Annotated in this window: 105 protein-coding genes, 1 other RNA gene and 1 pseudogene (2 of these 107 only partly in view); 39 read left to right on the forward strand and 68 right to left on the reverse strand. The window is 62.5% G+C overall.

Features of this window, described 5'->3' with window-relative positions; translation table 11 throughout:
• Positions 1-944 carry the 3' portion of a hypothetical protein gene (locus AC3WTO_RS15435; protein WP_492461622.1) on the forward strand. 238 nt of this gene lie to the left of the window's left edge, so 944 of the gene's 1,182 nt are visible here — the last part of the coding sequence; its start codon lies off the left edge, out of view; the stop codon is at positions 942-944.
• Between the two features lie 93 nt (positions 945-1,037).
• Here AC3WTO_RS15435 and AC3WTO_RS15440 read toward each other — a convergent pair whose 3' ends face one another.
• From AC3WTO_RS15440 to AC3WTO_RS15450, 3 genes are all read right to left on the reverse strand, one after another.
• Positions 1,038-1,346 carry a hypothetical protein gene (locus tag AC3WTO_RS15440; RefSeq protein WP_492461623.1) on the reverse strand — a complete coding sequence of 103 codons (309 nt, stop codon included), beginning with the start codon at positions 1,344-1,346 and terminating at the stop codon, positions 1,038-1,040.
• A 410-nt stretch (positions 1,347-1,756) separates the two neighbouring features.
• Complete coding sequence (locus AC3WTO_RS15445) at positions 1,757-2,395, reverse strand: DapH/DapD/GlmU-related protein (protein WP_492461624.1); 639 nt, start codon at positions 2,393-2,395, stop codon at positions 1,757-1,759.
• 245 nt (positions 2,396-2,640) lie between these two features.
• On the reverse strand, positions 2,641-3,144 hold the full coding sequence (locus AC3WTO_RS15450; protein ID WP_492461625.1) for a CreA family protein: 504 nt from the start codon (positions 3,142-3,144) through the stop codon (positions 2,641-2,643).
• A 205-nt stretch (positions 3,145-3,349) separates the two neighbouring features.
• On the opposite strand from AC3WTO_RS15450, the gene AC3WTO_RS15455 reads away from it, so the two are divergent.
• The 3 genes from AC3WTO_RS15455 to AC3WTO_RS15465 all read left to right on the forward strand — a co-directional run bounded on the left by AC3WTO_RS15455 (position 3,350) and on the right by AC3WTO_RS15465 (position 6,907).
• Complete coding sequence (locus tag AC3WTO_RS15455; protein WP_492461626.1) at positions 3,350-3,928, forward strand: SCO family protein; 579 nt, start codon at positions 3,350-3,352, stop codon at positions 3,926-3,928.
• A gap of 39 nt (positions 3,929-3,967) precedes the next feature.
• Entirely contained in the window at positions 3,968-4,840 is an 873-nt protein-coding gene (locus tag AC3WTO_RS15460; RefSeq protein WP_492461627.1) for a 50S ribosomal protein L11 methyltransferase, read from the forward strand.
• A 240-nt stretch (positions 4,841-5,080) separates the two neighbouring features.
• A complete protein-coding gene (locus tag AC3WTO_RS15465) occupies positions 5,081-6,907 on the forward strand; it encodes an aminopeptidase P family protein (protein ID WP_492461628.1) in 1,827 nt (608 codons plus the stop codon).
• A 72-nt stretch (positions 6,908-6,979) separates the two neighbouring features.
• On the opposite strand, the gene AC3WTO_RS15470 is transcribed toward AC3WTO_RS15465, so the two are convergent.
• The 12 genes from AC3WTO_RS15470 to AC3WTO_RS15525 form a co-directional block, all read right to left on the reverse strand.
• Complete coding sequence (locus AC3WTO_RS15470) at positions 6,980-7,276, reverse strand: AzlD family protein (protein ID WP_492461629.1); 297 nt, start codon at positions 7,274-7,276, stop codon at positions 6,980-6,982.
• The gene (locus AC3WTO_RS15475; RefSeq protein ID WP_492461630.1) at positions 7,273-8,025 is read right to left on the reverse strand and encodes an AzlC family ABC transporter permease; all 753 of its coding nucleotides are present in this window, start codon (positions 8,023-8,025) and stop codon (positions 7,273-7,275) included. Before AC3WTO_RS15475 ends, AC3WTO_RS15470 begins: the two co-directional genes overlap by 4 nt.
• A gap of 268 nt (positions 8,026-8,293) precedes the next feature.
• Positions 8,294-8,992: a DUF2461 domain-containing protein gene (locus tag AC3WTO_RS15480; protein WP_492462110.1), complete on the reverse strand. Its 699-nt coding sequence runs from the start codon at positions 8,990-8,992 to the stop codon at positions 8,294-8,296.
• Positions 8,993-8,994: 2 nt separating this feature from the next.
• On the reverse strand, positions 8,995-11,208 hold the full coding sequence (ligA, locus tag AC3WTO_RS15485; RefSeq protein ID WP_492461631.1) for an NAD-dependent DNA ligase LigA: 2,214 nt from the start codon (positions 11,206-11,208) through the stop codon (positions 8,995-8,997).
• A gap of 198 nt (positions 11,209-11,406) precedes the next feature.
• A complete protein-coding gene (gene recN / locus AC3WTO_RS15490; RefSeq protein ID WP_492461632.1) occupies positions 11,407-13,077 on the reverse strand; it encodes a DNA repair protein RecN in 1,671 nt (556 codons plus the stop codon).
• Between the two features lie 159 nt (positions 13,078-13,236).
• On the reverse strand, positions 13,237-14,109 hold the full coding sequence (locus tag AC3WTO_RS15495) for an outer membrane protein assembly factor BamD (RefSeq protein ID WP_492461633.1): 873 nt from the start codon (positions 14,107-14,109) through the stop codon (positions 13,237-13,239).
• Between the two features lie 259 nt (positions 14,110-14,368).
• The gene (lpxC, locus tag AC3WTO_RS15500; RefSeq protein ID WP_492462111.1) at positions 14,369-15,313 is read right to left on the reverse strand and encodes a UDP-3-O-acyl-N-acetylglucosamine deacetylase; all 945 of its coding nucleotides are present in this window, start codon (positions 15,311-15,313) and stop codon (positions 14,369-14,371) included.
• A 268-nt stretch (positions 15,314-15,581) separates the two neighbouring features.
• Positions 15,582-17,270: a cell division protein FtsZ gene (ftsZ, locus tag AC3WTO_RS15505; protein WP_492461634.1), complete on the reverse strand. Its 1,689-nt coding sequence runs from the start codon at positions 17,268-17,270 to the stop codon at positions 15,582-15,584.
• A 72-nt stretch (positions 17,271-17,342) separates the two neighbouring features.
• Positions 17,343-18,650 carry a cell division protein FtsA gene (gene ftsA / locus AC3WTO_RS15510; protein WP_492461635.1) on the reverse strand — a complete coding sequence of 436 codons (1,308 nt, stop codon included), beginning with the start codon at positions 18,648-18,650 and terminating at the stop codon, positions 17,343-17,345.
• Positions 18,647-19,588 carry a cell division protein FtsQ/DivIB gene (locus AC3WTO_RS15515; RefSeq protein WP_492461636.1) on the reverse strand — a complete coding sequence of 314 codons (942 nt, stop codon included), beginning with the start codon at positions 19,586-19,588 and terminating at the stop codon, positions 18,647-18,649. The genes ftsA and AC3WTO_RS15515 overlap by 4 nt, the downstream gene beginning before the upstream one ends.
• Positions 19,576-20,502, reverse strand: a complete 927-nt coding sequence (locus AC3WTO_RS15520) for a D-alanine--D-alanine ligase (RefSeq protein ID WP_492461637.1) — start codon at positions 20,500-20,502, stop codon at positions 19,576-19,578. The genes AC3WTO_RS15515 and AC3WTO_RS15520 overlap by 13 nt, the downstream gene beginning before the upstream one ends.
• Positions 20,503-20,806: 304 nt before the next feature.
• Positions 20,807-21,412, reverse strand: a complete 606-nt coding sequence (locus AC3WTO_RS15525) for a TetR/AcrR family transcriptional regulator (protein ID WP_492461638.1) — start codon at positions 21,410-21,412, stop codon at positions 20,807-20,809.
• Between the two features lie 105 nt (positions 21,413-21,517).
• Here AC3WTO_RS15525 and AC3WTO_RS15530 point away from each other — a divergent pair, with 105 nt between their 5' ends.
• Complete coding sequence (locus AC3WTO_RS15530) at positions 21,518-22,954, forward strand: MFS transporter (RefSeq protein ID WP_492461639.1); 1,437 nt, start codon at positions 21,518-21,520, stop codon at positions 22,952-22,954.
• A gap of 13 nt (positions 22,955-22,967) precedes the next feature.
• Here the strand turns inward: AC3WTO_RS15530 and AC3WTO_RS15535 are convergent, their stop codons facing one another.
• The 14 genes and pseudogenes from AC3WTO_RS15535 to mraZ form a co-directional block, all read right to left on the reverse strand.
• On the reverse strand, positions 22,968-23,783 hold the full coding sequence (locus AC3WTO_RS15535; protein ID WP_492461640.1) for an amino acid ABC transporter permease: 816 nt from the start codon (positions 23,781-23,783) through the stop codon (positions 22,968-22,970).
• An 18-nt stretch (positions 23,784-23,801) separates the two neighbouring features.
• Entirely contained in the window at positions 23,802-24,644 is an 843-nt protein-coding gene (locus tag AC3WTO_RS15540; protein ID WP_492461641.1) for a transporter substrate-binding domain-containing protein, read from the reverse strand.
• A 257-nt stretch (positions 24,645-24,901) separates the two neighbouring features.
• Positions 24,902-25,867, reverse strand: coding sequence for a UDP-N-acetylmuramate dehydrogenase (gene murB / locus AC3WTO_RS15545; protein ID WP_492461642.1), 966 nt, complete (start codon positions 25,865-25,867; stop codon positions 24,902-24,904).
• Positions 25,864-27,270: a UDP-N-acetylmuramate--L-alanine ligase gene (gene murC / locus AC3WTO_RS15550; protein WP_492461643.1), complete on the reverse strand. Its 1,407-nt coding sequence runs from the start codon at positions 27,268-27,270 to the stop codon at positions 25,864-25,866. Before murC ends, murB begins: the two co-directional genes overlap by 4 nt.
• Complete coding sequence (gene murG / locus AC3WTO_RS15555) at positions 27,267-28,394, reverse strand: undecaprenyldiphospho-muramoylpentapeptide beta-N-acetylglucosaminyltransferase (RefSeq protein ID WP_492461645.1); 1,128 nt, start codon at positions 28,392-28,394, stop codon at positions 27,267-27,269. Before murG ends, murC begins: the two co-directional genes overlap by 4 nt.
• A gap of 115 nt (positions 28,395-28,509) precedes the next feature.
• A complete protein-coding gene (gene ftsW, locus AC3WTO_RS15560; protein WP_492461646.1) occupies positions 28,510-29,667 on the reverse strand; it encodes a putative lipid II flippase FtsW in 1,158 nt (385 codons plus the stop codon).
• The gene (gene murD, locus AC3WTO_RS15565) at positions 29,667-31,067 is read right to left on the reverse strand and encodes a UDP-N-acetylmuramoyl-L-alanine--D-glutamate ligase (protein ID WP_492461647.1); all 1,401 of its coding nucleotides are present in this window, start codon (positions 31,065-31,067) and stop codon (positions 29,667-29,669) included. The genes ftsW and murD overlap by 1 nt, the downstream gene beginning before the upstream one ends.
• Before the next feature lie 7 nt (positions 31,068-31,074).
• Entirely contained in the window at positions 31,075-32,157 is a 1,083-nt protein-coding gene (gene mraY / locus AC3WTO_RS15570; protein WP_024923442.1) for a phospho-N-acetylmuramoyl-pentapeptide-transferase, read from the reverse strand.
• A 22-nt stretch (positions 32,158-32,179) separates the two neighbouring features.
• Positions 32,180-33,610, reverse strand: a complete 1,431-nt coding sequence (locus AC3WTO_RS15575; protein WP_492461648.1) for a UDP-N-acetylmuramoylalanyl-D-glutamyl-2,6-diaminopimelate--D-alanyl-D-alanine ligase — start codon at positions 33,608-33,610, stop codon at positions 32,180-32,182.
• A complete protein-coding gene (locus AC3WTO_RS15580) occupies positions 33,607-35,055 on the reverse strand; it encodes a UDP-N-acetylmuramoyl-L-alanyl-D-glutamate--2,6-diaminopimelate ligase (protein WP_492461649.1) in 1,449 nt (482 codons plus the stop codon). Before AC3WTO_RS15580 ends, AC3WTO_RS15575 begins: the two co-directional genes overlap by 4 nt.
• 56 nt (positions 35,056-35,111) lie before the next feature.
• Positions 35,112-36,824, reverse strand: coding sequence for a peptidoglycan D,D-transpeptidase FtsI family protein (locus tag AC3WTO_RS15585; RefSeq protein WP_492461650.1), 1,713 nt, complete (start codon positions 36,822-36,824; stop codon positions 35,112-35,114).
• Between the two features lie 161 nt (positions 36,825-36,985).
• A pseudogene (gene ftsL / locus AC3WTO_RS15590) lies at positions 36,986-37,363 on the reverse strand (cell division protein FtsL); the annotation flags it as partial.
• A 4-nt stretch (positions 37,364-37,367) separates the two neighbouring features.
• Positions 37,368-38,384 (reverse strand): 16S rRNA (cytosine(1402)-N(4))-methyltransferase RsmH, encoded by a 1,017-nt coding sequence (rsmH, locus tag AC3WTO_RS15595; RefSeq protein ID WP_492461651.1) that lies wholly within the window; start codon positions 38,382-38,384, stop codon positions 37,368-37,370.
• Positions 38,381-38,839 carry a division/cell wall cluster transcriptional repressor MraZ gene (gene mraZ, locus AC3WTO_RS15600; protein WP_492461652.1) on the reverse strand — a complete coding sequence of 153 codons (459 nt, stop codon included), beginning with the start codon at positions 38,837-38,839 and terminating at the stop codon, positions 38,381-38,383. The genes rsmH and mraZ overlap by 4 nt, the downstream gene beginning before the upstream one ends.
• A 415-nt stretch (positions 38,840-39,254) precedes the next feature.
• Here mraZ and AC3WTO_RS15605 point away from each other — a divergent pair, with 415 nt between their 5' ends.
• Complete coding sequence (locus tag AC3WTO_RS15605; protein ID WP_492461653.1) at positions 39,255-40,364, forward strand: cystathionine gamma-lyase; 1,110 nt, start codon at positions 39,255-39,257, stop codon at positions 40,362-40,364.
• A 217-nt stretch (positions 40,365-40,581) separates the two neighbouring features.
• On the opposite strand, the gene rnpB is transcribed toward AC3WTO_RS15605, so the two are convergent.
• The 6 genes from rnpB to AC3WTO_RS15635 all read right to left on the reverse strand — a co-directional run bounded on the left by rnpB (position 40,582) and on the right by AC3WTO_RS15635 (position 45,575).
• Positions 40,582-40,979: RNase P RNA component class A (gene rnpB, locus AC3WTO_RS15610), an RNA gene on the reverse strand.
• Between the two features lie 65 nt (positions 40,980-41,044).
• The gene (locus tag AC3WTO_RS15615; protein WP_492461654.1) at positions 41,045-41,836 is read right to left on the reverse strand and encodes a lytic transglycosylase domain-containing protein; all 792 of its coding nucleotides are present in this window, start codon (positions 41,834-41,836) and stop codon (positions 41,045-41,047) included.
• Positions 41,837-42,020: 184 nt separating this feature from the next.
• Positions 42,021-42,785, reverse strand: coding sequence for an N-acetylmuramoyl-L-alanine amidase (locus tag AC3WTO_RS15620; RefSeq protein ID WP_492461655.1), 765 nt, complete (start codon positions 42,783-42,785; stop codon positions 42,021-42,023).
• A complete protein-coding gene (locus tag AC3WTO_RS15625; protein WP_129414223.1) occupies positions 42,782-43,501 on the reverse strand; it encodes a J domain-containing protein in 720 nt (239 codons plus the stop codon). The genes AC3WTO_RS15620 and AC3WTO_RS15625 overlap by 4 nt, the downstream gene beginning before the upstream one ends.
• Before the next feature lie 128 nt (positions 43,502-43,629).
• Positions 43,630-44,280, reverse strand: a complete 651-nt coding sequence (locus AC3WTO_RS15630) for a Vgb family protein (protein ID WP_492461656.1) — start codon at positions 44,278-44,280, stop codon at positions 43,630-43,632.
• Positions 44,281-44,354: 74 nt separating this feature from the next.
• Positions 44,355-45,575: a helix-turn-helix domain-containing protein gene (locus AC3WTO_RS15635; RefSeq protein WP_492461657.1), complete on the reverse strand. Its 1,221-nt coding sequence runs from the start codon at positions 45,573-45,575 to the stop codon at positions 44,355-44,357.
• A 98-nt stretch (positions 45,576-45,673) separates the two neighbouring features.
• Between AC3WTO_RS15635 and AC3WTO_RS15640 the strand changes: the two genes are divergently transcribed.
• The 3 genes from AC3WTO_RS15640 to AC3WTO_RS15650 all read left to right on the forward strand — a co-directional run bounded on the left by AC3WTO_RS15640 (position 45,674) and on the right by AC3WTO_RS15650 (position 48,421).
• Entirely contained in the window at positions 45,674-46,429 is a 756-nt protein-coding gene (locus AC3WTO_RS15640; RefSeq protein WP_492461659.1) for a hypothetical protein, read from the forward strand.
• 144 nt (positions 46,430-46,573) lie between these two features.
• Positions 46,574-47,020, forward strand: a complete 447-nt coding sequence (locus AC3WTO_RS15645; protein ID WP_492461660.1) for an SRPBCC family protein — start codon at positions 46,574-46,576, stop codon at positions 47,018-47,020.
• A 180-nt stretch (positions 47,021-47,200) separates the two neighbouring features.
• On the forward strand, positions 47,201-48,421 hold the full coding sequence (locus tag AC3WTO_RS15650) for an MFS transporter (RefSeq protein WP_492462112.1): 1,221 nt from the start codon (positions 47,201-47,203) through the stop codon (positions 48,419-48,421).
• A 140-nt stretch (positions 48,422-48,561) separates the two neighbouring features.
• Here AC3WTO_RS15650 and AC3WTO_RS15655 read toward each other — a convergent pair whose 3' ends face one another.
• Positions 48,562-48,780, reverse strand: a complete 219-nt coding sequence (locus tag AC3WTO_RS15655; protein ID WP_492461661.1) for a hypothetical protein — start codon at positions 48,778-48,780, stop codon at positions 48,562-48,564.
• A gap of 179 nt (positions 48,781-48,959) precedes the next feature.
• Here AC3WTO_RS15655 and AC3WTO_RS15660 point away from each other — a divergent pair, with 179 nt between their 5' ends.
• From AC3WTO_RS15660 to AC3WTO_RS15670, 3 genes are all read left to right on the forward strand, one after another.
• Positions 48,960-52,616, forward strand: coding sequence for a hydantoinase B/oxoprolinase family protein (locus AC3WTO_RS15660; protein ID WP_492461662.1), 3,657 nt, complete (start codon positions 48,960-48,962; stop codon positions 52,614-52,616).
• Positions 52,617-52,701: 85 nt separating this feature from the next.
• On the forward strand, positions 52,702-53,946 hold the full coding sequence (locus AC3WTO_RS15665) for a BtaA family protein (RefSeq protein ID WP_492461663.1): 1,245 nt from the start codon (positions 52,702-52,704) through the stop codon (positions 53,944-53,946).
• Positions 53,946-54,605, forward strand: a complete 660-nt coding sequence (locus AC3WTO_RS15670; protein ID WP_492461664.1) for a class I SAM-dependent methyltransferase — start codon at positions 53,946-53,948, stop codon at positions 54,603-54,605. The genes AC3WTO_RS15665 and AC3WTO_RS15670 overlap by 1 nt, the downstream gene beginning before the upstream one ends.
• 46 nt (positions 54,606-54,651) lie before the next feature.
• Here the strand turns inward: AC3WTO_RS15670 and AC3WTO_RS15675 are convergent, their stop codons facing one another.
• Positions 54,652-56,034, reverse strand: coding sequence for a serine hydrolase domain-containing protein (locus AC3WTO_RS15675; protein ID WP_492461665.1), 1,383 nt, complete (start codon positions 56,032-56,034; stop codon positions 54,652-54,654).
• 144 nt (positions 56,035-56,178) lie between these two features.
• Positions 56,179-56,544, reverse strand: a complete 366-nt coding sequence (locus AC3WTO_RS15680; RefSeq protein ID WP_492558419.1) for a hypothetical protein — start codon at positions 56,542-56,544, stop codon at positions 56,179-56,181.
• Positions 56,545-56,971: 427 nt separating this feature from the next.
• Here AC3WTO_RS15680 and AC3WTO_RS15685 point away from each other — a divergent pair, with 427 nt between their 5' ends.
• Together AC3WTO_RS15685 and AC3WTO_RS15690 are read left to right on the forward strand one after the other, a co-directional pair.
• A complete protein-coding gene (locus tag AC3WTO_RS15685; RefSeq protein ID WP_492461667.1) occupies positions 56,972-57,769 on the forward strand; it encodes a glycoside hydrolase family 25 protein in 798 nt (265 codons plus the stop codon).
• Positions 57,770-57,852: 83 nt separating this feature from the next.
• Positions 57,853-59,103 carry a lytic murein transglycosylase gene (locus tag AC3WTO_RS15690; protein ID WP_492461668.1) on the forward strand — a complete coding sequence of 417 codons (1,251 nt, stop codon included), beginning with the start codon at positions 57,853-57,855 and terminating at the stop codon, positions 59,101-59,103.
• Between the two features lie 97 nt (positions 59,104-59,200).
• On the opposite strand, the gene AC3WTO_RS15695 is transcribed toward AC3WTO_RS15690, so the two are convergent.
• Together AC3WTO_RS15695 and AC3WTO_RS15700 are read right to left on the reverse strand one after the other, a co-directional pair.
• Complete coding sequence (locus AC3WTO_RS15695) at positions 59,201-59,548, reverse strand: MliC family protein (protein WP_492461669.1); 348 nt, start codon at positions 59,546-59,548, stop codon at positions 59,201-59,203.
• 11 nt (positions 59,549-59,559) lie between these two features.
• The gene (locus tag AC3WTO_RS15700; protein WP_492461670.1) at positions 59,560-60,780 is read right to left on the reverse strand and encodes an alanine racemase; all 1,221 of its coding nucleotides are present in this window, start codon (positions 60,778-60,780) and stop codon (positions 59,560-59,562) included.
• Between the two features lie 204 nt (positions 60,781-60,984).
• Between AC3WTO_RS15700 and AC3WTO_RS15705 the strand changes: the two genes are divergently transcribed.
• On the forward strand, positions 60,985-61,923 hold the full coding sequence (locus AC3WTO_RS15705; RefSeq protein WP_492461671.1) for a DMT family transporter: 939 nt from the start codon (positions 60,985-60,987) through the stop codon (positions 61,921-61,923).
• Positions 61,924-62,442: 519 nt separating this feature from the next.
• Positions 62,443-63,051: a YdeI/OmpD-associated family protein gene (locus tag AC3WTO_RS15710; protein ID WP_492461672.1), complete on the forward strand. Its 609-nt coding sequence runs from the start codon at positions 62,443-62,445 to the stop codon at positions 63,049-63,051.
• Positions 63,052-63,059: 8 nt separating this feature from the next.
• Here the strand turns inward: AC3WTO_RS15710 and metF are convergent, their stop codons facing one another.
• Positions 63,060-64,001, reverse strand: a complete 942-nt coding sequence (gene metF, locus AC3WTO_RS15715) for a methylenetetrahydrofolate reductase [NAD(P)H] (protein WP_492461673.1) — start codon at positions 63,999-64,001, stop codon at positions 63,060-63,062.
• A complete protein-coding gene (locus AC3WTO_RS15720; protein WP_492461674.1) occupies positions 64,001-65,008 on the reverse strand; it encodes an ArsR/SmtB family transcription factor in 1,008 nt (335 codons plus the stop codon). The genes metF and AC3WTO_RS15720 overlap by 1 nt, the downstream gene beginning before the upstream one ends.
• Positions 65,009-65,127: 119 nt before the next feature.
• Here AC3WTO_RS15720 and tsaA point away from each other — a divergent pair, with 119 nt between their 5' ends.
• On the forward strand, positions 65,128-65,634 hold the full coding sequence (gene tsaA, locus AC3WTO_RS15725) for a tRNA (N6-threonylcarbamoyladenosine(37)-N6)-methyltransferase TrmO (protein ID WP_492462113.1): 507 nt from the start codon (positions 65,128-65,130) through the stop codon (positions 65,632-65,634).
• Positions 65,631-65,945 carry a DUF2293 domain-containing protein gene (locus tag AC3WTO_RS15730; protein ID WP_492461675.1) on the forward strand — a complete coding sequence of 105 codons (315 nt, stop codon included), beginning with the start codon at positions 65,631-65,633 and terminating at the stop codon, positions 65,943-65,945. Before tsaA ends, AC3WTO_RS15730 begins: the two co-directional genes overlap by 4 nt.
• A gap of 159 nt (positions 65,946-66,104) precedes the next feature.
• Here AC3WTO_RS15730 and AC3WTO_RS15735 read toward each other — a convergent pair whose 3' ends face one another.
• Together AC3WTO_RS15735 and AC3WTO_RS15740 are read right to left on the reverse strand one after the other, a co-directional pair.
• Positions 66,105-66,872 (reverse strand): SDR family NAD(P)-dependent oxidoreductase, encoded by a 768-nt coding sequence (locus AC3WTO_RS15735; RefSeq protein ID WP_492461676.1) that lies wholly within the window; start codon positions 66,870-66,872, stop codon positions 66,105-66,107.
• 45 nt (positions 66,873-66,917) lie between these two features.
• Complete coding sequence (locus AC3WTO_RS15740) at positions 66,918-68,423, reverse strand: amino acid permease (RefSeq protein WP_492461677.1); 1,506 nt, start codon at positions 68,421-68,423, stop codon at positions 66,918-66,920.
• Between the two features lie 288 nt (positions 68,424-68,711).
• Between AC3WTO_RS15740 and AC3WTO_RS15745 the strand changes: the two genes are divergently transcribed.
• The gene (locus tag AC3WTO_RS15745) at positions 68,712-69,536 is read left to right on the forward strand and encodes a helix-turn-helix transcriptional regulator (protein ID WP_492461678.1); all 825 of its coding nucleotides are present in this window, start codon (positions 68,712-68,714) and stop codon (positions 69,534-69,536) included.
• Positions 69,537-69,562: 26 nt separating this feature from the next.
• A complete protein-coding gene (locus tag AC3WTO_RS15750) occupies positions 69,563-70,042 on the forward strand; it encodes an Lrp/AsnC family transcriptional regulator (RefSeq protein ID WP_492461679.1) in 480 nt (159 codons plus the stop codon).
• Between the two features lie 284 nt (positions 70,043-70,326).
• Here AC3WTO_RS15750 and AC3WTO_RS15755 read toward each other — a convergent pair whose 3' ends face one another.
• Together AC3WTO_RS15755 and AC3WTO_RS15760 are read right to left on the reverse strand one after the other, a co-directional pair.
• Entirely contained in the window at positions 70,327-71,100 is a 774-nt protein-coding gene (locus AC3WTO_RS15755) for a siderophore-interacting protein (RefSeq protein ID WP_492461680.1), read from the reverse strand.
• A gap of 169 nt (positions 71,101-71,269) precedes the next feature.
• A complete protein-coding gene (locus tag AC3WTO_RS15760) occupies positions 71,270-71,743 on the reverse strand; it encodes a peptide deformylase (RefSeq protein WP_492461681.1) in 474 nt (157 codons plus the stop codon).
• 249 nt (positions 71,744-71,992) lie between these two features.
• Between AC3WTO_RS15760 and AC3WTO_RS15765 the strand changes: the two genes are divergently transcribed.
• A complete protein-coding gene (locus AC3WTO_RS15765; protein WP_492461683.1) occupies positions 71,993-72,943 on the forward strand; it encodes a D-amino acid aminotransferase in 951 nt (316 codons plus the stop codon).
• Here AC3WTO_RS15765 and AC3WTO_RS15770 read toward each other — a convergent pair.
• A complete protein-coding gene (locus AC3WTO_RS15770) occupies positions 72,931-73,551 on the reverse strand; it encodes a TetR/AcrR family transcriptional regulator (RefSeq protein WP_492461684.1) in 621 nt (206 codons plus the stop codon). The genes AC3WTO_RS15765 and AC3WTO_RS15770 overlap by 13 nt on opposite strands.
• A gap of 104 nt (positions 73,552-73,655) precedes the next feature.
• Here AC3WTO_RS15770 and AC3WTO_RS15775 point away from each other — a divergent pair, with 104 nt between their 5' ends.
• Positions 73,656-74,666: an AF_0692 family protein gene (locus AC3WTO_RS15775; protein ID WP_492461685.1), complete on the forward strand. Its 1,011-nt coding sequence runs from the start codon at positions 73,656-73,658 to the stop codon at positions 74,664-74,666.
• On the opposite strand, the gene AC3WTO_RS15780 is transcribed toward AC3WTO_RS15775, so the two are convergent.
• The 4 genes from AC3WTO_RS15780 to ettA form a co-directional block, all read right to left on the reverse strand.
• Complete coding sequence (locus AC3WTO_RS15780; protein ID WP_492461686.1) at positions 74,657-75,256, reverse strand: MOSC domain-containing protein; 600 nt, start codon at positions 75,254-75,256, stop codon at positions 74,657-74,659. The genes AC3WTO_RS15775 and AC3WTO_RS15780 overlap by 10 nt on opposite strands.
• 94 nt (positions 75,257-75,350) lie before the next feature.
• A complete protein-coding gene (locus AC3WTO_RS15785; protein ID WP_492461687.1) occupies positions 75,351-76,472 on the reverse strand; it encodes a beta-ketoacyl-ACP synthase III in 1,122 nt (373 codons plus the stop codon).
• Positions 76,473-76,673: 201 nt separating this feature from the next.
• Positions 76,674-77,438 carry a trans-aconitate 2-methyltransferase gene (gene tam, locus AC3WTO_RS15790; protein WP_492461688.1) on the reverse strand — a complete coding sequence of 255 codons (765 nt, stop codon included), beginning with the start codon at positions 77,436-77,438 and terminating at the stop codon, positions 76,674-76,676.
• Positions 77,439-77,589: 151 nt separating this feature from the next.
• On the reverse strand, positions 77,590-79,239 hold the full coding sequence (ettA, locus tag AC3WTO_RS15795; protein WP_129414194.1) for an energy-dependent translational throttle protein EttA: 1,650 nt from the start codon (positions 79,237-79,239) through the stop codon (positions 77,590-77,592).
• A 293-nt stretch (positions 79,240-79,532) separates the two neighbouring features.
• Between ettA and AC3WTO_RS15800 the strand changes: the two genes are divergently transcribed.
• Complete coding sequence (locus AC3WTO_RS15800) at positions 79,533-80,522, forward strand: MBL fold metallo-hydrolase (RefSeq protein WP_492461689.1); 990 nt, start codon at positions 79,533-79,535, stop codon at positions 80,520-80,522.
• A 14-nt stretch (positions 80,523-80,536) separates the two neighbouring features.
• Here AC3WTO_RS15800 and AC3WTO_RS15805 read toward each other — a convergent pair whose 3' ends face one another.
• Complete coding sequence (locus AC3WTO_RS15805; RefSeq protein WP_492461690.1) at positions 80,537-81,466, reverse strand: LysR family transcriptional regulator; 930 nt, start codon at positions 81,464-81,466, stop codon at positions 80,537-80,539.
• Between the two features lie 243 nt (positions 81,467-81,709).
• Between AC3WTO_RS15805 and AC3WTO_RS15810 the strand changes: the two genes are divergently transcribed.
• Complete coding sequence (locus tag AC3WTO_RS15810) at positions 81,710-83,299, forward strand: ABC-F family ATP-binding cassette domain-containing protein (protein WP_492461691.1); 1,590 nt, start codon at positions 81,710-81,712, stop codon at positions 83,297-83,299.
• 14 nt (positions 83,300-83,313) lie between these two features.
• Here AC3WTO_RS15810 and AC3WTO_RS15815 read toward each other — a convergent pair whose 3' ends face one another.
• Positions 83,314-84,252, reverse strand: coding sequence for a GNAT family N-acetyltransferase (locus AC3WTO_RS15815; RefSeq protein ID WP_492461692.1), 939 nt, complete (start codon positions 84,250-84,252; stop codon positions 83,314-83,316).
• Positions 84,253-84,652: 400 nt separating this feature from the next.
• Here AC3WTO_RS15815 and AC3WTO_RS15820 point away from each other — a divergent pair, with 400 nt between their 5' ends.
• From AC3WTO_RS15820 to AC3WTO_RS15845, 6 genes are all read left to right on the forward strand, one after another.
• On the forward strand, positions 84,653-84,940 hold the full coding sequence (locus tag AC3WTO_RS15820) for a hypothetical protein (RefSeq protein WP_492461693.1): 288 nt from the start codon (positions 84,653-84,655) through the stop codon (positions 84,938-84,940).
• A gap of 301 nt (positions 84,941-85,241) precedes the next feature.
• Positions 85,242-87,953: a magnesium-translocating P-type ATPase gene (gene mgtA / locus AC3WTO_RS15825; RefSeq protein ID WP_492461694.1), complete on the forward strand. Its 2,712-nt coding sequence runs from the start codon at positions 85,242-85,244 to the stop codon at positions 87,951-87,953.
• Positions 87,954-88,069: 116 nt separating this feature from the next.
• Positions 88,070-88,288, forward strand: coding sequence for a hypothetical protein (locus tag AC3WTO_RS15830; protein ID WP_492461695.1), 219 nt, complete (start codon positions 88,070-88,072; stop codon positions 88,286-88,288).
• A 173-nt stretch (positions 88,289-88,461) separates the two neighbouring features.
• On the forward strand, positions 88,462-89,178 hold the full coding sequence (locus AC3WTO_RS15835; RefSeq protein WP_492461696.1) for an MgtC/SapB family protein: 717 nt from the start codon (positions 88,462-88,464) through the stop codon (positions 89,176-89,178).
• 97 nt (positions 89,179-89,275) lie between these two features.
• Positions 89,276-90,322, forward strand: coding sequence for a sensor histidine kinase (locus AC3WTO_RS15840; protein WP_492461697.1), 1,047 nt, complete (start codon positions 89,276-89,278; stop codon positions 90,320-90,322).
• Positions 90,319-90,954 (forward strand): response regulator transcription factor, encoded by a 636-nt coding sequence (locus AC3WTO_RS15845; RefSeq protein ID WP_492461698.1) that lies wholly within the window; start codon positions 90,319-90,321, stop codon positions 90,952-90,954. The genes AC3WTO_RS15840 and AC3WTO_RS15845 overlap by 4 nt, the downstream gene beginning before the upstream one ends.
• Positions 90,955-90,986: 32 nt before the next feature.
• Here the strand turns inward: AC3WTO_RS15845 and ftrA are convergent, their stop codons facing one another.
• Positions 90,987-91,967 carry a transcriptional regulator FtrA gene (ftrA, locus tag AC3WTO_RS15850; RefSeq protein WP_492461699.1) on the reverse strand — a complete coding sequence of 327 codons (981 nt, stop codon included), beginning with the start codon at positions 91,965-91,967 and terminating at the stop codon, positions 90,987-90,989.
• 84 nt (positions 91,968-92,051) lie between these two features.
• On the opposite strand from ftrA, the gene AC3WTO_RS15855 reads away from it, so the two are divergent.
• Complete coding sequence (locus AC3WTO_RS15855; RefSeq protein WP_492461700.1) at positions 92,052-92,447, forward strand: rhodanese-like domain-containing protein; 396 nt, start codon at positions 92,052-92,054, stop codon at positions 92,445-92,447.
• A gap of 130 nt (positions 92,448-92,577) precedes the next feature.
• On the opposite strand, the gene AC3WTO_RS15860 is transcribed toward AC3WTO_RS15855, so the two are convergent.
• Together AC3WTO_RS15860 and AC3WTO_RS15865 are read right to left on the reverse strand one after the other, a co-directional pair.
• On the reverse strand, positions 92,578-93,228 hold the full coding sequence (locus AC3WTO_RS15860; protein WP_492461701.1) for a glutathione S-transferase family protein: 651 nt from the start codon (positions 93,226-93,228) through the stop codon (positions 92,578-92,580).
• A gap of 194 nt (positions 93,229-93,422) precedes the next feature.
• Entirely contained in the window at positions 93,423-94,055 is a 633-nt protein-coding gene (locus tag AC3WTO_RS15865) for a LysE family translocator (RefSeq protein WP_492461702.1), read from the reverse strand.
• Positions 94,056-94,274: 219 nt separating this feature from the next.
• On the opposite strand from AC3WTO_RS15865, the gene AC3WTO_RS15870 reads away from it, so the two are divergent.
• The gene (locus AC3WTO_RS15870; RefSeq protein WP_492461703.1) at positions 94,275-94,910 is read left to right on the forward strand and encodes a TetR/AcrR family transcriptional regulator; all 636 of its coding nucleotides are present in this window, start codon (positions 94,275-94,277) and stop codon (positions 94,908-94,910) included.
• 47 nt (positions 94,911-94,957) lie between these two features.
• Here AC3WTO_RS15870 and AC3WTO_RS15875 read toward each other — a convergent pair whose 3' ends face one another.
• Entirely contained in the window at positions 94,958-95,965 is a 1,008-nt protein-coding gene (locus AC3WTO_RS15875) for a ribonuclease T2 family protein (protein WP_492461704.1), read from the reverse strand.
• Positions 95,966-96,153: 188 nt separating this feature from the next.
• Between AC3WTO_RS15875 and AC3WTO_RS15880 the strand changes: the two genes are divergently transcribed.
• The 3 genes from AC3WTO_RS15880 to AC3WTO_RS15890 all read left to right on the forward strand — a co-directional run bounded on the left by AC3WTO_RS15880 (position 96,154) and on the right by AC3WTO_RS15890 (position 100,003).
• Positions 96,154-97,089, forward strand: coding sequence for an alpha/beta fold hydrolase (locus AC3WTO_RS15880; RefSeq protein WP_492461705.1), 936 nt, complete (start codon positions 96,154-96,156; stop codon positions 97,087-97,089).
• 95 nt (positions 97,090-97,184) lie between these two features.
• On the forward strand, positions 97,185-98,345 hold the full coding sequence (locus AC3WTO_RS15885) for a CaiB/BaiF CoA transferase family protein (RefSeq protein WP_492461706.1): 1,161 nt from the start codon (positions 97,185-97,187) through the stop codon (positions 98,343-98,345).
• Between the two features lie 8 nt (positions 98,346-98,353).
• Positions 98,354-100,003: a thiamine pyrophosphate-binding protein gene (locus tag AC3WTO_RS15890; protein ID WP_492461707.1), complete on the forward strand. Its 1,650-nt coding sequence runs from the start codon at positions 98,354-98,356 to the stop codon at positions 100,001-100,003.
• Between the two features lie 96 nt (positions 100,004-100,099).
• Here AC3WTO_RS15890 and AC3WTO_RS15895 read toward each other — a convergent pair whose 3' ends face one another.
• The 8 genes from AC3WTO_RS15895 to aptA form a co-directional block, all read right to left on the reverse strand.
• Positions 100,100-101,071 carry an ABC transporter substrate-binding protein gene (locus AC3WTO_RS15895; protein ID WP_326895971.1) on the reverse strand — a complete coding sequence of 324 codons (972 nt, stop codon included), beginning with the start codon at positions 101,069-101,071 and terminating at the stop codon, positions 100,100-100,102.
• Positions 101,072-101,119: 48 nt separating this feature from the next.
• Complete coding sequence (locus AC3WTO_RS15900) at positions 101,120-102,274, reverse strand: ABC transporter permease (protein ID WP_492461708.1); 1,155 nt, start codon at positions 102,272-102,274, stop codon at positions 101,120-101,122.
• Positions 102,271-103,149, reverse strand: a complete 879-nt coding sequence (locus tag AC3WTO_RS15905; protein ID WP_492461709.1) for an ABC transporter permease — start codon at positions 103,147-103,149, stop codon at positions 102,271-102,273. Before AC3WTO_RS15905 ends, AC3WTO_RS15900 begins: the two co-directional genes overlap by 4 nt.
• A gap of 6 nt (positions 103,150-103,155) precedes the next feature.
• On the reverse strand, positions 103,156-103,947 hold the full coding sequence (locus AC3WTO_RS15910; RefSeq protein ID WP_492461710.1) for an ABC transporter ATP-binding protein: 792 nt from the start codon (positions 103,945-103,947) through the stop codon (positions 103,156-103,158).
• A complete protein-coding gene (locus AC3WTO_RS15915; protein ID WP_492461711.1) occupies positions 103,944-104,321 on the reverse strand; it encodes a hypothetical protein in 378 nt (125 codons plus the stop codon). Before AC3WTO_RS15915 ends, AC3WTO_RS15910 begins: the two co-directional genes overlap by 4 nt.
• The gene (gene hydA, locus AC3WTO_RS15920; RefSeq protein WP_492461712.1) at positions 104,318-105,769 is read right to left on the reverse strand and encodes a dihydropyrimidinase; all 1,452 of its coding nucleotides are present in this window, start codon (positions 105,767-105,769) and stop codon (positions 104,318-104,320) included. The genes AC3WTO_RS15915 and hydA overlap by 4 nt, the downstream gene beginning before the upstream one ends.
• A gap of 127 nt (positions 105,770-105,896) precedes the next feature.
• Positions 105,897-107,147 (reverse strand): Zn-dependent hydrolase, encoded by a 1,251-nt coding sequence (locus AC3WTO_RS15925; RefSeq protein ID WP_492461713.1) that lies wholly within the window; start codon positions 107,145-107,147, stop codon positions 105,897-105,899.
• A gap of 73 nt (positions 107,148-107,220) precedes the next feature.
• On the reverse strand, positions 107,221-108,549 hold the full coding sequence (aptA, locus tag AC3WTO_RS15930) for an omega-aminotransferase AptA (RefSeq protein ID WP_492461714.1): 1,329 nt from the start codon (positions 108,547-108,549) through the stop codon (positions 107,221-107,223).
• Positions 108,550-108,789: 240 nt separating this feature from the next.
• On the opposite strand from aptA, the gene AC3WTO_RS15935 reads away from it, so the two are divergent.
• The 4 genes from AC3WTO_RS15935 (at position 108,790) to AC3WTO_RS15950 (ending at position 112,289) form a co-directional block, all read left to right on the forward strand.
• A complete protein-coding gene (locus AC3WTO_RS15935; RefSeq protein WP_492461715.1) occupies positions 108,790-109,428 on the forward strand; it encodes a TetR family transcriptional regulator C-terminal domain-containing protein in 639 nt (212 codons plus the stop codon).
• 222 nt (positions 109,429-109,650) lie between these two features.
• A complete protein-coding gene (locus tag AC3WTO_RS15940; RefSeq protein ID WP_492461716.1) occupies positions 109,651-111,000 on the forward strand; it encodes a GntP family permease in 1,350 nt (449 codons plus the stop codon).
• On the forward strand, positions 110,997-111,509 hold the full coding sequence (locus AC3WTO_RS15945; protein WP_492461717.1) for a gluconokinase: 513 nt from the start codon (positions 110,997-110,999) through the stop codon (positions 111,507-111,509). The genes AC3WTO_RS15940 and AC3WTO_RS15945 overlap by 4 nt, the downstream gene beginning before the upstream one ends.
• Before the next feature lie 69 nt (positions 111,510-111,578).
• Entirely contained in the window at positions 111,579-112,289 is a 711-nt protein-coding gene (locus AC3WTO_RS15950; RefSeq protein WP_492461718.1) for a DUF4087 domain-containing protein, read from the forward strand.
• 3 nt (positions 112,290-112,292) lie between these two features.
• Here AC3WTO_RS15950 and AC3WTO_RS15955 read toward each other — a convergent pair whose 3' ends face one another.
• From AC3WTO_RS15955 to AC3WTO_RS15965, 3 genes are all read right to left on the reverse strand, one after another.
• Positions 112,293-112,655, reverse strand: a complete 363-nt coding sequence (locus AC3WTO_RS15955; protein ID WP_492461719.1) for a DoxX family protein — start codon at positions 112,653-112,655, stop codon at positions 112,293-112,295.
• A gap of 130 nt (positions 112,656-112,785) precedes the next feature.
• Positions 112,786-113,175: a DoxX family protein gene (locus AC3WTO_RS15960; protein ID WP_492461720.1), complete on the reverse strand. Its 390-nt coding sequence runs from the start codon at positions 113,173-113,175 to the stop codon at positions 112,786-112,788.
• Positions 113,176-113,237: 62 nt separating this feature from the next.
• Positions 113,238-113,369 carry the final stretch of a carboxymuconolactone decarboxylase family protein gene (locus AC3WTO_RS15965; RefSeq protein WP_492461721.1) on the reverse strand. 327 nt of this gene lie beyond the right edge of the window, so 132 of the gene's 459 nt are visible here — the last part of the coding sequence; the start codon falls outside the window, past its right edge; the stop codon is at positions 113,238-113,240.

Raw genomic sequence — 113,369 nt, forward strand, 5'->3', positions numbered from 1 at the left:
AAGGCCGGGCGACCCGGCACGACGCCATCACCATCGAGGATGACACCGCTGGAGGCGTGCAGCTTCAGGCGTTTCGGCGCTTTTCCGGCGGCCTCGAACTGCGCGGCACGCTGGCCTACAACGCCACCAGGGATGGCGATCACATCGACATCGGCCCTTTCACGATCGGAACACGCACGCTGAAGCAGGTCGCCAGCGGACAGGTTCAGGTCGGCCTGGACCTCGGCAATCAGATGGCCCTCATCATCGATGCCCTGACAAGCCTGGAGAAGGTCGGCCTGACCCGCTTCGAAGACGACGTCTTCCTGCCCGCCCGGCTGGATCCCGACAAGCGCAACGTCCAGATCGCCCTCAAGCTCATCCGCACCGTCGGCCAGTTCACCTTTGGCGTCCAGGGGTCGGCGCTGCGCAGTGCCGTCGACCGCCTTGGCGACCCGCTTGTCGGCGTTTCGTTCAATCAGTTCGGGCTGCGCGGCGAGATCACCTATACGGGTGCCGGCGGAGCAACCGCGGCGCTAGCGCTGGGTGCGGAACTGCTGAACGGCGCCGATGACACCTATTCGCGCATTCGTCCGGCCTGGCAGCTGTCGGTCGTCAAACCGCTCCCCAAGGGGTTCGAGCTGCGCGGCACCTGGTACGGACGCTACGAAACCGCGGACAGCGACGATCCGCTGGCCTCGTGGGTCAATCGCGGTGAATTCGAGGTCTCCTACAAGCTGCGCGAGAACCTGAAACTGGCGTCCGGTGTCGCCTGCGAATTCAAACGCAACCTGCTTTGGGAAAATGTCGAGCGCAAGCGCGTTTTTTATGCCGAAGCCACTTACGACGCGAGCGCCAGGGCATCGGTGGTGCTGCGGGTGGATGTCAACCGTATCCACAAAACGGTGATCGACATCGACGAGAACACGGTCGATACGTTTATCGGCCTGCGCACCAAGATCTGATCAAGTCCAACACCTGAAAAAGGAAAAGCGGAAGGGGTTGCAAAACCCTCCCGCCCCTTCGGTTGCCTTGTTCAGGCAAACCGCCCCTTTTTATTAGCGGCCGAGCTTGTACTTGTTGCCGCCGCCCAGAATGCCGTTGGTGACCTTGCTGACACCGGTTCCAACGCCGAGCAGGCCAACGCCCACGCCGTTGAGGATACCACCCACCTGGGTGTTGTTGCCGCTCAGGATCGGCGAACCGTTCAGGATGCCGATATCGCCGAGGGCAATACCGGGAGAAATGTTGATGAGCCCGCCGGCCGAGTTGTTGCTGTTGCCCCGGGAACCAAAACCGCCCGCATAAGCGCTCACGGTCGAGAATGAAACAACTGCGGCAGTGAGTACAAGTGCGAATTTCTTCATGACTTCTCTCCTAATTACAACAGTGTTTATTTCCGTCTCTTCTTCAGTACCTCTGGGATTGAATAGTACACACGACGGGAAATGACACAAGTATGAGCAATCCATAATTTAAGAATACACTGTGTTTTCCATTTTTTAACTTTAATGTTTTACGTTAAATAAATTGGTTACCATAAATGGTTAAGACGAAACCGCCCATCAACTTGCGAGAAGACTTCACGCAAGCCATCATGGTTAAAAGTTGAGAGCACGCCAACAAGCGCGGGTCGCGTTGTACCAACGGTCATCTTGATTTGACCGATGGAGCGCGGGACTGCGCGCCGCACCCGTTGGCGCGAAGCCAAGCGGCCCGGATGGGTCGCGCCGTTGATTGAGGCGCCCTGGATGAGCAACATCCAGGGCCTCTGGTATTAGGCCTGAGCTTCCCAGCGATCCAGAAAGTCCTCGATCGCAAGCGCCTGCATGTCAGGCACCGCCCTGGCGAGTTTCTCCGCGGGCCAGTCCCACCAGGACAACGCTTCGATGCGGGCGGCGATGCCCTCGGGAAAACGCCGGCGCAATGGGCTGGCCGGAACACCCGCGACAATCGTGTATGCCGCGACATCCCTGCTCACCACCGCATTGGCACCGATCACCGCGCCATTGCCGATGGTCACACCGGGCAGGATCACGGCGCCATGGCCGATCCAGACATCGTTGCCGATGGTGACCGGCTTCGCTTGCCGGCGCTCGCGAAAGCCGCTGTCGACACCCAGCCAGCGGAAGTACTCGTTGGGCCGGTAGCTGACCTTGTGCGTGGTCAGGCGCTCCATCGGATGCTCAAGCGCGTTGATGCGCGTGTTGGCGGCAATGGAGCAGAATTTGCCGATGGTCGTGTAGATCGCTTCCGCATGGCGTTCGAAATAGGAAAAGTCGCCGACCGAAACCTCGCGCAACACCACCCGCTCGCCGATGGCGGCATAGCGGCCGAGCCGGCACGACTTCAGCTCCGCGGTCGGGTGAATGCGCGGTTCCGGGTCCTTCGGCACAAGGTCGTCGGTGCGGTCCATGACGCGGCTTTACCGCGCCATAAGTGCATCCTGCAAGCGGTTCCAGGGGCGTGCCCCCCACAAAAGCGGGAACCGGTTTTCGGAAACATCACATTCCGCTCTGAGGTGTGTCGAGATTCAAACCAGGACGAGCCGAAAATGGTGGCTTTCGAGAACCGGAGCGGAGCGTACGTTCAAGTACGTGAGCACCGGAAGCGCAGAAAGCTGCGATTTGCAGGCCGGCCTCGTTTGAATCTCGACACACCTCATTGCGGCTTGCCGTTCTTCCAGATGACGTTCTGGCCGTAAAGCGGCACCGTCGAGATCGCCATCTTGGCCGATCCGTCCTGCACCTGGCGCGAATGTGAAAGATAGACCAGCGTGTCGTTGGCCTTGTCGTAGATGCGGTTCACCACCTGTTTCTTCCAGATCAGGCTGATGCCTTGCTTGAACACTTCTTCGCCGCCCTTGCCGAAGTCGATGTCGCCGATGCTGATCGGGCCCGTCTGCTGGCACGAGATCGCCGAGTCCGACGGATCTTCGAACCAGTTGCCCTTCTGCAGCCGGTCGATGACACCGCGATCGAAATAGGAGACGTGGCAGGTAACCCCTTCCACCTTGGGGTCCTTGATCGCCTCGACGACGATATCATTGCCGAGCCAGTCGACGCCGACTTTGCCGACCTGTTGTGCCAGGGCCACCCCGGTCACACCGACAAGACAGGCAACGAGCGCCCCGCCGATCAGTTTTCGTGTGGTTTTAGAGAACAAGAAACCCTCCTTGGGCTGGCCGATTGTCCGGGTTCAGTTGGGGCCGGAAAAGCCGTCTTGCAAGCCTTCGTGCAAAGGGGTTGCGGCAATGACGCACTTTGCGCTCGTTCCGGCAAGACGATAAGGTCCCGCCCGAACATGGTTTTGCCTCCGGCATGTCGCGAAGGCAGCGATACCGTACGGCGTAATATCCTGGACCTTTCTCATGATGCGCTCAATCCTCGTCGGCATTCTCGTACTCATGGCGGCCGGCATTGGCTGGCTGACCTTCGACTGGTATCGCGGCCACTATGGTGGCCAGCCGTTCGGCGCGCCCTTCGCTCTCACCGACCAGAGCGGCCAACCCGTCACCGAGGCTGCCTTCCGCGGTCAGCCCACGGTTGTATTCTTCGGTTTCACTCATTGCCCCGAAGTTTGCCCGACCACGCTGTTCGAGCTGGCCGGCTGGCTGAAGACGATGGGCGACGAAGGCAAGGACATCAAGGCCTACTTCGTATCGATCGACCCCGAGCGTGACACACCCGATGTCATGAAGAGCTATGTCAGCAATTTTTCCGATCGCATCGTCGGCATCACCGGCGAACCAGACAAGGTTCGCGCCATGGCGAAATCCTTCGGCATCTATTTCAAGCGGGTCGACACCGGCGACGGTGAATACAATATGGACCACACCGCGTCCGTGCTGATGCTCAACCGCAAGGGCGACTTCTTCGGCACCATCGCCTATGAGGAAAATCCCGACACCGCACTTGCCAAATTGAAGCGACTGGCCAAAGACGGCTGATCAGCTTCTAAAGCGGCATCCGCCGCAAGACAGGTGCCCATGGGCCAGACCCGCCTCTATCTGATCGCTTCCAAAGCCGAGGCCGATCGCATTTTCGGCGTCCTCGAAACCGTTTTCGAGGACGAAGGCCTGCCACTTGCCGTGCTCGAACTCGATGAGGAGCGCGACCTGCATGAGGTATCGCTTTATGCCGATGGCGATATCGAGCCGGTCGAGGCGCGGCTGAAGGCCGAACTGACCGCCTTGGGGCTGGCCCGAACGGTCGAGCGCGAAGAATTGCCCGACGTGGACTGGGTGGCGCGTTCGCTCGAAGGCCTCAAACCGGTGCGCGCCGGTCGCTTCCTGGTGCACGGCGCCCATGATCGCCAGAAACGCCATGCCGGCGATATCGCCATTGAAATCGAAGCCGGGTTGGCTTTCGGCACCGGTCACCATGGCACCACCGCCGGCTGTCTGGCCATGCTGGAGCGCGTCACCATCCGTGAGAAGCCGCGCAATGCGCTCGATCTCGGCACCGGCAGCGCGGTGTTGGCCATAGCACTCGCCCGCCTCGCACACATCCCGGTGCTCGCCACCGACATCGACCCCATCGCTGTCGACGTCGCGGCGGCCAATGCGCGGCTGAACCACGTCGCCGGCCTCGTCGAGACAGTCACCGCACCCGGCTTCCATCATCCGATTTTCTCCGCACGCGCGCCTTTTGATCTGATCGTCGCCAACATCCTCGCCAGGCCGCTGATGAAACTCGCGCCCGAAATGGCGCAATATCTGACGCCGGGTGGATCCATCGTGCTTTCCGGTATCCTGGATCGCCAGCGCGATGCCGTTGTGGCGGCCTATGCAGGCCAGCAGTTCCGCCATGTACGCACCACCCATCGCGAGGGCTGGGTGACCATCCACATGAAGCGCTGATCTGGAGCAGGATCCCGAACCAAAGGCCAGGGAGTAAGAAGCGCGAGCCTGCCCTCGAAAAAACGTACCCTGTCAAAGACATAGGGTGGGATCCTGATTCAACGCAGTCACATTCAGCTGTGAACCACAGGCCCCGCCAAAGGACGTCGCCAGGGGACATTGCCAAGGACTCCAATTGTCAGGCGCCGACCGCGCGGCTACGGTCCGACCACGCAATCGAACAATGACAGGCTTGCATCGATGTTCCAGACTTTCGACCCCGCTGGCGATCCCACCGTGGGCAAACCGCACGTTGCCCGGCTTCGTGGCTGGCTGAACGAAAATGGCCTCGACGGTTTCGTGGTACCACGCGCGGACGAACACCAGGGCGAATACGTGCCGGACCGCGCGGCGCGGCTGCGCTGGCTGACCGGTTTCAGCGGTTCGGCCGGCGTCGCCATCGTGCTGCGCGACCGCGCCTTCATCTTTGTCGACGGCCGCTACACGCTGCAGGTGCGCGCCGAAGTCGATCTGGACATTTTCGCCATCGAAAGCCTGATCGACAATCCGCCGGCCGCCTGGGTTCCTGAGAATCTCGGCAAGGGTGCTCGCCTTGGCTTCGACCCTTGGCTGCACACCGTAGGCGAGGTGAAGGCGCTGAAGGCTGCAGCGGTAAAGTCCGGTGCGGAACTGGTACCGGTGGCCGAAAACCCGATCGACATTATCTGGGACGATCAGCCTGATGCGCCGGTTGCACCGGTGGAACTGCACCCGCAGGCTTTCGCCGGCGAGCTCGCCAGGGACAAGCTGGCGCGGCTTGCTGCCGCGATCGAGAAGGAAGGCGCGACCCACGCCGTGCTGACCGACCCATCGTCGATTGCCTGGGCGTTCAACATTCGCGGCGGCGACGTGCCGCACACGCCATTGGCGCTTGGCTTCGCCATCCTGGCCGCCGATGGCAAACATCAGCTGTTCATGGACAGCCGCAAATTCTCCCGAACGGTTGCCGCCTATCTTACCCAGCTCTGCGATCCGCACGAGCCGGCGGAGTTCGAAGGTGCGATCGTGACCCTCGCGAAGAACGGCGCCAGGATTGCGCTCGATCCGGTGCTGGCAGCCGACAAGCTGCGCACGCTAGTGGAGGACAATGGCGGCACCGTCATTGCCGCGGCGGATCCCGCTCGCATCCCGCGCGCCGTCAAGAACCAGGCGGAGATCGCCGGCAGCCGGGCAGCGCATCGCCGCGATGGCGCTGCCGTGGCCAAGCTGTTGTGTTGGCTTGATCGCCAGAAGCCGGGAACGCTCGACGAAATCACTGTCGTCAAGCAACTCGAGCAGGTTCGTCGCCAGACAGGCGAAGAAACCCAGATGCCGCTGCGCGACGTTTCTTTCGCCACTATTTCGGGCGCCGGCCCCAACGGCGCCATCATGCATTACCGCGTCTCGACTGAGACCAACCGCGAACTCGCCAAGGGCGAACTGTTCCTGCTCGATTCCGGCGCGCAATATCAGGACGGCACCACCGACATCACCCGCACTGTCCCGATCGGCAAGCCGACGGAAGAAATGCGCGAACGTTTCACCCTGGTGCTGAAGGGCATGATCGGCATCTCGATGCTGCGTTTCCCGGCGGGCACGCGCGGTTCGGAAATCGATGCGGTCGCGCGTATGGCCCTATGGCGTCACGGTTGCGACTTCGCGCACGGCACCGGTCATGGCGTCGGCTCCTACCTCGCCGTGCATGAAGGGCCGCAGCGCATCGCGCGCACCGGCACGGAAAAACTGCTGGCCGGCATGATGCTGTCGAATGAACCCGGCTACTACAAGGAAGGCCATTACGGCATCCGCATAGAGAACCTGATCATTGTCACGCCGGCGCAGGAAATCGAAGGCGGTGACATCGCCATGCATGGTTTCGAGACGCTCACACTTGCCCCGATCGATCGGCGCTTGATCCGCACCGATCTGTTAACCAAGGCCGAACTCGAATGGCTCGATGCCTACCATGCCCGCGTGCTCGCCGAAATCGGCCCGATGGTCGACGGCGAAACGCTGGCCTGGCTGGAGAAGGTCGCGGCGCCACTCTAGAGCGTGTCCGTTTTTCACGGAAACGCTCTAACCCTTTGTTTTAAGCAATTCCGGACGGAGCGTTTCCGCCTGTTATGCCATGAACTGCCGCGCCAGGATCAGCACGGCAGCACCGGCCAGGAACATCGACAGCAGTCCGCCACGCAGCGACACGGCGCCTGCCACGATCAGCGCGGCCCACTCGGCCGGGCCTGCGCCGAGAACCGCGGGGGCGACCAGCGTCGTCAGTACTGCCGCCGGAACGGCGTTCAATCCGGCCTCGACGCGCGGATGCACACGCTCGAAACGCGAGATGACGAGATGGCCACCGACGCGGGTGAGATAGGTGGCGATCGCGGCCGCGAGAATGATCCAGAATGTCGTGCTCACGGCTGTTCCTCCGCTTCCGCGCCAGGTTTGACACCGACACCGCTATGATGCGGCGGCAGGATGACGGCGAGCAGCACCCCGGCGACCGCACCGATGGACACGTGCCAGGGCGAACCGACCGTCTTATAGGCAATGATTGACGCAACGGCGCTCACCGCCACGACCGGAAGCCACAGCGGCCGCTTGCGAAACCCCATGACCAGGCCGAAGAAATAGATCGGCAGCAGGAAATCGATACCCAGTGAATGGGTATTGCTGATCAGCTTGCCGAAATAGGCCCCAAGCGCCGTTTCCACCACCCAGAACACATAGACTGGTAGGCCTAGTCCCAAGTACCAGATGAAACTGACCGCCTTGCCGGATTCCGCCCTGCGCTCGGAAATGGCATATTGCGGATCGGTGAGAATGAAATAGCCGATGACCTGCTGTGCGACCGGCCAGTGCGCGATGCGCCGGCCTATGCCCGCCGAATAGAGCACGTGGCGGAAGTTCACGGCGAAGATGGACAGCACGATCAGCCAGGGCGCCACATGCTGGCCGAACAGTTCGATACCGACCATCTGGCTGGCACCGCCATAGACGGCAGCGCTCATCAAGGTCGCCTCGAAAACCGAAAACCCGTTGTCGACGGCAAGTGCACCAAACAGCATCGCGAATGGCGCGGAGGCCACGACGACCGGCGTGCTGAGGCGTACGCCATCCCAGAATTCGCTTGCCCTCGACCTCTCGGCGATTGCTTCCGATGACATCGGCTACTCCCTGGAGCGTTTCCCTTTTTCGCGGAAATGCGGAAACGCCCTAACTCTTTGTTTTTAAGCAGTTCCGGACGGAAAACCGTTACGAACTTTCCCTGGCATTGCTCCAGGGCGCTGCGCATTCGTTCGAACGCGCAAAGGACGCTCCAACCTTCCGGAATCCACGCATCGCGCTGGAGGCAGAGATGTAGGTAGCCAGCTGCCGGATGTCACACCAATTCGCTTGAGCCAAAAGATCAGCGAAAATGATGCTTTGGCAGTGCTAATCCGGCGAGGCCGGCACCAGCGTGCCCTGTATCGCCCTGCCCCAGTCGAGCAGCGGCCGGGCGCGTGTCGCGAAATCGACCAGTGTATCGGCCAGGTCAGGCGTATGAATGGAAGCCGGATCGACGTCCTGCCGCACGACGAAATGACGGTTGCGGATCGCTGCGGCGAGGTCGGCGTCAGCGACGTTTTCGAAGCCACGCGGCATGCGTTTCATGGTGCCTTGCGTGCCAAGCTCCAGCCTGCCCTTTTTCAACACGGCGACCAGCTTGCGGAACTCGCCAGGCCTCGTCTCGATCGCCCGCCGCATCGCCTGTAGCATCGGCGCAGCCGGCTGCCACCAGGCAACGGCGGAAAAGCAGCCGTCGAGCCCCAGATGAAAGAAGAAAACGCCCTGCTCCGTCTTGGTTCCGTCGGGGGATAGGATCGCCGACACATGCGTGGTGTAGGGACGCTTATCCTTTGAAAAGCGCACGTCGCGGTTGATGCGGAACAGGGATTTCTTGCTGTCGCCGCGCAGGCCGAGGCCAGCCGCGCCAAAGCGCTCCGACAGCGTTTCGACCAGATTGCCGAGCGGGTCGCGCAGCTCACTTTCGAACAAGGCACGGTTTTCGTGAAACCATTCCCTGCTCTGGTGAAAATCCAGCGCTTTCAAGAATGGAATCGCCTTCTGGCCGAAGCCGCTGAACGTTTCGATCATCACCCGCTGCGCCCGACCCTTTCGAACCAGCTATCCTCGTCGATGACCTCGATGCCCAGGTCCGTCGCCAGCTTGAGCTTCGACCCGGCGCCCGGCCCGGCAACCACCAGGTCGGTTTTCGCCGAGACGGATCCGGCGACCTTTGCCCCAAGCCGTTCGGCCATCGCTTTGGCCTCCGATCGCGACATCTTCTCGAGAGACCCCGTGAACACCACGGTTTTTCCGGCAACCTGGCTGTCGGCCGACACGTTGACGACATAGGGTTTCGGGTGGACCTGCTGCAGCAACGCGTCAAGAACGTCGTCATTGCGCTCGTTGCCGAAGAAGTCGCACAGCGCGCCGATCACCGTATCGCCAATACCGTTGATGGATGGGAAGACGGTCTTCGGATCCTCCGCCTTGGACGCCTCCTTGCCGACACGGATGAACTCTTCCGCCGTCGAGAATGTCTTGGAGAGTGCCGCCGCCGTCGTTTCGCCGATGTGACGAATGCCGAGCGCGAAGATGAAGCGATCCAGCTCGGGTTCCCGGCGCGCATCGATGGCGTCGAAAAGCTTCTCCAGCCCTTCATAGGTACGCTCTTCAGCCGTCAGCACCTTCTTGCGGGTCGCGCCCTTGGCCGCTTCGCGCGCCTGCGCCTGCGCCTCGCGTCTCTCGAACAATGCCTGCTGCACTTCGGCGCGTCGGTCCTTCAGCCTGAAAATGTCCGCGGCGGTTTCCAGAAGGCCGGCATTGAAGAACAGGTCGATGTTTTCGGCACCCAGGCCTTCAATATCCATCGCGCCGCGCGACACGAAATGACGCAGCCTCTCGACGGCTTGCGCAGGGCAGATAAGTTCGCCTGTGCAGCGCCGGCGCGAATCCTCCTTGCCGGTCTTTTCGTTCACCTCGCGCGTCGCGGCGGAGCCGCAGACCGGGCATGTGTGCGGGAATTCGTAAGGCACGGCATCGGCGGGGCGTTTGTCGACCGCCACGCTGACGATCTGCGGGATGACATCCCCTGCCCGCTGGATCACCACCGTATCGCCGATGCGGATATCGTTACCCTCGCGGATCGGCTCACCATTGCTGTCGAAGCCCTTGATGTAGTCCTCGTTGTGCAGCGTGACGTTGACGACGGTAACGCCGCCGACCGTTACCGGATCCAGCCGGGCAACGGGCGCGAGCGTTCCCGTGCGACCGACCTGGATGTCGATCTTGCGAACGATTGTCGTCGCCTGCTCGGCCGGGAACTTGTGCGCGATAGCCCAGCGCGGTTCGCCGGTGACGAAGCCCCAGCGGCGCTGCAGCTCGAGCTGGTCGACTTTGTAGACGACGCCGTCGATATCGTAGCCGAGCGAAGAGCGCTGCGCCTCGATCAGCCTGTACTGTGCAATCAGCTCATCGACGGATTTGGCGCGCACCATCAGCGGGCTGATCCTGAAACCCCAGTCGGCGAATTTCCGCACCGCTTCATATTGCGTCGACGCCGGATCCTCGGAGGTGTACCCCCATGCATAGGCAAAGAACTTGAGGTTGCGGCTGGCGGTAACGGAAGCATCCTTCTGGCGCAGTGAGCCGGCCGCGGTGTTGCGCGGATTGACATAATCCTGGCCGCCCGCCGCGGCCGAGCGCTCCTTCAGCGCCTGGAACTCGGCATAGGTCATATAGACCTCGCCACGGATTTCGATGACCTCCGGCCAGCCGGAACCCTTCAGCCGGTGCGGAATGTCGGCGATGGTCTTCAGATTGGCGGTGATGTCTTCGCCGACCGTGCCATCGCCACGCGTTGCGCCTTGCACGAAGACGCCGTTCTCATAACGAAGCGATGCCGAAAGCCCATCGATCTTCGGTTCTGCCGTGAACGCGATATCGAAATCCTTGTCACGCTCGAAGAAACGCTTGGCCCGTTCCAGGAAGTCGACGACATCCTGATCGGTATAGGCCTTGGCAAGGCTGAGCATCGGCACTGCGTGGCGAACCTTGGCGAAACCTTCCGCCGGCGCTGCACCGACCGAGCCGGTCGGGCTGTCCAGCCTCACCAAATCCGGAAACGCCTCTTCGATCGCGGCATTGCGCCGCCGCAAGGCATCGTACTCGGCGTCCGTGATAGTTGGTGCATCTTCGCCGTGATAGCGGCGATCGTGTTCCTTGATCTCCGCGGCAAGGCGCTCGAGTTCCGCCGCCGCTTCTTCGGCGCTCAGGGCGTCGATGGGCTTGTTCTGTTCAGACATGGCGTGACACTTCCCCAACTGCGGGACTTGGAGCGTTTCCGTTATTCACGGAAACGCGGAAACACTCCAACTTTGTGTTTCTACGCAATTCCGGACGCAAAACCGCTCGCATTTTTGCTGGAATTGCTCTGAAGTCATCGGCAAATTCGCTCGAAAAGTAAACCGCTTCCGCCGTTGCCGGCGGTCACTCCCGACAATTCACGACGCGACCGTGTTCTCGCGCAGCAACCGCTCGGCCGCCGCTCTCGCCTCGTCGGTGATGCTGGCGCCTGCCAGCATGCGGGCGATCTCTTCCTGGCGCGACCCACGGTCCATCTCGGCAATGCGGGTGGCAACACGATCCGTACCGGATTTCGAAATCAGGAAATGCGTTGCCGCACGCGCCGCCACCTGCGGCGCATGGGTGACGGACAGTACCTGCACGCGCGCGGAAAGCCGCGCCAGTCTCTGGCCGATGGCATCGGCCACCGCACCGCCCACGCCGGTGTCGATCTCGTCGAAAACCAGCGTTGGCGCCGAGCCACGATCCGCCAGGGCCACCTTGAGCGCGAGCAGGAAGCGCGAGAGTTCGCCGCCCGAAGCAACCTTCATCATCGGCCCCGGCCGTGTGCCAGGGTTGGTGCGCACCCAGAATTCGATCTGGTCGATGCCCTCTTCCAGCCGGTTGGCCGGTTCGCTGGAGATCTCGACAATGAACTCGGCCCGCTCCAGCTTCAGCGCCGGAAGTTCCGCCATCACCGCCTTGGCAAGTCCGGTAGCCACGGCATGACGCAGTCCTGACAGTTCGGCAGCGGACAGGTCGTAAGCCTCCCGCGCCACCGCCGCCTGCTTTTCCAGCGCGCCCAGCTTCTCCTCGCCGGCGTCCAGGTCAGCAAGGTCGGCAGACATCGTGTCGCGCAGTTGTGCCAGATTGTCGACGGCCACATTGTGCTTGCGCGCCGCTGCGCGCAGCGCAAACAGCCGCTCCTCGGCCTTTTCCAGCCGCTGCGGATCATATTCGGTTGCACGCAATGCAGCCTCAACGCTCGACTGCGCGGCATCGAGCGAGATCATTGCTTCGTCGAGTGACTTCACCACATCGTCGAGCAGGCCCGGCGCTTCCCCGGCCTTGCGCTGCAGACGCCTGAGCAGGCTTGCGAGCTGCGGCAGCGGCGACGCCGGTCCGGACAACACGTCCTGCGCATCATGGATCTCGGCTGCGATCTTCTCGGCCCGCATCATGACCGAGCGCAGCTCGGCCAATTCCGTTTCTTCGCCAGGTTGCGGATCGAGTTTGGCAAGCTCTACCACCGAAGCACGCAGATAATCGGCTTCCCGCGCCGCGGCCTCCACCTTGGCGCGGTGCCGCGACAGATCCTGCTCGGCCTGCCGCCAGTAGCGCCACGCTTCGCCGGTGCTGTGTACGACGCCGAGGTGACCGCCAAAGGCGTCGAGCAAGTCGCGGTGTGCGCCGGGATCGACCAGGGCACGGTCATCGTGCTGGCCATGAATTTCCACCAGCGCGCGGCCGATATCGCGCATCAAGGTGACCGACGATGGTTGGTCATTGACGAACACGCGCGTGCGCCCGTCCGCGGTCTGCAGGCGGCGCAGGATGATGTCGCCGTCATCTTCTATGGCGTTCTCGGCAAGGATTTCGCGCGCCGGATGATTGCGCGGCACGTCGAACACCGCCGTTACCTGGCCTTGCGTTGCGCCATGCCGCACCAGCGAGGCATCGCCGCGCGCGCCAAGCGCCAGCGACAACGCGTCGAGCAGGATGGATTTGCCTGCGCCGGTTTCGCCGGTCAAAACGGAAAGGCCCGGCGCGAAATCAATGTCGAGCCGTTCGATCAGGACGATATCGCGAATCGATAGCCTGGAGAGCATCGGCGCTCTATAGCATCATGGACGGCTGCGCGCGCCCCATGAGGCGCGCGGTATGAACGCCAGACCGCTTTACGGAAACGCGGAAACGCTCTGGCTCTTTGCTTGTATTGCGCAATTCCGGACGGAAAACCGCCATACACTTTTCCTGGAATTGCTCCCTCAGGCGCCGCCGGTTATCAGCTTGCCAGCCTTTGAAATCCACGAGCCGGCATTCTCGCGCGGCTGCAAGCCACCGCTCTGCAAAAGCTTGTAGGAATCCTTGTACCACTGGCTGTCGGGGTAGTTTTGGCCGAGAACGGCAGCCGCAGTCTGGGCTTCGTCGACAAGACCAAGCGCATAATAAGCCTCGGTCAAGCGCGCGAGGGCTTCCTCGATGTGGCGGGTGTTGGAATAATTCTCGACCACGTTGCGGAAGCGCTTGATCGACGCCAGATATTCCTTGCGCTCGAGATAATAGCGGCCAACCTGCATTTCCTTGCCCGCCAATTGGTCGTTGGCGTAGCGGATCTTGGCCTTGGCATCTTCGACATATTCGGAGTCCGGCCAGCGCGTCACCAGTTCCTGCATGGTCTGGATCGTCAGCTTGGCTTCCTTCTGGTCGCGGGTGACGTCCTCGATCTGCTTGAAATAGCTCAGACCGACGATGTACTGCGCATAGGCGGCCTCGTCGGTGGATGGGTAGAGCGTCAGATAGCGCTTGGCTGCGCTGATCGCTTCGTCATACTTGCCCTGGCGGTAGTTGGTGAAAGCGCCCATCACCATCGATTTGCGCGCCCATTCGGAATAAGGGTGCTGGCGGTCGACGGCGGCGAATTTCTTGGCCGCTTCATCGAGGCGACCCGAATTCAGATTGGCGAGACCCTGATTGTAGAGCACATCGGCAGGCTCAGTCTGATCGACATAGGTCGACAGGTCGATATCCTTTTCCGAGGACATGCAGCCCGAAAGCGCCAGAGGAGCGGCGAGCACAGAAAGTGCGAGAAAAGTCGCCGTAAACGGCGCCTTCAACTGGTCGGCCTGTCTGAAAAACATGATCGAAATTCGCCCTCTCGGCGCCATTGCCCACGTCGGCGAGCAGCCATAAACCAAAAACAGCGCGCGCGGCAACGCTATCACCCTGCAATCGTGCAATTTTGTGGCACTAGAGCGTTTCCGTCTCTCACAGAAACGCGGAAACGCTCTATTTTTCTATTTTCACTGGATTTCCGCCATGAATTGCGGATCAAGATTTCAAACCGCAGGTGGCGCGCCTGTGCAACAGGCGCACTTGCGGACAACAAGCCGGCGAAATTCAAATCGTCCAGGGCGCGTATACCGGCGCGCTGATCGCGCTCATCTCGCCAGCGCGGCCGCGGCGAGTCGTTTCAACCACCTCGAAGGCGGTACGGTCCGACAGCAGGCGGCGAAGCGCTGCCGCATTCAGCCGATGACCGCCGCGGTAGGAGCGGAAGCAGCCGATGAACCGAGCACCGGCCAGCGCCAGATCCCCCATCGCGTCCAGCGTCTTGTGACGCGCGAACTCGTTGGGATATCGCAAGCCGCCGACATTGATGACGCGATGGTCGTCGCCAATCACCAGCGAGTTGTCGAGTGAGGATCCAAGAGCATAGCCCGCAGCCCAAAGCCGCTCCACGTCCTTCATGAAACCAAAGGTGCGCGCGCGCGCGATCTCATTGCGGAAAGCGTCGGCGGTAAGGTCGGTGGCGAAGCTCTGCCGCCCGATCGCCGGGCTCTCGAAATCGATCTCGACCTCGAATCGGGTACCCGAATATGGGCGGAACTCAGCCCAGGAGGCACCGCTCTCGAGACGCACTGTCTTCAGGATGCGGATGAAGCGACGCTTCACCGAAAGAACCTCGATACCAGCCTGGTCGATCGCCTCGACGAAGTCGATCGAGCTGCCATCGAGGATCGGCACTTCACGCCCGTCGATCTCGATCACCATGTTGTCGATGCCGAGTCCGAGCACGGCCGCCATCAGATGTTCGACGGTGGCAATGTGCTGGCCGGCCGGATCGCCGAGCATCGTGCACAGATCAGTAGCACCCACTTCCGAAACAAGTGCCCGGAACTCCCGTGTCGGCTGCTCGCCGTCAATAAGGTGAAATACGATACCGGTGTCGGCATCAGCAGGAAGGAAATGGATGGTGACGGTGTTGCCGCTGTGAACGCCAATACCCGTCAATGTCGCGCGTGACTTCAGCGTTGTCTGGTAGTCCTGCAAGCTGATCCCCATGTGCCCAGATGGCGCGGCCAATCGGCTTTTCGGTCGCTGCCCTTGATCTTCAGCCAGCGGGGCACATCCCCAAAACACCCACTGCCGTTATTGCCCGCGGAAGATAGTGGCCCCTCAGGCATACTCCAAATCACGCTTTCTTACCCGATGTAACGGCCAAGGGAGTATAAAAGCAAGGCACAAGCGTTTGTTTTTCCACGACTTTTAAAGCGAACAGGCAGGCGGTCGCCCGCCTGCCTGTTAACAACTGTTACAATCCGTCAGAAGATCAGTTGGCCTGCCGGCGCAGGAAGGCCGGAATCTCCAGCTGATCGTCCTCATGAGTCGCGCGCTGCTGCGGAGCGAAGCGGCCATGTTCGTCGGCCTGACCACGGCGCGGAGCGTAGAGCTGGGCGTCCTGCGGCGCGAGGCGACGCACTTCCGGAGCTGCCTGGCGCAGCTTCGGCTCGCGCGGCTGTGCCGGCTGCAGGCGGGCAGGCTCTTCCTCGCGACGGGTCAAGCCGTTGGTGAGGCGCTTCAGCAGGCCCATCGGGCCGCGGTCTTCGTGGTCGACCGGATGCTGCTTGGCCTCGACCTCGGCCCGTACCACCGGCGGGAAGTCTTCCACGCGCGGCATGCGGGGCTGCGCTGCGATCGGCTGCTGCGGAGCCATTTCACGCACCGGCTGCGGAGCCGGCTGCGGTGCGACCTGCTGCATCACCGGATGCGGTTGCGGCTGGGCCGGAGGAGCCTGGAACAACTTGCTCTGCGGACGGAAATCATCCTGCGGGGCAGCTTGGGCAACGCGCGGCTGCTGTGCGAATGCCGCGGCATTGGCTTCCGCCTGCTGGATGGCTTCCGCTACCGGGTCAGCGACACGCTGTTCCTGATGGGCCGCCTGCTGCGGCACAGGAGCGTTGCGCACCTCGGCGGCCGGAATGGCCGCCGGGCGCGCCGGCATCTTCGGCTGCGCGGCGCGGATCGAAATCGGAGCAGCGGCGATCTGCTCAGCCGACTTGTCGATACCGGTCGCAACGACCGAGACGCGAATGACGCCTTCGAGATCTTCGTCGAAGGTCGCGCCCAGAATGATGTTGGCGTCCTGGTCGACTTCTTCGCGGATGCGGGTGGCGGCTTCGTCTACTTCGAACAGGGTGAGGTCACGGCCGCCGGTGATCGAGATCAACAGGCCCTTGGCACCCTTCATGGAGGTCTCATCGAGCAGCGGGTTGGCGATCGCCGCTTCGGCTGCCGCCATCGCGCGACCTTCGCCGCTGGCCTCGCCGGTGCCCATCATCGCCTTGCCCATCTCGCGCATCACCGAACGGACGTCGGCGAAGTCGAGGTTGATCAGGCCTTCCTTGACCATCAGGTCGGTGATGCAGGCAACGCCCGAATACAGCACCTGGTCGGCCATCGCGAAGGCGTCGGCGAAGGTGGTCTTGTCGTTGGCGAGCCGGAACAGGTTCTGGTTCGGGATGACGATCAGCGTATCGACGCATTTCTGCAGCTCTTCGATACCCAGATCCGCCGTCTTCATGCGGCGTTGGCCCTCGAAGTGGAATGGTTTGGTGACCACGCCGACCGTCAGAATGCCCTTTTCGCGGGCAGCGCGTGCAACAACCGGTGCCGCGCCTGTACCGGTGCCGCCGCCCATGCCGGCGGTGACGAAGCACATGTGGGTGTTGGACAGATAGTCCGTGATCTCGTCGATGCACTCCTCCGCCGCCGCGCGGCCGACCTCCGGCTGCGAGCCGGCGCCGAGGCCTTCGGTTACGTGCGCGCCGAGCTGGATCAGGCGCTCCGACTTCGACATGGTCAGCGCCTGCGCATCGGTGTTGGCCACGACGAACTCAACGCCACGCAGGCCCGCCGTGATCATGTTGTTGACCGCATTGCCGCCGCCGCCGCCGACACCGAAGACGGTGATGCGTGGCTTGAGCTCGGTGATGTCCGGCTTTTTCAGATTGATCGTCATAGTCCTCGTCCTTTTGCCTTTACCGCCGCTTCGCCGTCGCGGCCGCTTATGGGGCTGTCCCCGTCAACTCAACTAAAAACTGTCTTTCAACCACTGACTCATGCGGTGAAGTCTTCCCCCGGTTCCCGTCATCTTGAAACGAGAAGCGCCGAAGGCAGGATGGCTCTCGAAAGAGGCAACCTGCGGATAGATCATCAGCCCGACAGCGGCCGAGAAAGCCGGTCCCTTTGCCGCCTCAGGCAGACCGGCAACCCCGAGCGGACGCCCGACGCGCACATTGCGCCCCAGGACGCGTCGCGCCGCTTCCGGCATACCTGCAAGCTGGCTGGCACCGCCGGTCAGAACGACCCGCTTGCCGACCACATTGCCGTAGCCGGACTTGCTCAGCCGCTCGCGCAACAGCTCCAGGGTTTCCTCGATACGGGCCCGAATGATTCGTGTCATCACCGAACGCGGAATTTGCAGCGGCGCCTCACCCTCCTCGCCGATCGGCTGGATCGTGACGAGATCGCGATCGTCGGAGCTGCCCGGCAAAGCCGAGCCGTGCATCACTTTCAGCCGCTCGGCGGCCTCCAGCGAGGTCGACAGCCCCTTGGCCAGGTCGAGCGTGACGTGGTTGCCGCCGACCGGAATGGAGTCGCCATAGACGAACTTGCCTTCCGAGAAGACGGAGATCGTGGTGGTGCCGCCGCCCATGTCGATACAGGCCGCCCCCATCTCGAGCTCGTCGTCGACGAGCGCCGCGAGACCCGCGGCATAAGGCGTGGCGATCAGACGCTCGACCGACAGGTGCGAGCGGTTGATGGCAAGCTCCAGATTGCGCAGCGGCGCAGAATCGCCGGTCATCACATGCATGTCGACGCCAAGTGTGTCGCCGACCATGCCGCGCGGATCGCGCACGCCGCGTTCGCCGTCCAGTGAAAACCCGACAGGCAATGCATGCAGGACTTCGCGCTCGGATTTCAATGCCTGCTTGGCACCGGCAGCAAGAACCCGCTTGATGTCGTTTTCATCGACTTCATGACCGCCAAGATTGATGGTCGCGTTGAAGGTTTCGCTCTTCAGGCGACCAGCCGTCATGTTGACGATTAGCGAATCGACGGTGAGACCCGCCATGCGCTCGGCCGCATCAACGGCCAGACGGATGGCATGCTCGGCGCGGTCGAGATCGATGACGACGCCCGATTTCACGCCGTGCGACTTCTGGTGCCCAATGCCAATGACCTGGATGCGATGCGAGCGGCCACGCAGAAGATGGCCTTCTTCGCAAGGCTTGAGCTTCGCCACAACGCAACTGACCTTGCTCGAACCGACGTCGAGAACTGTCAGCACGCCGGACCGGCGTGAGGCTCCTTCATTGGTGCTGCCGAGCCAACTCATATCTGCTGCCCCGCCTTGCGCTTTGCCATCTTGGCCTGTTCCTTCAGCGCCGCCTCACGCGCGCTTGCCGCCTGCTGCGTCAGCTCCACCGTCAAACGATCGGACAGACGCATGTCGATCGAAGCGATATCCCGCGACAGCAGCCCTTTTTCGCGATCGATGCGCACGAGTTCGGCCATCGCCTGCTCGGCTTCGAACTCCGGCAGCTTGATGACGACGCCATTGTCCAGCTTGATGTCCCAACGCCGGTCACCGACCCGAATGTAACCACGCACCCTGGAAGCGAGTTCAGGAAAGCCGGCAACCTTGGCCATCAGCGCCGGCGCATGCTCCGGTGCGCCCTGCCCGACCAGCAGCGGCAGCTTGGACTGATCACCGCCCGTGTATGGCGCGATGATGCGACCATCCTTCTCGATCACGGAGAGCTCGGTACCGCGCTGCCAGATGGCGAAAGCCTGGCGCTCGTCGATGCGCACTTCCAGCAGATGCGGATAAACCTTGCGCACCGCTACCGACTGGATCCAGGGCAGCAGCGCGATGCGCTCGCGCGCACCTTCGGCGCTGAAGCCGACCAGCGACGTCCAGCCATTCAGATCCAGCTTGTCGAGAATGTCGATTTCGGAAGTCTCGCGATTGCCGACCACCTTGATCTGATCCACGGCAAAGCCGGTACGAGCGGTGACATCCTGCACGAAACCGTCGAGATGACCGCCGAGATAGGCTCCATAGGTCAACGACGAAGCGAGGAAGACGGCGTTGATCACAGTCGCCGCGAATGGCGGGGCATCGAAATCGCCACGCGTAAGCCGACCGAGCGTGCGCACAGGCTTGCGCAGCACCTTGGGCAGCACGAAACGATCGAGCCAGGAGGACGCACCGAAGCGGGCGCGCGGCATCGCACCCCTTCTTCCGTTCTGTCCCCAGTTCAACGCCGACACGACGCGTCCTCCACCATCCAACTCAACAGCTCGCCGAACGAATGCCCTGCCTGGGCAGCGATTTCCGGCACCAAAGACGTCGGCGTCATGCCCGGCTGCGTGTTGATTTCGAGCCAGACAACCTCGCCGTTTTCGGAATGACGGTCGTCGTAACGGAAGTCCGACCGGGAGACGCCCCGGCAACCGATCGCTTGGTGAGCCTTAAGCGCCAGTGTCTGTATTTTTTGGTAAATATTTAGTGAAATTTTAGCGGGGACCTCATGTTTTGAGCCACCCGGAACGTATTTTGAATCATAATCGTAGAAGGAATGACCGGTCGGGACGATCTCGCAGACACCAAGCGCCACATCACCCATCACCGCGCAGGTCAACTCGCGCCCATGGATATAGCGCTCGACCATGACCTCCTCGCCGTAATTCCACTCCGGCGACGAGATCAGTTGCGGCGGATGCGACTGATCCTCCTTGACGATCACGACGCCAAAGCTCGACCCCTCATTCACCGGCTTCACCACATAGGGCGGCCTCATCGGATGATCGTTCTTGATGGTGAAGCGGTTGATGACCCTGGATTCAGCAACAGGAATTCCAACGGTCTTCGCGACCTTCTTCGCCTGCTCCTTGTTCATCGCCAGAGCGGACGCCAGAACACCGGAATGCGTATAGGGAAGACCAAGGAATTCGAGCACCCCCTGGATAGTGCCGTCCTCGCCAAAAGGACCATGCAGCGCGTTGAAGACCACATCCGGCTTCAGCTCAGCCAGAACGGAAGAAACATCGCGCCCGACATCAACACGAGTAACCTGATAGCCTTCCGCCTCGAGCGTATCGGCACAGGCCTTCCCCGAAGACAAGGACACGGGCCGCTCGGACGAAAAACCTCCCAGCAGGACGGCCACATGCTTCTTTTTCATCACCCCGTCATCCCTCTAGCGGCGGGTCCACACTTCCATTTTCCAGACATGAATCACCCACGTCCGGAGAATGACTTCCCCAGATGAAACGCGGCCCCACGCGTCGAACGACTCAAATCAGGAAACGCTGTTGTCCCAAAGAATCAGAGAGTTGATTCACTGACAAGCCCCCATGATTCAGGGCGATTCACTTTCTCGAAAAAAGTGTTTCGAAAGCCGGCTTTTGAGTCTTTTGTGCAACGGCGCGCAGGCTTTTCCTGCCGACGGAACTGCAGCGGAAACGACCCGCCAGCGCCCTACGAAATCAGCTCGCACCGTGCCTCAGGAAATCGGCAACCGTCCGCAATGACAAGTCGCACAGTGCTGTAAGCCGCGCGCCGGAAACCCCGTCGCGCGCCTGCACGGAAAGCCCATGCATGACGGCCGTCAGGTAGTCGCCGAGACGTTCCACGTCGGCGTCTTCGACGAACTCGCCGTCTCGCCTTGCCTGATCGAGGCGCGCCACGATCGCCGCCGTCTGCCGACGTCGCCGATCGGCCAGCCAGTCCTGCAGGCGGCTGTTTTCGGCAGCACAGTTCGTCGCCGCCGTCACCACCATGCAGCCCCAGGGTTTTCCGGGTCGGGTGTAGGTTTCCACCGCCTCGCGCAGGATACCCTCGATTGCCCGGTACGCCACAGGCTCTCGGGCAAGAACCCTGTCCACGAAACCGCCTTCCCTGGCTTCATAGAGCGCGATCGCCTCGCGAAACAAATCTTCCTTCGAGCCAAAGGCGGCATAGATGCGGGCTGAAGCGATACCGAGCGTCGAAACGAGGTCCGCCATCGAGGTCCCTTCGTAACCTCGCGCCCAGAAGGCATCGCGCGCCCTCACCAGCGCTTCGTCGCGATCGAACTCCCGGGGGCGAGCCATCAGCTTCTCCATTCTTGGTCGATCAACAAATAATTCGCTTGACAGCCGGATGCAAGCTTTCGTTATTTGTCGATCGACAAAGAATCGATACAGGAGATTGTCCCGATGAGTGCGTCAAACGAAGCCCTGATACACGACCCCACCGCTCGAAGCGGAGCACGGCGCGGTGCGACCCTTGCCTTGCTTGCGTTCGCGCAGCTGATCATCGCGCTCGACCTCAACATCGTCTTCGTTGCCCTGCCGGAGATCGGCGCAGGCCTCGGCTTCTCGAACCAGACGTTGCAATGGGTGGTCAGCGTCTACACGGTCTTCACTGGCGGGTTCCTGCTGTTTGGCGGCCGCGCAGCCGATTTGATCGGTCAGCGACGCATGTTCATCTTCGCCTTGTGGCTCTACGCACTGTCTTCGCTGATCGGCGCTCTCGCCTGGGCCCCCGAAGTCATCATCGCAGCGCGCGCGGTCCAGGGCATAGGCGGTGCATTTCTGTTTCCAGCGACGCTCTCGCTGGTCAACCGACTGTTCGATGAAGGCGCGGAACGCAACCGCGCACTCGCGGTCTGGGGCGGTGCCGGCGCCAGCGGCCTGACCATCGGCTCGCTGGCAGGCGGTTTCCTCACCGCCGCATTCGGCTGGCCGTCGGTCTTTTATGTCAACGTGCTGCTTGCCGGCATCGCCATCATCGCGGCCTTTCTGGTCATCCCGCGCGATCCCAGGCAACGTGAAAGCCGCAGCTTTGACCTTGCCGGCGCCCTGACCGTTACGGCCGGAGCGACCTTGCTGGTCTTTGCCCTTGTACAGGGACCGGAATATGGCTGGCTGTCGCCTTCCATCCTCTGGAGTGCGGGGCTCGCGGTCCTGCTGCTCATGGCCTTCGCCATCATCGAAGCAAAGAGCGCCGATCCGTTGATGCCCTTGCGGCTCTTCCGCAACCGCAGCCTGGTGGCAGGCATGACCATCACCTTCCTCTACATGGCGACCTTCGGCACCTTGCCCTATTTCCTCACCGTGTTGTTTCAGAACGTGCAGGGCTATTCCGCACTGGAGACCGGTGTCGCCTTCCTCGTGCCGTCTGTCGCGATCGCCACCGGCACGCAGGTCGGTGCACGCCTGTCGACGCGCTTCTCCAACCGTTCCAGCCTGATCGGCGGCATGGTGATCGGTGCCATGGGCACCGCGCTGATGGTGCCGGCGACAACGCCGGAGAGTTCTTATCTGGCGCTCGCACCCGGCCTGATCGTCTCAGGCATCGGCCAGGGCATCGTCTGGACCGCCATGTGGATCGCCGCCGCCTCCGGCGTGCATCACGATGAACAGGGCGTTGCCTCCGGCATGGCGTCCACCACGCTGAATGTCGGCAACGCCATCGGGCTCGCCGTCCTGATCGCTGTCGCGAACCGGCACATTGGTGGCCTCGGCGGTGAGGCGCTGGGCCTGGCCGTCAGCGAGGGAATGCGGACCGCTTTCTGGATCGCCACCGCCGGCATTGCCCTCAGCGTCCTGGTTGCACTGGTTTCGCAACGAAGGACGCCGAACAACGCCTGAAATCGGAAACGCCTCAGCGGGCGCGGTAGCCCTTGCCGAAATGGCTTTCCAGCCGCGCCTGCACCAGTTCGAACATGATCGACAGGAACCAGTAGATCGCAGCGGCAGTCGTCAGCATCTCGATGTAGCGATAGCTGGCGCGGCCATAGGATTGCGCCACGAACATGATCTCGGTGACACCCATCACCGAGATCAGCGAGGAATCCTTCAACATCGCGATGAACTGCGAACCGGTCGGCGGTATGGCGACACGGATCGCCTGCGGCATCACCACTTTCACCATCAGCTGCCAGGGATGCAGCCCCAGCGCCAGGCCGGCCTCGCGCTGGCCGGCCGGCACCGAAAGAAGCCCGGCGCGGAAGATTTCACTGAGATAGGCGCCGTAATTCAGGGAAAGCGCGATGATGCCGGACGGAATTGCTGCCGGCACCGGTCCGATCTGCGGGATGCCGAGATAGATCAGGAAGATCTGCACCAGCAGCGGCGTACCGCGGAAGAACGAGGTGTAGAAAGTCGAAACCCCGTAGGCGACGGAACTCTTCGACAGGCGCCCAAGCGCCGCCAGCAGGCCCAGCACAACGGAGGCAATGATGGAAAAGAAACAGACATAGAGCGTGAGAACCGCGCCCTGGATGAACCCGGCGCGGCTGAGCGTGAAGCCAGCCAGCGCCGGGAATTTGTCGACGATAAAGGGCACGTCTAGATGAAAGGAGCGAAAGAACTGGACAAACGTCGCAAATAGCACCAGCCAGACGATGGCAACGCGGATACGGAACGCCTTGTCCACCGCGCCGGCACGTGCCTGGCCGGTTGTTTGCTCTGCCGCCACGCCCGACCGCCCCTGTCGTTACTGCTTGGCCGAGATGTCGCGGCCGACCCACTTCTCGGAAATCGTCTTCAGCGTGCCGTCGTCATACATCGCCTTGAAGATTTCCTTGATCTTGGCTTCCCATTCGGCGTCGCCCTTGTCGACGGCAACCCAGAGCGGCTCCGTGAAGAGCGAGTCGTCGACGATCTTGAGCTTGCCTTCCGACTTCTTGACGCGTTCCGCCACCGTCAGATAACCGGCCACCGCTGCATCGAGGCGCTTGCCGTCACCTAGGCCGAGATCCTGGAAGGCAAAATCCTCGGTGTCATAAGGCTTGACCGTCACATCGCCGAACGGAAACTCCGGCTTGACCGGCTCCTTGCCAGGCACCTCGATGACGAGTTCCTTCTGCAGGTACTTCTCGTAAGGCGTGCCGCCTTGCGTGCCGACGTTCTTGCCGCCGAGATCCTTGACGCTCTTGATGGTGGTGTTGTCGGAATTGACCGCAACCACAGCCGGCGCGCCATAATATTCATTGACGAAGGTCAGTACCTTGGCGCGCTCGGCGGTCGGCGACATCGAGCAGATGCAGACGTCCCAGCGGCCCTTCCAGTTGCCGGCCGTGATGATTTCCCACGACGGCGTCTCGACCTTCAGTTCAACGCCAAGGCGCTTGGCGACTTCGCGCGCGATGTCGACGTCGAAGCCGACCACCTCGCCCTTGTCGTCGATGTAGGAGAAAGGCGGATAGGCCTGGTCGGTGACTTCGACCAGGACCTTGTTCTTCATGATACGGTCGAGCGTCTCGCCGGCGTGTGCCGTCGAGATCATGCCGGCCAAAAGGCCGCCCACAACCAGTTTTGCAGCGTTCTTCAATTTCATTGGATGCCTCCCTGCGGCCTCAGCCGACACCTGAAGAGTTTCCGTTGTCGCGGAAACGCTCCAACCCTTGCTCTATGCAATTCCATTACAAGGCCAAGTCAAAGCACAATCATGCTTTGACGGCACTGGTCCAGCCCGTTTGATTGTTCCTCCGGCCGGCTGGTCCAGTCTGGCTTTTGTATAGACGTAAAATGCTTCCCGCCGGACTGCAAGCGCGATCCGATATTCAAGCATCGACATCGGCAGATTGCCGGGATCTACAACAACTGTCCCTGGAATTCCTGCACTTCCCGGCCGGATCGGAAATTGCCGATGCGCTTGATTTCCCAATGCAGCCGGATGCCGGAATGCTCCAGCACACGCTCGCGCACGGTCTCGCCGAGATTTTCCAGGTCGTAACCGGTCGCAGTGCCGGTGTTGATCATGAAATTGCAATGCATCGGCGACATCTGCGCGCCGCCCACCATCAGCCCGCGACAGCCGGCCTTGTCGATTTCCTTCCACGCCGAAGTGCCTTCCGGGTTCTTGAAGGTCGAACCGCCGGTCTTCTCGCGGATCGGCTGCACCGTCTCGCGATGATGCTGCACGGCATCCATCGCTTCCTTGATGGCTGCCTTGTCCTCGGCATAACCCTCGAACAACGCCGAGGTGAAGATCAGCCCCGCCGGTGCCGAGGAATGGCGATAGGCATAACCCATGTCGGCGTTGGACAGCACATGCGCATTGCCCTGGCGATCGAGAGCCCGCACCTCGACGACACGCTCGCGCGTTTCGACGCCGTTTGCGCCGGCATTCATGCGCAACGCGCCGCCGATGGCCCCCGGGATGCCGTGGTAGAAATGAAATCCACCGATGCCCGCCTCGTGCGCCACCGCTGCCACCCGCTTGTCGGGAATGGCAGCGCCTGCCCGGATCTGCGTCGGTGAGACCACCTCGGCCGCACCAAACCCCTTGGCGGAAAGCCGCACGACGAAGCCCTGAATGCCGCCATCACGCACCAGCAGGTTCGAACCGACGCCGACAATGGTGAGCGGAATCTCTTCCGGCACGGCTTTCAGGAAGGCGGCGAGATCGTCCTCGTCGGCAGGCTGGAAAAGCGCATCGGCAAGACCGCCGGCGCGGAACCACGTGATCTTGTCCATCTCGGCATCGGGCGTGACACGGCCACGCAGGCCCGCCAGCTTGTCGCCGAGCTTATCCAGCAGCGCCCCGCCGCGTGTCATGACCCGGCTCCGGCAAGTTCCTTCGGCAAAGCATAGGCCCATTGCGTGATGTTGCCGGCGCCGAGAAAGACGACGAAGTCGCCCGGCTTCGCCAGTCGGCGCACGATTGGCGCCACCTCGGCCGGCCCCTCGATGTAGCGTGCGTCGCGATGACCGCCGGAGCGGATGCGCGACACCAACGCGTCCGACGATGCCCCCTCGATCGGGTCTTCGCCGGCCGTGTAGACCGGCGCCACCATCACCGTGTCGGCGTCGTTGAAACAGGAAGCGAAGTCGTCGAACAGGTCATGCAGGCGCGTGAAGCGGTGCGGCTGGGCGATGGCGATCACCCGCCCCTTGGTCGCATCTCGAGCAGCCTTAAGCACCGCCTTGATCTCGACCGGATGATGGCCGTAGTCGTCGAACACCTCGACGCCGTTCCATGAACCGGTATGCGTGAAGCGGCGCTTAACGCCGCCGAACGCCGACAGCCCCTTCTTGATCGCTTCGGCGGAAATCCCGAGTTCGTTGGCGACCGCGATTGCCGCTGTCGCATTGGAGACGTTGTGACGGCCGGGCATCGGCAGCCGCAGACCCGCGATCACCGTCTCGCCCCCGCCCTTGCGGTTGCGGACAGTGACATCGAAGATCGATACGGCACCGTCCATGCGGTGGTTGGAGAACCGCACATCGGCCTGGGTGTTCTCGCCATAGGTGACGACGCGGCGGTCTTCGATACGCCCAACCAGGGCCTGCACTTCCGGATGGTCGGTGCACATCACGCCAAAACCATAGAACGGGACATTCTCGACGAACTGCCGGAATGCCTCGCGCACCTTGTCGAATGAGCCGTAATGGTCGAGATGCTCGGGATCGATGTTGGTCACCACCGCGATATCGGCCGGCAGCTTCAGGAAGGTGCCGTCGCTTTCGTCGGCCTCCACCACCATCCATTCGCCGTCGCCCATGCGCGCGTTGGTGCCATAGGCGTTGATGATGCCGCCATTGATGACCGTCGGGTCGAGCCCGCCGGCCTCCAGCAGCGTCGCCACCATAGAGGTCGTCGTCGTCTTGCCGTGTGTGCCGCCGATGGCAACGGCCTGGCGGAAGCGCATCAGTTCGGCCAGCATTTCCGCGCGGCGCACGACCGGCAGATTCCTTTCGCGCGCGGCCTTCAGCTCGGGATTGATCTTCTTGATTGCGGTCGAGACCACCACGACTTCGGCCTCGCCAAGGTTCTCGGCCTTGTGGCCGACGAAACACGCGATGCCCTTGTCGCGCAACCGCTGCACATTGGCGCTTTCGGCCTGATCGGAACCCTGAACCTGGTAGCCGAGATTGTGCAGGACCTCGGCGATGCCGCTCATGCCGATGCCGCCGATGCCGATGAAATGCACAAGGCCAATCGTCTGCGGCATCTTCATGCGCGGGTTTCCTTCCTGAATTCTTCTATCGTCTTGCGCGACGCAATAGCCTCTGCGAGGTCGGCGAGCAACCGCGCCGCGTTGGGACGGCCGACCGACTTTGCCGCCGCGGCCATCGTTTCGAGACGTTCGGGGTCTTCCATTGCCGCACTCAGCAGGGCAGCAACCGTTTCCGGCGTGAGCGTCGACTGCGGGTGGACTTCACCGCCACCGGCAGCGGCAAGGGCTGCCGCATTTGCGGCCTGGTCATGGTCAAGCGCATGCGGATAAGGCACCAGCAGCGCCGGTCGCCCGATGACGGCGATCTCGGAAACCGTCGAGGCGCCGGAACGCGAGATCACCAGATGAGCATCGCCCATGCGTTGCGCCATATCGGTGAAGAAAGGCGAGACCTGCGCATCGATGCCGAGCTTTGCGTAGGCATCCTTGACCCGGCCGACATCGTCGGCGCGCGCCTGCTGCGTGATGACCAGCCGTGCGCGCTGGGCATCCGACAACAGCGCCACCGCGGCCGGGACGGCGTCGGAGAAGAACTGCGCGCCCTGGCTGCCGCCAAACACCAGCAGCCGGAAGGGGTCGCTACCGGCCGAAGCGACATAGGGTATCTTGGCGGCCTCCAGCACGGCGGGCCGCACCGGGTTGCCGGTGGTCACCGTTTTGGCGCCGGCAGCGCTGGTGTCTTCCGGCAGAAAGCCACCGGCAATGGCATCGACGCGCGGGGCCAGCGCACGGTTGGCCCGCCCCATGACGGCGTTCTGTTCATGGATGATGGTCGCCACCTTGCGCCGCGTGGCGGCATAAAGCGGCGGCAGCGTCGGATAGCCGCCGAAACCGACGACGACCGCCGGCTTGATGCGGTGTATGACGGCGGAAGCCTGCCGCACACCCTGCCAGATGCGCCACATCGCCCCCAGCAGCGCAATCGGGTTCTTCGAACCGAATGTCGCCGAGCGAATGGTGTGCGCCTCTTTTGATGGAAAATGGTTGGCGTAGCGCGAGGCGCGGTCGTCCGTGGCGAGATGCACCTCCCAGCCCCGCGCGATCAGTTCGTGAGCCAGGGCCTCAGCGGGAAACAGATGCCCGCCGGTGCCGCCGGCCGCCAGTAGAATAGTCCCTTTAGCCATTGTGTTCCGTCGATTTAGGCGATTTCGCAGAATTGTTGCATCGATTTTAGACCAGAGGTTGCACCTACAGATGGTTTGCGATCACCCACAGATGCAATAATTCTTCGAAATCGCCTTATTCCGCCGGCATGAAGCGCTGGTAGCCTTGCACGCCGCCGAGTGTCTTGCGCCGCTCGGGCTTCTTGCGGGTCAGCGCCAGCACCATGCCCATCGAGATGGCGATCGCGATCTGCGAGGAGCCACCGTAGGAGATGAAGGGCAGCGTCATGCCCTTTGCCGGCATCAGTTGCAGGTTCACCGCCATGTTGATGGTCGACTGCAGACCAAAGATGGTGACGAGGCCACCAATGGCATAGCGGGTGAAATCGTCATGTTCCTTGAGCGCGGTGTTGAGGCCGCGCAGCACGATGAAGGCGAAGATGGTCATGATGAAGAAACACATGATCAGGCCGTATTCCTCGCCTGCCACCGAGAACACGAAGTCGGCGTGACTGTCCGGGATGGCGCGCTTGACCGTGCCCTCGCCTGGCCCGACGCCGAGCCAGCCGCCGTTGATCAGCGCTTCCTTGCCCATGTCGACCTGATAGGTATCGCCCTCGCCGGTCAGGAAGCGGTCGATGCGGCCAGCGACGTGCGGCAAGATCGTATAGGCGGCAAACACGCCGGTGATGCCGAGCGCGCCGAGCACCACGATCCACAGCCACGACAGGCCGGCCATGAAGAACATGATGCCCCAGGTGCCGGTGACGAGCATGGTCTGGCCGAAATCGGGCTGCGCCAGCAGCAGGGCGACGACGAGACCCAGCATGATCATCGCCAGAACGTTGCCCGGGATATCGGGATGGCGCTTGTGTTCGGCAAACAGCCAGGCGCACAGGATGACGAAGGCCGGCTTGAGGAATTCGGACGGCTGGATGGAAACGCCGGCAAGCGAGATCCAGCGCCGCGCCCCCTTCACCTCGACGCCGACATAGAGCACCGCCACCATCAGCACCAGCATGATGCACAGCATGACGATGGACATGCGCCTGATCTGCCGGGGCTCGAGGAAGGAGACACCCAGCATCACGCACAGCGCCGGCACGGTGAAGATGATCTGGCGGGTCGCGAAATAGAACGGACCAAGGCCGATGCGCTGCGCAACGGCGGGGCTGGCGGCGAAGGACAGCACGATGCCCAGCCCCATCAGCAGCAGGAACGCTGCCAGGAACCATCGGTCGATGGTCCACCACCAGGTTGCAACCGGGCTTTTGTCGAGACGACTGGCAGCCATTATCGTGCCCCTCCGATGGGTTTCACGCCTTCGATAGCAGCGACGGCTTGCCTGAAGGCTTCGCCGCGAACCTCGAAATTCTTGAACTGGTCGAAGCTGGCGCAGGCCGGCGACAGAAGCACCACTGCTTCGCCGCTCTCGTCCTTGGCTGCCTCGGCGGCGGCGCGCTCGACGGCAGCCGCCAATGTACCCGCGATCTCGTAGGGGACCGCCTCGCCGAGCGTCGCCGAGAAGGCGGGCGCCGCCTCGCCGATCAGGTATGCCTTCGCGATACGCGGGAAGAAGCCGCGCAACGGTTCGATGCCACCTTCCTTGGGCAGCCCGCCGGCGATCCAGTAGACGCGCGGGAAAGCGGAAAGCGCCGGTGCCGCAGCATCGGCATTGGTCGCCTTGGAATCGTTGATGAACAGCACATGGTCCTTGCGGCCGACCTGTTCCATGCGATGCGCCAGGCCGGGGAAGCTTTCCAGTCCCGACTGGATCTCGCCAAGGTCCAGTCCGACCTTCAGGCAGGCGGTCACGGCAGCCAGCGCGTTCTGGGCATTGTGCTGACCGCGCAGTGACCCGATTCCTTCCAGGAAACCGATCCGGCTGTAGCGGCCGTGGACGGCTTCCATCAGATTGGTCCCGTCGGCGAAATAACCGTCGGTCAGCGGCAGCCGCTTCGAGATCCGGACGACATCCTTGCCGGCACGTTCGAGACGGTCGGCTATCTGGACACAGAAACTGTCGTCGACGCCGATGATCGCGGTGTCGCTGCCGGCGACCAGCCGCTCCTTGATCGAGGCGTAGTGATGCACCGTGCCGTGCCGGTCGAGATGATCCGGCGTCAGATTGAGCAGGATACCGGCCGTCGGATTGATCGAAGGCGCCAGGTCGATCTGGTAGGACGAACACTCGACCACATAGTGGCGTCCCGGCACCGGCGGCTCGAGCGTCATCACGGCGCGGCCGATATTGCCGCCCATCTGCGTGTCGCGGCCGGCGGCCTTCAGGATGTGCGCCGTCAGCGCCGTCGTCGTCGACTTGCCGTTGGTGCCGGTGATGGCGATGAACGGCGTGTCGATCTGCGAGCGGTTGCGCTCGCGCACGAACAGCTCGATGTCGCCGATCACCTCGACGCCGGCGACACGCGCCAATTCCACGACCCAATGCGGCTTGGGATGCGTCAGCGGAACACCGGGCGACAGGATCAGGGCCGACATGGTCGGCCAGTCGGCCTGACGAAGATCGCTGGTGGGAACGCCCTGCTCGATGGCCTTGGCGACGCTTTCGGGGTTGTCATCCCAGGCCAGCAGCTCGGCGCCCCCGTCGATCAGCGCGCGCGCGGTGGCGATGCCCGAGCCGCCGAGCCCGAACAGCGAAACCCGTTTGCCTGCGAAGGAAGTGGCCGGGATCATGCAGGTCCTATCGCAGCTTGAGGGTGGAAAGGCCGATCAGCGCCAGTATCACGGCGATGATCCAGAACCGGATGACGACCTGGCTTTCGGTCCAGCCAAGCTTTTCGAAATGATGATGGATCGGCGCCATCAGGAAGACGCGCTTGCCGGTCATCTTGAAGTAGCCGACCTGGATGATGACGGACAGGATCTCCAGCACGAACAGGCCGCCGATGATGGCCATGACGATCTCATGCTTGACCGCAACCGCCACCGTGCCGATCAGGCCGCCGAGCGCGAGCGAACCGGTGTCGCCCATGAAGATCGCCGCCGGCGGCGCATTGAACCACAGGAAGCCGAGGCCCGCGCCGATGACCGCGCCGAGGATTACCGCCAGTTCGCCGGTGCCCGGCACGAAATGGATCTGCAGGTATTCGGCGAACACCGCATTGCCGGACAGATAGGCGATGACGCCGAAGGAAGCCGCCGCGATCATGATCGGCACGATCGCCAGCCCGTCCAGCCCGTCGGTAAGGTTCACCGCGTTGCCCGCGCCCACCACCACGAAAGCGGCGAACGGGATGAAGAAGAAGCCGAGATTGATGATCAGTTCCTTGAAGAACGGAAAGGTCAGCGAGGACGAGAAAGGCGGCTGGCCGCTGCGCATGATGATCCAGGCAGCGATGCCGGCGATGATGAATTCCAGCGCCAGGCGCGCCTTGCCCGAAAAGCCCAGATGCGATTGCTTGGTGACCTTCAGGTAGTCGTCATAGAAGCCGATGGCGCCGAAGCCCAGCGTCACGAACAGCACCACCCAGACATAGATGCTGGTCAGGTTCGCCCACAGCAGCGACGAGCCGATGATGCCGGTCAGGATCATCAGGCCGCCCATGGTCGGGGTGCCGGCCTTCTTGAAGTGCGTCTGCGGTCCATCGGCACGGATCGGCTGGCCCTTGCCCTGGCGTACACGCAGCGAATTGATGATCGTCGGCCCGAAGATGAAGACGATCAGCGCCGCCGTGATCAGCGCGCCGCCGGTGCGGAACGTGATGTAGCGGAAGACGTTGAAGACCGTGACGTGGTCGGCAAAGTCGACGAGAAGCCAGAACATGCGTTTTCGTCCCCCGGACCCTTCAAATTTCCGTTCCGGCGGTATGCGCCGGAAATGTCTTGATCAGCGTATCGACCAGCTTGGCAAAGCCGATGCCCTTGGATGACTTGACCATCACCACGTCGCCCGGGCGCAAGGCGCCGAGCAGCAGCGGCTTCAGGGCCTCGGTTGTCGGCTGGTAGGTGACGTTGGTGCCGGCGGGAAGCGCCTCGGCCAGCGCCTGCATCTCCGGCCCGGCCAGAAGCACCATGTCGGCACCTGACTCCACGACCAGCTCGGCAAGGTCCGCATGCAGCTTCTGCGACTGTGTTCCGAGCTCGAGCATGTCGCCCAGCACAGCGACGCGGCGTCCGCTTCCGGTCACCGGCGTGTCCCTGAGCAGGTTCAGCGCCACCTGCATCGAGGCCGGATTGGCGTTGTAGCTCTCGTCGATCAGCGTGAACGGGCCGTCAGAAAGCGACAACATATGGCGCGCGCCACGGCCGGGTGCGGCGGAAAGATCGGCGAGCGCTTCCGCCACCCGGGTGATCTCGGCGCCGACCAGATGAGCCGCGCCCAGGACGGCCAGCGCATTCTGCGCGATGTGGCGGCCCGGCGCGCCGACCCGCGCAACCAGTTCCTTGCCGGCAATCTTGACGGTGATGATCGAATGGTCGGCCGCGAGCACACAATCGATCATGCGGTAGGTCGAGCGCTGCGCTTCGCCAAAACCGAAGACATGCGCGACGCCCACCTGCCGCGCCAGCTTGGCAAGCAGCGTCGAGCGCGGATCGTCGCGGTTGAGCAGTGCAGCACCTTCCGGCTCCAGCCCCTCGAAGATCTCCGCCTTGGCGCGGGCGATCTCGTCCAGATTGCGGAAGAAGCCGAGATGGGCGGCAGCGATCACGGTGATGATCGCCACATGCGGGCGCACCATCTTCACCAGCGGACGGATCTCGTCCGGATGGTTCATGCCGATTTCGAACACGCCATAGTCGGTGTCCTGCGGCATGCGCGCCAGCGTCAGCGGCACGCCCCAGTGGTTGTTGAACGAAGCCGCCGAAGCGTGCACCTTTCCGACGGCGGAAAGCACGTGGCGCAGCGCCTCCTTGGTCGAGGTCTTGCCGACCGAGCCGGTCACCGCGATGATCCTTGCCTGCGACCGGGCACGCGAGGCGACGCCGAGCTTTTCCAGCGCGACGAGCACGTCCGGCACCACGATCATCGGTGCGGTCAAGCGCCCGAGCGCCGGCAGCTTGCCTTCTGCCACCACCAGCACGCCCGCCCCTGCCTTGATGGCAGCGGTGGCGAAGTCGTGGCCGTCCATCGCATCGCCCTTGATGGCGAAGAAAGCTTCGCCGGGCTGCAGGGAGCGACTGTCGATGGAAATGCCGCTGATACCCTCGGGCATGCTGCCGATCGGGCGACCGTCAACGGCTGCGACAAGGGCGTCGGCGGTCCACAGATGGCTCATGCGGCGCGCTCCCTGAGCGCGGTACGCACTTCCTCATGATCGGAGAACGGCAGCGTCTGCGCCCCCACGGTCTGGCCTTCCTCGTGGCCCTTGCCGGCCACGATCAGCGTGTCGCCGGCATGGAGCATGGCAACGGCCTCTTGGATCGCCTGGCGCCGGTCGCCGATCTCGATGGCGCCGGGCGCCGCGGCCAGGATGGCGGCCCGGATTGCCTCCGGCACTTCCGAGCGCGGGTTATCGTCGGTGACGATGACGACATCGGCCAGCCGCGTGGCGATTTCGCCCATGATCGGGCGCTTGCCGCGGTCGCGGTCGCCGCCGCAGCCGAACACCACCAGAACGCGTCCCGTCGTGAACGGGCGCACGGAAGCCAGCACGTTTTCCAGCGCGTCCGGCTTGTGCGCATAGTCGACATAGACCGGTGCGCCCGCAGCAGTGGTACCGACGAGGTCGAGCCGGCCCGGCGCGCCCTTCAATTTCTCCAGCGCCGGCAAGGCCTTGGCCGCGGGTGTTCCGGTGGCGATGGCCAGGCCGGCGGAAACCAGCGCATTGTAGATCTGGAAATCGCCCGCCAGCGGCAGGTCGATTTCATAGATGGCGCCATCGGCCATGATTTCGGCGCGCTGGCGATGCCGTTCGTGCTCGACGCGCTTGAGTTCGAGGAAATTGCCATGGCGGCCGACGGTCAGCACCGACAGTCCGGCAGCCTTGGCGGCGGCGATCGTCGGCTCAGACCACGGATCATCGGCAAAGATCACGGCTGGCGCGCCCTTGGGCAGAAGCGTGTCGAACAGGCGCAGCTTTGCCCGATGATATTCTTCGACCGTCGGATGGTAGTCCATGTGGTCGCGGCCGAGATTGGTGAAGGCGCCGGCCGCGAGCCTGACCCCGTCCAGGCGGCGCTGGTCGAGGCCGTGGCTGGAGGCTTCCATCGAGGCATGCGTGACACCGGCGTCGGCAAGCTCCTTGAGCAGCCTGTGCAGGGCGACCGGATCCGGGGTCGTCAGCGAGCCGTACTCGTTGCGGCCGGGCGCCACCACGCCGGTGGTACCGATCGATGCAGCGGCGAAACCCGCATGCTCCCAGATCTGGCGCGTGAAGGCCGCAACCGAGGTCTTGCCGCTGGTGCCGGTGACGGCGACCATCGTTTCCGGCTGGCGGCCGAAGAAATGTGCAGCGGCGAGCGCCAGCGCATGCCGAGGGTCGTCAGACAACAGGACGGGCACGCCAAGACCGGAGATATCGGCGCCCTTTACCGCCACGACAGCGCTCGCACCGCGCTTTGCTGCTTCAGCGGCATAAGCCGCGCCGTCGGCCCTGGTGCCGACAAGCGCAAAGAACAGATCGCCTGGCTGCACCTGCCGGGAATCGGACGTGATGCCGGTCACCGCAATGTCGGAGGAAGCCTCGACAGGCAGGATACCGGCTAAATCTCTAAGCTTCATCGATCCCCAGTCTAACAAAACGGCGCGCTTTGGCCGGCGCGCCAAAAAAGAATCACTCAGTAGGACACCAGCGTTGCAGCATTTTCTTGGCCGAAATCTGGCTTCACGCCAAGCATAGGCGCCGCGCGCCGGATAATGTTGGCCACCATCGGCGCGGCATTCGAGCCAGCGGTCGCACCACGGCCCGGCATTTCCGGCTTCGGTTCATCGATGATGGTGAGCACGATGTATTGTGGATCGTCCATGGGGAACGCCGCCACGAAGGCATTGAAGCGCACGTCCTTGGAATAGCGGCCGTTGACGACCTTTTCAGCCGTGCCGGTCTTGCCGCCGACGCGATAGCCGGGAACGCGAGCATTCTTGCCGGAGCCCTTCTCGGCGTTCAGCGTGTAGAGGTAGCGCATGCCCTCGACGGTCTTCTCGCTGACCACGCGCTTGGCGACATCCATCGCCTGGTCGGCGCTGCGGGTCAGGAAAGTCGGCTCGATCAGGAAACCGCCATTCATCAGCGCCGCGCAGCCCACGGCCGTCTGCAGCGGCGTCGTCGATATGCCGTGGCCGAAGGCCGCGGTGATCGAATGCACCTTCTTCCAGACCTTCGGTTCGGTCGGCTTCGCCACTTCAGGCAGCTCGGTCTTCATCTTCTCCAGCACGCCCAGGCGGTGCAGGAATTCCCGGTGACCTTCGATGCCGACGACGTCGGCTTCCTTGGCCGAACCGATGTTGGAGGAGTAGATGAACACTTCCGGCACGCTCAACACGCGCCCCTTGCCGTGGAAGTCGCGAATGGTCTGGCGGCCGATGGTGATGGGCCGTGAAGCGTCGAACTTCGATTCCAGCGTCACCTTGCCGGAATCCAGGGCCATGGCGGTGGTGAAGCTCTTGAAGGTCGAGCCCATTTCATAAAGGCCGGCCGACATGCGGTTCAGGCGGTCCTTGTCCTGGGCATTATAGGGGTTGTTCGGGTCGAAGTCCGGCACCGATGCCATGGCGACCACTTCACCCGTCTTGACATTGAGCACGACGCCGCCGGCAGCGATCGCGTGATATTTCTCCATCGCCTCCGCGACCACGTTGCGTACGATGTGCTGCACGCGCAGGTCGATCGACAGCTTGACCGGCTTCAGATCCTTGGCGACGGCAAGGCCCGACAGCTGCAGATCGGCCAGGCCCTGGTCGTCGATGTATTTCTCCATCCCGGAGATGCCCTGATTGTCGATGTTGGTCAGGCCGACAATGTAGGACGCGGTTTCGCCCGCGGGGTAGAAACGGCGCTTCTCGGTCCGGAAACCGATGCCCGGAACGCCGAGCTGCATGATCTCGGATTGCTGCTTCGGGGTCAGCTGGCGCTGCAGCCAGACGAAACCCGCACCGCTCTTCAGCTTCTTGTAGGTCTGCTCGTAGTCGAGCTCGGGCAGCACCGTTGCCAGCTTCTCGATCGCCTCGTCGGCATCGACGATGTGACGAGGCTCGGCAAACAGCGACGAGGTCTTGATATCGGTCGCCAGCACTTCGCCGTTGCGATCGACGATGTCGGGCCGCGAGGCGGTGACACGGCTGGGCGGCGGACCGGAATCCGTCGGCCCCTGGAAGCCGAACCACACCAGCCTGCCGGTGATCGCGACATAGATGCCGAGGAACACGGCCATCGTCATGACCACGCGGTTGCGTGTCTTGCCACCGGTCGCCTTGCGGGCGCTGTCGACGACGATCGAACCATCCTCGCCGCGCCGCGAGCGTTTCAGGAGCTTGGTGAGCGCACCGATCATTCGTCAGCCCCATCCTCGATCTGTTGCGCGATCTTGTCCACGACCGCGACCTTGGCGTTGCTCGCCACCTTGTCTTTGGCTGTCGGCTTCGGTTTGGCGGCTGCCGCGACCGGCTTCTTCTCGCCAGCTTTTGCCTTGCCGGCGGTCTTCGATTTGTCGGCGGTCGCTACCTTGTCCTTGCCGATCGAAGCAGTCTTTTGCTTGTCGACGCCCGGCGCGGCGCTATCCGCCATGATCTCCTCGATGGTCAGCGGCGGCTTCTCCGGCAATTCGTCCAGCCGCACGATCTGGCGCGCATCGGACGTCTGCAGGCCAAGCTGTTCCTTGTAGAGATCGGAAAGCCGCTGCAGCCGCGATGGCTGCGTCAGCAAGCTCCAGTCGGCCTTGAGCAGGTCGATCTGGTCTTCTTCGGTGCGTATCTGCGCCTGCAGCTTGTAGACCGCGACCTGCTGCACTTCGGCATCGCGCTTGATCTTGTAGGTCATGGCGGCAGCCGAGACCATCACGGCGATCAGGATGATGTCACTGGTACGAAACACGTGCTCACCTCTCGCCCGGCAGGGAGACGCCGGGAAGCTTTGGAAGACCGAACTGGGCAAGATCGCCGGCGCGCGCCGGCGCTTCGGTGCGGACCGCGGCGCGCAGCCTGGCGGAACGCGCGCGCGGATTCGCGGCAAGCTCCGCCTCTCCGGCCGTCACCCCGCCACCCTGCTTGCGGAAGGTTGCGGTGCGCAGCTGCGTCTCCGGCATATGGCGCGAACCCGCCGCCTGCTCCGACCGATCGGCAATGAAACGCTTGATGATGCGGTCCTCGAGCGAATGGAAGCTCACCACGACCAGCCTGCCGCCGGGCTTCAGCACGCGCTCGGCAGCCAGCAGCGCCTTTGCCAGCTCGCCGAGCTCGTCATTGACGAAAATGCGCAATGCCTGGAAGACCCGCGTCGCCGGATGGATCTTGTCGCCCGGCTTGCGGCCGATATGGGTTTCGATGGCATCGGCCAGGTCGAGCGTGCGCTCGAACGGCTTTTTGGCGCGCCGCGCTTCGATCATCCGTGCAATGCGGCCCGAATGGCGCTCTTCGCCGAGAAAACCGAAGATACGGGCAAGGTCGCCCGATTTGAAGGTGTTGACGACATCGGCGGCACTCACGCCGGCCTGCGCCATGCGCATGTCGAGCGGGCCGTCGAAGCGGAAGGAAAAGCCGCGCTCGGCCTGGTCGAGCTGCATGGAAGAAACGCCGATGTCGAGCACGACGCCGTCGGCCATCTCGGCATGCTGATCCAGCGTCGAGAACGGTGCGTGCACCAGCCTCAGCCGTCCGCCGGTTTCCTGTTCCAGTGCCTTGCCCGCGGCAATGGCATCCGGGTCGCGGTCGACGCCGATGACGGATGCACCACTCTCCAGGATCGCCTTGCTGTAGCCGCCGGCGCCAAAGGTGCCGTCGATGATGATATTGCCTGGCTGCGGCGCAAGCGCTTCCAGAACCTCGGCGAGGAGGACCGGAATGTGGCGGACCGGTCCGCCATCGGCGTGGAGATCATCGCCGTGGCCCACCGTCATTCCGGTCGCTCCCCTGGCTTCGTCCCCTGCCGAAGATGCAACAGCCTGGCTCGCGCCGCCGCCCCATAGGCGGCCAGCCGTGCCGGCTCCCAGATCTGGAAAAAACTGCCCCTCCCCACGAAGGCCACTTCGGTTGTTATTCCGGTATGCTCGCGAATAAAATCGGTCAACGTGACGCGCCCATCCTGATCCAGCTTCAGGAAAGTGCCGTCGCCGTGGCAGAAGAAGGACATGTCGTCCGTCGTCTGCAGGAACGGATCCTCCTGCGCTATGCGTTGCTCGTAGCGGTCGAGCAGATCCAGCCCGCCGACATCCATCGCCGCCTGGTCCAGGCAGCGCAGCGCGTAAAGTTCCGCATAGCCCCGCTTCTGCAGCACGGTGCGAAAATGCGCCGGCACGGAGACGCGCCCCTTGGCGTCGATCCTGTTCACCGCATTTGACAGAAAACGGTCCATGACGCGTCGCGGCAGCCTGCGCCACCGCACCCTCCGACTTCCTCGTAACCATGCCGCCGCGGCACGATCCCTTCACCAGCCCCCATGGCTCGAACGGAGCGAAAATCGACGAACGCACAGCCGCCGTGACCGGCCGTTCGGCGCACGCTTCACCCTGACACGAAACGAAGGCTTGATTAACGAAATGGGATATCATGGGGTATCATGGGCGTCAACGGGAACAGGCTTCACAGACCCCTTCGAAGGTGAGATTGCGGGCACTGCCTTGTTTATCCTCCATTAAGCCTAACGAAGTGTTTAAGAGCGGCTTGGCTCTTGCCCCGGTCAGCCGCTGGACCTAGCCTCATAAATGCTCCCAGGAGCATGCTTATTGCAGCCCGCAAGCTCTTCTCCGCAGCCCTTTCCGGGATTCGCCATGTCCGAAACAGCCTCTTCCCGCGCCGCCGGGCTTCTTCATTTGAGACGCGAGGGCCTCGCCAGGGGCGACGCCATCCCCTTGCCGCTGACCATGGCATCGATCTTCCACGCACCCGGGGATTCGACTGGCTTCCATCAGTATGGCCGCTTTTCCAATCCGACATGGGATGGGACGGAGGAGATGCTGTCGCGTCTGGAAAACGCGCCGGTGCACGCCTTCCCCTCGGGCATGGCGGCGATTTCCGCGGTGTTTTTCGCGCTCTTGAAGGCAGGCGACCGTATTCTTCTGCCGTCCGACGGCTACCACACCACGCGTATCCTGGCCGACCGCTTCCTTGGAGCGTTCGGCGTGAGCTTCGACACCAGGCCGACCGCTTCGTTCCTCGACGGTGGCTTCGATGGCTATCGGCTGGTCTTTGTCGAAAGCCCGTCCAATCCAACGCTCGACATTTGCGATATCACCGCCGCCGCCGAGGCGATTCACAAGGCCGGCGGATTGCTGGTCGTCGACAACACCACGATGACGCCGTTCGGCCAGCGCCCGCTCGACTTGGGCGCCGACATCGTCGTCGCCGCCGACACCAAGGCGCCGAACGGCCATTCCGATGTGCTGGCGGGTCATGTCGCCAGCCGCAACGCCGACGTCATGGCGGCCGTACGGGAATGGCGCACCACGTCGGGCAGCATTCCAAGCCCGTTCGATGCATGGCTGCTGCATCGTGGCCTGGAAACGCTCGAGGTCCGCTTCGACCGCATGTGCAACACCGCCGAACTCCTTGCGCCGCGCATCAAGGCACACCCTGCCGTCAAGTCGCTCCGCTTCCCCGGACTTCAGGGCGATCCCTCGCACAATCTTGCCAGCAGCCAGATGGAGCGCTTCGGGTTCCTGATCAGCTTCGTGCTGGAGTCCGAGGACCAGGCCGAAGCGTTCATCAATCGATGTGAGTTGATGGCGGCAGCCACGTCCTTCGGCGGCGTGCACACCTCTGCCGAACGTCGCACCAAGCGCGGCGATGCCGTGCCGCCGGGTTTCGTGCGGCTGGCAATCGGCTGCGAGCCGGCGGAGGAGCTGTGGGGAGCAATCAAGGCGTCGTTGGATAGCCTCTAGCGCATGACCCCGAAAATCGGAATCGATTTTCGGAAAGGATCATGCGCCCAGTAAAAGTGTTAGAGCGTCCTTTGCGCGTCCGAAAGGACGCGCGGCGCTCTAGCTCTGACGGCTCTCCGGTTTCACGCGCCGCAGGATCGCGGGCTGCGCCGGGGCGTGGCAACGACTTGAATCAGACTCCACGCCGATGGCGCGAAGCTGCTGAATTGTAAATAAAAATGCCAGCCGGCCTGTAAGCCGGGTTCTGTATGGCCCCCGCCCCTTGCGGAACGGGAACGTGGCGGCCATTCATCTTGGGCGCATGTTGCCATACGCCTCACGCAACCTACCCGGGCGGTGGACCGGAAACAGCCCTGAGGGTTTCCCCTCGTACCGCCCCTATTCGGTTTTGCTCCCGGTGGGGTTTGCCTTGCCGCTTCCGTTACCGGCCGCGCGGTGGGCTCTTACCCCACCCTTTCACCCTTACCGCGGAGAACCGCGGCGGTTTGCTTTCTGTGGCACTTTCCCTGGGGTCGCCCCCGCCGGCCGTTAGCCGGCACCGTGTCTCCATGGAGCCCGGACTTTCCTCACCCGCAGCCTTTCGACTCTCGCTGGTGCGGCCGCCCGGCCGGCTGGCAGGCGTATAAAGGCGTTCACGACCAAAAAGGCAAGAGCAAGCTGGTCGGCCTTTTTCAGTCCGGTTAACCGGCGCTGCCGATCTGTGCCACCACCTTGCGACAGTAAGCCGACGAGGTCGGGTTCATACGCTTGGCGCCATGGCCGGCATTGTATTTGAGGATGGTGCCGCACGTCGTGCCGCCACCGAGCTCGCGGGCCATTCCGAGATACTTCATGCCGTATTTGATGTTGGTCTCGGGATTGTGCAGGCCTTTGGCCGAGCCGCTGTAACCCATCATGCGCGCCGTGGCCGGCTTGATCTGCATCAGGCCGATCTCGCCGGCGCGGCCGACCATACCTGGCTGATAGTTGCTTTCGACCTTGATCACCGCATGCGCCAGCGACACCGGCACGCCATAGGCTGCGGCGTAACGCGAAACGATGGTGGAATAGCGGGAACCTGCGCCGGAGATACTGGGCTTGATGGCGCCAGGCGTGATCGATGCGGTGGTCATGGTATCGTAGATCACCTTGGTCTTCGCCTTGGCCATCTTCGCGCCCTTGCCAGCCTTGGCGTTCTTTGCTGCCTTGGCATTTGTTGCGGCCTCGGCGTCTTTCGAACAGCCGAACAGATATGGGCAAGGTTCGGACCTGATGTTTGCGGCGCTGGCCACCGAAGCCTTCGCCCGCTTGCCGGCTTTCACGGTTTTCGTGACTTTGGTCGTCTTCTTGGCCGGCGTAGTGGCCGCAGCCTGCTTCACGACCGGAGTACCCCAGTCTGCTCTCAGACTGGCGGCTGAACTTTCCTGCGAAGCAAAGGCAAAAGAAATCACGCCGGCAGCAACAGCTGCCGCTACAATGAACGGTTTCTGCATGTGGTCCTGTTTTTCTTGGCCGCGTGAAGAACTTCGCGCAGCATCCTTTAATGAATGCCGGACTAGACTGAAGCCTGTCCTGCATCGGTGTGGATTTGCGTTTGAAACCGGATTTGGCGGCAATGAAGGCCGCACAATTCAATTCATGTTAAAGAATGTAATATTAAACGGCGAACTGAAATACTCAGTCGAGACTTGCCGTGACGGAAGCAACAAGGCGTCGCAACGTCCTGATTGTCGACCCGTCCGCTATTCCGTCAACCAGCCGTGGCCGGAAATGCCGCTGGAAGGCTTCCACGACGATACGTGTCAGCGGATCGAAAACGCCGGTGATTTCAACGCCGTAACCGTAGAGCGCGAGCAGCGACTGCAATTCCTCGACGTTTTGTCCCGCGTCGCCTTCCTGCAGAAACGGCCCTCGCCGGATCGGCGATGCAGGCACCAGATGACCGACGCCGGCAGCATGCAGCGTCGTCCATGGAAATTTTTCGCCCGGATCTACCTTGCGACCGGGTGCCACATCCGAATGGGCCAGAATCCGCTCGGACACGATATCGTGACGAGCCGTGATATCGGCAGTGAGCGCAATCACCGCCTCGATTTGGCGCTTCGGGAATGCCCTGTAACCCAGCGTATGGCCTGGATTGACGATCTCGATGCCGACGGAGGCCGAATTGAGGTCGGTATGGCCGCGCCATGAACTCTTGCCGGCGTGCCAGGCCCTGTCGCTCTCGCGCACCATCTGCACGATGCGGCCGTCCTCATGCACGAGATAGTGCGCGGAGACCTCGCTGGCAGGATTGCACAGCCACGCTTCGGCGCCTGCACCTGTTTCCATGCCGGTATAGTGCAGAACGACCATGTCGGGATGGAATGGCCCGCGACGCGGCCCGAAATTCGGCGATACCCTGACCTCGGCTCCAGCGTGATCGGGCGAAAAGCCACTCATGCCGGCGCGAGATCCCGTTCGATCATCTCATATGCGGCATTGATCGCGGCAACACGCGTCGTGGCGATCTTGATGAACTCCTGCGGCAGGCCACGCGCGATGACCTTGTCCGGGTGGTTCTCGGCGACCAGCTTGCGATACCGCTTCTTCACCTCATCGAAGGGCCGTCCGCGCTCTATGCCGAGCACGACATAGGGATCGTCCGCCCCCAGGTGCACGTGGCGGGCCAGGATCGTCTTGTAATGGGATTCCTCGATCCGGAAAATCTCGGACACCCGGTGCAGGAACTGGCCTTCCCGCTCGTGCAGCACGCCATCGGCCGTCGCGATGTGGAACAATCCGTCGAGGATGTCTTCCAGCATCATGCAGTTGGCATGACCGGAACCGCACAGGTTTGCCAGCTTTTCAGCGTAGGACTCGAACCCGGCGACATCCTGCTTCGCCAGGTCGTACAGCCGCGCGACGTTGTGCGTTTCTTCCGGCGGCACCTCGAAGATTTCGCGAAAGGCGCGAATCTCGTCCTGCGTGACCACGCCGTCAGCCTTCGCCATTTTGGCGGAAAGGGCGATCATCGCGACCGAGAATGAGACGCGGCGGCGCAGTTCGGCATCGCCGGAAAAGACCGTGCGCACTGCCTCGACCACCTCGGCGATGCCGGCCGAGGCGGAGGCTGAAACGCGGGCGATGAAATCGCCGATACGATCCCAAATCGACATGTGCCCCTCTTAGAACCAAGCACGTGGCGCTATCAAGGCACGATCGCGCTTATGCGTTGGTACTGAACCCAATCGGCAACGCGGATTGGTTCCAACAGAAACGGGCAGGAAGTCGAAAGGTTGCGCAGTCAGGCTGGCTGTGCCGCAATGTCGCGCCTGGGCCGGCGCACGGCCCTGACCTTGCCGCTGTTGCCGCCACCACAGAAGAAGGTGTCGGCGCCATCGGATTCGAGACCGGAAACGGCAGTTCCGTCCGGCATCGTCAGCTCTTCCAGGACTTCCCCGGTCAACGGGTCGATCCGCCGCAATTCGCTCTCATCGCCCTGCCATGTCCCATGCCACAGCTCGCCATCCACCCAGGTCACACCGGTGACGAAGCGGTTGGAATCGATGGAACGAATGATCCTGCCGGTCTCGGGGTCGATCTGGTGGATTTTCTGGGCGCGATACTCACCGACCCAGAGAGAGCCTTCTGCCCAAGCCATCCCGGAATCGCCGCCATTGCCGGGCGCCGGGATCGTGGCAAGCACCTTGCCTGTCTTCGGATCGATCTTGTGGATCTGGCTTTCGGCGATCTGATAGATGTTTTCGCCGTCGAATGCGGTACCGGCATGAGCCACAATGTCTATCGAGCGAACCGGCTCGCCGCTCTTGGGATCAAGCGCATTCAGCTTGTCGCCGGTGGCAAACCAGACATTTTCGCCATCAAAGGTCACGCCATGCACATCACCCGAAAACGGGCCATATTCGCGAAGAATCTCGGCTGTGGTGGGTTTCATCGTCGTCTTCCGAAATAGAGGGTGGAGCCGGACACGCCAATAACAAGCCACCGGCAGCGGTCGTCGGCAAGACCCTAGCCGCTTGGCAGCGGTCCCGGGAGTAACAAGGTTGTCGGGAAGCCGGGCACCGGTGGCGTCACCCAGCGCAGGGCCCGTCCCTTGCCGAAGGATTGTACCTTGCCGGTGGCCGAAAGCTGCTCCAGCGCGCGCTGAACCGTGCGCGGGCTGGCATCCAGGGCGATTGCCAGCGCCGAACTCGACCAAGCCTCGCCGTCTGCGAGAAACGCCAGCACCGCCCCATGCTCCTCTTCCACCAGCGGAGCAAGCACCATGACGTCACCGCGCCGCCGTGGTGCCAGTTTGAACCCTTCCCCCGTGGCGCTGATGTCGGCCAGGCCGCGCAGCTCGGCGCGCAGGCGCCCTATTTCCACCCGCAGCCGCGCCCGATGCGATTCATCGGCATGTTTGGCACCAAAGGCGCGCGCCAGGAGCCGTTCGCGCGATACGTCGCCGGGCCACGCCTCGGCAAGCGCACGCGCCAGCGCAAACAGCACCGGACGTGTTGCCAGCGAAACCACCACATTGCCGGCACGCACGACGTTGCGACAGGCATCCACAACGAACGTCCCTGTGGTGAACAGCTCCTCCACCTCTTCAAGCAGCAAGGGACGAGCCTTGCCTTTGAAAATCAGGCGCGCTGCCGGCGTGTCGATGACCAGCGCGGCACTTTCCACCTCTGTCCCCAGCGCCGGGATACCGGCCTGCTGGGCAGCCTGCCAGGCGCGCATCAGCGCCTTGCGCGCCTCCCTGAGGCGCAGGCGCCGGATGGCGATGCCTGCCATCGCCAGCTGAAGCGCACTGCGCAATGGCGGCGGCAATGGCGCGGGATCGAGATCAGCGATCAAGCTTTCCGCCTCGTCGAGACGACCGATGAGCAGCAGGCGCCGGATTTCGAGCGTACGCGCATGTGCTGCATTGGCATGGTCGCCATGCGCTTCAAGCGTGGCGCGAGCAGCATCGAGCGTCTTGGCCGGCCAGGCGAGATCACGCGAAACGAGCGCGATTTCCGCTTCGGCGACGATGCACCTGGCCCGCGCCACCGCTTCTTTCGGGCCGAAGGCGCGCGCTGCGCTCTTCAAAAGCGCCTTGGCGCGAATGAGATCGCCAAGTTGCGCCATGGCGATGCCACGCAATGCAAGCGCCGCCGCGTCATCGCGCAGGGCGACCCGCTTTAACGCGCCGAGAGGATCGCCCCGGGCAAGCGCCTGCCCGGCTGCCGTGATCAGCGAGTCCATCGAAATCCCGTCACACTTGTCACTCTCGCCATCCGGTATCCGTCCCTAACCTCTGCTCGACGGTCAGCCAGTTGACCATATCGGGAAGGAACAAAGCCATGAAAATCCAACGAGGCAGCACGCTGGTCGCTTGCGTTGTCACCATGCTGGTGGCAACGGCTGCGGCCAGCCCGGCCGAAACGACGCTCGACCGCATGCCTGCCGACCTTGAAACCAGGCTGGCGCTCAGCGCCGCTCCATCGGCACTGCGCAATGATGCGAGCGTCTATCTGCTCGACCCGGCAAAGGGATACCAGCTCTCCAGGCAAGGGAGCAGCGGCATCACCTGCATCGTCGAACGCACGAGCTGGGATCTCAGTGACTTCCGCAACGACATCTATATTCCGCTTTGTTACGACGCGGCGGGCAGCAGGACTTATCTTCAGCACATCATGCAAGCGGCGGCATTGCGCGCCAACGGCATGGACGCCGCCGCCCTCGCCGCCGAATATCAGAAACGTTATCGCGACAAGACCTTCAGGGTTCCGGAAAAACCGGGTGTCTCCTACATGGTTGCACCAATCATGCGCACCATCGGCCCGCCGGACATGAAGGTGCATACCATGGCGATGCCGCATGTGATGTTTTACGCACCTGGCGTCACCAATGACGACCTCGGCGCCAGGCCCGACCTCGCCGACTACACCAGCCTGCTCAACCCGTTCATCGACAGGCAGGGCGCATCCGAGCACAGCTATATCATCCAGCTTGTCGGCGAAGCCGAGAAGGCAAGGATCCTCGCTGACCAGAAAGCGCTGCTCGACGACCTCTGCGCCTACCGCGACGTCCTTTGCCTGAAGCATGCCAACCACTGAGACGGATTTGCTGCGCCGGCTCGGGGAAATCCCGACACACTTGTCACTCTCATCCTCAGCTTCCCCGCAGCTACCTTGTCCACCGACACCAACGACCCGCCGCACCGATCATGAGATCGACGGCATCGAAAAGAGGAATGTGCAATGACGACGCGCGATTTCACCACCACGATCCTGGTAGACCAATCCGCAAAAGCTGCTTTCGACGCGATCAACAGCCCGCGCGACTGGTGGGGCAAGGAGATCGAGGGCTCTACCAACATCCTCGATGGCGAATGGACCTATCGTTACAAGGATATGCATTTTTCCAGGCACAGGACGACGGAACTGGTCCCCGAACGCAAGGTGGTATGGCACGTCGTCGATTCGACGATGAGCTTCCTCAAAGACAAGGAAGAATGGAAAGACACGAAGATCGTGTTCGAGATCGCCAGTAAAGGCGACAAGACGGAAATCCGCTTTACTCACGCCGGTCTGGTCCCCGAGGTCGAGTGTTTCGACATCTGCAGGGACGCTTGGAGTGGCTTGATCCACGATAGTCTTCGGGAACTGATCGAAACCGGCCACGGACAGCCCGACACGGTTGAATGATTTGGCGGCGGATCGGTGGACATTCCCACCGCTTCCACCCAGCCGACAGCCGCTGAAGGCTGTCGTTCCGTTGACCTCAAGACCGTTTTCAGCGGCCTTGCGCGTCCCCCCGAATGGATTTTCGCCGAGCGAGCAATCGCGCGCGCACCAGAACCAGGAAGTCCCATGTCCACCACCGAGATGCAAAATTCCTATCGCTGGGTCATCGTTGCCCTCGGCGCGCTGATGACGTGCGTGACCATCGGCGCCATGTTTTCATTGGCCGTCTTCATGCCGCACATCTCCACCGACACCGGTTGGACGCGCGCAGGCATTTCCAGCGCGATGACGCTCAACTTCCTGATGATGGGAGCGTCCAGCTTCGGCTGGGGCATGCTCACTGACCGTATTGGTACGCGTCCAGTGGTGCTGATCGGTTCTGTTCTGCTCGGCGTCGTGCTGGTCCTGGCCAGTCGTGCGACGAGCCTGATCGCATTCCAGCTCATCTACGGCATCGGCGTGGGTCTTGCCGGCGGTACCTTCTTCGCTCCGATGATGGCGGCTGTAACGGGGTGGTTCGACAAGCATCGCGGCCTCGCTGTTTCGCTGGTGTCAGCCGGCGTCGGCGTTGCGCCCGCCACCGTCTCGCCATTCGCGGCCTGGCTCCTTGCCAGCTACGACTGGCGCACCGCGATGATGACCATCGGGCTGCTCGCCAGCGCTATCCTCCTGCCGGCGGCCTTCTTTGTCAGGAACGCCCCGCAGGCAGCAACCGGTCGGCCCGCTCAGGATGGTGCGACCGTTACTGTCGGAGCCCCGGACAATCCTCTGTCGAGAGCTTTCCGGTCACCACAATTTGCCCTGCTCGCAGGCACCTACTTCCTGTGCTGCGCTGCGCACTCCGGCCCGATTTTTCACATCATGAGTTATGCCATCACTTGCGGCATCTCGGCGATGGCTGCCGTCAGCATCTACAGCGTCGAAGGCATCGCCGGACTGGGCGGCAGGCTGCTGTTCGGTGTGGCGGCGGATCGCTTCGGTCCCAAACGGGTTCTCGTCATCGGCCTGCTCGTCCAGGCTCTTGTGATCGCGGCCTATCTGTCGGCCAATCAGCTCAGCACCTTCTACGCACTGGCCGTTGTCTTCGGTGCTGCCTATGGCGGGGTGATGCCGCTCTACGCCCTCCTGGCCAGGGAATATTTCGGCCAGCAGGTTATGGGTTCGGTGTTGGGTGCACTCGCGATGGCATCAAGTTTCGGCATGGCGTTGGGACCTGTCGCAGGCGGTTGGATATTCGATCGCTTCGATGTCTATGACTGGCTGTTTATCGGCTCGTCCGTCCTCGGCCTCGCTGCCTTCCTGATCGCCCTCGCCTTCCCGCCCTTTGCTTCGGCACGGCGCCGGCAGCCGGCGGCGGCGTAGAGCAACACCGGCAACGGTGCATCGCGGTTCCGGAATTGCCTGAAAACAAAAACTGGAGCGGATTGAAGTGGCCATGAAAAAGGCCGGGACACGTCCCGGCCTTTCGATTCATGTGCCAGCCATTTGGCCGACCCTCGCGCTTACTGTGCGGGCGCGGTGGAATTCGGCTGTGCCGGCTTGGAGGCGTCCGCCGGCGGCTGTACTTCCGGCGTGGCCGGCTTCATTGGCTCGGAGGCTGGCGGCGTCGCTTGCGTCGTGGTGTTGTCGGTACCTCCGGTACCGCCGCCCTTGTTTTCGCTGCAGGCAGCAACGCCGAGCAGAAACAACGCGGAAACCGAGGCCAAAACGAGTTTTTTCATCGCATTTCTCCTTCGCAACTTCACCCCCTGTGAAGGGCGGCACAGAAGAAATGCGCCGCTCGCGCATCGGTTTCGTCACATTGCGTTTCGTCCTGTAACAGCGCTCGACGCCCGTTGAACCGTTGCCGGCCTCGCCCAACGGCACTAACAGGAGAGGGAACGTGCCGAAAGGATGGTCGATGAGTGTGAAATGGGATTTCTGGATCGACCGCGGCGGCACCTTCACCGACATCATCGGCAAGGCGCCGGACGGCGCGTTGAAGCCGCTCAAACTGCTGTCTGAAAACCCGGAGGCCTATCCGGACGCGGCCATCCACGGCATCCGCACCTTGCTCGGCGTCGAGGCAGGGCAACCGATCCCGGCCGGTTTGATCGGCGAGGTGCGCATGGGCACCACGGTCGCCACCAATGCTCTGCTGGAGCGCAAGGGCGACCGCGTTTTGCTGTTGATCACCAAAGGGTTTCGCGACGCGCTTCGCATTGCCTACCAGGCTCGCCCTGATATCTTCGCCAAGGAAATCCTGCTGCCTGAACTGCTCTACGAACGTGTGGTTGAAGTGCCCGAGCGCGTGCGCGCCGACGGTTGCGCGGAACGGCTGCTCGACATCGCCGACGTCAAGCCCGCGATCGAACAGGCCAGGGCCGATGGCATCGATTCCGTCGCCATCGTCTTCATGCACGCCTGGAAACATCCCGACCATGAAAAGGCCGTGGAGACGGTCTGCCGCAAGGCTGGGTTTTCGCAGATCTCCGTGAGTCACGAGGTTTCGCCGCTGATCAAGCTGGTCGGCCGCGGCGACACCACCGTCGTCGACGCTTACCTGTCCCCGATCCTGTCACGTTATGTGCAGCGGGTGGCAAGGGAGCTCGGCTCCGTTCCGGCCGGCGGCCAGGGCGGGCGCCGGTCCGAAGGCCCCAGACTGATGTTCATGATGTCGTCCGGAGGCCTGACCGCCGCGGACAAATTCCAGGGCAAGGATGCGTTGCTGTCCGGCCCAGCTGGTGGCGTCGTCGGTATGGTCGAGACGGCGAAGCTGGCCGGCTTCGACAAGGTCATCGGTTTCGATATGGGCGGCACGTCCACCGACGTCGCCCATTGCGACGGCGATTATGAGCGTGCTTTCGACACCGAGGTCGCCGGCGTGCGGGTACGTGCGCCGATGATGCGCATCCATACCGTGGCCGCCGGTGGCGGCTCGGTCCTGCAATTCGAAGCAGGCCGGTTTCGCGTCGGTCCGGATTCGGCCGGCGCCAAACCCGGTCCGGCCTGCTATCGGCGCGGCGGACCGCTCGCCGTCACGGACGCCAACGTCATGCTGGGCAAGCTGCAGCCGGACTTCTTCCCTTCGATCTTCGGTCCGGGCCAGGATCAACCTCTCGACACGGCAACGGTGCGCGCGAGGTTCGAGGCGCTGGCCACCGAAACTGGCGATGGACGCTCCCCGGAAGCCGTGGCCGAGGGTTTTGTCACCATCGCCGTCGAAAACATGGCCAACGCCATCAAGAAGATATCCGTGCAGCGCGGTTACGACGTGACGAGCTACCTGTTGAACTGTTTCGGCGGCGCCGGCGGCCAGCACGCTTGCCTGGTCGCCGACGCGCTCGGCATGGAGGCCGTGCTCATCCATCCCTTCTCGGGCCTGCTTTCGGCCTATGGCATCGGACTTGCATCGATCTTCGCAACGCGCCAGCAGGCGCTGCTGGAGCCGCTTGCAGATCAATCCCTGCCAGCGATCGAAGGGCTGATCGCTAGCCTTGCCAAGGCTGTCGCCGATGAGTTGACCCTGCAAGGCGTCGCCGACGAGGACATGGCGATGCGTCCTGTCCTCCATGTCCGCTATGACGGCACCGATACCACGCTACCGGTCAGCTTCCCCGACCACTCGATCATCAACGCCAGGGCGGCGTTCGAGGCTGCGCACAAGGCGCAGTTCGGCTTCATTTACGACGACAACAAGCAGTTGGTTGTGGAGACCGTAGCCGTGGAAGGCAGCAATGGCGGCGGCAGCCACCATCGTGAAGCACTTGCCCCCTCCGGACCAGTGCGCGACAAGACCGCCGCGCCACAACAGCGCAGCATCTTCTCGGAAGGGCAATGGCACGCAGCCGATATCTGGCACCGCAACGCACTGCGCCCGTCGGACAGGATCTCCGGCCCGGCGCTCATCATCGAGCCAAACCAGACCATCGTCGTCGAAAACGGCTGGCAGGCCGAGATCACGGCCCTCAACCACATACTCCTGCGCCGGGCCACCAGGAAGCAGCGCAAGGCGGCGCTTGGCACAGCGGCGGACCCTGTCATGCTCGAGGTGTTCAACAACCTGTTCATGTCGATCGCCGAGCAGATGGGCGTGACGCTTCAGAACACCGCCTATTCGGTCAACATCAAGGAACGGCTCGACTTTTCCTGCGCCGTCTTCGACAGCACCGGCGCACTGGTGGCCAACGCCCCGCACATGCCGGTGCATCTGGGCTCCATGGACCGTTCCGTCGAGACCATCATCCGTCTCAATGCCGGCGCCATCCACCCGGGTGACGTTTTCGCGCTGAATGCCCCCTACAACGGCGGCACACACTTGCCCGACATCACGGTCGTCACGCCGGTGTTCGACGACGCGCAGCAAGGCATCCTGTTCTGGGTCGCCTCGCGCGGCCATCACGCCGATGTCGGCGGCACGGCACCGGGCTCGATGACGCCACTCGCCACCACCGTCGACGAAGAAGGCGTCCTGTTCGACAATTTCCGTCTCGTCGAACGCGGTCGCTTTCGCGAGGAAGAACTGGTGCGCCTGCTCACCGACCATCCCTACCCGGCCCGCAACCCATCGCAGAACGTGGCAGATCTCAAGGCGCAGATCGCCGCCAATGAGAAAGGCGTGGCCGAGCTGCGCAAGATGGTGGCGCATTTCGGACTGCCCGTGGTCGAAGCCTATATGGGCCATGTTCAGGACAACGCCGCCGAAAGCGTGCGTCGTGTGCTCGAACGCTTGCCGGACTCCTCCGCCTACGAATACCCGACTGATACCGGTCAGGTGATCAAGGTGAAGATCAGCATCGACCGCAGCCGGCGCGAGGCGACTGTCGACTTCACCGGCACATCGCCCATCATGAAGAACAACTTCAATGCCCCGGAACCTGTCGCGCGGGCGGCCGTGCTTTACGCGTTCCGCGTCATGGTCGAAGATAACATCCCGATGAACGCCGGCTGCCTCAGGCCCATCAAAATCGTCATTCCCGAAGGTTCGATGCTGAAGCCGGTCTATCCTGCAGCCGTTGTCGCCGGCAACGTCGAAACCTCGCAGCACGTCACCAATGCGCTGTTCGGAGCCATGGGGGCGATGGCCAATGCTCAGGGCACGATGAACAACCTGACCTTCGGCAACGATCGCTACCAGTATTACGAGACGATCTGCTCCGGCTCGCCGGCGGGACGGATGAACGATGGTCGCGGTTTTGCCGGCACTTCGGGGGTGCACACCCATATGACCAATTCGCGCCTGACCGACCCGGAAATCCTGGAATTGCGCTTTCCGGTGCTGCTTGAGGACTTTCGCATCCGTGAAGGCTCTGGCGGCAAAGGGCGTAGGAGTGCGGGTGATGGCACACGCCGTTCGATCCGCTTCCTGGAGAGGATGGAGTGCGCGATCCTGTCTTCCCACCGCTCGCGGCCGCCGCAAGGTCTCGATGGCGGCGGCGACGGCGAGGTCGGCAGCACCAGGGTGCGCCGCCTCGACGGCAGCGTCGACACGTTGAAGGCTTGCGACCAGACGGTCCTTGAAGCCGGCGAAACGGTCATCGTCACCACGCCGACACCGGGAGGATTTGGCGAGGTCTAGCTTCTTCATCAACCGCTGCTGTCACCGCACTGTCATCACGCTGCGCTACGCGCTTCGCCCAATGTAAACGGGGAATCGCCTTGCCATGTCGGACGTTTCTGCGGAACTGGTTTTCAGGCGCGGCAAGGAAGTGGGAAAAGCGGTCTACCAGAACCGCGCGCTGTCCAAGGCTGGCATCTCTGAACGCCTGTTTGCCCTTCTCTTTTCGGGCCTCGTCTACCCGCAGATATGGGAAGACCCCGACATCGACATGGAAGCGATGCAGCTGGGTGAAGGCCATCATGTCGTCACCATCGCATCCGGCGGCTGCAACATACTGGCCTATCTGACGCGTTCGCCGGCGCGGATCGACGCCGTCGACCTCAACGCCGCCCACATCGCGCTGAACCGCATGAAGCTGGCGGCTGTGCGCCATCTGCCCAATCAGGCAGACCTGTTCCGCTTTTTCGGGGCTGCCGGCGTTGAACACAATTCGGCGGCCTATGATCGCTTCATCGCCCCCAATCTCGATCCGGTCAGCCGGCACTATTGGGAAAAGCGCAACTGGCGCGGCCGCCGCCGCATCGAGGTGTTCGACCGCAACTTCTACCGCACCGGCCTGCTTGGGCTGTTCATCGCTGCCGGCCATCGCACCGGTCGCCTGTTCGGCGTCAATCCGACCGGCATCATGGCGGCCAGGGATCTCGCCGAGCAACGCCGTTTCTTCGACGAGAAGCTGGCACCGGTGTTCGACCGAAAGCTGCTGCGCTGGGCCACGTCGCGCAAGGCTTCGCTGTTCGGGCTGGGCATCCCGCCAGCCCAGTACGATTCCCTGATCACCTCAGGCGACGGCTCCATGGCCAGCGTGCTGAAGGCCCGTCTTGAGAAACTCGCCTGCGACTTCCCCTTGAAGGACAATTACTTCGCCTGGCAGGCTTTCGCGCGGCGTTACCCCAATCCGGGCGAGGCAGCCCTTCCCGCCTATCTGGAGAAGGACAACCATCCTGTTCTCAAGGCCAATGTCGATCGTGTCACCATCAACCATGCCAACATGATCGAATTCCTTGCGGGCAAGGATGCCGGCACCGTCGACCGCTTCATCCTGCTCGATGCCCAGGACTGGATGACGGACGACCAGCTGAACGCGCTGTGGACGGAAATTACCCGGAGTGCTGCGCCCGGCGCACGCGTCATTTTCCGCACGGCCGCAGAACCCAGCCTTCTGCCGGGTCGCGTCTCTTCCTCGCTGCTCGACCAATGGAGCTACGAGGAAGAGGCCTCTCGCGATTACTCCGCCCGCGATCGCTCGGCGATCTACGGTGGCTTCCACCTCTATGTGAAGCGCGGCTGATGAGCACCCAGGACCTGCCGGCGAACCATGCCGATCTGATGGACGGCGTCTATCGCTGGCAGCGCCACATCTACGACCTGACCCGCAAATATTATCTGCTTGGCCGCGACAGGTTGATCGCCGGCCTCGACATTCCAGCCAATGGCAGTGTGCTGGAACTCGGCTGCGGCACCGGACGCAATCTGGCGCTGACCGCGCGGCGCTACCCTGATGCGCATCTTTATGGTCTCGACATCTCCGCCGAGATGCTTGTCAGCGCCCAAACCGCAATCGCCCGCGAAGGCATTGCCGACAGGACCCTGCTTGCCCGCGCCGACGCCACCGATTTTGACGCCCAGGCGCTGTTCGGTGTCGCCCGCTTCGATCGCGTCTTCGTCTCCTATTCATTGTCGATGATCCCTGGATGGGAAAAGACGGTGGCCGCCGGGCTCGCCGTCCTGGCGCCGGGCGGCTCGCTGCATATCGTCGACTTCGGCCAGCAGGAACGCCTGCCCGGCTGGTTCCGCTCGCTGCTCAGAGCCTGGCTCAGGAAATTCCACGTCAGCCCACGTGAATCTCTGCGCGAAGTGCTTGAATCGGAATCTGCCAAAGCCGGAGCAAGCCTTTCATTCGAAAGGCTTTATCGCGGCTATGCCTGGCTGGCGGTGGTTCGGCGTTAGAGAAACTCCGGGAAAAGTGTGTAGCGGAATTCCGCTCGGCGCGCCGTCACTTGATGACCTTCGCCAGCGCTGAAGCCAGATTTTGCGGACGATACCCCAGCTTGAACGGGGTCAGCCCCAGCCGCACGATGACCAGTTTCTGCGACGGAATGACGGCCACCGTCTGGCCGTCGTGCCCCTCCAGCCAGTAGGCATCAGCCGGCACACCGGCCTTGGCGGTAGCGCCGGGATTGTGCTCGTTGCCGGGCGCCTCGATCCACAATTGCCCACGCGTATAGACGCCTTCCGATGCCGGTGCCGGCTCGCGCATCCAGGATACGAAGCCTGAAGGCAGGATTTCCTGTCCACTCCACACGCCGTCCTGCAGCAGGAACTGGCCGAAGCGCGCCCAGTCGCGCGCAGTGGCGTAGAGATAGGACGAACCGACGAAAGTACCGTGCTCGTCGGTCTCCATCACCGCGCTGCTCATGCCGATAGGCCCGAACAGCTTGAGCTGCGGCCAGCCGAGCGCCTGTTTGGGATCGGTAAAGGTGTTTTGCCAGAGACGCGACAGCATCACCGCCGTGCCGCTGGAATAGGAATAGATCTTGCCGGGTTCGCCCGTGAGCGGCTTGGCCGAGGCGAAGCCGGCCATATCCGGTTCCTGATAGAGCATGCGGGTAACGTCGGTGACGTCGCCATAGTCTTCGTTGAATTCAAGACCGCTCGACATCGCCATCATGTCGGCAAGGGAGATGGCGGCGCGCTTGTCAGCTTTCCAATCCGGAAACAGCCCCTGGTCGGTGATCGCAAGCTTGCCTTCCTTCACCAGGGTGCCGACGATCGCGGCATTGACCGATTTGGTCATAGACCAGCCAAGCAGCGGTGTCTTGTCCGAGAAACCTGCACCATAGCGTTCGCCCAGGATGCGGCCGTTCTGTACCACCACCACGGCTCGCATGCCGGGACCTGTCAGCGAAGGGTCGTCGAGGATCTTGGCAATTTCCGGGTCCTGCGAGGGTTCGACACGGCCGCCCTCCGGCCACAGGGCATCCGATGTCGCCGACGGAGCGGAAGCGTCAATCGAAATTCTCTTGGCCGCCGCCACATCCCCGTCCGGCGCATTCGCGCAGCCGAGTCCGGGGCGCATGACCGCTGTACCTTTGCCGAAGATGCCCAGCAGACCCGCACTGACGACACCGGCATCCTTGTCGACATCAAGCATCATCAGTTTCAGGATCGGATGGCCGGGCGCCTGCACATCCACCGCCAGCACCTGGCCGGCGTCACGCCCGGCAAGGAAAACGTTCGAGCACACGATCTTGGCAGTGTAGTTGGCGGCGATGCGGATCAGCGCAGGCGGTGCCGTCCACAGCCAGATCGCCACACCGGCGACGGCAATGACGATCAGGCCAAGCAGCCACTTCAGGATTTTGCCGACGACGCGCATGCACAGCCTCCCCGCATCATGTTGCCGGCGCCAATCTGCCGCGAACACGGGCGTGGCTGCAACAGCGGATATTTGGATCAGGGCGTCATACCCTGGGAGCGCGCGCCAGAGAACGGAGCAGGCATCACCAGATTGCCCGACCGCTCAGCTTCTCTCTGCGAGGAGTTCCACGCAATGCCTGGCAAAGAACCAGAATATCGCGCCACAGATCAATCCGCTGACGGCCGGCGCCGCGACAAGCAGAATGGAGGCTTGAGTGAATATGGCCAACGTCAGCAAATACGTGATCCCGCCAAAAACCAATCCCACGCTCCCGGCCGCCACGACCATTGCCTTGAGCGGAGACCACTCGTAGACAGGGATGAGCCTGGAAACGACGATCGCCGGCAGAATCGAAACCAGGGCCACGGACCACCATGTCTGCAAGAACTGCTGGGCGCTGAATTCCCCAGGAGACGCAATCCTCAGCACGACGGCCTCAAAAAGCGCCGCGACAACAAGCCCGGTCAACCACAACAGCGTCCGGACGAGTCGGCCTGGAGTCCTCAAGGAGGTACCACCCGGCTCCGGCGTCACTCTTGGCTGTGGCGAATTCATGACCAGCACCTGAGCCCGGTCGACCCACGGCACGATTTTCGAATGCGCGTTCGACTGCCCATCGATCTTCCACCGAGAACAAGCGCGCCCACCCGCAACCACTAATTTAGCGCAACATAAATCATCGAAAAAGCACGGCGCGGGGTATGCGACAATCTGCCGGACGGGCCGCAACAGGACATCACAATCCTTGCGTATCGGCCCGCATCAACCGATTATCAACCATGTTGGGTGATTGAATGGAGTGAGTGGCGGCAAGTGGGGACACCGCAACCGGCTAACAACCGGACAGAACGACCCATCCGCGACCGGCGGCCACCGGTCTGGACTTGAATTTCGGATGCGTCGTCTCGCGATCCTGCTTTGCTTCGCCGCCCTCTCCGCCTGTTCGACCGTCGACACGCTGGCTCCGGTGTCTTCAGGCTCCAGCGGCACGTCGGTGGCCCTGCGTGCGCCGCGTTTCGCCGATTCCAAGCCACATGAATGGGATAGCGGCGCGCCGTGGAACTATGCCGTGCACGGCACCGATGTCTCCAAGTATCAGACTTCGGTGGACTGGCCGAAGGCCAAGGCCAGCGGCGTCTCCTTCGCCTTCATCAAGGCGACCGAAGGCGGCGACCGCGTCGACGATATGTTTGCCGAGCATTGGCGCGGCACCAAGGCAGCCGGCGTGCCGCGTGCGGCCTATCACTTCTATTATTTCTGCCGGCCGGCCGCGGAGCAGGCCCGCTGGTTCATCGACAACGTACCGAATGAACGCTCTTCCATGCCACCGGTGCTCGACATGGAATGGAACCCGCAATCGCCGACTTGCAAACTCAGGCCACCGGCGGAGACCGTGCGCTCGGAGATGCGCATTTTCCTCGAAATGGTTGAGAAGCACTACGGCAAGAAGCCGATCATCTATACATCCGTCGACTTCTTCGACGACAACGAGCTGTCGACTTTCCGCGGCTATCCCTACTGGTTGCGTTCGGTGGCCGGTCACCCGACCCAGAAGTATGGCAGCCACCCATTCACCTTCTGGCAGTACACCGGAACCGGTGTCATTCCGGGCATGAAAGGCGACGCCGACATCAACGTCTTCAACGGGTCGGAAGCCGCCTGGAACAAGTGGCTGCGTCAGAACACCCGTTGACAGGGCGGCCACGGCCTGCTTTTCGGGGCTCACTTTTCGCCGGTCCATGCACCGCGCCACGAAATCAGTCCGAAAGGAAGACCATGCGACTGCGCTCCAGCCTCATCGCGGCGCTGCTGCCGGTAATGGCAGCGACCTCCGCCATGGCGCAACAATCCGCGCCCGCAGACCAGCAGCCTGCTCCGGCAGCCGGCCAGAAACTGGACCCGACCGCTGCACCGTGCGGCGGTGATTTCGAAACCTGGAAGCAAGCCGTCGCCGAAGAGGCCAAGGCCGCGGGCGTCGGCGAAACCGGCCTTGACGCGCTGGAAGACGCAAGCTTCGACACCCGTGTGCTGGCACGCGACCGCGCCCAGGGCGTGTTCTCGCAGACCTTCACCCAGTTCTCCGGCCGCATGATCTCTGCCTACCGCCTGAAGCAGGGCAACGCCATGCTGCAGAAATACGGCTCGGTCTTCGCGCGTGCACAGCAGGAATTCGGCGTTCAGCCCGCCATCGTCACCGCGTTCTGGGCACTCGAAACCGATTTCGGCGCCGTTCAGGGCGACTTCAACACGCTCAATGCGCTCGTCACGCTGTCGAACGATTGCCGCCGCCCCGCGGTGTTCCGTCGCCAGATCATACCATTGCTCAAGCTGATCGATCGCGGCGACCTGCCCGCCGACGTCAAAGGCGCCTGGGCCGGCGAGATCGGGCAGACCCAGATGCTGCCGATCGACTATCTGGAAGACAGCGTCGACGGCGACAATGATGGCAAGGTCGACCTGCGCAACAGCGCTCCCGACGTCATCATGACCACCGCCAAGAAGCTCGAAATCAAGGGCTGGAAGCGTGACCAGCCTTGGGTGCAGGAAGTGCGGGTCCCCGACACCCTGCCCTGGGAACAGACAGCACGCACCAACAAGATGCCGATCAGCCAATGGAACCAGTGGGGCGTCACCAACCCCGATGGCTCGCCGCTTGCCGACACTGGTCTGAAGGCCGGGCTCGCCTTGCCGATGGGCCGCAAGGGCCCTGCCTTCCTGACCTATGACAATTTCGACGTCTATATCGAGTGGAACCAGTCCTTCACCTATGCGCTCACCGCAGCGGTCATGGCGACCCGTTTCGCCGGCGCACCGGCCTACGACCCGCGCAATCCTGAACCGGGCCTGAGCATGGAGCAGATGAAGGAATTGCAGACCAAGCTGGAAGGCAGGGGCTACGACGTCGGCAAGGTCGACGGCATCCTCGGCACCAACACCCGTGATGCCGTGCGCAGGGAACAGATCAGGCTTGGCATCCCCGCCGACGGCTGGCCGACGCCCGAGCTGCTCGAGAAGCTCTCGTCGTAACCAGCGCGTTTCCGTTTTTCACGGAAACACGGAAACGCTCCAAGTTTTTGTTTTCGTTGCATTTTGTAACGCCAATCGATTGGCGTTACAAAATGCTCTACTTGATCTGCTTGCAGGTAACCGGCTTCTGCGGACTTTGCATAAGGTCGGTGAAGGTGGCTTCGCTGCCTTTGGTCCACCACTCGTATTGCTGCCCGACATAGCGCGCGCCCGAGCCGCTGATGACGGACACCGCGACGATGGTGGACTTGCCGAGATCAAGGACGGCAAACTGGTTGGCGCTGGTGTTGATGTAGGTGACGCCCACTTTCTGGCCGGGACAGGCATATGCCGTTTTGGTCGTCTGCGGCTTCTCCTTACCGGGCAACTTGAGCGTCAAGGTTGTCGCCGATGCCGCCGCGGTCATCGCCAGCAACGCGCTCCCAAGCAGTACTGCACCTTTCACGATCGTTCTCCTCAATCGGCCATGGTTTCCAGGCTGGCAAATCCCTGCGGCGCGTCGCCCTCGTCGAAAGGCGTCGTGACCTCCACGAAGGTGTCGGGGTAGAAACCGTTGAAACGGGTCCTGAGCGACAGCGAATAGGCGCCGATATGGCCGATCTCGATCCAGTCGCCCGTGTCCACCGTTTCCGGCAGCCAGAACGGTCGTGACAGGATGTCGACGGAATCACAGGTCGCCCCGCACACCTTGAACGGCACGATGTTCTTTTCCGAACCATTGCGCGAGCGGATCGCCGAATCGGGGATGAAGCGCGCCGGCAAAGTGATCTTGCCGGTCCAGGAATCCGACAGCGAAGCCCAGATGCCGTCATTGATGTAGAGCCGCCTGCCCTTGCGCAGCAGCACACGCACGATCAACGAAAGGCAGCGTGCGACGATCACCCGGCCGGGCTCTGCGACCAGCGGCATCTGGTCGAAGCCGTATTCCCTGAGATCGCCGGAGAGCCTGGACATGATCTGGCCGAGCGACGGCATTTCGACATGCTTGCGGTTGGGGTCGTGACCGTATTCGGCTGGGAAGCCCCCGCCGACGTCAAGGCCGGCCAGATCGAAGGAAAGCCGGTTTCGCACCCAGTCGGCCGAAGCAAGGGCCCGCTCGTAGGTATCGGGATCCTCGATCTGACTGCCGACATGGAAACACAGCCCGACCTTGTAGCCGGTGCGCGCCAGCCGCTCCGCCAGTTCCACCGCATTGGCGGGACCAGCCCCGAACTTCTTCGACAGCTCGTAGGCAGCATGACCCTTGGTCTGCACGCGCACGAAAACGGTGATCGCCCCGGGGTCGATATCGAGTGCGCGCACCACGCGCGTCAGCTTGGTGATCTCGTCCTCATGATCGATGGCGATGACGCGGATGCCGTATTTTTCCAGCGCCAGCTTGATGTCCGACTGCGCCTTGATCGGATGCATGTAAAGCATCTCTGCATCCGGTGAGACGGCCCGCACGGCAGCGAATTCGCCGGGGGAAGCCACATCGAAGGCGGTGACGCCAGCCTCTGCCAGCGCCTTCAGGACGATCTGTTCCCCATTGGTCTTCACCGCATAGGCGGTCTTGCCGGGAAACATCTCCATGAACTGAAGCGCATCGGCCTTCAGCACCTGCGGGCGAAAGCAATAAACCGGATCGTCGGGCCGGAGAGCGAGAGCTGCCTCGCGGGCATTTTCGAATCGCTGCATGAGGCGAATCCCTTTCTCGGTATGCTCAGTTAAACCTCACTAGCCGGGAAAGAAAACAGGAACGTGTCCATTCGTTTCGCCGGTGAACCGACCGGTATGACTGTCAGGAACCTCAGTTGCGCCGACAGGTTTCGGGTGGCGAAGGGCCGGCAAGCAGCTAGTCTCGCCACGCAGCAAAGCAGCACACACGGGGCACGAATCGCTATGAGCACCGCTACCCAACCCGTCCAGACCGGTCCGATGGACCTCAAGGATTGGGGGCAACTTCTGCTGCTCGGTGCGATCTGGGGCGGCTCCTTCTTCTTCGCCCGTATCGCGGTGGCGGAGATGCATCCCCTCGTCCTGGTGCTGTTTCGTGTCGCGATCGCGGCGGTTGCGCTGCACATCTATCTGCTGCTGCGAGGGCCGTCGTTCAAACTGGCGCTGCCGCATCTCGGCCTGTTCTTCCTGTTGGCGCTCACCAACAACGTCATCCCGTTCTCGCTGATTTTCGCAGGCCAGACCGAACTCGGCGCCGGCATCGCCTCGGTGCTGAATGCGACGACACCGTTCTGGACGTTGATCGTCGCCAATGCCATGACCGCCGACGAGAAGCTGTCCTGGAACAAGCTTGCAGGCATTGGCCTCGGCATCGCCGGTACCGCTGTCATGGTCGGCCCCGGCGTGTTTGCCGGTCTCGGCGGACCGGTGTGGCCGAAATTCGCGCTGATCGGCGCTTCGCTGTCCTATGCCTTCGCGCTGATGGTGGCGCGGCGATTGAAGGGCGTCCCGCCCCCGGTGCTGGCAACCGGTCAGCTGACCGCCTCGACCATCATCATGATCCCCGTCATTCTCTCGACCACAGGCGCCGCCGGCCTGTTCTCGGCCAGCATGCCTGTCTGGACGGCGGTGTTCGGGCTGGCGCTGCTTTCGACCGCCTTCGCCTATATTCTCTATTTCAACCTGGTGGCCTCGGCAGGCGCCACCAACGCCTCGCTGGTGACGCTGATCGTACCGGTCAGCGCGATCCTGCTTGGCATTGCATTCCTCGGCGAGCACATCGAAATGTTCGAGCTTTTCGGCATGCTTCTGATCGGCCTTGGACTGGTCACCATCGACGGGCGCCTTTTCGCGCGCCGGCGGCAGACGGTCCTGAAAAGCTGAGAAGACGGGACGAAGAAACTGCATGATTTCGGCGCATGCTTTTCGCAGTGCAGCAGCGCAGGAGATCCTCCTCCATATCGCCTGTTTTCCGTGAGCCGCAGACACCTTTCGGCCACAATTTATGCACAGCCGGCGCGTCTGCATTTCGCCAAGGAATTCAAGGCATAGCGTCGGAAGTGAGGTCGGATTTTCTAAAGCCTTGTCGCATTGCAGCACATTTTGTCCTTGTGTGTGACCGAAATGCCTCTAGACTCGGTTCATAGTTTTCCAAAGAGGAGGCTATGTCATGGGACTAACAAGGCCACTCAATGCACTGATGATTTGTGCTGCATTTGCGTTCATCGGCGCCCTCATTGTGGGCGTTCTTCCATAAGGCCGCAGCAGCGGGGGAAGGCAGCACCTTATAGTTCAAATCATTGAAAAGGCCGGGGAAACCCGGCCTTTTTCTGTTCCGGGCTTTTGCATTCGCACAAGCGCCAGCCTATAGTCGTCGCGGGACCGGGATCAGGATAACGAGCGATGCGGATCGACGAATCCAGTGCCCGAAAAGACGTGCAGACGCTTTCCCCCACCAGCCGCAAGGAATGGCGGGACTGGCTGGAAGAAAACGGCGGCACGGTCAACGGCGCGCGACTGGTCATCCACCACAAGACCAGCGAAACACCGGGCGTTCACTTCCACGAAGCGATCGAAGACGCGCTCTGCTATGGCTGGGCCGATGGGCAAGCGGCAAGACGCGACAATGACAGCTTCTACCTCACCTTCCGGCCCCGTTCGTCCGACAGCGCCTGGGATCGCATCAACCGCGAGCGGGCGGAAAAACTGATCGATCATGGTCGCATGCGTGATGCCGGCCTTGCCGCGATCCGGCGCGCCAGAAGCGCCGGCACATGGGAACCCTCGGTGGACGCGAAACCGGTCGGCCTGCCAGCGGACCTGCAGCAGGAATTCGACGAAAACCGCATCGCCTATCGCAATTTCGAGCGGCTGCCTTCGCCTTCCAAGGCACTCATCCTGAGCTGGATCGAAAAGGCAGCCCAGCCGGAGGCGCGCCGCCGCCGCATCGAGCAGACGATCGCATTGGCCGAGAGCAATGCGAGCGTCAGCAGATTACCGGCTGGCGATTAGCAGCCTCGTCAAGCCGCAGCCGAACCTGTCTTCGACTGGCTGTCCGGCACTTCCGGCGCGGTCGGATGTGCACGGATGCCGATCATGTGGCAGATGGCGAAGACAAGATCGGCACGGTTCATCGTGTAGAAATGGAAGTCGCCGACCCCGCGCTCGACAAGGTCGAGCACCTGTTCGGCCGCCACGGCGGATGCGACCAGCATGTGCGTCTGCGGATCGTTGTCCAGCCCTTCGAAGCGCTCGGCCAGCCATGCCGGCACATGCGCTCCGGCACGCGAAGCGAAGTTCGCCACCTGGCGGAAATTATGCACCGGCTGAATGCCCGGCACGATCGGGATGTAGATGCCGGCGCGGCGCACCCGCTCGACGTAACGTTCGTAGAGATCGTTGTCGAAGAAGAATTGGGTGATCGCGCGCTTGGCGCCATTGTCCACCTTGCGCTTCAGCATCTCGATATCGGTGGCGAAGTCCGGGCTTTCCGGATGCTTTTCCGGATAGGCGGCAACGGAGATGTCGAAATCGGCGATCGCCTTCAGCCCACTCACCAGCTCGGCACCGTTCTGGTAACCGCCGGGATGCGGCGCATAGGCCTGGCCGACACCGGAGGCCGGATCGCCGCGCAGCGCCACGAAACGCTTGATGCCGGTGGCGAAGTAGTCGCGGATCACCGCATCCACTTCCTCGCGCGTCGCGCCGACGCAGGTCAGATGCGCCGCCGCCGGAATGCCGGTTTCGTTGAGGATGCGGCGCACGGTACGCGCCGTGCGCTCACGCGTCGAGCCGCCGGCGCCGTAGGTGACGGAAACGAAGTTCGGCCGCAGCGGCTCCAGCCGCTTCACCGTGTCCCACAGCTTGGCCTCCATCTCGTCGGTCTTCGGCGGGAAGAATTCGAACGACACCCTGACCTTGTCGCCGATGTCGGGACGGCGGGAAAAACGGAACTGGTTCATCAGGCAATTTCCCGCACGGACTGGGGTTCAGGATTGGGGTCGGCGATCAGCAGGCGACGGTCGCGGCCCAGCCACAGCTTGACGGTGAGCTTGGCATCGGAGCCGCCGCGCGGCTCGAAGTCCTGGCTTTCCTCGAGGTCGAGGCCAGCCTCGGCGAACCAGTCGGCGATCTGCCTGTCGGAAAAGCCGAGACGCTGATGCGCATGCTCGTCGCGCAGGAACTCCAGCGTGTGCGCCGCGAAATCGACGATGATCAAGCGGCCGGAAGGCCGCAGCAGCCGCGCCGCGGAGCGAATGGCCGGCGCCGGGTCATCAAGATAATGCAGCACCTGGTGGATGGTGATCAGGTCGAAGGAATCGCGTTCCACCGGCGGGGAGAAGATGTCGCCCTGACGCACCTGTGCGTGGGCAATGCCGGCCTGGTCGAGATTGGCGCGCGCCACCGCCAGCATCTCGCGCGACATGTCGATGCCGACGCCACGCCGGTATAGCGGCGCGAAGATCTCCAGCAGGCGGCCGGTTCCGGTGCCGAGATCGAGCATCGACTGGAACGGCCGCTTGCCGACCAGCTTGAGCAGTGCGGCTTCGACCGCCCGCTCCGGCACGTGCAGCGAACGGATCTCGTCCCAGCTTGCCGCATTGGTCGAGAAATATTCGGCGGCGCGGTCCTGCCGTTTGCGCTTGACCGTCGCCAGCCGCTCGAGATCGCGTTCGATCTGCGGGTCATCGCCGCGGATGCCGGCGATCAGGCGCAGCACGAAGTCGCGCGCATTGTCGAGATCCGACAGCCGGAAGAACGCCCACGAGCCCTCCTGGTAGCGGCCGATCAGTCCGGCCTCCAGCAGCAGCTTGAGATGGCGCGACACGCGCGGCTGCGACTGGCTCAGGATCTCGGTCAGGTCCGAGACCGTCAGGTCGCCGCGCGCCAGCAGCGCGAGGATACGCAGCCGGCTGGATTCGGCAGCGGCCTTCAATGTATCTACCATCGTGTCGAGTGCGACATGCATTGGCGGCATCCCAGAAAAGATATAAACATATGTTTATGTCAAATTCGGTGTCGGCGCAATTGCGAATGTCGTTGGGCGAACAGAAAATGGCGCAGCCCTTTTGCGCGGAGAAACAAACGATGTTCGAGATGCGTGGCGGCGAGGAGGTGCTGGAGCAGGATCCGGCGAAACAGGCGTCCGATGGCCACCTCGTCTTCATCGGCCGTGTGCTGTCGCCCTGGGTCGAGCGTGAGAACTGCCCCAAGAACATGCGCGCCGCGCGTGAGACCGGTCAGGCTGCCTCGCTTCTCATCGATGAAGCCTACCGCCCGGGCCTGGCAGGGCTGGAGCGCGTCACGCACATCCACGTCCTGACATGGATGCACCATGCGCCGCGGAATCTGATTGTGCAGAAACCGCGCCATGCGACTGAAGCCAAAGGTGTTTTTGGTCTGCGTTCTCCGGCCAGGCCAAACCCGGTCGGCTTGCATTCGGCGCGGCTGATGTCGTTCGACATCACAACCGGCCGGATCGAGCTCGACGCCATAGACGCGCTCGACGGCACGCCGGTCATCGACATCAAGCCCTATTTCCCATCGGTCGATGTCCTGGCTGACGCGCTCATGCCGGATCGGAACGACAGATGAGCGGCCCGACAGGCCGCCGCCGCGCCATCGCCAAGGCGCTCACGGCGCTGCTGCCGCTGGCGCCCTATGCCGACATGGAGCGCATCCGCACCGATGCCGGCGCCGTGCATATGAAGACGCTGCCGCCGGGCATAGCGGTATGGCTGGCAACCATCGCCCATGTCCGCCACCAGCACACCGACTACGAAAAGCTGCTGTCGGAAGGATACGACCGCGATTCCGCGCGCTTCTTCGTCGTTGACCAGACCAATGAGGTGCTGACGCGCTGGCGCGCCACCCGCCTGCTCGACCCGGACGACGACGAAGACTAGAGCGTTTCCGCCAGAGCATTTTGTAGCCAAGTGGAATCACTTGGCGTTATAAAAATGCTGCGAAAACAAAACTTAGAGCGTTTCCGCGTTTCCGTGAAAGACGGAAACGCTCTGGGAAACGCGGGAACGCTCTAACTCTTTGGAGTTGCTCCAGCCGCTTCAGATCGCCGTGAAGGCGTTGTCGACGAACAGATGCGCGCCGTTGACGAAGCTCGATTCGTCGCTGGCCAGGAACAGCGCGGCCTTGGCCACCTCCTCCGGTTCGCCGATGCGGCCCTGCTGGGCAGCGATCGCGGCTTCCGAGACGTCGACGCCGTGGCTCTGCAGCTCCGCCACCTCGCGCAGGCCGTGCGGCGTGCGGATGAAGCCAGGGCAGACCGCGTTGCAGCGGATGTTGCGGTCGCGGAACTCGACGGCGATCGCCCGTGCGAACATGTGGCAGGCGCCCTTGGTGGTGTCGTAAAGCACCTCCATCGGCGTTGCCGCCACCGCCGAGATCGACGAGGTGCAGACGATCGAACCGCCGCCGGCGGCAATCATGCCCGGCAGCACGGCACGCGTCATCAGGAACATCGACCGCACGTTGACCGCGTGCAGCCAGTCCCATTCCGTCACCGTGGTTTCCAGGAACGGCTTGATGACGATGGTGCCGGCATGATTGAACAGCACCGTCGCCGGTCCGAAGGTCTCGGCGGCAGCCTTCACCGCCGCCGCGACCTCGGCTTCGTCCGACACGTCGGCAACGAAATAGGCAGCCGTGCCGCCGGCGGCCTCGATTTCGGCGACGGTCGCCGCCGAAGCTTCCGCGTTGCGGTCGACGATCGCCACCTTCGCACCCTCCGCCGCGAACAGCTTCGACGCAGCCCCGCCCATGCCGGTCGCCCCGCCCGAGACGATCGCCACCTTACCTTGCAATCTTCCAGTCATGCTCTTGTCCTTGCTGTTGTTTTGTTTGCCGGCCTGCCCCGGGCTTCACTCCGCCGGATGACCGCGCATGCCGCCGGATACGGCAAACTCCTCCTCGGGCGACAGCACGAGGCGATGCCGGCGGTAAAAGCCGAAATAGGCGAGCCCGATGGCATACCAGGCCGCCGCCGCTATCGCTGCCCAGCGATAGAGCGGATCGAAGAACTGGTAGCCGAGCGTGATCAGGCAGATCAGGATCGTGGCATAGGCGCCGAACCGGCCGAACGGGCTGACGAACGGCCGTTCGATCGCCGCATAGAGCTTGCGCAGCCGCAGAAACGCGATGCTCTGCATCACATAGGACACCATGCCGGCAAACACGATCATCGAGACCAGGAACCCGCCCATGAAAGCGACATTGTGCCGGCCGCCCAGGAACCACACAAGCAGCAGCATGAACAGCGCGAGCGCCGAGCCGGCGGCAAGCGCGATGTTGGGCGTCTTGGTGCGGGCATTGGTCACCGACAGCGCCGTCGGCAGATAGCCGGCGCGCGACAGCGAGTAGATGTTGCGACCCGAGGCAAACGAGCCGGCGAAGAAGGAAGCGGCCAGCCCCAGCACTGCGACCGAGGCCAGGAGCTTCGCCCAGCCGTCACCGAAAATGGTGCGGAAGCCGTCGAGCAGCGGTTCGCCCGAAGAGCCCATGGCGTGGGCGCCTTGCGGGATGGAAGCGCTGAAGAACAGCACGCCGAGCGCCAGCGCCGCCAGGGTCAGGATCGACAGGATCAGCGCCCGCGGCATGTCGCGCGTCGGGTTCTTGGCTTCCTCGGCGGTCAGCGGCAGCTGTTCGACGGCCAGGAACATGTAGACCGCGAAGGGCAGCGACAGCATCACGCCGGTGAAGCCGAAGGGCAGCCATTCGCCATTGCCTTCCGGCAGCAAGGTCGACCCCTGCGGCCCGGCCGCGATGTTCAGCGCATAGCGCGTGAAATCCAGATGCGGGATGGCGACGACGAAGAAGAACAGAAGCACCACGATCGCCGCGACGGTCACATAGATCACGACCCGCATCGAAAGCTCGAGCCCGCGCAGCGACATCGCCAGCATCACGACATAACCGCCGACCCACCACAGCGGCAGCACGCTTTCCGGCGTGCCGAATATGGCCGCCAGGTAGGAGCTCATGAAGAACATGTTGGCGGCCGGCGCCAGCACGAATTCGATGTTCTCGGCGAGACCCGTGGTGAATCCGCCCCATGGCCCGAGCGCCGTGCGCGAGAAGGAATAGGCCCCGCCGGTATGCGGCAGCGCGGCGCTCATCTCGCCGATGGAACAGCACAGGCAGATATACATGAAGCCGATGATCAGCGCGGCCAGCAGCAGGCCGCCGAAGCCGCCTTGCGAGAAGCCGATGTTCCAGCCCGAATACTCGCCGGCGATCACCGCGCCGACGCCCATCATCCAGAGCGAGAACAGTCCGGCATGCCGTTGCAGCTGCCGTTGCTCGAAATAACTCTGGTCTACTCTCTGATATGTGACGCCGGCTGTCCGGCCGTCCGAATTCCTGCTCATCCCTGTCCCCTCCTTCAAAGAGGGTCGCCACCGATCGCGATCGATCGATGCTGGCCCTCCCATGGTTATCCGGCATAGTTTCAGCGCCGTGCTCGAGGCGGAATATCCCCAAAGGGATATGGCTTGAGGGATAGAAGGTGTCGTGATTTCGAAGTTCGTCCGATCGTCGATAAAGTCGCCTCTCGCGACTCGGCTAAGGTCGCCTCCGCCGGTTTGGACGGCGCAACGGACGCATTTCAGACGGGACCGGACAATCCAGGCTCACCATCCGTCGGACAGGGAGGGGCAATGAACGATCAGACAGCGCTTGCGGCCTGGCATGCCGCGACGCCGGAACTGGTGGCGCATCTCGGCAAGCCGGGCTTCCCCGAACGGCTGGATGCGGCACTGCGTGCGGTCACGCCCTTCGACCTGTCCTGTATCTTCGCCTACCCCGGACGCGACCGCCCTCATCTGCTGCATGACGGGCTAGGCGAGGTCTCCTCCCAGCAGATCATGCGCAACTATCTCGACGGCACCTACCTGCTCGATGCCGTCTATTCCGCATGCCTGCGTCGCGCGCCAAAAGGCCTGCACCGGCTGGCCGACCTGGCTCCGGACGCCTTCTTCGAGGCCGAGTACTACAATTCTCCCGACGTCCATCCCTGTATCTCGATGGAGACCGGCTCGCTCAGTGAAGAGATCGTTTTCCTGGCGCCGTTGCAGCCCGGCTTCTATCTCGCCTATTCGCTGCTGCGCGCGAACTCCAGCGTCACCTTCTCGGCCGCCGATTTCGAGCGCCTGCAGCAGACCGCGGCGCTCGTGACGATGCTGATCAGCCGGCACTGGGAACAGCTGGCGCCGGAGGCGATGCCTGAAGCCGGCCAGCCGCAGGATGCCGACGATGTCGAGCGGGCCTTCGCCACTTTCGCGCCGTCGCGGCTGACCCGGCGCGAACAGACCATCGTCAGCCTGGTGCTGCGCGGCCATTCATCCATCTCGATCGGCCGCCTCCTCGGCATCGCCGAAGGCACGGTGAAGATCCACCGCAAGAACATCTACGCCAAGCTTGATATCTCCAGTCAGACGGAACTGTTCAACCTGTTCATCAAACATCTTCTGACCGAGCGCTGAAACGCCTTCGGCGACAGGGAGACGCAATGGCCAAGGACACGCCTCGCATGCCGCTGGACGATCTCGACCGCCGTATCCTGGCGGCACTTCAGGACAACAACCGCCTCTCCTTCGCGGAACTCGCGGAGCGTGTCGCGTCCTCTGCTGCCTCATGCATGCGCAGGGTGCGCCGGCTGAGGCAGGAAGGCATCATCCTTGCCGACATCGCCTTGATCGACCCGCAGGCCGTCGGCAGGTCGCTGACCGCGGTTGTCAACGTCGAACTGGAGAGCGAACGGCTTGACCTGATCGACGCCTTCAAGCGCGAGATGCGCAGCGCTCCCGAAGTGACGCAGTGCTACATGGTCACCGGCGACGCTGATTTCGTGGTCATGGTGGTCGTGGAAGATGTCGCGGCGTTCGAGGCCTTCACCAGGCAGCGGCTCTACGCCAATCCCAACATCCGCAAGTTCCGCTCCATGATCATGCTCGACCGCGTGAAGTTCGAGCCACGCGTCGCTGTCTAGAGCAATTCCAGCAAAAGTGCGCTGCGGTCTTGCGTCGGGAATTGCGTCAAAACAGGAAGTATTGAAGGCGATCCTGTTTTCGCCCGAAATGCTCCAGGCGCCCGCCCTTCGCATGAAGAGCGAGCCGCCATGGCTTCCTGTCGCGGTTAGAGCATTTTGTAGCCAAGCGGGATCACTTGGCGTTACAAAAATGCGGCTAAAACAAAAACTTAGAGCGTTTCCGCGTTTCCGTGAAAAACGGAAACGCTCTACGGGCGAAACCACGACAGGTCTTTTCGGAGCGTTCAGTCGAACTTTTCATGGGCATCCGCTTGTCCCATGACCCAATAACCGGAGGCTTTCATCCAGCTCAGCGGATGACCCCGCTCCTGGACGAGATATTTGCGGATCGCCCTCGTCACCAGCGCTTCGGCCGCGATCCACACGAATGTGCCCGGCAACAGGCCGATCGTCTTCAGGATCGCCAGCAGCGTGCCGGGATCGCTGCTGTCCGAAATCGAACGGTGCGCCCACAGCGTGAGCAGGTCGGCGCGCGTGTCGAAAACCAGATGCTCCTGCGGGCCGGTCACGGCGACGATGCTGGTGATGCGGGCGCCCTCACGAGCTTCCTCGATGCGACGGGCAATGGCCGGAAGCGCCGTCTCGTCGCCGATCAGAAGCCAGTGACGGATCTCCGGCGAAACGATCGTCGAACCTTTCGGGCCGCCGATCTCGAGCCGGTCGCCCGGCCGGGCATCGATCGCCCATTTCGTTGCCGGGCCGGCATCGTGGAGCGCGAAATCGATCGCCAGCAGACGCGCCTCTGCATCGCAGAAACGCGGCGTATAGGATCGCGCCACGATCTCGCCGGAAGGCGTCGGCACGAAGATCTTGATGTGGTCGTCGGGGGCGAGGCTTGCGAAGTCGTGCAGGTCTTCTCCGGAAAAGACGAGGCGCAGCATGCCGGGCGTCAGCCTGATGCTGCGCTCGACCCGAAGCGAGCGACGCCTGAGTTCGAAGCGCACGCGTTCGATATGCGGCGCAGCCGCAACAATGTCTGGAGGGGTCTGGATATTCATCTGTGTCCTCTCAAAGCTCCTGGCCTTGATCTGCTGGACACAGCCGCGCAGATCGCGGCGGAGAGCCGTTCGATCTTGCGCGTTGGGTGACGTTAACGCTTACGGCCAGTAAAACTGGCTAATGCCACTCAACTATGTCGCACTCGCTCACCTGTCAACTCCGGGCGCGCTATTTGGCGCCTTCCGATTCAGCCCGGTCCACCATCAGCACGCCGTCGAGATGGTCCACTTCATGTTGCACCAGCTCGGCAAGGTCGGATTCAAGCCGCTCGTGGATGTGTGGTTGGCCGTCGAGATCCAGATAGTCGAACGACACCGAACGGCTGCGTGTCACCGGCACTTTCCGTCCAGGGATGCTGAAGCAGTCATCCAGCACGGAGAAGGCTTCGTCCGAACGCCAGGTGATCCGCGGATTGACGGCGACAAGCCGGCCCAACCGGCAGTCGAAGGCGATTAATCGCCAGGGTGATCCGATCTGCGGCCCGGCAAGCCCGCGGCCGAAACCGAGGCGAGCCTTCAGGTCGGCCAGCGTATCGGCAAGGTCGTTGGCGTCCTGCCGCCAACTGCTCTCAGCCAGGTCGACTGTTCTCGCAACCTGCCGCAACCGCTCATCGCCGAGCAGAACCACTTCCCTTACTGCCATCGACGGCCTCCATGTCTGCAGGGCCAGCCTAAGCCATGGCCGGGGCGAAGGGCGTCAAAGAAGGACGATCGGTGAAACGTCTCGGCCATGCCGGCGGCGGATTTGAAACGGCTGTTGCGCTGATCGTTCCGTTTCAGCAACCCCATCGTTTTGACGGCATCGAGCCTGTGTGGACCGCCATTTTGGTGGAAATGGCGCATCGTGTGCCGGCACTCTCCGTCGGAAGATGCCGTCGTCGGAGGAGAGACCATGGACCAGACCGTCACCGCCCTGCCCGTTCTCGAAAGCCGGCACGTCGACCCGCACGGCTATCCAGCCGGCGTCGCTTTCCTGGACGGGCAATATCTGCCGATGTCGCAAGCGAAGGTCTCGGTTCTCGACTGGGGTTTCCTGCATTCGGACGCGACCTACGACACCGTCCATGTCTGGAACGGACGCTTCTTCCGCCTTGATCTGCATATCGATCGTTTCTTCCGCAGCCTGGAACGGCTGCGCATGTCGATCCCGTACAGCCGTCAACAGCTGACCGAAATCCTGCACAATTGCGTGGCCCTCTCCGGCCACCAGGCCTCCTATATCGAGATGCTTTGCACGCGCGGCACCTCGCCGACCTTCAGCCGTGATCCGCGCGATGCCATCAACCGCTTCATGGCCTTTGCCGTGCCGTTCGGTTCCGTCGCCAATGCCGAACAGCGCGAGCGCGGCCTGCACGTCGCCATCAGCGACCGCATCCGCATTCCGCCTGCATCGGTCGATCCGGAGATCAAGAACTATCACTGGCTCGATCTGGTGCGCGGCCTCTACGATGCTTATGACCGCGAGGCGGAGACTGCCCTGCTCCTCGACTTCAATGGCAATGTCGCCGAAGGCCCGGGCTTCAACGTCTTTGCGGTCAGGGAAGGCAAGCTGTCGACGCCCGCCGTCGGCGTGCTGGCCGGCATAACGCGGCGTACGGTTTTCGATCTCTCACGCGAAATCGGCCTTGATTGCGCGGCAATTGACGTCAGTGTCGCCGCCCTCAAGGGCGCCGACGAGGTCTTCATCACCTCAACCGCCGGCGGCATCATGCCGGTGACGCTGATCGACGGCATCCCTGTCGGCGACGGCAAGGTCGGCCCGGTCACCAGCCGTTTGGCAAAGCTTTATTGGGACAAGCACGAAGACCCGGCCTGGTCGACCCCGGTGACCTATCCAGGCTGAATCGCGTCGCCCCCCGACGTCGCTGCGCCGACCAGCCAGCCGATCATCATGCGCAGCTCCGCCGTCTGTCTCGCGGCGTCGAACCCTGCATTGCCTGAAGCGAGAAAGCTGGCGTCGAGGAGATGCTGGATCCAGGCGGCGGCTCGCTGTGGCGGAAACACGAGCCGGGTACCGCGATCGGTCATCCGTTCCAGAAGGATGGTCAGCGTATGCCGGGCTCGCTCCTCGTCCTCGCTGAACATCCGCGCAAACGCTTCGTCGCGGCCGATTTGCAGCAGCGCTGCGGCCATGAGCCCCGGCGCCAGCGGATTGGCGAGATCGTTGAACAGATGTTGCAGGATGAGGTTGAGCCCTGCTTGCGGCTCGTCTGCCGCCTCGACTTCCCGATAAACGGCGGCCATACGCTCGAAAGCATCGCCGAACAGGCCATGCACAATGTCGAGCTTGGTCGGAAAATAGTGAAACAACGTGCCTGAACCGATACCCGCGCGCCGGCAGATCGCGGCTGTCGAAGTACCGTCCACGCCCTTGGCGGCGAATTCCTCGGCGGCCGCCGCAAGGATGTCGGCGCGCTTGCGCGCATGTTTTTCAGGATCGACGGTCCGCATCGGTTGATCTCGGGTGCTTGACTGTTTTCAACATCTCGCCCATTAATAGAGCATATACTCCATTATTGGCCAAGGGTTTTCAGATGTCCTCCGCGGTGACGGTCTTGTCGAAGCCAGCGCTCAATCGGCGTCTGCTGCCGGTGATCGGCCTGTTCCTGCTTTCGCCCATCTCCGCCGAGTATCTGGTTGGCTACGCCGAGAGCACATATCATCCGCTGGAGATGGCCCGGGGGCTGCTCATTCTCGCCCCTCTGTATGGTTCGGTAGCGCTGCTCATCCGCGAAATTGCGCGGCGCACCGGACGCGGCTGGCCGACCATGCTGCTGCTTGCCGCGGCGTTCGGCTTGATCCAGGCCGGGCTGATCGACCAGAGCCTGCTCAACCCACACTACGGAGTCGACCTGAACATCCCTTATTGGGACACGGAAAGACTGCCGACCTGGCTCGGCCGGCTCGGCATTAGCGCCAATCTGACCCTGGATTTCATCAGCACCCACATCATCTGGAGTTTCGCCGCGCCGATCGCGGTGGTGGAATGCTGCGTACCGCGCATAGCCGACCGCCCGTGGCTCGGACGCATCGGTATTCTCCTGATGGTATCGTTCTATCTGACTGCCGCGGCCGTCGTCTTCGACGACCTTTTCAGGGTCACCGGTTTCATGGCAACGAAGGCGCAGCTGGTCGCAACGACCGCCTGCGCCCTGCTCCTTGGCATCGCCGCTCTTCTCGCGCCCGTCTTCACCGGCAAACGCACCGGCTACGTGCCGGCGCCATGGCTGATCGCCCTCTTTGTTCTCGCCATATGTGCCCTGCACATCTTCTCTTCACCAGACTGGTTCGGCGTTTCGGCCTCGCTGCTCGCTTTTGTCGGCTGCGCGATTCTGGTTGCGGTGTGGTCGAGGCGCACGGCGTGGAAAAGCCTCCACGTTCTTGGCATGGCGGCCGCAGCCCTCCTTGCCTACGCGCTGACGTCCTTTGCCATTCTGCCGGCCGGCGATCCTGCGCTCACGGTGAAATACGCGGTCAACACCGTCATGTTGGTCAGCGTGCTTGCCCTCGCAGCGTTGGCCTTTCACCAGTTGCACGCAGCTGAGGACCGTCGTCCTCAAGCCTGATAGATCCACTGCTCGGGAATTCGCACCGAAACTGCCTCGTCGACTTCGATCACGCCCGGCTTTTCCACCCAGGCGACCAGGCCACGCAGGCGCTTCGCCACCTTGGGGAACAGAAGCGAGCCGGCATCCTGATCCGCCATGCCGGCATTTTCGGCGATCGACCGGCCGGAAAGACGGCATGGGCCGTTCTGCGCATCGACCTTCAAGGTCACCCCACCCGCGAAGAACAGCAACGTGGCGGAAGGCAGCATCGACAGGTTCGGCAGCCCGTCGATCACCAGATTCGCGCCGATCCATTCGGGCTTGATCTCGGCAAGTCCCATCCGCTCCGCGACCACGGCCAGTTCATCGAAAGCGACGATCGACACCTGCCGCTCATTGCGGATCTCGGTGCCGCGTGGATACCAGGGTTCGCGGCCGCCCGAGCGCCGCGTCTGACCGCCGTGAAAATCACCGGGAATACCGTCGAAGCCGAGTTCCAATCGTTGCACGGCCTTGGTCTGAAACGCATCGGATGGCGCGGCGTAGAGAGCGGCGACTTTCGCGCTGAGTTTCTTCCCCGGTACGATTTCAGGCTGTGTGTCGAGCATGGTCTACCTGTCCGCGACATTTTCGGAGGCGCAACCTGCCGCAATGCCCCTGGATGGTCCAGCCGAAAGCGTCGATGGACCGATGGGGACGCGCCTATGACATCTTCAAAAGCGCGCCACCGATGGAATAGCCCGCTCCGAAGGCGCACAGGAGTCCGAAATCGCCCGGCTTCATGTCGGCATGATTTTCACTGAGCGCGATGATAGCGCCGGCGCCGGCGGTATTGCCCAGTCGCTCGAGCACCATCGGAGCCCGGTCGTGCCCGACTTCGTGGCCGAAGGCCAGCTTCAGGATCATCGCGTTCATGCGCGCATTGGCCTGGTGCAGCCAGAAACGGCGGATTCCATGCGGCGTCAGTCCGTGCTCGGCCAGGAATTCGACGATGAACTTGTGGCCTGCCACGGTGACTTCCTTGAACACCTTGTTGCCGACCTGCTTGATCATGTTGCCCTCGAGGTCGATCATATAAGGATCGTCCTGCGCGGTGCGGGTGAGATAGCCGAGATTGGTGCGGATGTTGGATGACATCTGCGTCCACAGCCGGGTGTCGAGCACTTCAAAACGGCCGGGCCGCGTCTCGCCCTCGCCGATCGCCTCCACCACCATCGAGACGGACGCGTCACCGAAGATGAAATGCGTCTGGCGGTCGCGGAAATTGAGATGGCCGGTGATGATCTCCGGTGTCGTCACCAGCACCTTCTTCTGCGCGCCCGAACGCACGAGATTGACCGCCACATGCAGTGCCGCCGCCGCGGAAGAACAGCCAAGCCCCATGTCGAAGCCGGCGCCCCTGGTTCCGAGTGCCTCCTGCATTTCGATGGCGATAGCCGGATAAGGCCGCTGCAGATGCGAGGACGAGACGATCACCAGGTCGATTTCGTCCGGTTCCACGCCTGCATGCGCCAGCGCCTTGCGCGCGGAAGCGATACCGAATTCAGCCTGCAGCGACAGCGCTTCGTCCGGTCGGGCCGGCAGTCGCGGCGCCATCCGCGTCGGATCGAGAATACCGCTGCGTTCGACGACGTGGCGTTTCTTGATTCCGGAAGCATGCACGATGAAATCGGCATCGGATTTCTGCAGTGGCTCCGCGCCCGTGGCTGCCCGCTTGGTGTTTTCCGCGTCGACCCAGGCATTGAAGCTCTCGACCAGTTCGTCATTGCTGATCGATGCTTCCGGGATTTCGACGCCTATACCGCTGATGATGACGCGATGCATGTTCAACTCGTTTCCTGGCGGCTGCGGACCGCGCTGTCGCCGGCATCCTGGGAGGTGACGCGGCCAGCTTTTCTATGCGGTTTACGCTACCTTCCGTTGCGAAGCGAGCCTTTCCTGATCACGCTTCGCGCACAGCTGTTGACGTTACGTCTGCCTGGTAAACGGCAAGACAATGGCGGCGGCGCGGCGATTTCCGCCGTTTCAGCGCGTGGCGACGATGAACAGCCTTGGGAACCGCAGCAGCACTTTGCCGTCCACCGTTTGTGGATAAGCCTGCGCGATCTTTGCCGTGTAATGTTCGAGGAATTGGCTCTTTTCCGCCTCGTCCAGCGGATCGAGAAACGGCTTCAAACCGGTCGACTTCACCCATTCGACGATCGCTACCGCATTGGCCAGCGGGTGATTGTAGACCGTGTGCCAGATATCCAGCCTGGCCGCGTGCGGCTTCAACCTGTCGTAATAGAACGAGACCGGAGGCAGCGGCGCGCGCGCCGCTTTGGCGAGCTTTTCCGCGAAGGGCATCGAGGCCGCGGTTTCACGCATCAGCCGGTGCGTCGGCTCCTCCATGTTGTCGGGCATCTGGACTGCCAGCGCGCCGCCTGGGGCCAGCAGGCCGAGCAGGCGTTGCAACACGGCCGGGTGCTCCGGCAGCCACTGGAACACCGCGTTGGCGAAGATCACGTCGACCGGCTCGTTCGGTGTCCAGCTCCCCGCATCGGCAAGTTCGAAGGAAAGCTTGGGCAGCCGTGCCTGCGCCTTCTCGATCATGTCGGGCGACGTGTCGAAGCCGGTCACCTGCGCTTCCGGCCAGCGCTCAGCCAGGAGCTCGGTGGAATTGCCAGGCCCGCAACCGATGTCGACGACGTTGCGCGGGTTCGCGACCGGAACCTGCGCGAGCAGATCCCGCGCGGGCCGTGTGCGCTCGTCCTCGAATTTCAGATAGAGCGAAGCCGACCAGTCTTTCATCGTGCAAACTCCAGCCAGGAGCAATTCCAGCGAAATCGTATAACGGCCGGAACTGCGGAAAATGAAGAGGCGAGCATGTCCAGCAATCCTGCCCTGCTGCAAATGCTCAGGGAATGAAAAACGCCCCGCTTTGGGCGGGGCGTCGGTCGTCTTATCGCGTCAGTCTCTTGTAGGTCATCCGGTGCGGGTTGACCGCCTCCGGGCCGAGGCGACGGATCTTGTCCTTCTCATAGTCCTCGAAGTTGCCCTCGAACCATTCGACATGGCTGTCGCCTTCGAAGGCCAGGATATGCGTCGCCAGGCGGTCGAGGAACATACGATCGTGGCTGATGATGACCGCACAGCCGGCATAGCTTTCGAGCGCGTCTTCGAGCGCCGCCAGCGTTTCGGTGTCGAGGTCGTTGGTCGGTTCGTCGAGCAGCAAAACGTTGCCGCCGGTGCGCAGCATCTTGGCCAGGTGCACGCGGTTACGCTGACCACCGGACAGGTTGCCGACCTTCTGCTGCTGGTCGCCGCCGCGGAAATTGAACGACGAGCAGTAGGCACGGGTGTTGGCTTCGAATTTGCCAAGCTTGACCACTTCGGCGCCGCCGGAAATCTCTTCCCAGACGGTCTTGTTCGGGTCGAGCGCGTCGCGGCTCTGGTCGACATAACCGAGCTTGACCGTCTCGCCGATGCGGATGGTTCCGGCATCAGGCTTTTCCTGGCCGGTGATCATCTTGAACAGCGTCGTCTTGCCGGCGCCGTTCGGGCCGATGATGCCGACGATGCCACCGGGTGGTAGCTTGAAGGTCAGGTTTTCGATCAGTAGCTGTTCACCGAATCCCTTGTCGAGATCGGCGACTTCGATGACCACATTGCCGAGACGTTCGCCATGCGGGATGACGATCTGTGTGTCGGTCGGGCGACGGTTGTTGGCCTGTTCGAGCAGATTTTCGAAAGCCTGGATACGCGCCTTGGATTTGGTCTGGCGGGCCTTGGGCGACGACTGGATCCACTCGCGCTCGCGCCCGATGGCGCGCTGGCGGGCGTCATCCTCACGGCCTTCCTGCTTCAGACGCTTGGCCTTGGCTTCCAGATAGGCGGTATAATTGCCTTCGTAAGGAATGCTACGGCCGCGATCGAGTTCGAGAATCCAGCCGGTGACGTTGTCGAGGAAGTAGCGGTCGTGGGTGATGAGCAGCACGGCGCCCTTGTAGGCGCGCAGGTGCTTTTCAAGCCAGGCCGTGGTCTCGGCGTCGAGATGGTTGGTCGGTTCGTCGAGCAGCAGCAGGTCTGGTTCGGAAAGCAGCAGCTTGCACAGCGCCACGCGGCGACGCTCACCGCCCGAAAGCTTGGTCACGTCGGCGTCCTTGGGTGCGCAGGCCAGCGCTTCCATGGCCATCTCGACCTGCTGTTCCAGGTCCCAGAGGTTGAGGCGGTCCATGTCATCCTGGAGCTTGGCCGACTCATCGGCCGTCTCGTCGGAATAGTTCATCATCAGCTCGTTGTAGCGCTCGATGATGGCCGTCTTCTTGGCGACGCCTTCCATGATGTTCTCGAACACCGTCTTGTTCGGGTCGAGCTGCGGCTCCTGCGCCAGGTAGCCGACGGTCGCGCCCTCGGCCAGCCAGGCCTCGCCGGTGAACTCCTTGTCGAGCCCGGCCATGATCTTGAGGATAGTCGACTTACCGGCGCCGTTAGGGCCGAGAATGCCGATCTTGGCGTCGGGATAGAAGGAGAGATGGACATTCTCCAGCACCTTCTTGGTGCCGTAGGCCTTCGAAAGGCCGGACATGTGATAAATGAACTGGCGTGCCACGCGCGCTTTCCTTGGATCGAACGGATTGGAAGCCGAATTGAACGGAGGTTGCGCGCTATTTAGGCGATGGCGACCGAAACGGCAATCGTCAAGGAACCGAAAACGCCGGCCATCTTTCGTGGCGGACTTTCAGCGGCATGTGGAAAGGTTTCGTATGTCAGGCCTTGTTTGCCGGGAAAGCATCACCGGTCCGGAAGGTATAAGCGCGCTTTATCGGTCCGATCCAGCATTCCGATTTCAAGACCGGCATGCCTGCGCCTAGCTGAGGTCATTCGCAACAGAAGGACCTCTTCATGAACCGTCGTTCGATTCTCGCCGCCATGGCCCTTGGCCTGCTTTTCGGCACGACACTGCCGGCCTTCACCGAAGGCAGCAGCGCGCCTCCGACGGCGGCCTATGGGCAAACGGCCGATTCTTATTCCTTCCCGCTCGGTGACATCGAGATTACCGCCCTTTCCGACGGCACGGTTCCCCAGGACCTGCACAAACTCCTGACCGGAACATCGCAGGCCGAGGTCGATGGCTTGCTCGACCGTTCCTTCCTGGCCAATCCGGTCGAAGCATCCATCAACGTCTATCTGCTGCGTGCCGGCGAACGCCGCATCCTCGTCGACACGGGCTCCGGCTCGCTTTTCGGGCCGGGTTACGGCGGCAAGCTGCAGGACAGCCTCGCCAGCATCGGCGTCAAGCCGGAGGATATCACGGATATCCTCATCACCCATGTCCACACCGACCACACCGGCGGCCTGGTCGACAACGGCAAACCGGCCTTTGCCAATGCAACCGTCCATGTCGGGGCACCCGACGTCGACTTCTTCCTCGACCCGGCCAATGCCCGGCGAACAGGTTACGACCGGCGCTATTTCGACGAAGCTGAGAAGACGGTCGGCGTATTGATGAAAGCCGGCAAGGTCAGGACCTTTGGCGACAACGAAACCGTCCTGCCCGGCATCGTCGCGACCTTCCACCCGGGACATACACCCGGCACGGCTTTCTTCACCGTATCGGACAAGGGACAATCGATCGTCTTCGTCGGCGACATCATCCATGTGGAGTCGGTGCAGTTTCCGAAACCCGCGATCACCATCGTCTACGACGTCAAACCGGAACAGGCAGCTGCGGTGCGGAAAAAGGTATTTCCCGACTTCGCCGACGCACGCAAGCTCATCGCCGCGCCGCATCTGCAGTTTCCCGGTGTCGGGCATATCCGCGCCGAGGGGAATGGTTCCTACAGCTGGCATCCGGTCGAGTATCGGAACCGGACCGGCACAGCCGGACAATAGACGGTTCGCGTCGGTCAGTTCGCCGACCGGCCTTGCGCCTTGGCAGTCAGGAAGACCTGCTCGCGCAACCAGCTATGGGCGGAATCTCCGCTCATACGCTGGTGCCAGAATGCCGACAGCTGGAACCGTGCAAGTTCCAGCGGCGGCTCGAACAGGTCAAGCGACGATGTGAACCGCTGCAGGAAGCGGCGCGGCAGGGTGCATATGCAGTTGCTGTTCATCAGCACGAGCGTCGCCAGCGCATAACTTTGCACCGAAACCGTCACCCGGCGCTCGCGCCCCAACCCGGCGAGCGCTTCGTCGACCATGCCCGTGAAATTGCCGCCATCGGCCGAGATCAGGAGGTGATCGAGCGAGCAGAACTCGTCGAGATCGAATGGCCGCTTGCCCCTGGGATGGTCACGGCGCTGCGCCGTCACGAACTCCTCGTCGAACAGCGTGCGGCCGACCAGGCCGTTGGCGACGCATTCGGCAAGGCCGAGATAGAGGTCTACCTCCCCTTCTTCCAGTGAAGCAGCGATGCGTGGCTTGTCCGGCAGGACCAGTGCGACACGGATGTTGGGCGCCACGGCGTTGAGATGCGGTATCAGGTCTGGGGCGAGGATCGCCGCCGGGTTGTCGGTGGCAGCAATGCGAAACACGCGGCGGCTTGTTGCCGGGTCGAACACCTGCGCGGCATTGGTGAAATCGCGCAGCCGTTCGATGAGTTTGGTCAGTTCCGGCTGCAGCGCCGCGGCGTGAGGTGTCGGCGTCATGCCACGCCCGGACGCCGCCGGCGTCAGCAGGGGATCACCCAGCACATGCCGCAGCCTGGTCAGCCGCGCGGACAGAGCCGGCTGGGTGATGCCGAGCCGCGCAGCGGCGTGGGTGACATTGCGATCGCGCAGCAAGGCGTCGAGCGTCAGAAGCAGGCTGCCGTCGATTTCAAGCAAACGTTCGTGCAAGCAACGCGCCTTTCGAGAAGGACCGGAGGGCACCGCAATCGGCGGCATCGGTCACATAGGCATCGATGGACGATGATTTAAGCCGGGATGCCGTCGAATTCGCAGCACAAAGACCTTGTTCTTCCAGCGACCGCCCCTAAATTGACCTCGGACAAAGCCACCCTGCCAACACCAATGGAGTTTCGCGGATATGTGACAGCCCCCTCGCTGCCTTCACCACTTCGGTTACGCAACGAGTGTCCCATGTCTGCATCCATTACGCTTGCCGGCCTCGGCTGGTCCACGCCTGACGGCGTTCCGCTTTTCAACAACATCAATTTGAGCTTCGCGCCCGAGCGCACCGGGCTTGTCGGGCGCAACGGCACCGGCAAGACCACTTTGCTGCGCCTGATCACGGCGACGCTTCCACCGCAAGTCGGAACGATCCGCGTTCACGGGACGCTCGGGCGGATGCGGCAGGAGCTTCAATCTTCTTCGGGGGAAACCATCGCCGACCTGTTTGGCGTATCACCCGCGCTGGCGATCCTCGATCGCGCGGCGGCCGGGCAAGCCAGCGTCGAAGAACTGGCCGAGGCGGACTGGACGTTACCGACGAGGATCGAGGCCGTACTTGCCCGCTGTGGCTTGGAACTCGAACCAGAGATCCCTCTCTCCATCCTGTCCGGCGGCCAGCGCACGCGCGCCAGCCTCGCCGCGCTGATCTTTCACGAGCCGGATTTCCTGCTGCTCGATGAGCCCACGAACAATCTCGATCGCGCAGGGCGCCGGGCTGTCATCGATCTCCTGAACGGCTGGCGAGCCGGCGCGATCGTGGTCAGCCACGACCGCGAATTGCTGGAAGCGATGGACGCCATCGTGGAGCTCAACACGCTTGGAGTGACGCGCTACGGTGGAAACTACAGCGCCTACCAGGCGCGCAAGGCCGATGAACTCCAGGCCGCAGATCGCAGGCTGGCGAATGCCGAGAAACAACTCACCGCGGCAAAGCGCAGTGCCCAGCAAGCGCTGGAACGCAAGGCGCGCAAGGACGGCGCCGGGCTGAAGTCACGGGCACGCGGCGACCAGCCGAAGATCTTGCTCGACGCCGCAAAAGGGCGATCGGAAGCCTCCGACAGCACGAATGCACGCCTGCGCGACATGCTGCACGACAAGGCCCAGGAAGCTGCCTCATCGGCCCGGGCTGAGGTGGAGATCCTGCAACCGATCCGGATGGACATCCCCTCGACAGGCCTCTCTCCGAACCGGCAGGTTCTCAAACTGAGTGCTGTAACCGGAGGACATGACCGTGCCGAGCCGGTGATCCGCAATCTGTCGCTGTCTGTCGTGGGGCCTGAACGCGTCGCGATCACAGGGCCCAATGGCTGTGGGAAAAGCACGCTTCTTTCGCTGATCGCCGGCAGGCTGAAGCCGCGGGAAGGCCGGATCGAGCTCAACGTTCCTTATGTCTTGCTTGACCAGCGTGTCGACCTGCTGGATCCAGCCGGATCGCTGCGGGACAATTTCCTGCGCCTGAACCCCGACGCCATTGAGAACGAATGCCGGGCGGCCCTGGCGCGCTTCCGCTTTCGGGCCGACGATGCCCTCCAGCGAGTCCACGCCCTCAGTGGCGGTCAAAGATTGTGTGCCGGCCTCGCCTGCGTGCTGGGCCGCATCACACCGCCGCAGTTCCTGCTTCTCGATGAACCGACCAATCACCTCGACCTGGACGCAACCGAGGCCCTTGAGGCCGCGCTACGCGCTTACGACGGAGCCATCCTGGTTGTCAGTCACGACGAAACGTTTCTCGACAACCTCGCCCTGGATCGCCGGCTGGAGCTCGGGCTCAACGGCTGATCGCTGGCTTGCAATCAAGGTGCAGCCTTGATCTGCGGCAGGTCGCGGGTCAAGGCCCGAAAGCCGACGCCGTAATACATGTTGCGTGCGGCAGTGTGCGCCGGCGCACCGACGCAGGCGACCAGCATTTGCCTGGCACCGGCGGCCTTCGCCAGGTGCATGCCATGGAGTTGCAGCGCGGTGCCCAGCCCTCGCCGGCGGAAATCCCGGTGCGTAGCGACGGGTTCGACTTCGGCGCTCCGTGTCGCCTCGTCCAGCCAGATGATCGCGGTGGCGGCCAATGTGCCATCCGGCGCCTCGACAAGCAGGTGAAGATCGCCGCGATACGGCCAGGTGTGCTGGACACGCGCGAAAGCAGCCTCGCTGAAGCTCGATGATTGCCAGGCGTCTCGATGTGCTTTGACAGCGTCAGCGGGCGACACATCTTTCGCCGTCACGAAACGGAAGCCGTCGGGCAATACCGGGTTCGGCAGGTCGAGCAGTTCGCGCCTGTTGAATTGCACCCACGAGCCATCGTCCGCTCCGGCTTCCGCGTCGAACACATATCCATGCCCGGGAACGATGGCCTGCGCCGCCATATCCGCGGACTGTATCGTCAGCAGTTGATGGACGTCGCCGGCCGCTTCGTCATACCAGTCCAGGATTTCGTGAAGCAGTTCCGGTCGATCGGGATGCGTCTGCCAGATCAGGTTGGCGGTCGCGGCTTCGCGAAATGTCCCGTCCTCGCGCGCAATCCGATAGGGATGATGCACCCATCCCCACGCCGCTGCCTTGCCGTCGATCAGCCACAGCCGGTGCGACCAGAACGGCCCGAGGGCATCGAAATCCTTGCCCCAGACCCAGGCCAGTTCGCCGACGGTCGCATCGGCATTGAGCAGTTCTGGCCGCAAGGCCGTCACCTGCTGGGCCAGATCCTGCATCAGCCGCAGGTCTTTCACACCGAGTCTTTCCATGCCGGCAACGTGGCAAAACGGGACCAATGTGTCGAGACATCGACATCCGGCATTGCCGGGCTGACGGCCCGGGCCGGCATCATCCGCCGCCGGATATACGTTGGTATAGCCCGGCAATGCCAAAGCATATCGATCCATCCGACCAAGATACTGGCGCCGGCCAGGCGCAAGGCGTAAGCCGTCACTCGTCAAGCGGGAGGGCTGCTGCCTACCGCGAACCCCGAGCAATTCCAGGAAAACCGTGCAACGGCTTTCCGTCCGGAATTGCGTGAAAACAATGAGTTACCTGGAACCATGCCCAGCGACAGTAGTCGAGAAAGCACGCCGCTGCGGCCGTCGGGTCGAGACTAGTTTCAGGTCTCGCCTCTGACGTCGCGGTGGCGCGTCAATGAGGTGAGATATGAAGACCTTTGCCAACCGTTGCCTGCGGGCACTTGTCGGCCGTTGGGGCTTTGGCCTGCACCGGCACCCGGCGATCGAAACAGCCTTTCCTGTCATTCGTATGCCGATCCATCGGCATGCGGTGCCGAAGCCGACCGTACGCTGGCGGATGAATCCTGTTTCGGGGCGGCTTGAATGCCGTTGGACGGTTGCCGGACATCAGGCCGCCGATGGCACCGAACTCTCGGGTTTTGAAAGCATCGGGGCCATCCTTGCCCTGCGCCAGAACGCCCGGCCATGGAACTGACCCATGACGTCATGGCCATGAGCCCATGAGCATTGCCATGACGCAACGACACGAGAGCGCCGCGCGTCCTTATTGGACGCGCAAAGGTCGCTCTAGCACTTTGATTTTGCGCATGATCCTTTCCGAAAATCGATTTCGATTTTCGGGGTCATGCGCGTGTTCTCTACCGGATAATCCGCGGAGGACTGTCCCCGACAGACGTTTTTGACACCCGCCGGGATCGCTGCGGCTGGGCGAACCTGCGCGTTCGCCCGGAGCGGTCCCCCAGCCTGATCTCCCAGAACCACCGAGGATCAAGACCATGAACATGATGCTGAAAGGCGCGCCTCCGGCCGCCCGAAAGGAGGACAGGAAACTGTCCATGCGCGCCGTGCGGGAGGCACAGAACGCCATCGACACCACGCTCGCCAACTTCAAGGGCCGGCTTGACGGGCTGACCGTGGCGGAGGCCTTTGAACGCCTGGCCAAGGACGGCCCCAATGAGGTCGCGCACGACAAGCGCCCTCACGCGCTCGTCCAGTTCCTGCTGACGTTCAAGAACCCCTTCATCATGGTGCTGATGGTGCTGGCTGCCATCAGCGCCTTCACCGATATCTGGCTGCCCTGGCAGTCCGGCGAGGACGCTGACCCGACCAAGGTCGCAATCATCCTGCTGATGGTGGTGACGAGCGCTGTCATGCGCTTCGCCCAGGAATATCGCTCAGGCAAGGCGGCTGAGGCTCTCAAGGCGATGGTTCGCACCACCGCCACCGTGCTCCGCCAGGTCAGCCCGAACACAAAACCCGATCTCATCGAAGTGCCGATGGCGCAGGTGGTGGCGGGCGATATCATCCGGCTGTCCGCGGGCGACATGGTCCCCGCCGACATCCGCCTCATTGAATCCCGTGATCTTTTCATCAGCCAGGCCGCCCTGACGGGCGAAGCATTGCCTGTCGAGAAATACGATACGCTGGGGGCGGTGGCGCAGAAATCCGCAGGCGCCGTCGCGCATGACCAGATGGATCTCCTCGATCTGCCCAACATCTGCTTCATGGGCACCAATGTGGTCAGCGGCACGGCAACGGCCATCGTGGTCGCTACCGGCCCGAGGACCTATTTCGGCTCGCTTGCCAAGGCCATTTCCGGCTCGCGAGCGCAGACCGCCTTCGATCGCGGCATCAACAGCGTGAGCTGGCTTCTCATCCGGTTCATGATGGTGATGGTGCCGATCGTCTTCCTCATCAACGGCGTGATGAAGGGCGACTGGGTCGAGGCCCTGCTCTATGCGCTTGCGGTGGCTGTCGGCCTGACGCCCGAAATGCTGCCGATGATCGTCTCTTCCAACCTCGCCAAGGGCGCGGTTGCGATGGCGCGCCGCAAGGTCGTGGTGAAGCGCTTGAATGCCATCCAGAATTTCGGGGCGATGGATGTCCTCTGCACCGACAAGACCGGCACGCTCACACAGGACAAGATCATCTTGGAGCACCATGTCGACGTCCACGGCAAGACCAATGAAGGCGTCCTGCTGCTGGCCTGGCTGAACAGCCACCACCAGAGCGGGGTCAAGAACCTGATGGATCAGGCGGTCATCCGCTTTGCCGAACATGTTCCGGGTATCGTCCAGACCAGTGCGGCCAACCGCAAGATCGATGAACTGCCATTCGATTTCGTGCGCCGCAGGCTGTCCGTCGTCGTCGAGAACGTCAGCGGCCAGCACCTGCTGATCTGCAAGGGTGCTGTCGAAGAAATGCTGGCGATCTCGACGGCGATCAAGGACGGCAAGGCTGTTCGCCCGCTCGGCGATGATGAACGCAGGGCGCTCGTCGAGATGGCCCGCACCTACAACCGGGATGGCTTCCGCGTGCTGGTGGTGGCCACCCGGGAGATCACCAACGCCGCGCGCAAGACGCGCTATGAGGTTTCCGACGAACGCGACATGGTCGTTCAGGGCTTCCTCACCTTCCTGGATCCCCCCAAGGAAACGGCTGGACCGGCGATCAGGGCCCTGGCCGAGCACGGCGTCGCGGTGAAGGTGCTGACCGGTGACAATGAGGTGGTCACCGCCAAGATCTGCCGCGAAGTCGGGCTGGAGCCAGGTCAACCGGTTCTCGGCCGCGAGATCGAGGCGATGGATGACGCGGCGCTCGGCCGTATCGTTGAGGAGCGCACGGTGTTCGCCAAGCTGACGCCGTTGCAGAAGTCGCGCGTGCTGATGGCGCTGCAGGCCAATGGACACACGGTCGGTTTCCTCGGCGACGGCATCAACGATGCACCTGCCCTGCGCGATGCCGACGTCGGCATTTCCGTCGACAGCGGCACCGACATCGCCAAGGAATCTGCGGACATCATCCTGCTTGAGAAGAGCCTGATGGTGTTGGAGGAAGGCGTCGTCAAAGGTCGTGAGACCTTCGGCAACATCATGAAATACCTGAACATGACGGCGAGCTCGAACTTCGGCAACGTGTTCTCGGTCCTGGTTGCAAGCGCCTTCATCCCGTTCCTGCCGATGCTCGCCATCCACCTGCTGATCCAGAACCTGATGTACGACATCTCCCAGCTGTCACTGCCCTGGGACAGGATGGACAAGGAATTCCTCAGGAAACCACGCAAGTGGGACGCCAGGAACATTGGTCGCTTCATGCTCTGGATCGGTCCGACTTCGTCGATCTTCGACATCACCACCTTCGCGCTGATGTGGCATGTCTTCGCCGCCAACAAGCCAGAGTTGCAGTCGCTGTTCCAATCCGGCTGGTTCGTCGAGGGGCTGCTGTCGCAGACACTGGTGGTGCATATGCTGCGCACCCAGAAGATACCGTTCATCCAGAGCACCGCTGCCTTGCCGGTGATGCTGATGACCGGGCTGGTCTGTGTGCTTGGCATCTACATTCCGTTCTCGCCGCTGGGCGCGATGGTCGGGCTGCAGCCACTGCCATGGCAGTACTTCCCCTGGCTCGCCGGGACCCTGCTCAGCTACTGCATCGTCGCGCAGACGATGAAGACGATCTACATCCGCCGCTTCGGCCAGTGGTTCTGACCCTGCCGAGCGAAAATGTTCGGGCGGCGTTGTCCGCCCGAACCCCTTCCCGAACCGAAGAGTCGATTGTTGCCCGCGCAGGTGGCTGTCCACCTGCAGACAATGTGGAGAGCCTCATGCGGACAGGAAAAATGCACGCCGGATCGGACCGGATCCTCGATCTTGCCAACCGGCATCTGTGCCGGGCATTGGCAACAACCGGCGCAACGCTTTTTGCGGCCACCGTGCGCCTTGCGCGGGCCGGCCTGCTCACCCGCAGGCAGTCGCTTCGCCTGATGCGCGGCTCGATGCACCTTCATGGGCTTGCCATTCGCATCTTGCGGTGGCAGCGCTGATCATCGAGATCAACCGTCATCCGTGTGCAAAGAGCAGCCTGTATTGGCGCTAGAGCATTTTGTAGCCAAGTGGAATCACTTGGCGTTACAAAAATGCGACGAAAACAAAAACTTAGAGCGTTTCAGCGTTTCCGTGAAAAACGGAAACGCTCTAGGACAATTGAGACAGCGTCATGAAATTCCTGCAGACATTTCAACTCTATCCGTTCCTGGACACTGTCGTCGCGCTGGCTGCGGCTTTCGTGCTCGGCACGCTGATTGGCGCCGAGCGCCAGTACCGCCAGCGAACGGCGGGGCTGCGCACCAATGTTCTCGTCGCCGTCGGTGCCGCCGCTTTCGTTGACCTGGCCCAGCGGATAGCCGGCACGACGGAGGCTGTGCGTGTCATTTCCTATGTGGTCTCCGGCATCGGCTTCCTCGGTGCCGGCGTGATCATGAAGGAAGGCATGAATGTACGCGGTTTGAACACAGCCGCGACGTTGTGGTGCTCGGCAGCCGTCGGCGCCTGTGCCGGCACCGACATGATCGCCGAAGCGGCATTGCTCACCGTTTTCGTGCTTGCCGGCAACACGCTGCTGAGGCCGCTGGTCAACATGATCAACCGCATCCCGATCGACGACCGTGCCACGGAAGCGACCTACGAGGTCAGCATTCTCTCCAGCCGCGATGCGATGCCGGAGATGCGCGACCTCCTGGTGGAACGCCTTGAACAGGCCAATTATCCGGTCAGCGACGTCGAGATCGTCGAGCGAGGCGACGACACGGTCGAGATCGTCGCCACCCTCGTCTCGACAGCCGTTAACCCGCATGAGATCGAAGAGGTGACAGCCTATCTGGCCAAACAGGCGGGCGTCACCAATGCAAGCTGGGACGGCAGCACCAAGGATTGAGCCGGTTGCCCCGCTCCCTGCCCCTTCCCCGACATGGCTTGCATAATGCGGGTTTTGGCGGACTATCGCGGCGATGAAAAACGCGCAGGGAATTCCGATGCGGCGCAATCAGTTGCTCGTCGCAGCCATGCTTCTGGTGGCGATCGCGGTCATCTTCGTCGCCGACACGGTGACCGACTATGCGATCGCGGCTGCGGTTTTCTACACTGCGGTCATCCTTTTTGCGACGCGCGTGCTGCCGGCGCGCAGCGTCGTCGTGCTGGCCTGCATCTGCATCGCACTGACGATGTTGAGCGTCGCCCTCACGCATTCCGGCGCCTATGAGGTCGGCGTCATCAACACCGCCATCAGCATCGTGGCCATCGGGGTGACCACCTATCTGTCGCTCAAACTGGTGAATGCCGAAGCTGCCGCCCATGAAAGCCGGGAACGGCTGCTGCGCATGGCGCGTGTCACCAGCCTCGGGGAATTGACCGCCTCGATCGCCCATGAGGTCAACCAGCCACTGGCCGCGGTCGTCACCAGTGCAGGTGCCTGCAAGCGTTGGCTGGCGCAGGAACCGCCCAACGTCGAGAATGCCCGCAGCACCGTGGACAGGATCGTCGACGAGGCGAACCGCGCCAGCGCAGTCATCACGCGCGTTCGTGGCCTGGCGAGCAACAAGGCGTCTGAGAAGGCGCCCTTTGACCTCAATGGGCTTGTCGGCGAGATTGTTGCACTGGCGCATGACCAGATTGATCGCCACGATATCGCGCTCAGGCTCTATCTTCCGGAAAACCTGCCGGACGCCATGGCCGATCGCGTCCAGATCGGGCAAGTCATCGGAAATCTGGTCCTCAACGCGGTCGAGGCGATCGCCGTCTCGCCGGGCAAGGTCAGGGAAATGGAAATCACCACGGAAACCGATGGCCATGACAGGGTTCGTTTTTCGGTGGCCGATACAGGCATTGGTCTCCGTGCCGGGGAAACCGAGCATCTTTTCGACGCCTTCTGGACGACCAAGAAGGACGGCATCGGCCTCGGATTGACCATCAGCCGCTCGATCATCGAGGCCAATGGCGGCCGCATCTGGGCCGGGCAGAATGAAGGCGGCGGCACTGTTTTCTCATTCAGCCTGCCGGTCTCGGGGGATGTGAAGCTATGAACGGGCACCCATCGAGGCACGATGACGAGGAGCCGATCGTCTATATTGTCGATGACGATCGCTCGGTTCGTGTCGCGCTTGAGGATCTGCTTGCCTCCGTCTCTCTGCGCGCCCGGTCTTTCGGTTCCGTGCAGGAATTCCTCGAGACGGACCTGGCTGAAGCGCCGAGCTGCCTTGTGCTCGACGTCCGCATGCCTGGCCAGAGCGGCATGGATTTTCTTGCCCACATGACTGGCCTGGGCCTGCACTTGCCGACGATCATGATCACCGGCCATGGCGATATCGCCATGGGCGTCAAGGCCATGAAGGATGGTGCAATCGAATTCCTGACCAAGCCGTTCCGTGACCAGGATCTGCTCGATGCCATCCAGCGCGGCATCGAGATCGACAAGGTCAGGCGTCTCAAGGATGTAACCGAGGCCGAATTGCACCAGCGCTGGAAAACCCTGTCTCCGGGGGAACGAGATGTCGCCAGCCTGGTCGTCCAGGGGTTGCTCAACAAACAGGTCGCAGCCGAGCTGAAAGTCAGCGAAATCACCGTCAAGGTGCGTCGCGGCCACCTGATGCGGAAAATGGGGACACGAACGCTCGCCGACCTGGTGCGGATGTTCGACCGGATCCACGCAACCTGACACCACCGCCGGCCAACGGTTCTCTTCAGGCTTCAAGCCGGCTCGGCGATGAAACGTGCGCGATATTCGGTCGGACTGATGCCCATCTGCCGGCGAAAATGATGCCGCAACGTGTGAGCGCTGCCGAAGCCGACTGTTTCAGCAATGTCATCCATGTTCAGGCGGTGCTGACAGAGCAATTGCTTTGCCCAGGCGACGCGCTCCTCCGTGAGCCACTCGCCGGGTGAACTTCCGGTCGCTTCCGTAAAACGGCGCAGGAAGGTTCTCAGGCTCATCGAACATTCGGCCGCCATCTCGTCGACCGTCCAGCGCAGTTGCAGGTTGGCGCGCAGCCTGTCGAGAAGCGGAGCGATCTCCGAGCTTTTGCGCTGTGGTACCGGACGCTCCAGGAATTGCGCCTGTCCACCGGCGCGGTGCGCCGGCATGACCAGCCTTCGCGCAACCGAGTTGGCCGCGGCCGCACCGAAATCCCGCCGCACGATCTCGATCATGAGATCGATGCCGGCTGCGCTGCCGGCGGACGTGAACAGGCGATCATGGTCGCGATAGAGCGACGTGTCGTCGACCTGGATTTTCGGATAGCGACGACGGAGCTCATCGGCATAGCGCCAATGGGTGGTTGCCGTGCCGCCATCCAGGAGGCCCGTCGCTGCCAGTACGAAAGCGCCCGAACAGATCGAGGCCAGCCGCGCGCCGCGCGCATGTGCCTTGCGAAGTCGTTGGCAAAGCTGCTCGGGGACCGGAGCATCGGCCCCTTTCCAGCCCGGCACCACGATGATGTCGGCCTGATCGATCAGGTCCGGCGTGCCGTCTGCCACCAGTGTCAGGCCACCATGCGCCCGTAGCGGACCGTCATCGATCGGACAACTGGCAAACCTGTACCAGCCGACGCCCATCTCCACGCGCGCAAGGCCGAATATCTCGGCGACAATCCCGAACTCGAAGGTGCAAAGGCCGTCATAGAGCAGCGCAACGACGAGAGGGCCGGAGGTACCGTTCGAAACGTCTGGCATGATCTTTACGTATATTGGCGTTTGCGCCAATTGCAAGACATCCTCGCGGCGCGGGATAACAGGCCATCACAACAGGAGATCGCCATGCCCACCGCAGTGACCGCAACCAGACCCGCCGCCAGCGACCGCGCTCGCGAACACTTTGCCAGCGAATTCGAGTTCGAGACCGACTGCTGGGACGTCAATGAAGCTTTGTCTCAGGGCGCCGATTTCGTGGTGCTCGATGTCCGCAGCCCTGCCCTCTACGCCAAGGGCCATGTGCCCGGAGCGATCAACCTGCCACACCGCAAGATCATCGCCTCGAAGCTGCAGCAATGGAGCGAAGACACCGTTTTCGTCACTTACTGTTCCGGCCCGCACTGCAACGGCGCTGCCCGCGGCGCGCTTCGTCTCGCTGATCTCGACAGGCCGGTCAAGATCATGAGTGGCGGGCTTGCCGGATGGGTTCACGAAGGATTTGAAGTGGCGACGGGCGAGTAATACCAGCGGTCATTCCGAATGCCCGTTGGAGCGCGCGACCGCTCCACCTCGTTGTTTTTCTCTGCGACCCGGAGGGGCGCGCCGGCGATTGAGGCGTCCTGGATGTGTCAACATCCAGGACCGACCCGTATCAGTTGTTCGATGCAGCGACGAAAACCGCCAGCTGAGCATCGAACGCACGCTTGTAGGCTGGCCGCGCTTCGGCCCGCGCGACATAGGCGGCAAGGTTCGGGTACTCTTCCACCAGGCCCGTTCCGTCCAGCCGGCGCAGCACCGTCACCATCATCAGGTCACCGGCGCTGAAGGCGCCATCGAGCCAGTCGGCATCGCCGAGCCACCGCGACAGCTCGTTCAGCCGGATCCTGACGCGATCTTCGAGCATGGGCAGGAACTCCGCGCGCCACGGCCTTTCACCGATCACATAGGGTGCTTGTTCGAGTTCGACGATCGGCGGCTCCATCGTGTTGAGTGCCGCAAACATCCATGTGATCGCCCGGGCCCGGGCATTGGGCTCGTTCGGCAACAGGCCGGGGCGGCGCTGTGCAAGATGAAGGATGATGGACCCACTCTCGAACAGGGCGAGATTGCCCTCTTCATAGGTTGGGATCTGCCCGAAAGGCTGGAGTGCCAGATGTGCGGGCTGCTTCATCTGCTCGAACGAAACAAGGCGAACGTCATAAGGCTGCGCCACTTCTTCGAAGGCCCAGCGCAAACGCATGTCGCGTGCGTGCCCCTGCCCCTCATCAGGTGACATGGCGAACGCCGTTATGATTGGGATCATGGGAGCTCCTCTCGCGGCGGTTTCTCTTGGTTCGTCCCAAGGACGAACCAGCAGCCCTGTTTCCGACAGATCGCTCCGGTCATGTTTTGATGCGTTTCGATGAAGGCCAGCTTTGCGTCTGGCCTTCATCATCTGGTCAAGACGCGCAGATCTGGCGCGCTCCTCCAAGGTTCGCCGCAGGTTGAAGACGCCTGTTAATTCCGCGTTCCCAGCGCCAGCCGGGCCGCCAACCCGGCAAAGACCGTCGCCAGGAGATATTGGGGAAGCCTCGGAAATCTGCGGAAGCCGGAAAGCGAGCGCTGAATTCTGCTCCCCAGCATCACCACGGCGCCATTCACGAAGAAGCCGATACCGTTCAGAACCGTGGCCAGCACCACCATTTGCAAAAGCAGCGAACCGTGAGCCGAGTTCACGAATTGCGGAAACAGTGCCAGCACAAACAATGCAACCTTCGGATTGAGCAGATTGGTAAGCAGCCCTTCCGTGAAAATCCGCCTGCTGGAGATTTTCCGGAGCGCAGTGGAAGGCGTAAAGCTTGAGCTACCGCTGCGCAGCGTCTTGTAGGCCAGATACAGAAGATAGGCGCAGCCAGCCCAGCGCACGATTTCGTAGGCAACGGGCACGGCCACGAACAGCTGCGAAAGCCCAAGGCCCGCCGCCAGCGCATGGCAATAGGTACCGGCGGCAATCCCGGCATAGGTGAGAAAGCCTGCCGAGCGCCCCTGGCTGACACTTCGGGAGGCTATCAGCAGCATGTCAGGGCCAGGCGTCGCAGTCAGCACCAACGCTGCGCCCGCAAACAGGATGAGAGTGGAGAAATCCGGCATGATCAGTTCCTTTTGGACGTGAGCCGGAATTCTTCTTTAGCAACTCGCTTCGGTTTGGCAAATGGTTTCGAAGGTTGTCCGGCAGAGCCGGAGCAGCTTTTGTTCGTCTCCCGGCATGTTGTGGCCTCAGATATCGGCAAAGACTATTGACGCAGAGGCAAACTTATTTCAGCGATGCCCGCTGGTATTTTTTCAGCGCTCGGAGCTAGGAAAGCAGCCATGGCTGGCCAGGTGATGGAAACGGCGCGCCTCCCAAGAGGTGCCGAACGGCTGCGCATCGACAAATTCACGGCGAGACGGATGGAGCTGGCGGAAGCCGCACTGGAGACCCTCGCCGAACTGGGCTACGCGCGCACCAGCCTGCGTGAGATCGCGCAGAAGTCCGACTTCACCCATGGCGTGCTGCACTACTACTTCACCGACAAGGTCGATCTGATCAGTTTCTGCGTGCGCCACTACAAGGCGAAATGCGTTACCCGCTACGATCAGGTCACCGCGCTGGCGCCAACCCGGGAAGCGCTGCTCGAAGGGTTCCTGCAAAAGCTCGCCGAAACACTGCGAGAGGAAGCCGGCCTGCACCGGCTTTGGTACGATTTGCGCGCACAGGCATTGTTCGAGGACGTCTTTCGCGAAGACGTCACCGAAATCGACCAGAGCCTCGAGGACATGGTCTGGCGGGTTGCCTCGCGTTATGCCGCGCTTGGCGGCAAGGAACCTGCTGTTTCGCCCGCCGCGCTCTATGCCGTCTTCGACGGACTGTTCCAGAAATACCTGCTGAAACATCTGTCGAAGGACGAACGGGCTATTCCGGATCTGCTAAACGAGGTCCATCGCCTGCTGCCGATGGTGGCCTGAAGCGACAGCGTGCTTTCGACCTGCCTTCTGCAGCGGGGCAGCGCTGGCTACTGCAAACCTACGCGATCCACTTCACCACGAGGGCAGCCGGCATTGTCGGTCGGAGCCGAGGCCAGCATCAGATCCTTCAATGAGCTGTTCGGCCCGATCGGTCCGGCAAGGCCGAGCGTCAGTTCGCCGATCATGCGCCGACCGCGATCGTCGGAGCACGACACGCGCACGCGATCGCCGGTTCCCTTGCCGAAGGCGCTGTCGAAGGCGGCACGGATCTGGCTCGCCGTCAGCTCGCCGCCAATGTTGTTTTCGAACAGTTCCCGCACCGGCGAGGCATTGACCTGCCGCATCAGCGCCAATGCGTCGGCGAAATAAGCCTGCTGATCCTTGCCGTAGCAGGTGCCGTGCTTGATCCATTCATGGCGGTCAAGCTGCGAAGCCGTCCCTGGCATCACCTTGTCGAGCTCGGCGCGCGTGGCCCCGTCAAGCTTGACGGCCGGCAGCTTGCGCCAGTTGCCCTTGTCGTTGGCGCGGTCGGCTGCACTCACCCGACAGTAGAAATTATCGTTCGGCTGCGGCCACAGGCCATGCAGGGTGAAGTTCGTCGCCGCGAAGCTTGAGTCGGTCATGGCCCGGCATTCCGTCTTTTGCGATTTGGTCTCGCAGAAGGCTGGCTGCCAGGACAGCGCGAAGACATATTCCGGCTTGCCGGCGCCGGCTTTTTTCTGCGGCGCATCCTGCCCGGCCGGCACAGGAGCAGACGGCGCGGTCGCCGTGCCCGCAATATGGCCGCAACTCACCTTGATCCAACGCTGCTCGGGATCGGCACCCGGCACGCGGATCATGTAGTGCGTCGGCTCATCCTTGTTGCCGGCAACGAGCTGATAGCTTTGCCCCGCCTCGGTGGCGACATTGCCGGGGTTCTTGCTGGTCTTGATCGCCTGCGTTGCCGGACAGGCTGCATCGGCCACGAAAGTGCCGCTGAGCTTCGTTTCCGCCTGCCCTGCGCCCGCCGTCATGACAGCGGCGAGCATCACTCCAAGACCAAGCCAGTTCCGCATGCACGAATCCCTCTTGTTAAGTCCTGCGCATCTGCCTGAGCGACATGTCAGAATTGCGATGCGCTGGTCGCCGCTCTTTCCCCAGCGGCATCATGATGGCCGATTGACGCTAACCGGCTGCGGGCGCAAACAAAAGGCCGATGACTTCATGAGCGTGGATTCAACCACGCCACGGGGAGGAAAAGACAATGCCGTTCAGTGACCAGCGCACGCTCGCCTCACCCACCGGCGCATCGCTCAACCTCTATACGCGCAAGGCCGAAGGCAAGGCGCGCGGTGCTGTCCAAATCAGCCACGGCCTCGCCGAGCATGCCGCCCGCTATGCCGCTTTCGCCGACTTCCTGGCCGCGCGCGGCTATCACACCTTCGCGCACGACCATCGCGGTCATGGCTACACGACCGCCCCGGATGCCCCGCTCGGCAAGTTCGGCAATCCGGATGGCGGCGACAAGGTGGTTGCCGACGTGCTTGCCGTCCATGATCTCATCGCAGCGGAGCATGCGGGTGTTCCGGTCATCGCGTTCGGCCATTCGATGGGCGGGCTGGTCGCGCTGAACTTCGTGCAGCAGCACTCGGCACGCATCCGCGGCGCGGCGGTCTGGAACGCCAATTTCACCGCCGGCATCAGCGGCCGCGCCGCCCTCGCTATCCTCGCCTGGGAGCGGTTCCGGCTGGGCTCGGATGTGCCTTCGCGCTTGCTGCCTCGGCTCACTTTCCAGGCCTGGGGCAAGGCCGTACCCGGACATCGCACCCTGTTCGACTGGCTCTCACGCGATCCGGCCGAGGTCGACAAATACATCGCCGATCCGCTCTGCGGCTGGGATGCCTCGGTATCGCTGTGGCGTGACCTGTTCGGCTTCATCTTCAACGGCGCCGACGACAGCCGCTTCGTGAGTATAGCAAAGGATCTGCCAATCAATCTCGCTGGTGGTGAAAAGGACCCAGCCACCAGCGGTGGCAAGGCCGTGGAACACCTCGCAAGCCGCATGCGCCGGATGGGCTTTTCGAATCTCGTTTCAAAGGTTTACGCCGAAACCCGGCACGAAAGCCTGAACGAGGTGAATCGAAACATCATCATGCAAGATTTCGTCGGCTGGGCAGACAAGGTCACCGCCTCGCGCTGAACTGCGCACATGCCGCACTGGTCCATCTCAAGAACCGTGACAGGACCGCCCCGGGTTGCTAGACCCTGCCCAACCAAACAGAATTCCGGTGTTTCATGGCCAATCCTCCCCTGAACGGCGTGCGTGTCATCGAACTCGCTCGCATCCTCGCCGGCCCGTGGGCGGGACAGATGCTGGCCGATCTCGGTGCCGATGTCATCAAGGTGGAGAGCCCCGAGGGCGACGACACCCGCAAGTGGGGGCCACCCTTCGTGAAGGGCAAGGATGGCGAGAACCTCTCTGCCGCCTACTATCACGCCTGCAACCGCGGCAAGCGTTCCATCGCCGTGGACTTCTCCACGCCAGAAGGCGCGGAGACCGTGCGCAAGCTCGTCGCCAAGGCCGACGTCCTGATCGAGAACTTCAAGCTGGGAGGCCTGAAGAAATATGGCCTCGACTATCAAAGCCTGAAGGCGATCAACCCCAGGCTGGTCTACTGCTCCATCACCGGTTTCGGGCAATCGGGACCATACGCGCCACGGGCCGGATACGACTTCATCGTCCAGGGCATGTCCGGCCTGATGTCGATCACCGGCGCTCCCGACGGTGAGCCGCAGAAGGTCGGCGTGGCCGTCACCGACATCTTCACCGGGCTGTATTCGGTCATCGCCATCCAGGCGGCGTTGCGCCACGCCGAAGCGACCGGCGAAGGCCAGCATGTCGACATGGCGCTGTTCGATTCCCAGATCTCCGTGCTCGCCAACCAGAACCTCAATTTCCTGGTGTCCGGCACACCACCCCAGCGCATGGGCAACGCCCATCCCAACATCGCGCCCTATGAGGTGCTGCCAGTCTCCGACGGGCACTTCATCCTGGCCGTCGGCAATGACAGCCAGTTCGCGAAGTTCTGTGCCGTGGCCGGGCTGGACGGCCTGCCTGGCGATCCCGATTTCGCGACCAATGCCGCACGCGTCGCCAACCGCGTCAGGCTGCGGGAACACATGCTCGCCGCACTTGCCAAGTTCACCCGCGACGACCTCCTGGCCAAACTGGAAGCCACCGGCGTTCCGGCAAGCCCGATCAACGACATCGGCCAGATGTTCGACGATCCGCAGGCGATCGCCCGCGGCATGCGGCTGGACCTCGACGACGGCCACGGCAACACGCTGCCCTCCGTGCGTGCGCCGATGGTGATGCCGCTCACCCCGCTCGTCTATGACCGCCCCTCGCCGCGCCTTGGCGAACACACCGCTGAAATCCTTGCCGAACTGGAGTGACGGTACCCATGAAGACCGGTGGTAAGCTGATCGTCGAAGCGCTGGAAGCCAACGGCGTCGACCGCATTTTCTGCGTTCCGGGCGAGAGCTATCTCGCCGTGCTCGACGCACTCTACGATTCTCCTATCCGCACCGTCGTCTGCCGCCAGGAAGGCGGCGCCGCGATGATGGCGGACTGCCAGGGCAGGCTCACCGGCAAGCCCGGCATCTGCTTCGTGACACGCGGCCCCGGCGCCACCAACGCATCGGCAGGCGTGCACATCGCCATGCAGGATTCCATCCCGATGATCCTGTTCATCGGCCAGATCGCCGGCCACGCCCGCGAACGCGAAGCCTTCCAGGAGGTGAACTACAAGCGCTTCTTCGGGGACATCGCCAAATGGGTGGTCGAAATCGACCGCGCCGAACGCATCCCCGAGTTAGTCACCCGCGCCTTTGCGGTCGCCACCTCGGGCCGGCCCGGTCCGGTCGTCATCTCGCTGCCCGAAGACATGCTGGTCAGCGAGGTGGAGGCTCCGCAGGCGCTTGCGGCAACGCAGGTGGAAACACGCCCGGGCGACGCCGAACTCGACCGGCTGGAAGCCTTGCTCAATGCAGCCAAGCGGCCTTTCGTCATCCTCGGCGGCACGCGCTGGAATGCCGAAGCGGTTGCCCGGATGCAGTCCATTGCCGAGACCTGGGCTCTCCCGGTCGGTTGCTCCTTCCGTCGCCAGATGCTGTTCGATCACCAGCATCCGAACTATGCCGGCGACGTCGGCATCGGCATCAATCCCAAGCTGGCGGATGCCATCAAGCAGGCCGATCTCGTCCTGCTGCTCGGCGGCCGCATGGGCGAGATGCCTTCCTCCGACTACACCATCCTGAAGAGCCCTTACCCGGACCAGACGCTGGTGCACGTGCACGCCGACGCCAACGAACTCGGCCGCGTCTATCGCCCGACACTGGCCATCAACGCGTCGCCGGCGGCTTTCGTCGAAGCTTTCGCCAAGCGCCGGCCCAAGGCTGAACCTGCCTGGGCGGCAGAGACCACCGGGCTGCACGGCAACTACCGCGCCTGGTCAACAACCCCGAAGACCGGCCCCGGCGCCGTGCATATGGGTCCGATCATGGATTATCTGGAAAGCGTGCTGCCCGAGGACGCCATCCTGACCAACGGCGCCGGCAACTACGCCACCTGGGTGCACCGCTTCCACCGCTTCCGTCGTTACGGCACGCAGGCTGCCCCGACCTCCGGCTCGATGGGCTATGGCCTGCCGGCGGCGGTCTCGGCCAAGAGCGTGTTCCCCGAACGTGAAGTCGTGTGTTTCGCCGGTGACGGCTGCTTCATGATGCACGGACAGGAATTCGCCACCGCCGTGCAGTACGACCTGCCGATCATCACAGTTGTGGTGAACAACGGCATCTACGGCACCATCCGCATGCACCAGGAGCGCGAGTATCCCGGCCGCGTCGAAGGCACCGATCTCAGGAATCCGGATTTCGCAGCGCTCGCCCGCGCCTATGGCGGCCACGGCGAGACGGTGGTGAAAACCGATGAATTCGCTCCCGCCTTCGAACGCGCACGCGCCAGCGGCAAGCCGTCCATCATCGAGGTGAAGCTCGACCCCGAGGCGATCACCCCGGCCCGGACGCTGACCGACATCCGCGAACAGCGCTAAGCCACCTGTCACGGCTCCGTGCGCCTCGGCTCAGCTGGCCGGAAAACAAAAAGGGGCGGTTTCCCGCCCCTTTCCGGCTTCTGAGGATACAACCCGTTACTTGATCGCCTTGTCGGTGATCGAGGTCGTGTAGGCGCCTTCCGGCTGCTTGGTGATGATCTTCTGGTCGAGCAGCGCCTTGGCGGTGCGCTCATAGGCTTCCGGGATCAGCTTGCCATCGGCATTGTCGATCAGCTTCGCCACTTCCTTCATCATGAACTTCTGGTGGTTTTCGTCCTGACCGCCATTTTCCACGACGATATCGGCTGCTTCGTCGGTGTTCTCCGTGGCGTATTTCCAGCCCTTCATCGAAGCCCGCACGAAGCGCACCATCTTGTCCTCGAAGGCTGCGTCCTTCAGCTTGTCCTCAAGCGCATAGAGCCCGTCTTCAAGCAGGTCGTTGCCCATCGCCGTGTAGTTGAAAACGACGAGATCTTCCGGCTTGTAACCGGCGTCGAGCACCTGGCCGTATTCGTTGTAGGTCATCACCGAGATGCAGTCGGCCTGCTTCTGGATCAGCGGCTGCACGTCGAAGCTCTGCTTCAGCACCGTCACGCCGTCCGGGCCGCCTTCGGTCTTCAGGCCGATCTTGTTCATCCAGGCATAGAACGGATATTCGTTACCGAAGAACCAGACACCCAGCGTGCGTCCTTTGAAATCGGCTTCGGTCTTGATCGGTCCGTTTTTCGGGCAGACCAGTTCCATGCCGGCTTTCTTGAAGGGCTGCGCGATATTGACCAGCCCGACGCCTTTCTCTCGGGCAGCCAGCGCACCACCCATCCAGTCGACGATGACGTCGGCGCCACCGCCGGCGATCACCTGTTCCGGCGCAATATCCGGACCGCCCGGCTTGATTTCGACGTCGAGCCCTTCTTCCTTGTAGAAGCCCTTGTCCTTGGCGACATAGTAGCCCGCGAACTGTGCCTGCGTGACCCACTTGAGCTGCAGCGTCACCTTGTCTTCGGCCATCGCTTGGAAAGCGATCAGCGACATGCCGGCCGCCAGCATCGAAACAATCGTTCTTTTCATATTCTTACCCTCTGAAGTTGAACCCAAACCCTTCTTATTCTTCTCCGCCTAACCTCCCCGGACAGACGGATGCCAGAACGTGGCTGCTCGTTCGATGAGCGCGACCACGCCATAGAAAACCGAACCCGCGAGCGCTGCAACTGCGATTTCGGCCCAGACCATGTCGACATTCATTCTGCCGACCTCGGTCGATATTCTGAAGCCCATGCCAACCACGGGCGTGCCGAAGAATTCGGCGACGATGGCACCGATCAGCGCCAGCGTGGAATTGATCTTCAGCGCATTGAAGATGAATGGCGCGGCCGCGGGAAGCCTGAGCTTCGCCAGCGTCTGCCAGTAATTCGAGGCATAGGTGCGCATCAGGTCACGCTCCATGTGCCCCGAAGCCGCAAGCCCCGCCACCGTGTTCACCAGCATTGGAAAGAAGGTCATGATGACGACGACGGCCGCCTTCGAGTGCCAGTCGAAACCGAACCACATCACCATGATCGGCGCCACGCCGATGATCGGCAGAGCCGAGACCATGTTGCCGATCGGGATCAGCCCGCGCCGCAGGAAAACGAAGCGGTCGGCGAGGATCGCCGCGATGAAGCCGCTGGCGCAGCCCAGCACATAACCGATTAACACCGAGTGGAAGATAGTCTGGTTCACATCAGCCCACAGCACCGGCAACGAATTGACGATGCGCACACCGACAGAACTCGGCGGCGGCAGCAGGATGAACGGGATGCCGGCACCGCGCGTGATGGCTTCCCACAGGACGAGTATCCAGATGCCGAACAGTGCCGGAACGGCCAGTCTCAACGCGGTCGACAACCAGCGCTGCGACGATCTGATCGATGACAGCACCGCCACACAGCGCCAGCCAAGCAGCCACGTGGCGGCCAGCAGCAGAAAATACGGCGCCAGCGCCGTGCCTTCGAATCCGGCAATGCCGCGCACCAGCATCAATGCGGCCACGGTCGACCCAACGAACAGGATCAGCGCCTCCAGCGCGGGGGCAAGCGCAAGCATGGACAACAAGGCCGCCACGATGGCGATGCCATACATCAAGCCCTTGATGCCCATATAAGGATAGTCGATCGTCGCTGTCGGTTGCGCCAAGGCCCCCGCCTCCGGCACGCTCATGGCACCCCAGAACGCAGCCACGAGGCACAGCACGATTGCAAGCACAGCCTGCCAGGATGGCCTCAAGCTCATCATGCCGGCCTCCCGCCCATGGCGCGATCGACAAGCCGTCCGGCCAGCCCCACCAGTGCGACCAGAAGTGCCGCAACCACCGAGCCTGCAACCAGCGCCGACCAGATGTCGATGGTCTGGCTGTAATAGGCGCCGGCGAGCAGCTTGGCACCGATGCCGGCGACCGCACCCGTCGGCAATTCGCCGACGATGGCACCGACAAGACTTGCCGCCACCGCAACCTTCATCGAGGCGAACAGGAACGGCACCGATGCTGGCACGCGCAGCTTCCAGAAAGTCTGCGAACGGCTGGCATTGTAGGTGTGCATGAGGTCGAGATGCATCAACTCGGGTGAACGCAACCCCTTTACCATGCCTACGGCAACGGGGAAGAACGAAAGATAGGTCGAGATCAATGCCTTCGGGATCAGGCCGGTGATGCCGACGGCAGCCAGGACCACGATCACCATCGGTGCGATCGCCAGGATCGGAATGGTCTGCGAGGCAATGATCCACGGCATCAGGCTGCGGTCGAGCGTCGTCACATGCACGATGCCGACGGCGATAACGATGCCCAGCACCGTACCGAAGGCGAACCCCAGCAGCGTCGAGGAGAGCGTCACCCAGGCGTGATAGACTAGGCTTCGGTTGCTGGTGATCTTCCGCGCAAAGGTGTTCTCGAAGAAGTTCGTTGCGACCTGGTGCGGTGCCGGCAGGGTGGGCTTGGGCTGCGACAGTGTCTTGCCGATGAACTCCATCGTGCCCGGCGTAACATTGTTGCGGCTGTCCATGTCGCGCTGGAACGGTGCGTTCATCCAGACCGCGCCGACATACCAGATGGCGACGATGATCAGGAGGATCGTGGTGACCGGGATGATCTTTGAGCGAAACGAGTCCATGCCCGATCAATCCTCGTAGGAATGACCGGCGCGCAAGCCGTCGCGAACCCGCGCCGCAATCGCCAGGAATTCCGGCGTCTCGCGGATATCCAGCGGGCGCTCGCGAGGCAGCGTTGACTCGATGACATCGGTGACACGGCCAGGGCGCGGCGACATCACCACGATGCGGGTCGAGAGATAGACGGCTTCCGGAATGGAGTGTGTGACGAAACAGATCGTCTTGTTGGTGGCCGCCCACAATTGCAGCAATTGCTCGTTGAGATGATCGCGCACGATCTCGTCCAACGCGCCGAACGGCTCGTCCATCAGGAGAAGATCGGCGTCGAAGGCGAGTGCACGGGCGATCGAGGCGCGCTGCTGCATGCCACCGGACAATTGCCAGGGATACTTCTTCTCGAAGCCGACCAGGTTGACCAGTTCCATCGTGCGTTTGATGCGTTGAGCCTGTTCAGCCCTGGGCAGGCCGATGATTTCCAGAGGCAAGGCGACGTTGCGCTCAATCGTTCGCCACGGAAACAGCGCCGCCGCCTGGAACACATAACCATAGGCCCGCTTCTCGCGGGCCTGTTCAGGGGTCATGCCGTTGACGGTGATCGAGCCGGAGGTCGGTTTTTCCAGATCGGCGATGACGCGCAGGAAGGTCGTCTTGCCGCAACCCGAAGGCCCGATGAAGGAGACGAATTCGCCCTTTCCGATAGTGAGATCGACATTGGAAAGCGCCTGGACCGGTCCATCATTGGTCTGGAAGGTAAGGCCGAGTTTGCTTGCCGCGACGACGGCTGGCTTTACGGCAGTCATTTGCACTGTGACACTTCCCCCATGACGAAGCCGCTATCATCGGTCACGACGAGCTTCTTTTTGTTTTTCGGGCTTGGTTTGAGAACGAAATCCGCCGGCGCCTTGCCCTCTTCGCCTTCGGCCTCGCATTCGGCCTTCAGAAGCAGGGAGCCATCGCTGTTCGCCTTGGTCTCCTTGATGGTGCAGGCGCTGGCTGCCGTCACCAGGTCGGTCTTGGTAACCAGCAGCATATCCTCGGCATAGACCTGTTGCCCATTCCTATTGATGCAACCCGATTTGTTGCCATAGGGATTCGCAAGATCAATGCCGGCCGCGAGAGCCGGCGCCGCTACAATCACGGCTGCGGCGACAAGAAAAAGCCGCCGCAAGCTCACACCCCCGTCGCCGGAATGCCGGTGCGCTCCACCTTGCGCGGCGAGGTGATTTCCTTCCAGGTCGACAGTGCCCGGTTGACCGCCCCGTTGGGTTCGCGCGCCACGAACGCACCATGGCCGGCCTTGGTCTTCACCTCGGCTTCCTGGATGGTGAGCTCGCCGCGCGAGAAGACAAAGCGCGGTAGGCCGGTCACTTCGTAGCCTTCGAACACATTGTAGTCGATCACCGACTGCTGGCTCTTCGACGAGATCGTCTTCTTGCGCTTCGGATCCCACACCACGATGTCGGCATCGGCGCCTTCGACGATGGCGCCCTTCCTTGGATACATATTGAGGATCTTGGCGATGTTGGTCGATGTCACCGCCACAAACTCGTTCATGGTCAGCCGGCCGGTGTTCACGCCGGCGGTCCACAGCACCGGCATGCGGTCTTCCAGGCCGCCGGTTCCATTCGGGATCTTGGTAAAATCACCAACGCCGAAACGTTTCTGCTGGCTGGTGAACGAACAGTGGTCGGTGGCGACCACCTGAAGCGATCCCGCCTGCAGGCCAGCCCAAAGCGAATCCTGATGCAGCTTGTTGCGGAAGGGCGGGCTCATCACGCGCCGCGCCGCATGGTCCCAATCCTTGTTGAAATATTCGGTCTCGTCGAGCACGAGATGCTGGATCAGCGGCTCGCCGTAAACACGCATGCCTTTCTGGCGTGCGCGCCGGATCGCCTCATGCGCCTGCTCGCAGGAAGTGTGCACGACATAAAGCGGCACGCCGGCCATGTCGGCGATCATGATGGCGCGGTTGGTGGCCTCGCCCTCGACTTCCGGGGGGCGTGAATAGGCATGCGCCTCTGGCCCGTTGTTGCCGGCGGCCAGCAGCTTCTGCGAAAGCGCGGCAACCACATCGCCATTCTCGGCATGCACCAGCGGCAATGCCCCCAGTTCGGCGCAGCGCTGGAACGACGCATACATTTCGTCGTCGTCCACCATCAACGCGCCTTTGTAGGCCATGAAGTGCTTGAACGAGGTGATGCCCTTGTCGACGACCGTCTTCATCTCGTTGAAAACCTGCTCGCCCCACCAGGTGACGGCCATGTGGAAGGAGAAATCACAGGCAGCCTTGGAGGTCTTGTTGTCCCACATCTGCAGCGCTTCGAGCAGCGACTGCTGCGGCGCCGGCAGGCAGAAATCGACCACCATGGTCGTGCCCCCCGACAGCGCTGCGCGCGTGCCGCTTTCGAAATCGTCGGCCGAATAGGTGCCCATGAAAGGCATTTCGAGATGGGTATGCGGGTCGATGCCACCCGGCATGACGTAGCAGCCGGTGGCATCGAACTCATGGTCGCCATGCAGGTTCTGGCCGATTGCAACGATCTTGCCGTGCTGGATCAGCACATCGGCCTTCCACGTCCGGTCGGCCGTGACGACGGTGCCGTTCCTGATCACTCTGGTCATATTCAGTTCCCTCGTTTCGTTCGCGCTTCTTGTGAGCTGCGTTCGGTATGTGATTCAGATCAGGCGACTTTGCAGAATAAGTGCATCGATTTTGGCAGGAGATCGATGGCTTGTCCTCCAATTGGCCTTATTCGACGATCTCCGCAGTTTCGGCCACAGCATGGAACAGCACGTCGCAGCCAGCAGCGGCCCATTCCTTTGAAATGTCTTCAGCCTCGTTGTGCGAAAGCCCGTCGACGCATGGACACATCACCATCGTGGAAGGCGCGACCCTCGCTGTCCAGCAGGCGTCATGCCCCGCACCGGAGATGATGTTCATGTGCGAATAGCCGAGCTTCTCGGCTGCAGCCCGCACGCGGGCAACCAGCGTCGGATCGAAGGTGACTGGATCGAAATGGCCGACTGCCTCGACGGAACAGCCGACGCCCAGCTCCTTGGCGATCCTCGCTGCTTCGGTCTCGACCGCTGCACGCATCCGGTCGAGCTTCGCTTGCTCCGGCGAACGGATGTCGACGGTGAAAACGACGGTGCCCGGCAACACGTTGCGCGAATTGGGCGAGAACTTGACCTGGCCAACGCCGCCGACGGCGCCCGGCTGGTTTTCCATCGCCACCTTCTGCACCATCTCGAAGATGCGGGCCATGGCGAGCCCGGCATTGACGCGCAGGTTCATTGGGGTCGACCCCGTATGCGCCTCCTTGCCGGTCAGCGTGAATTCGAGCCACCACAGGCCCTGCCCGTGCGTGACGACGCCGATCTGCTTGTTCTCCGCTTCGAGGATCGGGCCCTGCTCGATGTGGTATTCGAAATAGGCATACATCTTGCGCGCGCCGACCTCTTCATCGCCCAGCCAGCCGACGCGCTTCAGCTCATCGCCGAAACTCTTGCCGTCGGAATCCTTGCGCGAATAGGCGTAGTCTAGCGTATGCACGCCGGCGAAGACGCCGGACGCGAGCATCGCCGGCGCAAAGCGCGCGCCTTCCTCATTCGTCCAGTTGGTGACGACGACCGGATGTTTGGTCTTGATGCCGAGGTCGTTGAGCGTGCGGACGACTTCCAGCCCAGCAAGCACGCCGAGCACACCGTCATATTTACCGCCTGTCGGCTGCGTATCGAGATGGGAGCCGACATAAACCGGCAGTGCATCCGGGTCGGTGCCTTCGCGACGCGCGAACATGGTGCCCATCTTGTCGATGCCGGTCTCGAGGCCAGCAGCATCGCACCAGCGCTTGAAGAGGTGCCGCCCTTCCCCATCCGCGTCTGTCAGGGTCTGGCGATTGTTGCCGCCGGCGATGCCCGGGCCAATCTTGGCCATCTCCATGAGACTGTCCCACAGACGATCGGGATTGATGCGCAGATTCTCGCCGGGTACGGCCATTCTAGTCCTCTCATTGTCTTTCGACGTTGCGGCCGGCGGTTCCCGACGCCGGCCGCAACGTTTGGCTCTCGCCTTAGTCGACGGCTCTCAAAACCTCGCGCACGTGGTCGATCAGTTCGTTGATCTGGCCCTTGGTGATGATGAGCGGTGGCGACAGCGCGATGATGTCGCCGGTGGTGCGGATGAGCGCACCGCGTTCGAAGGCCTTCACGAAGGCCGAGAACGCACGTTTGGTCGGCTGGCCTGCAATCGGCGCGAGTTCGATGGCGCCAATCAGGCCGATGTTGCGGATATCGATGACATTCGGCTCGCCCTTGAGCGAATGCAAAGCATCTTCCCAATAAGGCGCAAGTTCTTCACCGCGGGTCAGCAGCCCCTCTTCCTTGTAGGTATCCAGCGTTCCAAGCGCCGCGGCGCAGGCGATCGGATTGCCCGAATAGGTGTAGCCGTGGAAGAACTCGATCATGTGGTCCGGGCCATTCATGAACGTGTCATGGATTTCCTTGGTCACGAACACCGCGCCCATTGGAACAACGCCGTTGGACACGCCCTTGGCGGTGGTGATGATGTCCGGTGTCACGCCGAAATAGTCGGCGGCGAACGGCGCGCCGAGGCGGCCAAAGCCGGTGATGACTTCGTCGAAAATCAGCAGGATGCCGTGCTTGGTGCAGATCTCGCGCAGGCGCTGCAGATAACCCTTCGGCGGCAGGATGACGCCGGTGGAACCGGCGACCGGCTCGACGATGACAGCGGCGATGGTCGAGGCATCATGCAGAGTGACGATGCGCTCCAGCTCGTCGGCGAGCTCCGCGCCATGCTCCGGCACGCCCTTGGTGAAGGCGTTCTTTTCCGGCAGGTGGGTATGCGGCATATGATCGACGCCGGTCAGCAGCGTGCCGAACATCTTGCGGTTGGTGACGATGCCACCGACTGAGATGCCACCGAAATTGACGCCATGGTAGCCGCGCTCACGGCCGATCAGGCGGAAGCGCGAGCCATTGCCCTTGGCGCGATGATAGGCGATCGCCATCTTGAGCGCGGTGTCGACCGATTCCGAACCCGAATTGGTGAAGAAGACATGATCCATGCCCTTGGGCGCGATGTCGACCAGTCGGTTCGCCAGTTCGAACACGATCGGATGACCCATCTGGAATGCCGGAGCATAGTCTAGCTCCGCAGCCTGGCTCTGGATCGCCTCGGTGATCTTCGGACGGCAGTGGCCCGCATTGACACACCAGAGACCTGCAGTGCCGTCGAGGATCTTGCGGCCGTCAGAAGCGGTATAGTGCATGTCCTTGGCGCTGACCAACATGCGGGGCGCCTGCTTGAACTGCCGGTTCGCCGTAAACGGCATCCAGAATGCGCTGAGATCGTTCGGCGTTACCTTGAGCCGATTGGACATGACCAAGCTTTCCTTTCACTGGTTCGTTTCGGTGCGGCCAACGCTTGGTCTTCGGCGCGTTTTCATGCTACGCAAATTTTTGACCGGATGGACAAACGTTAGCACCGCCATGGTGACGGTCAAGGGATTACTAGCGGAAATGCCGCATTCGAAGCGCGCTCCACAGCCCAGCAAAAACTGGTCCAGACAATTGGTCCAGTTCCCCCTTAAAACCTTGTCTTGCAAAGGGCTGATCCGGTCATGAACGCCCCTGCCCCACGCCGTACTCGTATCCAACAGGAAAAGCGTGAGCTCATCCTCGAGGCGGCACTCGAAGTGTTCTCCATGCACGGCTTCCGCGGCGCGACGATCGACCAGATCGCCGAAGCAGCCGGCATGTCGAAGCCCAATCTGCTCTACTATTTCCGCCGCAAGGAAGAAATCCACGAAACGCTGATCCAGCGCCTGCTCGATACCTGGCTGGGACCGTTGCGCGAACTCGATGATGTCGGAGACCCGCTGACGGAGCTGCGCAGCTACATCCGTCGCAAGCTGGAGATGGCGCGAGACTATCCGCGCGAGAGCCGGCTGTTTGCCAACGAGATCCTGCAAGGGGCACCGCGCATCATGCCGTTGCTGGAAGGCGAGTTGAAAAGCCTCGTCGAGGAGAAGGTCGCCATCATCAAAGGCTGGATGCGCGCCGGCAAGATCGTGCGCACCGACCCCTGGCACCTCATCTTCTCGATCTGGGCCACCACGCAGCACTACGCCGACTTCGACGTTCAGGTGCGCGCAGTGCTTGGACCGGACCTCGGCGGCGATGGCCGCTTCGAGGATGCCGCGCGCTTCCTGGAGCAGCTTTTCCTGGATGGGCTGAAGCCGAAGAGCAGTTCGAGCTGACCACCACTGCTATTCGACTGGTGACGCGTATTTCCTCACCTCGATCAATTCGAAGGAAAGGGCGCAGCCTGTTTTCCGCCCGGAATTGCGTAAAAACAAAGAGTTAGAGTGTTTCCGCGTTCCGTGAGAACGGAAACGCTTCTGGGGGAAACTTGCCTGTCCTGCGTTGACCTCGCCCGAAATCCTGCGAACTAATGCAAGCGGGGGCATGGAGGACACTGCATGGAACACGCAGCCACCGCTGGCGATGCCCAACTGATCATTGCCGCACTGGCCGGCATTGCTGCCATCGTCCTCCTCATAAGTTGGCTGAAGCTCCATCCTTTCCTGTCCCTGTCCATCGGTGCGCTCGGCGTGGGTCTTGCCGCTAATCTTGGCGCAGCCGCCTCCGTCGCCTCCTTCACCAAGGGGTTCGGCACGACCATGGCCGGTGTCGGCCTCCTGATGGGACTGGGCGCGATGTTCGGCAAACTGCTGGCTGACTCCGGCGGCGCCGACCGCATCGTCGACACGCTGGTGGGTCGGTCCAGGCCGGAAATGCTGCCATGGACGATGGGACTGGTCGGCGCCATCATCGGCCTGCCGATGTTCTTCGAAATCGGTCTCGTGCTCCTCATGCCGGTGATCCTGCTGGTCAGCCAGCGATCCGGTCAGTCCATCGTCAAGATCGCCATCCCGACACTCGCCGGACTTTCCGCCATGCACGGCCTCGTACCGCCGCACCCCGGACCGCTCGTTGCCGTCAGCACGCTTGGCGCCAACCTCGGCCTGACACTCGGCCTCGGCGTGCTCATCGCCATTCCGACCGTCATCATCAGCGGACCGATCTTCGCCACCATCGCCGATCGCTGGGTCAATGTGCCGACACCGCAATTGTTCGGACAGGCAGAGGGGACACGGTTCGACGCCGCCTCGCAGCCGAGTTTCGCCACCGCGGTCGCCGCGATCCTGCTTCCAGTGGTGCTCATGCTCGCCCGCGCGATATCTGAAATCGTTGCGCCCGGTTCCAAGGCTTTGCTGCCATCCGCCCTGCATGTCCTGGGCGAGCCATTGATCGCATTGGGGATTGCCGTCCTTGCCGGTGCCGTGCTGTTCCGGATGCCCAAAGCCGCCATAGCCCACAGCCTTGAAAGCTCACTCGGCCCCATTGCCGGCATTCTTCTCGTGGTCGGCGCCGGCGGCGGCTTCAAGCAGGTCCTGGTCGACACCGGCATCGGTGCAGTCATTGCCAATGCCATCACCGGCAGCGGCTTGCCGGTGATGTTCCTGGCATGGTTCGTCGCTGTGCTGGTGCGTGTCGCGACAGGCTCCGCAACCGTGGCGACGGTAACGGCGGCAGGTATCCTCGCACCGGTCGCAGCCGGCCTGCCCCCTGCTCAGGGGGCGCTGATGGTTTTGGCCATCGGCTCAGGCTCGCTCTTCCTCTCGCACCTCAACGACGCCGGCTTCTGGCTGGTCAAAGGTTACCTCAACATGGACATCGGCCAGACGCTGAAGACCTGGACGATGATGGAGTGCATCATTTCCGTCTGCGGCCTCATCGGTGTCATGATCCTCGGAGCGTTCCTGTGAAGCCCCTCGTCGTCATCGTCATGGGTGTATCAGGCTGTGGAAAATCGACGATCGCCGGCCTGGTGGCGGAACGACTGCACTGGGACATGCTCGAGGGTGATGAGCTGCACCCGCAAGCCAATGTCGACAAGATGAGCCACGGCATTCCGCTCGACGACAACGACCGTCGCCCCTGGCTGGAGGCGATAGCGCGCTGGATCGACGGGCGTATCCAGTCCAGGCATCCTGCGCTTGTGACCTGCTCGTCGCTGAAGCGGTCCTATCGCGACATATTGCGCGGCCAAAGCGCAAAGGGAGTGGTGGCCTTTGCGCATCTCTCCGGCTCACGCGAACTGCTCATGGAACGCATGAAGGCGCGCAAGGGGCATTTCATGCCGGCGAGCCTGCTCGATTCCCAGCTCGCCACACTGGAGCCGCTGCAGCCGGACGAGACCGGTATCGTCGTCGACATCGGTGACATCCCGGCCGAAGAGGCGGATCAGGTCATCGAACGCCTGCATCTTTCCTGAGCGCGCGCCTCCAGCCTTGAACGTGAGCTGCCCGCGTGCAGAATTAGCAATCATGCATAGGGGAGGAAAATGATGCGCCTGAAACTGCTCGCCGCCAGCCTGGCCATTGTCTCTTCCTGGCTGGCGCCGGCTTCCGCTGCCGACACGAAGGTTCCGGTAGCCGCGCAAGGCACGTGGGCCGAGGCCGGCAAATGCAGCGCCAGCACGGTCACTTTCACCGCCAACATGTTGCAGTACAAAGGGCAGCAGGCACAGGCCGTGTTTTTCGCACCGAAGGAGAGCCCACGCGGTTACGGCGCCATCCACTACAAGCAGGAAGGCAACGTCGACAACTTCGAATATGCCGATGACAAGGACCAGATGCTCTACAATCCGCAAGGGTTCGGCATGGGCAAGTCTGTGCTCTACAAACGCTGCGCCGGTGCATCCGCGTCAACTGCTTCTGGCAAAAAAAGCGCAGCCGGGCAGGCCGAAAACCGTTGCGGCTGGCTGGTCAACCCGACACCCGGCAACTGGTGGCTGGTCGACAAGGACGCAATGTGGGTGTTCGCAACACAAGGCAATGCCGAAGGTGCCGGGGCCGCCGGAATGGACAAGCTGCCGGATTTCGATCCGACCCAATACATCAATTCCAACGGCAACTATGGCTATGGCTGCGCCTGCGTGAAGCTCATCACCGCCCCGGCGAGCAAGACCGTAAAGAGCATCCTTGGCGGCAGGACCCTGCCGCTCGCCGCATGCAGGAAGGACAAGAGCCTGCCGCCCGAGAGCAAATTGTAAGCGTTAGCCAGCGCCAGCAATGACCATGAGAAGACCGCCGGCCAACGTGATGTTGACCAGCGTAAAATAGAGGTGCGGATCGCGGTCCGCACCCTGGAACAGAAAAAGGTTGTGGTAGAGCGCGGTCGCCAGAACCAGGAAGACGATCAGCGCCAGCGCCGCCGGAACAACCCACAATCCGACGATCAACAACAGTCCGCCGACCAACTGAACCGCGAAGCCGGCAGCCATGACAGGCGCCGGCAAAAGCCACCCGTAGTTGGTGGCGCCGGATCTGCGCTGGTTGAACCGGGCGAAGTTGCGGATGCCGGCAATCAGGAAGAACGCGCCGAAGATACAGCGCCCGATCAGCATCAAGGTGTCCAAGCCTACCATCCCCTGGCATTCGAAGCAGCACTGCGCAGAGTGCCTTGTTTCGACGCAATTCCGGACGCAAAACCGCTACGCACTTTTGCTGGAATTGCTCTCGACCTTGAAGCGTTCTCCCCGCACGCAGTCAAGTCTGCAGCGAATTTGCGATCAGCGCCAGGATGGCACCAGCCAGCGCGACATTGCCGACGACGCCGTTGATCTTCGCGACACGGTCCGGCCCCGGCTGGTAGTCCCAGAAATTGTGGAACATCGGCGTGGCCGCGATCAGGAACAGCAAAAGCAGCGCCGCCGAAGCCGCGGTGCACACGCCCGCTATGAGCAGGACACCGGCGGCAACCTGCACGACGATACCGAGCCAAAGCACAATCGGCGCCTGCGGCACGCCACGCGCGCCCATGAGCTGCGCCACGAATGCCCGGTTCTGGATGTTGCGCACACCCGCGAAAATGAAGGCACCGCCCAGCAGCAGGCGGCCGACAAACAGAATCTCTTTGTGAAAATCGACAAGCATCATCTTGATCCCCAAAAGAAAACAGGGTGCCCCACCTGCACCCTGTCCAATCTACAACTCTGATATCAGGCAGCCTTGGCGGTCGGCACTGGATGGATGGCGTGGAATGTCACGCACAGCCGGTTCCAGGTGTTGATCATGGAAACGGCGACCGTCAGCTTCACCAGTTCTTCCTTCGAGAAATGCTTGAGCCCTTC

Source organism: Mesorhizobium sp. EU05-FHT14A09 (assembly GCF_058790995.1).

Excerpts from the sequence above, each read along its gene's own strand:
- AC3WTO_RS15440 (WP_492461623.1), bottom strand. The coding sequence starts at position 1,346 with ATGAAGAAATTCGCACTTGTACTCACTGCCGCAGTTGTTTCATTCTCG.
- AC3WTO_RS15445 (WP_492461624.1), bottom strand. The coding sequence starts at position 2,395 with ATGGACCGCACCGACGACCTTGTGCCGAAGGACCCGGAACCGCGCATT.
- AC3WTO_RS15455 (WP_492461626.1), top strand. The coding sequence starts at position 3,350 with ATGATGCGCTCAATCCTCGTCGGCATTCTCGTACTCATGGCGGCCGGC.
- AC3WTO_RS15460 (WP_492461627.1), top strand. The coding sequence starts at position 3,968 with ATGGGCCAGACCCGCCTCTATCTGATCGCTTCCAAAGCCGAGGCCGAT.
- AC3WTO_RS15465 (WP_492461628.1), top strand. The coding sequence starts at position 5,081 with ATGTTCCAGACTTTCGACCCCGCTGGCGATCCCACCGTGGGCAAACCG.
- AC3WTO_RS15475 (WP_492461630.1), bottom strand. The coding sequence starts at position 8,025 with ATGTCATCGGAAGCAATCGCCGAGAGGTCGAGGGCAAGCGAATTCTGG.
- ligA (WP_492461631.1), bottom strand. The coding sequence starts at position 11,208 with ATGTCTGAACAGAACAAGCCCATCGACGCCCTGAGCGCCGAAGAAGCG.
- recN (WP_492461632.1), bottom strand. The coding sequence starts at position 13,077 with ATGCTCTCCAGGCTATCGATTCGCGATATCGTCCTGATCGAACGGCTC.
- AC3WTO_RS15495 (WP_492461633.1), bottom strand. The coding sequence starts at position 14,109 with ATGTTTTTCAGACAGGCCGACCAGTTGAAGGCGCCGTTTACGGCGACT.
- lpxC (WP_492462111.1), bottom strand. The coding sequence starts at position 15,313 with ATGGGGATCAGCTTGCAGGACTACCAGACAACGCTGAAGTCACGCGCG.
- ftsZ (WP_492461634.1), bottom strand. The coding sequence starts at position 17,270 with ATGACGATCAATCTGAAAAAGCCGGACATCACCGAGCTCAAGCCACGC.
- ftsA (WP_492461635.1), bottom strand. The coding sequence starts at position 18,650 with ATGAGTTGGCTCGGCAGCACCAATGAAGGAGCCTCACGCCGGTCCGGC.
- AC3WTO_RS15520 (WP_492461637.1), bottom strand. The coding sequence starts at position 20,502 with ATGAAAAAGAAGCATGTGGCCGTCCTGCTGGGAGGTTTTTCGTCCGAG.
- AC3WTO_RS15525 (WP_492461638.1), bottom strand. The coding sequence starts at position 21,412 with ATGGCTCGCCCCCGGGAGTTCGATCGCGACGAAGCGCTGGTGAGGGCG.
- AC3WTO_RS15530 (WP_492461639.1), top strand. The coding sequence starts at position 21,518 with ATGAGTGCGTCAAACGAAGCCCTGATACACGACCCCACCGCTCGAAGC.
- AC3WTO_RS15540 (WP_492461641.1), bottom strand. The coding sequence starts at position 24,644 with ATGAAATTGAAGAACGCTGCAAAACTGGTTGTGGGCGGCCTTTTGGCC.
- murB (WP_492461642.1), bottom strand. The coding sequence starts at position 25,867 with ATGACACGCGGCGGGGCGCTGCTGGATAAGCTCGGCGACAAGCTGGCG.
- murC (WP_492461643.1), bottom strand. The coding sequence starts at position 27,270 with ATGAAGATGCCGCAGACGATTGGCCTTGTGCATTTCATCGGCATCGGC.
- murG (WP_492461645.1), bottom strand. The coding sequence starts at position 28,394 with ATGGCTAAAGGGACTATTCTACTGGCGGCCGGCGGCACCGGCGGGCAT.
- ftsW (WP_492461646.1), bottom strand. The coding sequence starts at position 29,667 with ATGGCTGCCAGTCGTCTCGACAAAAGCCCGGTTGCAACCTGGTGGTGG.
- murD (WP_492461647.1), bottom strand. The coding sequence starts at position 31,067 with ATGATCCCGGCCACTTCCTTCGCAGGCAAACGGGTTTCGCTGTTCGGG.
- mraY (WP_024923442.1), bottom strand. The coding sequence starts at position 32,157 with ATGTTCTGGCTTCTCGTCGACTTTGCCGACCACGTCACGGTCTTCAAC.
- AC3WTO_RS15575 (WP_492461648.1), bottom strand. The coding sequence starts at position 33,610 with ATGAGCCATCTGTGGACCGCCGACGCCCTTGTCGCAGCCGTTGACGGT.
- AC3WTO_RS15580 (WP_492461649.1), bottom strand. The coding sequence starts at position 35,055 with ATGAAGCTTAGAGATTTAGCCGGTATCCTGCCTGTCGAGGCTTCCTCC.
- AC3WTO_RS15585 (WP_492461650.1), bottom strand. The coding sequence starts at position 36,824 with ATGATCGGTGCGCTCACCAAGCTCCTGAAACGCTCGCGGCGCGGCGAG.
- rsmH (WP_492461651.1), bottom strand. The coding sequence starts at position 38,384 with ATGACGGTGGGCCACGGCGATGATCTCCACGCCGATGGCGGACCGGTC.
- mraZ (WP_492461652.1), bottom strand. The coding sequence starts at position 38,839 with ATGGACCGTTTTCTGTCAAATGCGGTGAACAGGATCGACGCCAAGGGG.
- AC3WTO_RS15605 (WP_492461653.1), top strand. The coding sequence starts at position 39,255 with ATGTCCGAAACAGCCTCTTCCCGCGCCGCCGGGCTTCTTCATTTGAGA.
- AC3WTO_RS15615 (WP_492461654.1), bottom strand. The coding sequence starts at position 41,836 with ATGCAGAAACCGTTCATTGTAGCGGCAGCTGTTGCTGCCGGCGTGATT.
- AC3WTO_RS15620 (WP_492461655.1), bottom strand. The coding sequence starts at position 42,785 with ATGAGTGGCTTTTCGCCCGATCACGCTGGAGCCGAGGTCAGGGTATCG.
- AC3WTO_RS15625 (WP_129414223.1), bottom strand. The coding sequence starts at position 43,501 with ATGTCGATTTGGGATCGTATCGGCGATTTCATCGCCCGCGTTTCAGCC.
- AC3WTO_RS15630 (WP_492461656.1), bottom strand. The coding sequence starts at position 44,280 with ATGAAACCCACCACAGCCGAGATTCTTCGCGAATATGGCCCGTTTTCG.
- AC3WTO_RS15635 (WP_492461657.1), bottom strand. The coding sequence starts at position 45,575 with ATGGACTCGCTGATCACGGCAGCCGGGCAGGCGCTTGCCCGGGGCGAT.
- AC3WTO_RS15640 (WP_492461659.1), top strand. The coding sequence starts at position 45,674 with ATGAAAATCCAACGAGGCAGCACGCTGGTCGCTTGCGTTGTCACCATG.
- AC3WTO_RS15645 (WP_492461660.1), top strand. The coding sequence starts at position 46,574 with ATGACGACGCGCGATTTCACCACCACGATCCTGGTAGACCAATCCGCA.
- AC3WTO_RS15650 (WP_492462112.1), top strand. The coding sequence starts at position 47,201 with ATGCAAAATTCCTATCGCTGGGTCATCGTTGCCCTCGGCGCGCTGATG.
- AC3WTO_RS15655 (WP_492461661.1), bottom strand. The coding sequence starts at position 48,780 with ATGAAAAAACTCGTTTTGGCCTCGGTTTCCGCGTTGTTTCTGCTCGGC.
- AC3WTO_RS15660 (WP_492461662.1), top strand. The coding sequence starts at position 48,960 with ATGAGTGTGAAATGGGATTTCTGGATCGACCGCGGCGGCACCTTCACC.
- AC3WTO_RS15665 (WP_492461663.1), top strand. The coding sequence starts at position 52,702 with ATGTCGGACGTTTCTGCGGAACTGGTTTTCAGGCGCGGCAAGGAAGTG.
- AC3WTO_RS15670 (WP_492461664.1), top strand. The coding sequence starts at position 53,946 with ATGAGCACCCAGGACCTGCCGGCGAACCATGCCGATCTGATGGACGGC.
- AC3WTO_RS15675 (WP_492461665.1), bottom strand. The coding sequence starts at position 56,034 with ATGCGCGTCGTCGGCAAAATCCTGAAGTGGCTGCTTGGCCTGATCGTC.
- AC3WTO_RS15685 (WP_492461667.1), top strand. The coding sequence starts at position 56,972 with ATGCGTCGTCTCGCGATCCTGCTTTGCTTCGCCGCCCTCTCCGCCTGT.
- AC3WTO_RS15690 (WP_492461668.1), top strand. The coding sequence starts at position 57,853 with ATGCGACTGCGCTCCAGCCTCATCGCGGCGCTGCTGCCGGTAATGGCA.
- AC3WTO_RS15700 (WP_492461670.1), bottom strand. The coding sequence starts at position 60,780 with ATGCAGCGATTCGAAAATGCCCGCGAGGCAGCTCTCGCTCTCCGGCCC.
- AC3WTO_RS15705 (WP_492461671.1), top strand. The coding sequence starts at position 60,985 with ATGAGCACCGCTACCCAACCCGTCCAGACCGGTCCGATGGACCTCAAG.
- AC3WTO_RS15710 (WP_492461672.1), top strand. The coding sequence starts at position 62,443 with ATGCGGATCGACGAATCCAGTGCCCGAAAAGACGTGCAGACGCTTTCC.
- metF (WP_492461673.1), bottom strand. The coding sequence starts at position 64,001 with ATGAACCAGTTCCGTTTTTCCCGCCGTCCCGACATCGGCGACAAGGTC.
- AC3WTO_RS15720 (WP_492461674.1), bottom strand. The coding sequence starts at position 65,008 with ATGCATGTCGCACTCGACACGATGGTAGATACATTGAAGGCCGCTGCC.
- tsaA (WP_492462113.1), top strand. The coding sequence starts at position 65,128 with ATGTTCGAGATGCGTGGCGGCGAGGAGGTGCTGGAGCAGGATCCGGCG.
- AC3WTO_RS15730 (WP_492461675.1), top strand. The coding sequence starts at position 65,631 with ATGAGCGGCCCGACAGGCCGCCGCCGCGCCATCGCCAAGGCGCTCACG.
- AC3WTO_RS15735 (WP_492461676.1), bottom strand. The coding sequence starts at position 66,872 with ATGACTGGAAGATTGCAAGGTAAGGTGGCGATCGTCTCGGGCGGGGCG.
- AC3WTO_RS15740 (WP_492461677.1), bottom strand. The coding sequence starts at position 68,423 with ATGAGCAGGAATTCGGACGGCCGGACAGCCGGCGTCACATATCAGAGA.
- AC3WTO_RS15745 (WP_492461678.1), top strand. The coding sequence starts at position 68,712 with ATGAACGATCAGACAGCGCTTGCGGCCTGGCATGCCGCGACGCCGGAA.
- AC3WTO_RS15750 (WP_492461679.1), top strand. The coding sequence starts at position 69,563 with ATGGCCAAGGACACGCCTCGCATGCCGCTGGACGATCTCGACCGCCGT.
- AC3WTO_RS15755 (WP_492461680.1), bottom strand. The coding sequence starts at position 71,100 with ATGAATATCCAGACCCCTCCAGACATTGTTGCGGCTGCGCCGCATATC.
- AC3WTO_RS15760 (WP_492461681.1), bottom strand. The coding sequence starts at position 71,743 with ATGGCAGTAAGGGAAGTGGTTCTGCTCGGCGATGAGCGGTTGCGGCAG.
- AC3WTO_RS15765 (WP_492461683.1), top strand. The coding sequence starts at position 71,993 with ATGGACCAGACCGTCACCGCCCTGCCCGTTCTCGAAAGCCGGCACGTC.
- AC3WTO_RS15770 (WP_492461684.1), bottom strand. The coding sequence starts at position 73,551 with ATGCGGACCGTCGATCCTGAAAAACATGCGCGCAAGCGCGCCGACATC.
- AC3WTO_RS15780 (WP_492461686.1), bottom strand. The coding sequence starts at position 75,256 with ATGCTCGACACACAGCCTGAAATCGTACCGGGGAAGAAACTCAGCGCG.
- AC3WTO_RS15785 (WP_492461687.1), bottom strand. The coding sequence starts at position 76,472 with ATGCATCGCGTCATCATCAGCGGTATAGGCGTCGAAATCCCGGAAGCA.
- tam (WP_492461688.1), bottom strand. The coding sequence starts at position 77,438 with ATGAAAGACTGGTCGGCTTCGCTCTATCTGAAATTCGAGGACGAGCGC.
- AC3WTO_RS15800 (WP_492461689.1), top strand. The coding sequence starts at position 79,533 with ATGAACCGTCGTTCGATTCTCGCCGCCATGGCCCTTGGCCTGCTTTTC.
- AC3WTO_RS15810 (WP_492461691.1), top strand. The coding sequence starts at position 81,710 with ATGTCTGCATCCATTACGCTTGCCGGCCTCGGCTGGTCCACGCCTGAC.
- AC3WTO_RS15815 (WP_492461692.1), bottom strand. The coding sequence starts at position 84,252 with ATGGAAAGACTCGGTGTGAAAGACCTGCGGCTGATGCAGGATCTGGCC.
- AC3WTO_RS15820 (WP_492461693.1), top strand. The coding sequence starts at position 84,653 with ATGAAGACCTTTGCCAACCGTTGCCTGCGGGCACTTGTCGGCCGTTGG.
- mgtA (WP_492461694.1), top strand. The coding sequence starts at position 85,242 with ATGAACATGATGCTGAAAGGCGCGCCTCCGGCCGCCCGAAAGGAGGAC.
- AC3WTO_RS15830 (WP_492461695.1), top strand. The coding sequence starts at position 88,070 with ATGCGGACAGGAAAAATGCACGCCGGATCGGACCGGATCCTCGATCTT.
- AC3WTO_RS15835 (WP_492461696.1), top strand. The coding sequence starts at position 88,462 with ATGAAATTCCTGCAGACATTTCAACTCTATCCGTTCCTGGACACTGTC.
- AC3WTO_RS15840 (WP_492461697.1), top strand. The coding sequence starts at position 89,276 with ATGCGGCGCAATCAGTTGCTCGTCGCAGCCATGCTTCTGGTGGCGATC.
- AC3WTO_RS15845 (WP_492461698.1), top strand. The coding sequence starts at position 90,319 with ATGAACGGGCACCCATCGAGGCACGATGACGAGGAGCCGATCGTCTAT.
- ftrA (WP_492461699.1), bottom strand. The coding sequence starts at position 91,967 with ATGCCAGACGTTTCGAACGGTACCTCCGGCCCTCTCGTCGTTGCGCTG.
- AC3WTO_RS15855 (WP_492461700.1), top strand. The coding sequence starts at position 92,052 with ATGCCCACCGCAGTGACCGCAACCAGACCCGCCGCCAGCGACCGCGCT.
- AC3WTO_RS15860 (WP_492461701.1), bottom strand. The coding sequence starts at position 93,228 with ATGATCCCAATCATAACGGCGTTCGCCATGTCACCTGATGAGGGGCAG.
- AC3WTO_RS15865 (WP_492461702.1), bottom strand. The coding sequence starts at position 94,055 with ATGCCGGATTTCTCCACTCTCATCCTGTTTGCGGGCGCAGCGTTGGTG.
- AC3WTO_RS15870 (WP_492461703.1), top strand. The coding sequence starts at position 94,275 with ATGGCTGGCCAGGTGATGGAAACGGCGCGCCTCCCAAGAGGTGCCGAA.
- AC3WTO_RS15875 (WP_492461704.1), bottom strand. The coding sequence starts at position 95,965 with ATGCGGAACTGGCTTGGTCTTGGAGTGATGCTCGCCGCTGTCATGACG.
- AC3WTO_RS15880 (WP_492461705.1), top strand. The coding sequence starts at position 96,154 with ATGCCGTTCAGTGACCAGCGCACGCTCGCCTCACCCACCGGCGCATCG.
- AC3WTO_RS15885 (WP_492461706.1), top strand. The coding sequence starts at position 97,185 with ATGGCCAATCCTCCCCTGAACGGCGTGCGTGTCATCGAACTCGCTCGC.
- AC3WTO_RS15890 (WP_492461707.1), top strand. The coding sequence starts at position 98,354 with ATGAAGACCGGTGGTAAGCTGATCGTCGAAGCGCTGGAAGCCAACGGC.
- AC3WTO_RS15895 (WP_326895971.1), bottom strand. The coding sequence starts at position 101,071 with ATGAAAAGAACGATTGTTTCGATGCTGGCGGCCGGCATGTCGCTGATC.
- AC3WTO_RS15900 (WP_492461708.1), bottom strand. The coding sequence starts at position 102,274 with ATGATGAGCTTGAGGCCATCCTGGCAGGCTGTGCTTGCAATCGTGCTG.
- AC3WTO_RS15905 (WP_492461709.1), bottom strand. The coding sequence starts at position 103,149 with ATGGACTCGTTTCGCTCAAAGATCATCCCGGTCACCACGATCCTCCTG.
- AC3WTO_RS15910 (WP_492461710.1), bottom strand. The coding sequence starts at position 103,947 with ATGACTGCCGTAAAGCCAGCCGTCGTCGCGGCAAGCAAACTCGGCCTT.
- hydA (WP_492461712.1), bottom strand. The coding sequence starts at position 105,769 with ATGACCAGAGTGATCAGGAACGGCACCGTCGTCACGGCCGACCGGACG.
- AC3WTO_RS15925 (WP_492461713.1), bottom strand. The coding sequence starts at position 107,147 with ATGGCCGTACCCGGCGAGAATCTGCGCATCAATCCCGATCGTCTGTGG.
- aptA (WP_492461714.1), bottom strand. The coding sequence starts at position 108,549 with ATGTCCAATCGGCTCAAGGTAACGCCGAACGATCTCAGCGCATTCTGG.
- AC3WTO_RS15935 (WP_492461715.1), top strand. The coding sequence starts at position 108,790 with ATGAACGCCCCTGCCCCACGCCGTACTCGTATCCAACAGGAAAAGCGT.
- AC3WTO_RS15940 (WP_492461716.1), top strand. The coding sequence starts at position 109,651 with ATGGAACACGCAGCCACCGCTGGCGATGCCCAACTGATCATTGCCGCA.
- AC3WTO_RS15950 (WP_492461718.1), top strand. The coding sequence starts at position 111,579 with ATGATGCGCCTGAAACTGCTCGCCGCCAGCCTGGCCATTGTCTCTTCC.
- AC3WTO_RS15960 (WP_492461720.1), bottom strand. The coding sequence starts at position 113,175 with ATGATGCTTGTCGATTTTCACAAAGAGATTCTGTTTGTCGGCCGCCTG.